The sequence below is a fragment of the Streptomyces sp. NBC_00461 genome, from assembly GCF_036013935.1.
Lineage (GTDB): Bacteria > Actinomycetota > Actinomycetes > Streptomycetales > Streptomycetaceae > Streptomyces.
Window position 1 is genome coordinate 5,862,091 of record NZ_CP107902.1, and the last position, 115,001, is coordinate 5,977,091.

106 protein-coding genes, 4 tRNA genes and 3 pseudogenes (2 of these 113 only partly in view) are annotated in these 115,001 nt (G+C 68.8%); 56 read left to right on the top strand and 57 right to left on the bottom strand.

Features of this window, described 5'->3' with window-relative positions; genetic code table 11:
* On the bottom strand, positions 1–1,032 hold the 5' portion of the coding sequence (gene fahA, locus OG870_RS27535; RefSeq protein ID WP_327691630.1) for a fumarylacetoacetase. Its footprint begins 207 nt before the window's first position; only the first 1,032 of its 1,239 coding nucleotides appear in the window; it begins with the start codon at positions 1,030–1,032; its stop codon lies off the left edge, out of view.
* A 216-nt stretch (positions 1,033–1,248) separates the two neighbouring features.
* Between fahA and OG870_RS27540 the strand changes: the two genes are divergently transcribed.
* The 3 genes from OG870_RS27540 to OG870_RS27550 all read left to right on the top strand — a co-directional run bounded on the left by OG870_RS27540 (position 1,249) and on the right by OG870_RS27550 (position 4,709).
* Positions 1,249–2,496: a carboxylate--amine ligase gene (locus tag OG870_RS27540; protein ID WP_266519507.1), complete on the top strand. Its 1,248-nt coding sequence runs from the start codon at positions 1,249–1,251 to the stop codon at positions 2,494–2,496.
* A 64-nt stretch (positions 2,497–2,560) separates the two neighbouring features.
* Positions 2,561–3,763 carry an NAD(P)-binding domain-containing protein gene (locus tag OG870_RS27545; RefSeq protein WP_266589332.1) on the top strand — a complete coding sequence of 401 codons (1,203 nt, stop codon included), beginning with the start codon at positions 2,561–2,563 and terminating at the stop codon, positions 3,761–3,763.
* A gap of 133 nt (positions 3,764–3,896) precedes the next feature.
* Positions 3,897–4,709 (top strand): HAD family hydrolase, encoded by an 813-nt coding sequence (locus OG870_RS27550; protein ID WP_266519511.1) that lies wholly within the window; start codon positions 3,897–3,899, stop codon positions 4,707–4,709.
* A 6-nt stretch (positions 4,710–4,715) separates the two neighbouring features.
* On the opposite strand, the gene OG870_RS27555 is transcribed toward OG870_RS27550, so the two are convergent.
* Together OG870_RS27555 and OG870_RS27560 are read right to left on the bottom strand one after the other, a co-directional pair.
* Positions 4,716–5,198, bottom strand: a complete 483-nt coding sequence (locus OG870_RS27555) for a transglycosylase SLT domain-containing protein (RefSeq protein WP_266519512.1) — start codon at positions 5,196–5,198, stop codon at positions 4,716–4,718.
* A gap of 572 nt (positions 5,199–5,770) precedes the next feature.
* Positions 5,771–5,970 (bottom strand): annotated as a pseudogene (locus tag OG870_RS27560) (CocE/NonD family hydrolase); the annotation flags it as partial.
* A 433-nt stretch (positions 5,971–6,403) separates the two neighbouring features.
* Between OG870_RS27560 and OG870_RS27565 the strand changes: the two are divergent.
* The 5 genes from OG870_RS27565 (at position 6,404) to OG870_RS27585 (ending at position 12,026) form a co-directional block, all read left to right on the top strand.
* Complete coding sequence (locus tag OG870_RS27565; RefSeq protein ID WP_266519514.1) at positions 6,404–7,414, top strand: polyprenyl synthetase family protein; 1,011 nt, start codon at positions 6,404–6,406, stop codon at positions 7,412–7,414.
* Positions 7,415–7,583: 169 nt separating this feature from the next.
* Positions 7,584–8,597, top strand: coding sequence for a CHRD domain-containing protein (locus OG870_RS27570; RefSeq protein ID WP_266844474.1), 1,014 nt, complete (start codon positions 7,584–7,586; stop codon positions 8,595–8,597).
* A gap of 264 nt (positions 8,598–8,861) precedes the next feature.
* Positions 8,862–10,106, top strand: a complete 1,245-nt coding sequence (locus OG870_RS27575) for a LolA family protein (RefSeq protein WP_266519518.1) — start codon at positions 8,862–8,864, stop codon at positions 10,104–10,106.
* A gap of 83 nt (positions 10,107–10,189) precedes the next feature.
* Complete coding sequence (locus OG870_RS27580; RefSeq protein ID WP_266519520.1) at positions 10,190–11,164, top strand: ABC transporter ATP-binding protein; 975 nt, start codon at positions 10,190–10,192, stop codon at positions 11,162–11,164.
* Complete coding sequence (locus tag OG870_RS27585; protein WP_266589338.1) at positions 11,151–12,026, top strand: ABC transporter permease; 876 nt, start codon at positions 11,151–11,153, stop codon at positions 12,024–12,026. Before OG870_RS27580 ends, OG870_RS27585 begins: the two co-directional genes overlap by 14 nt.
* A gap of 3 nt (positions 12,027–12,029) precedes the next feature.
* Here OG870_RS27585 and OG870_RS27590 read toward each other — a convergent pair whose 3' ends face one another.
* The gene (locus tag OG870_RS27590; RefSeq protein WP_266519524.1) at positions 12,030–12,620 is read right to left on the bottom strand and encodes a flavodoxin family protein; all 591 of its coding nucleotides are present in this window, start codon (positions 12,618–12,620) and stop codon (positions 12,030–12,032) included.
* A 139-nt stretch (positions 12,621–12,759) separates the two neighbouring features.
* Positions 12,760–13,275: a DUF6668 family protein gene (locus tag OG870_RS27595; RefSeq protein WP_266519526.1), complete on the bottom strand. Its 516-nt coding sequence runs from the start codon at positions 13,273–13,275 to the stop codon at positions 12,760–12,762.
* A 256-nt stretch (positions 13,276–13,531) separates the two neighbouring features.
* Between OG870_RS27595 and OG870_RS27600 the strand changes: the two genes are divergently transcribed.
* A complete protein-coding gene (locus OG870_RS27600) occupies positions 13,532–15,043 on the top strand; it encodes a tetratricopeptide repeat protein (protein WP_327691633.1) in 1,512 nt (503 codons plus the stop codon).
* 114 nt (positions 15,044–15,157) lie between these two features.
* Here OG870_RS27600 and OG870_RS27605 read toward each other — a convergent pair whose 3' ends face one another.
* The 4 genes from OG870_RS27605 to OG870_RS27620 all read right to left on the bottom strand — a co-directional run bounded on the left by OG870_RS27605 (position 15,158) and on the right by OG870_RS27620 (position 18,768).
* Positions 15,158–16,114, bottom strand: a complete 957-nt coding sequence (locus OG870_RS27605) for a M28 family metallopeptidase (RefSeq protein ID WP_266519530.1) — start codon at positions 16,112–16,114, stop codon at positions 15,158–15,160.
* A 150-nt stretch (positions 16,115–16,264) separates the two neighbouring features.
* Positions 16,265–16,723 carry a VOC family protein gene (locus OG870_RS27610; RefSeq protein WP_266519532.1) on the bottom strand — a complete coding sequence of 153 codons (459 nt, stop codon included), beginning with the start codon at positions 16,721–16,723 and terminating at the stop codon, positions 16,265–16,267.
* Between the two features lie 119 nt (positions 16,724–16,842).
* On the bottom strand, positions 16,843–17,793 hold the full coding sequence (gene rarD, locus OG870_RS27615; protein WP_266844463.1) for an EamA family transporter RarD: 951 nt from the start codon (positions 17,791–17,793) through the stop codon (positions 16,843–16,845).
* A 120-nt stretch (positions 17,794–17,913) separates the two neighbouring features.
* Entirely contained in the window at positions 17,914–18,768 is an 855-nt protein-coding gene (locus OG870_RS27620) for an SDR family oxidoreductase (protein ID WP_266519536.1), read from the bottom strand.
* 91 nt (positions 18,769–18,859) lie between these two features.
* On the opposite strand from OG870_RS27620, the gene OG870_RS27625 reads away from it, so the two are divergent.
* The 3 genes from OG870_RS27625 (at position 18,860) to OG870_RS27635 (ending at position 20,459) form a co-directional block, all read left to right on the top strand.
* Positions 18,860–19,264, top strand: coding sequence for a winged helix-turn-helix transcriptional regulator (locus OG870_RS27625; RefSeq protein ID WP_266519538.1), 405 nt, complete (start codon positions 18,860–18,862; stop codon positions 19,262–19,264).
* A 279-nt stretch (positions 19,265–19,543) separates the two neighbouring features.
* Positions 19,544–20,107 (top strand): DUF6082 family protein, encoded by a 564-nt coding sequence (locus OG870_RS27630; RefSeq protein ID WP_327691635.1) that lies wholly within the window; start codon positions 19,544–19,546, stop codon positions 20,105–20,107.
* Positions 20,108–20,270: 163 nt separating this feature from the next.
* Positions 20,271–20,459 (top strand): hypothetical protein, encoded by a 189-nt coding sequence (locus tag OG870_RS27635; RefSeq protein WP_266519542.1) that lies wholly within the window; start codon positions 20,271–20,273, stop codon positions 20,457–20,459.
* 117 nt (positions 20,460–20,576) lie between these two features.
* Here OG870_RS27635 and OG870_RS27640 read toward each other — a convergent pair whose 3' ends face one another.
* The 5 genes from OG870_RS27640 to OG870_RS27660 form a co-directional block, all read right to left on the bottom strand.
* Complete coding sequence (locus OG870_RS27640) at positions 20,577–21,656, bottom strand: 2-oxoacid:ferredoxin oxidoreductase subunit beta (RefSeq protein ID WP_266844456.1); 1,080 nt, start codon at positions 21,654–21,656, stop codon at positions 20,577–20,579.
* Complete coding sequence (locus OG870_RS27645; protein ID WP_266519546.1) at positions 21,649–23,577, bottom strand: 2-oxoacid:acceptor oxidoreductase subunit alpha; 1,929 nt, start codon at positions 23,575–23,577, stop codon at positions 21,649–21,651. Before OG870_RS27645 ends, OG870_RS27640 begins: the two co-directional genes overlap by 8 nt.
* Positions 23,578–23,888: 311 nt before the next feature.
* The gene (locus tag OG870_RS27650) at positions 23,889–24,548 is read right to left on the bottom strand and encodes a response regulator transcription factor (RefSeq protein ID WP_323178111.1); all 660 of its coding nucleotides are present in this window, start codon (positions 24,546–24,548) and stop codon (positions 23,889–23,891) included.
* A 334-nt stretch (positions 24,549–24,882) separates the two neighbouring features.
* Entirely contained in the window at positions 24,883–26,280 is a 1,398-nt protein-coding gene (locus tag OG870_RS27655) for a sensor histidine kinase (RefSeq protein WP_266589346.1), read from the bottom strand.
* Between the two features lie 121 nt (positions 26,281–26,401).
* Positions 26,402–27,595 (bottom strand): sensor histidine kinase, encoded by a 1,194-nt coding sequence (locus OG870_RS27660; protein WP_266589348.1) that lies wholly within the window; start codon positions 27,593–27,595, stop codon positions 26,402–26,404.
* A 270-nt stretch (positions 27,596–27,865) separates the two neighbouring features.
* Here OG870_RS27660 and OG870_RS27665 point away from each other — a divergent pair, with 270 nt between their 5' ends.
* The 13 genes from OG870_RS27665 to OG870_RS27725 all read left to right on the top strand — a co-directional run bounded on the left by OG870_RS27665 (position 27,866) and on the right by OG870_RS27725 (position 40,627).
* Positions 27,866–28,258, top strand: a complete 393-nt coding sequence (locus OG870_RS27665) for an NADH-quinone oxidoreductase subunit A (RefSeq protein WP_266519554.1) — start codon at positions 27,866–27,868, stop codon at positions 28,256–28,258.
* On the top strand, positions 28,249–28,899 hold the full coding sequence (locus OG870_RS27670; RefSeq protein ID WP_266519556.1) for an NADH-quinone oxidoreductase subunit B: 651 nt from the start codon (positions 28,249–28,251) through the stop codon (positions 28,897–28,899). The genes OG870_RS27665 and OG870_RS27670 overlap by 10 nt, the downstream gene beginning before the upstream one ends.
* A complete protein-coding gene (locus OG870_RS27675; RefSeq protein WP_266589350.1) occupies positions 28,896–30,620 on the top strand; it encodes an NADH-quinone oxidoreductase subunit C in 1,725 nt (574 codons plus the stop codon). Before OG870_RS27670 ends, OG870_RS27675 begins: the two co-directional genes overlap by 4 nt.
* Positions 30,617–31,585, top strand: coding sequence for a complex I subunit 1/NuoH family protein (locus tag OG870_RS27680; protein ID WP_266519560.1), 969 nt, complete (start codon positions 30,617–30,619; stop codon positions 31,583–31,585). Before OG870_RS27675 ends, OG870_RS27680 begins: the two co-directional genes overlap by 4 nt.
* On the top strand, positions 31,585–32,238 hold the full coding sequence (locus OG870_RS27685) for a NuoI/complex I 23 kDa subunit family protein (RefSeq protein WP_266519562.1): 654 nt from the start codon (positions 31,585–31,587) through the stop codon (positions 32,236–32,238). The genes OG870_RS27680 and OG870_RS27685 overlap by 1 nt, the downstream gene beginning before the upstream one ends.
* Before the next feature lie 65 nt (positions 32,239–32,303).
* Complete coding sequence (locus OG870_RS27690) at positions 32,304–33,011, top strand: NADH-quinone oxidoreductase subunit J family protein (protein WP_266520558.1); 708 nt, start codon at positions 32,304–32,306, stop codon at positions 33,009–33,011.
* Entirely contained in the window at positions 33,011–33,400 is a 390-nt protein-coding gene (gene nuoK, locus OG870_RS27695; RefSeq protein ID WP_266519564.1) for an NADH-quinone oxidoreductase subunit NuoK, read from the top strand. Before OG870_RS27690 ends, nuoK begins: the two co-directional genes overlap by 1 nt.
* Entirely contained in the window at positions 33,397–35,391 is a 1,995-nt protein-coding gene (locus tag OG870_RS27700) for an NADH-quinone oxidoreductase subunit 5 family protein (protein ID WP_266589352.1), read from the top strand. The genes nuoK and OG870_RS27700 overlap by 4 nt, the downstream gene beginning before the upstream one ends.
* Positions 35,392–35,397: 6 nt before the next feature.
* Positions 35,398–36,972 carry an NADH-quinone oxidoreductase subunit M gene (locus tag OG870_RS27705; protein ID WP_266589354.1) on the top strand — a complete coding sequence of 525 codons (1,575 nt, stop codon included), beginning with the start codon at positions 35,398–35,400 and terminating at the stop codon, positions 36,970–36,972.
* Complete coding sequence (locus OG870_RS27710) at positions 36,969–38,492, top strand: NADH-quinone oxidoreductase subunit N (RefSeq protein ID WP_266589356.1); 1,524 nt, start codon at positions 36,969–36,971, stop codon at positions 38,490–38,492. Before OG870_RS27705 ends, OG870_RS27710 begins: the two co-directional genes overlap by 4 nt.
* 193 nt (positions 38,493–38,685) lie before the next feature.
* Positions 38,686–39,549 (top strand): zinc metalloprotease HtpX, encoded by an 864-nt coding sequence (htpX, locus tag OG870_RS27715; RefSeq protein ID WP_266519572.1) that lies wholly within the window; start codon positions 38,686–38,688, stop codon positions 39,547–39,549.
* A complete protein-coding gene (locus OG870_RS27720; RefSeq protein WP_266519573.1) occupies positions 39,546–39,938 on the top strand; it encodes a YccF domain-containing protein in 393 nt (130 codons plus the stop codon). Before htpX ends, OG870_RS27720 begins: the two co-directional genes overlap by 4 nt.
* 122 nt (positions 39,939–40,060) lie before the next feature.
* Positions 40,061–40,627, top strand: coding sequence for an SMI1/KNR4 family protein (locus tag OG870_RS27725; RefSeq protein WP_266589360.1), 567 nt, complete (start codon positions 40,061–40,063; stop codon positions 40,625–40,627).
* 382 nt (positions 40,628–41,009) lie between these two features.
* Here the strand turns inward: OG870_RS27725 and OG870_RS27730 are convergent, their stop codons facing one another.
* Entirely contained in the window at positions 41,010–42,260 is a 1,251-nt protein-coding gene (locus tag OG870_RS27730; RefSeq protein ID WP_266589362.1) for an APC family permease, read from the bottom strand.
* Between the two features lie 154 nt (positions 42,261–42,414).
* Here OG870_RS27730 and OG870_RS27735 point away from each other — a divergent pair, with 154 nt between their 5' ends.
* Entirely contained in the window at positions 42,415–42,681 is a 267-nt protein-coding gene (locus tag OG870_RS27735; RefSeq protein ID WP_266519579.1) for a GlsB/YeaQ/YmgE family stress response membrane protein, read from the top strand.
* A 109-nt stretch (positions 42,682–42,790) separates the two neighbouring features.
* Here the strand turns inward: OG870_RS27735 and OG870_RS27740 are convergent, their stop codons facing one another.
* The gene (locus OG870_RS27740; protein ID WP_266519581.1) at positions 42,791–43,279 is read right to left on the bottom strand and encodes a YajQ family cyclic di-GMP-binding protein; all 489 of its coding nucleotides are present in this window, start codon (positions 43,277–43,279) and stop codon (positions 42,791–42,793) included.
* Positions 43,280–43,503: 224 nt separating this feature from the next.
* Here OG870_RS27740 and OG870_RS27745 point away from each other — a divergent pair.
* A tRNA-Tyr gene (locus tag OG870_RS27745) sits at positions 43,504–43,585 on the top strand.
* 134 nt (positions 43,586–43,719) lie between these two features.
* Here OG870_RS27745 and OG870_RS27750 read toward each other — a convergent pair.
* The 6 genes from OG870_RS27750 to OG870_RS27775 all read right to left on the bottom strand — a co-directional run bounded on the left by OG870_RS27750 (position 43,720) and on the right by OG870_RS27775 (position 48,700).
* Positions 43,720–45,132 carry a tyrosine-type recombinase/integrase gene (locus tag OG870_RS27750; RefSeq protein WP_327691639.1) on the bottom strand — a complete coding sequence of 471 codons (1,413 nt, stop codon included), beginning with the start codon at positions 45,130–45,132 and terminating at the stop codon, positions 43,720–43,722.
* Positions 45,133–45,192: 60 nt separating this feature from the next.
* Positions 45,193–45,381, bottom strand: a complete 189-nt coding sequence (locus OG870_RS27755; protein WP_266844442.1) for a helix-turn-helix transcriptional regulator — start codon at positions 45,379–45,381, stop codon at positions 45,193–45,195.
* A 157-nt stretch (positions 45,382–45,538) separates the two neighbouring features.
* Entirely contained in the window at positions 45,539–46,807 is a 1,269-nt protein-coding gene (locus OG870_RS27760; RefSeq protein WP_327691640.1) for a DUF3631 domain-containing protein, read from the bottom strand.
* On the bottom strand, positions 46,804–46,986 hold the full coding sequence (locus OG870_RS27765; protein WP_327691641.1) for a hypothetical protein: 183 nt from the start codon (positions 46,984–46,986) through the stop codon (positions 46,804–46,806). Before OG870_RS27765 ends, OG870_RS27760 begins: the two co-directional genes overlap by 4 nt.
* 176 nt (positions 46,987–47,162) lie before the next feature.
* Positions 47,163–48,071 carry a bifunctional DNA primase/polymerase gene (locus OG870_RS27770; protein WP_327691642.1) on the bottom strand — a complete coding sequence of 303 codons (909 nt, stop codon included), beginning with the start codon at positions 48,069–48,071 and terminating at the stop codon, positions 47,163–47,165.
* Positions 48,068–48,700, bottom strand: coding sequence for a DNA cytosine methyltransferase (locus OG870_RS27775; RefSeq protein WP_327691643.1), 633 nt, complete (start codon positions 48,698–48,700; stop codon positions 48,068–48,070). The genes OG870_RS27770 and OG870_RS27775 overlap by 4 nt, the downstream gene beginning before the upstream one ends.
* Positions 48,701–48,801: 101 nt before the next feature.
* Here OG870_RS27775 and OG870_RS27780 point away from each other — a divergent pair, with 101 nt between their 5' ends.
* On the top strand, positions 48,802–49,746 hold the full coding sequence (locus OG870_RS27780; protein WP_327691644.1) for an HNH endonuclease: 945 nt from the start codon (positions 48,802–48,804) through the stop codon (positions 49,744–49,746).
* Positions 49,747–50,029: 283 nt separating this feature from the next.
* The gene (locus OG870_RS27785; RefSeq protein ID WP_327691645.1) at positions 50,030–50,341 is read left to right on the top strand and encodes a hypothetical protein; all 312 of its coding nucleotides are present in this window, start codon (positions 50,030–50,032) and stop codon (positions 50,339–50,341) included.
* Positions 50,342–50,456: 115 nt separating this feature from the next.
* Here the strand turns inward: OG870_RS27785 and ssb are convergent, their stop codons facing one another.
* From ssb to OG870_RS27850, 13 genes are all read right to left on the bottom strand, one after another.
* A complete protein-coding gene (gene ssb / locus OG870_RS27790) occupies positions 50,457–50,897 on the bottom strand; it encodes a single-stranded DNA-binding protein (protein WP_327691646.1) in 441 nt (146 codons plus the stop codon).
* 168 nt (positions 50,898–51,065) lie between these two features.
* On the bottom strand, positions 51,066–51,287 hold the full coding sequence (locus tag OG870_RS27795) for a hypothetical protein (RefSeq protein WP_327691647.1): 222 nt from the start codon (positions 51,285–51,287) through the stop codon (positions 51,066–51,068).
* 169 nt (positions 51,288–51,456) lie between these two features.
* Complete coding sequence (locus OG870_RS27800; RefSeq protein WP_327691648.1) at positions 51,457–53,616, bottom strand: hypothetical protein; 2,160 nt, start codon at positions 53,614–53,616, stop codon at positions 51,457–51,459.
* Positions 53,613–54,686 (bottom strand): hypothetical protein, encoded by a 1,074-nt coding sequence (locus OG870_RS27805; protein ID WP_327691649.1) that lies wholly within the window; start codon positions 54,684–54,686, stop codon positions 53,613–53,615. Before OG870_RS27805 ends, OG870_RS27800 begins: the two co-directional genes overlap by 4 nt.
* A 105-nt stretch (positions 54,687–54,791) precedes the next feature.
* Positions 54,792–56,057, bottom strand: coding sequence for a hypothetical protein (locus OG870_RS27810; RefSeq protein WP_327691650.1), 1,266 nt, complete (start codon positions 56,055–56,057; stop codon positions 54,792–54,794).
* A gap of 6 nt (positions 56,058–56,063) precedes the next feature.
* Positions 56,064–56,339, bottom strand: coding sequence for a hypothetical protein (locus OG870_RS27815; protein ID WP_327691651.1), 276 nt, complete (start codon positions 56,337–56,339; stop codon positions 56,064–56,066).
* Positions 56,340–56,342: 3 nt separating this feature from the next.
* The gene (locus OG870_RS27820; protein ID WP_327691652.1) at positions 56,343–57,305 is read right to left on the bottom strand and encodes a C40 family peptidase; all 963 of its coding nucleotides are present in this window, start codon (positions 57,303–57,305) and stop codon (positions 56,343–56,345) included.
* A 221-nt stretch (positions 57,306–57,526) separates the two neighbouring features.
* Positions 57,527–59,203: an FtsK/SpoIIIE domain-containing protein gene (locus OG870_RS27825; RefSeq protein WP_327691653.1), complete on the bottom strand. Its 1,677-nt coding sequence runs from the start codon at positions 59,201–59,203 to the stop codon at positions 57,527–57,529.
* Between the two features lie 235 nt (positions 59,204–59,438).
* On the bottom strand, positions 59,439–60,443 hold the full coding sequence (locus tag OG870_RS27830) for a hypothetical protein (protein WP_327691654.1): 1,005 nt from the start codon (positions 60,441–60,443) through the stop codon (positions 59,439–59,441).
* Positions 60,444–60,447: 4 nt separating this feature from the next.
* Entirely contained in the window at positions 60,448–60,831 is a 384-nt protein-coding gene (locus tag OG870_RS27835; protein WP_327691655.1) for an RRQRL motif-containing zinc-binding protein, read from the bottom strand.
* Positions 60,831–61,160 carry a hypothetical protein gene (locus tag OG870_RS27840; RefSeq protein ID WP_327691656.1) on the bottom strand — a complete coding sequence of 110 codons (330 nt, stop codon included), beginning with the start codon at positions 61,158–61,160 and terminating at the stop codon, positions 60,831–60,833. Before OG870_RS27840 ends, OG870_RS27835 begins: the two co-directional genes overlap by 1 nt.
* Positions 61,157–61,603, bottom strand: coding sequence for a Pycsar system effector family protein (locus tag OG870_RS27845; protein ID WP_327691657.1), 447 nt, complete (start codon positions 61,601–61,603; stop codon positions 61,157–61,159). The genes OG870_RS27840 and OG870_RS27845 overlap by 4 nt, the downstream gene beginning before the upstream one ends.
* Positions 61,600–61,893, bottom strand: coding sequence for a hypothetical protein (locus OG870_RS27850; RefSeq protein WP_327691658.1), 294 nt, complete (start codon positions 61,891–61,893; stop codon positions 61,600–61,602). Before OG870_RS27850 ends, OG870_RS27845 begins: the two co-directional genes overlap by 4 nt.
* A gap of 871 nt (positions 61,894–62,764) precedes the next feature.
* On the opposite strand from OG870_RS27850, the gene OG870_RS27855 reads away from it, so the two are divergent.
* Together OG870_RS27855 and OG870_RS27860 are read left to right on the top strand one after the other, a co-directional pair.
* Positions 62,765–63,523 (top strand): helix-turn-helix domain-containing protein, encoded by a 759-nt coding sequence (locus OG870_RS27855; RefSeq protein ID WP_327691659.1) that lies wholly within the window; start codon positions 62,765–62,767, stop codon positions 63,521–63,523.
* 2 nt (positions 63,524–63,525) lie between these two features.
* Positions 63,526–63,999 (top strand): NUDIX domain-containing protein, encoded by a 474-nt coding sequence (locus tag OG870_RS27860; RefSeq protein WP_327691660.1) that lies wholly within the window; start codon positions 63,526–63,528, stop codon positions 63,997–63,999.
* Here OG870_RS27860 and OG870_RS27865 read toward each other — a convergent pair.
* From OG870_RS27865 to OG870_RS27880, 4 genes are all read right to left on the bottom strand, one after another.
* The gene (locus OG870_RS27865) at positions 63,987–64,553 is read right to left on the bottom strand and encodes an HD domain-containing protein (protein WP_327691661.1); all 567 of its coding nucleotides are present in this window, start codon (positions 64,551–64,553) and stop codon (positions 63,987–63,989) included. The genes OG870_RS27860 and OG870_RS27865 overlap by 13 nt on opposite strands.
* A gap of 1 nt (position 64,554) precedes the next feature.
* A complete protein-coding gene (locus OG870_RS27870; RefSeq protein ID WP_327691662.1) occupies positions 64,555–65,016 on the bottom strand; it encodes a GntR family transcriptional regulator in 462 nt (153 codons plus the stop codon).
* A gap of 1,112 nt (positions 65,017–66,128) precedes the next feature.
* Positions 66,129–66,404, bottom strand: a complete 276-nt coding sequence (locus OG870_RS27875) for a hypothetical protein (RefSeq protein ID WP_327691663.1) — start codon at positions 66,402–66,404, stop codon at positions 66,129–66,131.
* Positions 66,391–66,777, bottom strand: coding sequence for a hypothetical protein (locus tag OG870_RS27880; protein WP_327691664.1), 387 nt, complete (start codon positions 66,775–66,777; stop codon positions 66,391–66,393). The genes OG870_RS27875 and OG870_RS27880 overlap by 14 nt, the downstream gene beginning before the upstream one ends.
* A 50-nt stretch (positions 66,778–66,827) precedes the next feature.
* On the opposite strand from OG870_RS27880, the gene OG870_RS27885 reads away from it, so the two are divergent.
* Positions 66,828–67,166, top strand: coding sequence for a DUF6233 domain-containing protein (locus tag OG870_RS27885; protein ID WP_327691665.1), 339 nt, complete (start codon positions 66,828–66,830; stop codon positions 67,164–67,166).
* On the opposite strand, the gene ku is transcribed toward OG870_RS27885, so the two are convergent.
* Positions 67,163–68,077: a non-homologous end joining protein Ku gene (gene ku / locus OG870_RS27890; RefSeq protein WP_327691666.1), complete on the bottom strand. Its 915-nt coding sequence runs from the start codon at positions 68,075–68,077 to the stop codon at positions 67,163–67,165. The genes OG870_RS27885 and ku overlap by 4 nt on opposite strands.
* 1,030 nt (positions 68,078–69,107) lie before the next feature.
* Between ku and OG870_RS27895 the strand changes: the two genes are divergently transcribed.
* Positions 69,108–69,740: a hypothetical protein gene (locus OG870_RS27895; RefSeq protein WP_327691667.1), complete on the top strand. Its 633-nt coding sequence runs from the start codon at positions 69,108–69,110 to the stop codon at positions 69,738–69,740.
* Positions 69,741–69,746: 6 nt separating this feature from the next.
* On the opposite strand, the gene OG870_RS27900 is transcribed toward OG870_RS27895, so the two are convergent.
* Positions 69,747–70,292 carry a hypothetical protein gene (locus OG870_RS27900; protein WP_327691668.1) on the bottom strand — a complete coding sequence of 182 codons (546 nt, stop codon included), beginning with the start codon at positions 70,290–70,292 and terminating at the stop codon, positions 69,747–69,749.
* Positions 70,293–70,995: 703 nt separating this feature from the next.
* Here OG870_RS27900 and OG870_RS27905 point away from each other — a divergent pair.
* Entirely contained in the window at positions 70,996–71,301 is a 306-nt protein-coding gene (locus OG870_RS27905; RefSeq protein ID WP_327691669.1) for a hypothetical protein, read from the top strand.
* A 32-nt stretch (positions 71,302–71,333) separates the two neighbouring features.
* Here the strand turns inward: OG870_RS27905 and OG870_RS27910 are convergent.
* From OG870_RS27910 to OG870_RS27930, 5 genes and pseudogenes are all read right to left on the bottom strand, one after another.
* A pseudogene (locus OG870_RS27910) lies at positions 71,334–71,592 on the bottom strand (transposase); the annotation flags it as partial.
* A gap of 476 nt (positions 71,593–72,068) precedes the next feature.
* On the bottom strand, positions 72,069–73,745 hold the full coding sequence (locus OG870_RS27915) for an HNH endonuclease signature motif containing protein (protein WP_327691670.1): 1,677 nt from the start codon (positions 73,743–73,745) through the stop codon (positions 72,069–72,071).
* 829 nt (positions 73,746–74,574) lie between these two features.
* Complete coding sequence (locus OG870_RS27920) at positions 74,575–77,970, bottom strand: NACHT domain-containing protein (protein WP_327691671.1); 3,396 nt, start codon at positions 77,968–77,970, stop codon at positions 74,575–74,577.
* Between the two features lie 62 nt (positions 77,971–78,032).
* Entirely contained in the window at positions 78,033–78,380 is a 348-nt protein-coding gene (locus tag OG870_RS27925; protein WP_327691672.1) for a trypco2 family protein, read from the bottom strand.
* A 569-nt stretch (positions 78,381–78,949) separates the two neighbouring features.
* Entirely contained in the window at positions 78,950–81,469 is a 2,520-nt protein-coding gene (locus OG870_RS27930; RefSeq protein WP_266844376.1) for an MFS transporter, read from the bottom strand.
* Positions 81,470–81,649: 180 nt separating this feature from the next.
* Between OG870_RS27930 and OG870_RS27935 the strand changes: the two are divergent.
* Both OG870_RS27935 and OG870_RS27940 read left to right on the top strand, forming a co-directional pair.
* Positions 81,650–82,121 (top strand): annotated as a pseudogene (locus OG870_RS27935) (NUDIX domain-containing protein).
* A 210-nt stretch (positions 82,122–82,331) separates the two neighbouring features.
* Complete coding sequence (locus OG870_RS27940) at positions 82,332–82,544, top strand: hypothetical protein (RefSeq protein WP_266589366.1); 213 nt, start codon at positions 82,332–82,334, stop codon at positions 82,542–82,544.
* A 69-nt stretch (positions 82,545–82,613) separates the two neighbouring features.
* Here OG870_RS27940 and OG870_RS27945 read toward each other — a convergent pair whose 3' ends face one another.
* The 3 genes from OG870_RS27945 to OG870_RS27955 all read right to left on the bottom strand — a co-directional run bounded on the left by OG870_RS27945 (position 82,614) and on the right by OG870_RS27955 (position 85,397).
* Complete coding sequence (locus OG870_RS27945) at positions 82,614–83,006, bottom strand: nuclear transport factor 2 family protein (protein WP_266589368.1); 393 nt, start codon at positions 83,004–83,006, stop codon at positions 82,614–82,616.
* Positions 83,007–83,008: 2 nt separating this feature from the next.
* Entirely contained in the window at positions 83,009–83,665 is a 657-nt protein-coding gene (locus OG870_RS27950) for an NAD(P)H-binding protein (protein WP_266519592.1), read from the bottom strand.
* 541 nt (positions 83,666–84,206) lie between these two features.
* Positions 84,207–85,397: an amidohydrolase family protein gene (locus tag OG870_RS27955; RefSeq protein ID WP_266520561.1), complete on the bottom strand. Its 1,191-nt coding sequence runs from the start codon at positions 85,395–85,397 to the stop codon at positions 84,207–84,209.
* Positions 85,398–85,892: 495 nt separating this feature from the next.
* Between OG870_RS27955 and OG870_RS27960 the strand changes: the two genes are divergently transcribed.
* The 8 genes from OG870_RS27960 (at position 85,893) to OG870_RS27995 (ending at position 91,003) form a co-directional block, all read left to right on the top strand.
* Positions 85,893–85,965 (top strand) — tRNA-Thr (locus tag OG870_RS27960).
* Between the two features lie 46 nt (positions 85,966–86,011).
* Positions 86,012–86,084 (top strand) — tRNA-Met (locus OG870_RS27965).
* Positions 86,085–86,173: 89 nt separating this feature from the next.
* Positions 86,174–86,338 carry a 50S ribosomal protein L33 gene (rpmG, locus tag OG870_RS27970; protein ID WP_003948671.1) on the top strand — a complete coding sequence of 55 codons (165 nt, stop codon included), beginning with the start codon at positions 86,174–86,176 and terminating at the stop codon, positions 86,336–86,338.
* Between the two features lie 227 nt (positions 86,339–86,565).
* Positions 86,566–87,018, top strand: a complete 453-nt coding sequence (locus OG870_RS27975; RefSeq protein ID WP_266844373.1) for a MaoC family dehydratase N-terminal domain-containing protein — start codon at positions 86,566–86,568, stop codon at positions 87,016–87,018.
* 7 nt (positions 87,019–87,025) lie between these two features.
* Complete coding sequence (locus OG870_RS27980; RefSeq protein ID WP_266519598.1) at positions 87,026–87,454, top strand: MaoC family dehydratase; 429 nt, start codon at positions 87,026–87,028, stop codon at positions 87,452–87,454.
* Between the two features lie 174 nt (positions 87,455–87,628).
* Complete coding sequence (locus tag OG870_RS27985) at positions 87,629–88,198, top strand: TetR/AcrR family transcriptional regulator (protein ID WP_266844371.1); 570 nt, start codon at positions 87,629–87,631, stop codon at positions 88,196–88,198.
* Between the two features lie 112 nt (positions 88,199–88,310).
* Positions 88,311–89,753, top strand: coding sequence for a DHA2 family efflux MFS transporter permease subunit (locus OG870_RS27990; RefSeq protein WP_266519602.1), 1,443 nt, complete (start codon positions 88,311–88,313; stop codon positions 89,751–89,753).
* A 170-nt stretch (positions 89,754–89,923) separates the two neighbouring features.
* The gene (locus OG870_RS27995; RefSeq protein ID WP_266844368.1) at positions 89,924–91,003 is read left to right on the top strand and encodes a UDP-N-acetylmuramate dehydrogenase; all 1,080 of its coding nucleotides are present in this window, start codon (positions 89,924–89,926) and stop codon (positions 91,001–91,003) included.
* A gap of 63 nt (positions 91,004–91,066) precedes the next feature.
* On the opposite strand, the gene OG870_RS28000 is transcribed toward OG870_RS27995, so the two are convergent.
* On the bottom strand, positions 91,067–91,699 hold the full coding sequence (locus OG870_RS28000) for an NAD(P)-dependent oxidoreductase (RefSeq protein WP_266589374.1): 633 nt from the start codon (positions 91,697–91,699) through the stop codon (positions 91,067–91,069).
* Positions 91,700–91,803: 104 nt separating this feature from the next.
* Between OG870_RS28000 and OG870_RS28005 the strand changes: the two genes are divergently transcribed.
* Positions 91,804–92,400, top strand: coding sequence for a TetR/AcrR family transcriptional regulator (locus OG870_RS28005; protein WP_266519608.1), 597 nt, complete (start codon positions 91,804–91,806; stop codon positions 92,398–92,400).
* A gap of 1 nt (position 92,401) precedes the next feature.
* Here the strand turns inward: OG870_RS28005 and OG870_RS28010 are convergent, their stop codons facing one another.
* Together OG870_RS28010 and OG870_RS28015 are read right to left on the bottom strand one after the other, a co-directional pair.
* The gene (locus tag OG870_RS28010) at positions 92,402–93,430 is read right to left on the bottom strand and encodes an adenosine deaminase (protein ID WP_266519610.1); all 1,029 of its coding nucleotides are present in this window, start codon (positions 93,428–93,430) and stop codon (positions 92,402–92,404) included.
* A gap of 116 nt (positions 93,431–93,546) precedes the next feature.
* A complete protein-coding gene (locus tag OG870_RS28015) occupies positions 93,547–94,773 on the bottom strand; it encodes a pyridoxal phosphate-dependent aminotransferase (RefSeq protein ID WP_266519612.1) in 1,227 nt (408 codons plus the stop codon).
* A gap of 282 nt (positions 94,774–95,055) precedes the next feature.
* Between OG870_RS28015 and OG870_RS28020 the strand changes: the two genes are divergently transcribed.
* The 11 genes from OG870_RS28020 to OG870_RS28070 all read left to right on the top strand — a co-directional run bounded on the left by OG870_RS28020 (position 95,056) and on the right by OG870_RS28070 (position 109,201).
* Positions 95,056–95,128 (top strand) — tRNA-Trp (locus OG870_RS28020).
* Positions 95,129–95,236: 108 nt separating this feature from the next.
* Positions 95,237–95,521 (top strand): preprotein translocase subunit SecE, encoded by a 285-nt coding sequence (secE, locus tag OG870_RS28025; RefSeq protein WP_266519614.1) that lies wholly within the window; start codon positions 95,237–95,239, stop codon positions 95,519–95,521.
* A gap of 80 nt (positions 95,522–95,601) precedes the next feature.
* Positions 95,602–96,462, top strand: a complete 861-nt coding sequence (gene nusG, locus OG870_RS28030; protein WP_266519616.1) for a transcription termination/antitermination protein NusG — start codon at positions 95,602–95,604, stop codon at positions 96,460–96,462.
* 169 nt (positions 96,463–96,631) lie between these two features.
* Positions 96,632–97,066, top strand: coding sequence for a 50S ribosomal protein L11 (gene rplK / locus OG870_RS28035; RefSeq protein ID WP_019072313.1), 435 nt, complete (start codon positions 96,632–96,634; stop codon positions 97,064–97,066).
* Between the two features lie 83 nt (positions 97,067–97,149).
* Positions 97,150–97,875 carry a 50S ribosomal protein L1 gene (rplA, locus tag OG870_RS28040; RefSeq protein WP_266519620.1) on the top strand — a complete coding sequence of 242 codons (726 nt, stop codon included), beginning with the start codon at positions 97,150–97,152 and terminating at the stop codon, positions 97,873–97,875.
* 141 nt (positions 97,876–98,016) lie between these two features.
* Positions 98,017–98,925 (top strand): hypothetical protein, encoded by a 909-nt coding sequence (locus tag OG870_RS28045; protein WP_266844361.1) that lies wholly within the window; start codon positions 98,017–98,019, stop codon positions 98,923–98,925.
* 28 nt (positions 98,926–98,953) lie between these two features.
* Positions 98,954–99,781, top strand: coding sequence for an LppX_LprAFG lipoprotein (locus OG870_RS28050; RefSeq protein WP_266589378.1), 828 nt, complete (start codon positions 98,954–98,956; stop codon positions 99,779–99,781).
* A gap of 283 nt (positions 99,782–100,064) precedes the next feature.
* A complete protein-coding gene (gene rplJ / locus OG870_RS28055; protein WP_266519626.1) occupies positions 100,065–100,595 on the top strand; it encodes a 50S ribosomal protein L10 in 531 nt (176 codons plus the stop codon).
* A 123-nt stretch (positions 100,596–100,718) separates the two neighbouring features.
* A complete protein-coding gene (gene rplL / locus OG870_RS28060; protein ID WP_266520563.1) occupies positions 100,719–101,102 on the top strand; it encodes a 50S ribosomal protein L7/L12 in 384 nt (127 codons plus the stop codon).
* Between the two features lie 613 nt (positions 101,103–101,715).
* Positions 101,716–105,201 (top strand): DNA-directed RNA polymerase subunit beta, encoded by a 3,486-nt coding sequence (gene rpoB, locus OG870_RS28065; RefSeq protein ID WP_266519628.1) that lies wholly within the window; start codon positions 101,716–101,718, stop codon positions 105,199–105,201.
* Between the two features lie 100 nt (positions 105,202–105,301).
* Positions 105,302–109,201 carry a DNA-directed RNA polymerase subunit beta' gene (locus OG870_RS28070; protein WP_266519630.1) on the top strand — a complete coding sequence of 1,300 codons (3,900 nt, stop codon included), beginning with the start codon at positions 105,302–105,304 and terminating at the stop codon, positions 109,199–109,201.
* A gap of 85 nt (positions 109,202–109,286) precedes the next feature.
* Here the strand turns inward: OG870_RS28070 and OG870_RS28075 are convergent, their stop codons facing one another.
* The 5 genes in view from OG870_RS28075 to OG870_RS28095 are tightly spaced (at most 45 nt apart) and all read right to left on the bottom strand, a layout consistent with a single transcriptional unit that may run on beyond the window.
* Positions 109,287–110,480, bottom strand: a complete 1,194-nt coding sequence (locus tag OG870_RS28075) for a M48 family metalloprotease (RefSeq protein WP_327691673.1) — start codon at positions 110,478–110,480, stop codon at positions 109,287–109,289.
* A gap of 45 nt (positions 110,481–110,525) precedes the next feature.
* Positions 110,526–111,095, bottom strand: a complete 570-nt coding sequence (locus tag OG870_RS28080; protein ID WP_266589383.1) for a Pycsar system effector family protein — start codon at positions 111,093–111,095, stop codon at positions 110,526–110,528.
* Positions 111,092–112,657 (bottom strand): hypothetical protein, encoded by a 1,566-nt coding sequence (locus OG870_RS28085; protein WP_266844356.1) that lies wholly within the window; start codon positions 112,655–112,657, stop codon positions 111,092–111,094. The genes OG870_RS28080 and OG870_RS28085 overlap by 4 nt, the downstream gene beginning before the upstream one ends.
* A gap of 29 nt (positions 112,658–112,686) precedes the next feature.
* Positions 112,687–114,897, bottom strand: a complete 2,211-nt coding sequence (locus OG870_RS28090) for a hypothetical protein (protein WP_266589387.1) — start codon at positions 114,895–114,897, stop codon at positions 112,687–112,689.
* Positions 114,894–115,001 carry the end of a hypothetical protein gene (locus OG870_RS28095; RefSeq protein ID WP_266519641.1) on the bottom strand. 723 nt of this gene lie beyond the right edge of the window, so the window shows 108 of its 831 coding nt (coding positions 724–831); its start codon lies off the right edge, out of view; it ends in the stop codon at positions 114,894–114,896. The genes OG870_RS28090 and OG870_RS28095 overlap by 4 nt, the downstream gene beginning before the upstream one ends.

A 115,001-nucleotide genomic window follows, 5' to 3' on the forward strand; every position in this document is an offset into this window, starting at 1 on the left:
CGTGCCCGAGCCGTACAGGTCGCCGGTCCGCAGCGAGGCGCCGTTCACCGTCATGTGGGCCAGCTGCTGCGCCGCCGTCCAGTACATGGTGGAGAAGGGCGGCTCGGAGACGACATGGCCGTTGATCGCGACGGAGATCCGCAGGTCGTAGCCGCCGGGCCCGTCACCCGAGGTGCCCGAGCCGTCCGTGTCGTCCAGATAGGGCAGCAGCGCATGCGTCCGCTCCGGCGGTGCCACGCGCGCGTCCTCCAGGGCGTCCAGCGGGGTGATCCACGCGGACACCGACGTGGCGAAGGACTTGCCGAGGAACGGTCCGAGGGGGACGTACTCCCAGGCCTGGATGTCGCGCGCGGACCAGTCGTTGAGCAGGCACAGCCCGAACACGTGCTCCCGGAAGTCGCCGAGCGCCACCGGCGTCCCGTGCTCCGAGGGCGCGCCCACCACGAAGCCGACCTCGGCCTCGATGTCCAGGCGGACGGACGGCCCGAAGACGGGAGCCGCGTCGGCCGGAGCCTTGCGCTGCCCGGACGGCCGTACGACGTCCGTGCCCGAGACCACCACCGTCCCCGAGCGCCCGTGGTAACCGATCGGGAGGTGCTTCCAGTTCGGTGTCAGCGAGTCCGCCGCGTCCGGGCGGAAGATCTGGCCGACGTTTCGCGCATGGTTCTCGGAGGCGTAGAAGTCGACGTAGTCCGCGACCTCGAACGGAAGATGGAGCGTCACCGACGACAGCGGGTGCAGGAAGGATCCGATCGCCCCCTGATGCGCCGGCACCGTGACCCACGCCGTCAGCGCGCGCCGCACGTCCGACCAGGCGGTGCGGCCCGCTGCGAGAAGCGGGTTCAGCGAGGGGCGCGCGAGCAGGGTGGCGTACGGCGAGCTGAGCGCCTGCGCCGCCGCGCCCGCGTCGAGGACCTGGTCACCGAGCCGGACTCCGACGGTCCGCTGCGTCGAACCGGCGGGGGAGAACACGCCGTACGGAAGGTTGTGCGGACCGAAGGGGTCACCTTCGGGTACATCGAAGGGGGGCATGGGGTGCTGCCTCACTCTCGTGTGTTCCTGCTGGTCGTGCCACACGTTACGGCTGAGTTGCCTCTCTTGGGCAGTGTCTAAAGAGTTTGCAATGTCCGAATTGGCCTTGTCGGAGACCCCAATTCCGGCTTAGCGTCCTTTGGGGGACACGGACGGGGTGGGTCCGGTCCGTAGGGGGGACGCGTGGGGGGACCCGTGGCCAGGAGCAGCAGGAGTGTGCCTTTTGAGGCCGACCGTGATGTGCCCGGCCTGATCGTCAAGTTCGGCGACTATCCGCTGCACCACGGCGGCGTCGGCGCGATCCGCAGCCTGGGCCGCCTGGGCGTGCCGATGTATGCAATCACGGAGGACCGCTACACGCCCGCCGCCTCCTCCCGCTATCTCAAGAAGGCCTTCGTCTGGCCGACCACCGGCACCGAGAATCCCGACCACCTGGTGGAAGGCCTGCTGCGCGTCGGCCGCCGCATCGGCCGTCCCACCGTCCTCGTCCCCACGGACGAGGAGGCAGCCGTCCTGATCGCCGAGAACCAGGACGCGCTCAAGAGCTTCTTCCTTTTCCCGCGCGTCGAACCGGCCCTGCCGCGCCGCCTCGCCAGCAAGCAGGGCCTGCACGAACTGTGCGTGGAACACGGCATCCCGAGCCCGACCGCCGCGTTCCCGCAGTCCTACGACGACATCGTGGCCTTCGCCGACAAGGCCCGCTTCCCGATGGTGGCCAAGAACCGCGAGGCGTTCATGCGGCGCAAGCAGCCCGCGGTGAACGGCACGACGAGGATCGCCACCCGAGAGGGCCTGCTCAGCCTCGCCCGGGACTGGGGCGAGCACCCCGGGGTGATCCTCCAGGAGTACCTGCCGCGGGAGGACGCCGAGGACTGGATCGTGCACGCCTACTTCGACCAGGACTCGACCCCGCTCGCCATGTTCACCGGAGTCAAGGTGCGCTCCTGGCCACCGCACGCGGGCATGACGGCGAACGCGTACGTCGTCGACAATCCGGAACTCGCGGACCTCGCCGCGCGTTTCATCAAACAGATCGGCTTCACCGGCATCATCGACCTCGACCTGCGCTTCGACCGGCGCGACGGACTGTACAAACTCCTCGACTTCAACCCGCGCATGGGCGCCCAGTTCCGGCTCTTCGAGAACGAGTCGGGGGTGGACGTCGTCCGCGCCATGCATCTGGATCTGACCGGACGCCCCGTCCCGGAGGGGGAACAGCGGGCCGGCCACCGGTACATCGTGGAGAACATCGACCTGCCCGCCCTGCTCGCCTACCGCCGCAGCGGCTATACGACGCCGCACGCACCGGCGCGCGCGAGCGGGACGGAGCTGGCCTGGCTCGCGGGTGACGACCCGCTGCCTTTCGTCACGATGCTCGCGCGCTTCGTGCGGCCTGGCGCGAAGCACCTGTACCAACTGTGGCGGACCAACCGCCGTGGCAGCAGCACCAGTTCGAGCAGCTAGCAGCAGTACCAGCTGCGAGAGCCGGACACGAAGTGACGAAGTAATTGTCCTGGGGAGGGACTTCGTGATTCAACCGGTTGCAGTCATCGGCGCCGGGCCCTTCGGCCTGTCGACCGCCGCCCATCTGCGAGCGCGTGGCATCCCTGTCCGCGTCTTCGGCGACCCCATGGTCAGCTGGCGCGACCACATGCCCGTCGGAATGCTCCTGAAGTCGACTCCGGCCGCATCCAATTTCGACGCCCCGCAGCAGGGGCACAACCTCGTCGACTACTGCGACGCCGCCGGCATCAAGCGGCTCGTGACGGATGAGGACATCATCCCGGTCGAGACGTTCATCGCCTACGGCGAGTGGTTCCGGCAGAAGCTGGTGCCCGAGCTGGAGCAGGTGCGGGTCGTGTCGGTGGAGCGGAACAAGAGCGGCGGCTTCGAACTGAAGCTGGACTCGGGCGAGTTGTTCACCGCCCGCGCGGTCGTCGTGGCGACCGGCCTGTCCGGCCTGGAGCGCCTGCCGGCCGAGCTCGCCTCGGCCGCGCCGGACGGGCCCACGCCCACGGGCCCGGTCTCCCACAGCTCCCAGCAGCACGACCTCACGCGCTACGCCGGCAAGGACCTGATCGTCGTCGGCGCCGGCCAGTCCGCGCTGGAGACGGCGGCGCTGGCGGCGGAGGCGGGCGCGCAGGTCAGGGTGGTGTCCCGCGGCCGCGGCAGGGTCGCCTTCGGGGCGCCGCCGTGGAAGCAGCCGAAGCTGCGCCCCGAGTCGCCCTTCGGCCGCGCCTGGTCCCTGTGGGCCCTCAGCTACTACCCGCACCCCTACCGCTACCTCCCGGCCGAGGCCCGCCACTATCTGGTGCGCCGCGTCCTCGGCCCGCTCGGCGCCTGGTGGCTTCGCGACCGCTTCGAGGGGAAGGTGCAGGTCAGCGAGGTCGACCGGATCGTGCGCACGGACGCGACCGACGGCGGCCCGACCCTGACGGTCCGTACGCACGCCGGTGGCCTCCAGAAGCTGTCCGCGGACCACGTCATCGCGGCCACCGGATACCGCGTGGACATCGCCGCGATGGACTTCCTCGGCCACGGACTGCGCACACGTCTGGCGGTGAGCCGGGGCGCGCCCAAACTGGGCGCGGGGTACGTCTCCTCGGTCCCGGGCCTGTACTTCACGGGCCTGCCGGCCGCGTCGTCGTACGGCCCCGTGATGCGCTTCGTGTGCGGCACGGAGTTCGCCTCTCCGAGGCTCGCCGCACACTTGGCCGCAGCGCACGGGTAGACGGGCGCCGCGCACGCCACCGGGCGATGAAGGGCCCACAGGACCAGGGGAGTTGACCAAGGAGCGGCGGTGCACATCGCCATCGTCCGGTTCGCGATGAGTCGGTGGGGCGTCTGGTCCGTATTCTCTGATCATGGCCGCACCCACCGCATATGCACTCATCGCCACCGACCTGGACGGCACGCTGCTCCGTGGCGACGACACGCTGTCCGACCGGTCTCTCGCAGCGCTCGCGCGGGTGGCCGGTGCCGGCGCCCGTCACCTCGTCGTGACGGGCCGGCCGGCGCCCAGAGTGCGGCCGCTCCTGGACGCCCTGGGCAGCAGGGGGCTCGCGGTGTGCGGACAGGGCGCGCAGGTGTACGACGCCGGCGCGAACCGTCTGCTGTGGTCCGTCACGCTGGACCGGGAGCTGGCCGAGACCGCCCTCGGCAAGATCGAGGCAGAGGTGGGCCAGGTGTACGCGGCCGTCGACCAGGACGGAGTGGAGGGACTCACGCTCATCGAACCGGGCTATCTGATGCCGCACCCGACCCTGCCGGCCGTGCGGGTCGACCGGCGCGACGACCTGTGGTGCGAGCCCATCAGCAAGGTGCTGCTGCGCCATCCTGACCTGTCCGACGACGAGTTGGCGTCGACGGCGCGCTCGGTGGTCGGTTCGCTGGCCACCGTCACCATGTCCGGACCCGGGACCGTCGAACTCCAGCCATGCGGCATCACCAAGGCGACGGGTCTCGCGCTGGCCGCCGCGCACCTGGGACTCGGACCGGAACAGACGATCGCCTTCGGCGACATGCCCAACGACATCCCGATGTTCGACTGGGCCGCCCACGGCGTCGCCATGGCCAACGCCCATCCCGAACTCAAGGCGGTGGCCGACGAGATCACCACGTCGAACGAGGACGACGGCATCGCCGTCGTCCTCGAAAGACTCTTCCCGAGCGAGTGATACGGCTCAGTACGCGCCGAACACGTTGTCGATCGACCCGTACCGCGCGGCCGCGTACTTGCAGGCGGCGGTGATGTTCGCGACCGGGTCGTAGGGGTCGTACAAGGTGCCGGGCACGTGGTAGGCGAGGAACGTCGGGTCGATGACCTGCAGCAGCCCCTTGGACGGGGTTCCGGCGACCGCGTTCGAGTCCCAGAGGTTGATGGCGGCCGGGTTGCCCGAGGACTCGCGGATGACGTTGCGGTAAATGCCGTCGTACGTCCCGGGGATGCCGTTCTGCGCCATCACCTGCAGGGATGCCCGGATCCAGCCGTCGAGGTTGTCGGCGTAGCCCAGGGACTTGGCGGTGGCCACGGTCGGGGTGGCCGCGGAGGCGCTGGTCGCGCCGATGATCGGGAGGGCGAGAACGGCGGCGCCCGTGCCGATGACGGCGAGCTTGCGGGCGAGGCGGGAGTTCTTGGTGCGGCGGTGCTGAGCGGCAGCAGGCATGGCGGGGTTCCTCTCCGGCGCCTACGAGGTGAGCTGTCGGGTTCGGGCGGGAGCTGCCCGGCCGCGCCGCCCTGCGGCGTCGCGACTTCACCCCTAGCCGGTCCGGGACGGTGCCCGGTCCGGCGGCTTACCTGGTTCCCCCGCTCCTGCCGTGCGAGTGAGTTCGTCGATGGGTCGTGTCCAGGCGGCGGCAGGATTCGGCGTTCCGCCCGACAGGCCGGGAACGTATGCGAGAGCACATGTCCGGAACAAGTGCCGAATTCAGAGATCACGCCTATTGACCTTGGTCTGAGGCATATGGGTCGCTTGATCCTTTGCGGTTGCCAACCCTCAACTTGCGTACGGGCGCAGCGAAATCGACAGAAGTCGGACGGCCGTCGACCTGCGCGACGGCGTGACCCAACTCACTGGCTCCCGTAACAGTGGCAAATCGGGCAATGGGCCCAACTCGTAGTCAATCAACTGTCCGTGGGGTTCGCTTCCCCCAGCTTCGATGGAAGATTACGTCTCCATCTTCGGCGTACACCACCCCATTAGGGGTGAAAGGGACTCCCTGGCGCAGGTGGTCCACCGGGGATCCGGGGGCGGCGGACGAGCGTGGCGGCCGCCCGTGCGTGCATGTCCACCGCGAGGGCGGAACCTCCCCTGTGGTGCGCGTCGTTGTCATGGCAGTCGTCCGTCGAGCACACCGTGACGACCGCTTGAGCGGCTCGGGCGGGCGGGTCGCGATCTGGAGGGAGTGGAAGCCGCCCCAGGAGATGCCGACGTGCCCACTCCCATGGAGTAGTCGCCGCACGGCGGGAAAGGGTGAGCGCAGACCCCCCGGTCGGCCGAAGGGGGCGTGGTCGCCGTCAGGGGGACTGCCCGCTGCCGGATGCGGCGCCTGTCTCCGTCCGGGGCGCAGACTGCTGCCTGCCTCGGAGCGGGCGGAGGCGCCGACAGGCAAGGCGACGGGTAGGGCGACGGGTGGGGCGACAGGTAGGGCGACAGGTAGGGCGACAGGCAAGGTGATGGGGAAGTCGATAGATATCCGCTCATATCAGGTGATCAAAAACATACCGGTCGTGATCCGATACCGCCCGTGGTGGACGGGTGGGTGGCATCGGTGATCGAAAGGTGACCGGATACGCTGACTTGAGTGATGTCAGCGACCTATCGACAAACCGTGTAACCGCCAGCAGACACCAGCAGACAGGAGACCCCTCGTGACCGTCGTCGGGCCGTTCGGGCTGAGCGTGCGGGACCAGGCTCTGGAAGCCGATGTCCAGGCCGGATTGGCGGCCGTCGAGGAAGGTTTGCTCGAAGCCACCAAGAGTGAGGTGCCCTTCATCACGGAGGCCGCCCAGCACCTGGTGCGGGCGGGTGGAAAGCGCTTCCGCCCGCTGCTCGTGATGCTCGCCGCCCAGTTCGGTGATCCGTACGCCCCCGGGATCGTGCCGTCGGCCGTGGTGGTGGAGCTGACCCATCTGGCGACGCTGTACCACGACGACGTGATGGACGAGGCCGCGGTGCGGCGCGGTGTGGACAGCGCCAACACCCGCTGGGGCAACTCGGTCGCGGTCCTCACCGGCGATTTCCTGTTCGCGCGCGCCTCGCACATCCTGGCCGACCTCGGTCCCGAGGCGGTCCGGGTCCAGGCGGAGGCGTTCGAGCGGTTGGTCACCGGGCAGATCCTGGAGACGGCGGGGCCGCAGGACGGGCGGGACCCGGTCGATCACTACCTGGACGTGCTGGGGGGCAAGACGGGCTCGCTGGTGGCCGTGTCGTGCCGCTTCGGCGCAATGATGTCGGGCGCCGACGAGACGGTCGTGGACGTGCTGACGCAGTACGGGGAGCGGCTCGGCGTGGCCTTCCAGCTGGCGGACGACGTGCTGGACATCGCCTCGGACTCGCGCGAGTCCGGAAAGACGCCGGGCACCGATCTGCGCGAGGGGATCCCCACGATGCCGGTGCTGCGGCTGCGGGAGCGGGCGGCGCGGCTGGGGCTGGCCGAGGACATCGCCCTGTGCGAGCTGCTGGACTCCGACCTCGGCGACGACGCCCGGCTCGCGGAGGCGCTCACGGCGCTTCGCGCGCACCCCGCGCTGGAGCAGGCGCGCCGGGACACCGTGCGCTACGCCGAGGAGGCGCGGGCGGCGCTGGCTCCGCTGCCGGAGTGCGGCGCGAGGCTCGCGCTGATGGAAATGTGCGACGCCGTGGTGCACCGGGCCGGCTGAACTCCCCACCGGCCCGCGTCTGAACGCGCCACTGACCTGCGCCTACGGCGATGTGACGCCCATCACATGCCTGGACTGAGTCCAAACTGAGATCGCTTCCGTAGTCATACGCAGAAGGTCGACGCAGGGGGTGTCGGCCGGTCTACGGGGAGAAAACAGCATCATGGGCATGAACACGACGTTCCCGAAGCGCCGTAAGAGCCTGATCGTCACCGCTGTCGCGGTGGCTGCCGCCGGCGGTGTGGCCGCCGCGGTGATTCCCGCCTTCGCAGCCGGAGGCACCCGCGCCGACCACGCGGACCACTCCGGCGGCATGGGCGGCCAGAGCATGGTGACCCAGAGCGGGACCGTGTCCGGCGGCACCGGGGGGACCCTCCTCGCCGCCAGTCTGCGGGGAGCCGACGAGGTTCCCGTCGCGGGCGGTCCGGCCGTCGGCGACAAGGACGGTGCCGCGGTGGAGTTCATCAAGGTGAAGGGCGACAAGGTGTCCGTGGCCGTGACCTGGCGCGGAACCGGCAAGCCGACCATGCTCCACATCCACCAGGGCGCCAAGGGGACCAACGGTGGCGTCAAGGTCGACTTCACCGACCTGCTGAAGAAGAGCAAGCGGCACAGCGTCACCGGCACCGTCAAGGTCGAGGACCACGACCTGCTCGCCGCTCTCACGTCCGATCCCGGTTCCTTCTACGCCAACCTGCACACCGCCGAGTTCCCCGGCGGAGCCGTCCGAGGCCAGCTCCACAAGGTCACGGTCGCCGCCTTCGACTTCCGCCACGCCCTGGACAACTTCCAGGCGTCGGTCGTCAAGGGCAAGCAGATCTACGAGTGCAAGCCGGCCGACGGCGGCGGCTACGCCTTCGCCCAGCGGGACGTCAACGCCCTGCTCGGCGGCGGCATCCGGCACACGTTCGTCAAGCCCAACTCCGGTACGCCGCAGTGGGTCGCGCCGGACGGCAGCGCGGTGACCGGGGCCCTGCTGTCCAAGACGCCGAACGGGGACGGCAACATCCCCGAGCTCGACCTCAAGGCCACCCGGTCCGGCAAGCACCACGGCCTGCTCGCGGACACCGCCGAGATCCTGCGGCTCAACACCCTCGGCGGAATCGCCCCGTCCGGCTCCTGCTCACCGGGCGCGATCGTCGGCGTCCCCTACCAGGCGGACTACGTGTTCCTGCAGAGCTGATCGAGTAGTTGACACAACCTCACCAGGGCGGCGCCTTCCCTCGTGACCCCTACGGGTCGGGGGAGGCGCAGCCCTCTCGTGTCATACCCCAGGAGTACGCGGAGTTGCCTCCGGGGTCTGACGCTTCTTCCTGGCCGATTTGGTGAGATGGAAACCACGGAAAACACCACTCCTCACCGATTCGGGTGAGAATGGCGGCTCGGGGTGGACAACAAGAGCACGAGAGTTGGACAAGCCGCCGCCGACGACGGAGGTAGTGCACACATGGCACCGTACGAATCCGACGACAGTACGACCGCCGGGGAGGCCGACGACCTGCGCGCGGGCCGACGCAAGGCCGCGCGGTACGTGGTCCCGGTCGCGGTGGTGGGGGTGGCGGCGGCGACCATCGGCCTCGTCCCGGCCCTCGCCAACTCCGGCGACCCCGACCTGCCGAAGATCAGCGCACAGCAACTCATCGACAAGATCGCCAAGTCGGACGTGCAGCAGATGTCCGGCACGGTGAAGATCAGCACGGACCTGGGACTGCCGAACCTCGGTGGTCTCGAAAACAGCCTGGCGTCCGGCGCCGCGGGGTCGGGTGACGGCTCGTCCGCCGACCCGTCCTCCAAGCTCACGGAGCTCGCCACCGGTACCCACACCCTGCGTGTCGCGGCCGACGGCCCGGACCGCCAGAAGGTGTCGCTGCTGGAGCACGCGGCGGAGTACAGCCTCATCCACAACGGCAAGGACGTCTGGGGCTACGACAGCCAGTCGAACGAGGTCTACCACGCGACCTCTCCCGACAGCGCGGGCGCGAAGCAGAAGGAAGACGTCCCCGCCACGCCCAAGGACCTCACCGAGGAAGCCCTGAAGTCGGTCGACGACACCACGTCGGTGACCGTCGAGGGGACCGCCCAGGTCGCGGGCCGTGACGCGTACCGGCTGGTCGTCAAGCCGAAGCAGTCCGGTTCGACGGTCGGTCAGATCACCGTGGCCGTGGACTCGAAGACCGGGCTCCCGCTGAAGTTCACGCTGACCCCGTCGAGCGGTGGCGCCGCGGTCATCGACGCCGGCTTCACCCAGGTCAGCTTCGCCAGGCCGAGTGCCTCGACCTTCGACTTCACCGTGCCCAAGGGCGCGAAGGTCACCGAGGACAACCAGGCCGAGCACCGGAGCAAGGCCGAGCACGGAAGCCGGACCGAGCACGGGAGCAAGGGCAGCGACAAGGCTCCGAAGCCGGACGAGGGCCTCGCCAAGGGTCTCGACGGACTGAACGTCATCGGCAAGGGCTGGAACTCCATCGCCACCTTCGACACCGGCGGCCAGGGCATGCCCTCCGGCTCCGAGGCCGGCGGCGGAGCCGTCGGCGGCTTCCTGGACTCGCTCGGCGACAAGGTCTCCGGCAAGTTCGGCTCGGGCACGGTCTTCAAGACCCGCCTGATCAACGCCCTGATGACCGACGACGGCAAGGTCTACGTCGGCGCGGTGAACAAGGACGCGCTGGTGAAGGCGGCGAACGCGGGCTAGCCGGGAACCTTGCGCGGCGGCCACTCGTACTCACTGTGTGTAACCGCCGCACGAGGTCGTACGAGCACGAATCGAGGGAGCCGATGGACGAGCCGTCCGCCGCGGAGCCGGAACAGAGCGAGCCGGGTGACAGCGTCATCGCCACCCGGGCGCTCACCAAGCGCTACCGAGGCGGACAGCTCGCCGTCGACGGCCTGGACCTGACCGTCCCGGCGGGCAGCGTCTTCGGCTTCCTCGGTCCGAATGGCTCGGGCAAGACCACCACCATCCGCATGCTGATGGGCCTCATCGAGCCCACCTCGGGCACGGCGCGTGTGCTCGGCCGGCCCATGCCACGGGCCTCGCGCGCCGTGCTCCCGCACGTCGGCGCCCTCATCGAGGGACCCGCCCTGTACGGCTTCCTCTCCGGACGCGACAACCTCCTTCGCTACGACGCCGCCGACCCGACCGCCGATCCGCGCACCCGGCGCATCCGCGTCACGGCGGCGCTGGAGCGGGTGGGCCTGACGGCTGCGGCCGGCAAGAAGGCGAAGGCGTACTCGCTGGGCATGAAACAGCGGCTCGGCCTCGCGGCCGCGCTGCTGCAGCCACGCAAACTGCTCGTGCTCGACGAGCCGACCAACGGGCTCGACCCGCAGGGAATGCGCGAAATCCGTTCCCTGGTCAGGGAGTTGGCCTCCGACGGCACGACCGTCTTCCTCTCCTCCCACCTTCTCGACGAGATCGAGCAGGTCTGCACCCATGCCGCGGTGATGGCGCAGGGGCGCCTGATCACCCAGGGCGCCGTGGCCGACCTGGCGGCGGGGGCGCGCGGCCGGCTGGTCGTCACCACCCCCGACACGGTGGACGCGGCCCGCGTCCTGAAGGAGCAGGGCGCCGCCGATGTCGTCAACGCCGAGGACCGGGTGACCGCCGAGCCCCCGGACGGCGACCTCGCCGAGGTGAACGCCGCGCTGGTGACTGCCGGTGTCCGCGTTCGCGGCTTCGGTGTGGAGCGTGCCTCCCTGGAGGACGCGTTCGTGGCACTGACGGGGGAGGGCTTCGATGTCGCAGGCTGAGGCGATCCGCGCTCCACGGCTGCTGTGGACCTTCGGGCTCCTGCGCAGCGAACTGCTCACCACGTTCCGGCGCTGGCGCACGCTCGCGCTGCTGGCCGTGCTGGCGGCCGTACCGATCCTGGTCGGGATCGCCGTCAAGATCGAGACGAGCGACGGTTCGTCCGCGGGCGGGGGCCGGGGTGGCGGCGGAGGCCCCGCGTTCATCTCGCAGATCACCAACAACGGCCTGTTCCTGGTCTTCACCGCGCTGGCCGCGACGCTCCCGTTCTTCCTGCCGATGGCGATCGGGGTCATCGCGGGCGACGCGATCGCCGGCGAGTCGAACTCGGGCACCCTGCGTTATCTCCTGGTCGCCCCCGCCGGCCGCACCCGTCTACTGCTCACCAAGTACGCGACGGTGATGACGTTCTGCCTGGTCGCCACCCTCGTGGTCGCGGGGTCGGCGCTGACGGTCGGAGCCGTTCTCTTCCCGCTCGGCGACCTGACGACCATCTCCGGCACACAGATCAGCTTCGGCGAGGGCCTGGCCAGAGCCCTGCTGATCGCCCTGATCGTCGCCGTGTCCCTCATCGGCGTCGCGGCACTCGGCCTGTTCGTCTCGACGCTGACCGGCAGCGGCATCGCGGCGATGGCGACCACCGTCGGACTGCTGATCACCGTCCAGATCCTCGACCAGATACCCCAACTCCACGCGATACAGCCGTACTTCTTCTCCCACTACTGGCTGTCCTTCGCCGACCTCATGCGCGAGCCGATCTACTGGGACGACCTGGTGAAGAACCTCGAACTGCAGGCTCTGTACGCGGCGGTGTTCGGCTCGGCGGCCTGGGCGCGGTTCACGACGAAGGACATCACGGCATAGGGCTCAGCCGACTTGGTGCGGGAAGCGGGCGAGCGGCGCCTCCTGGGTGAAGAAGGTCTTGGCGCGGGCCAGTGCGTCGGTGTCGTTCAGTACGTCACCGCGCCCGCTGCCGTTGCCGAGGAGCACCCCTCCGAAGCGCATCCCCAGATAGGCGGCCGAATGGTTGAGCGCGCCGACCAGCGGTTCGGCGACCGTCGGCTCGTGGTCCGCGAGCGCGGTGACCCCCCAGAGCGTGCGGCCGGCCATGGTCGTCTTGAAGTCGATGCCGGGGGTGCGCAGCCAGCCCGACCAGTAGTCGAGGTAGCGCTTGGTGAGGCTGGAGAGCGAGTACCAGTACAGCGGCGAGGCGATCACGACGTCGGTGGCCGCCAGCGTGGCGTCGAGCAGCAGCGCCGGGGCGGTTCCGGTGGGCGGGTGCACATGGTCGCTGTCGCGTCGCAGGTCCAGGAAGTCGGGCAGTGGCTGCTCGGCAAGGCTGATCCACTGCTGCTCGACATCCCGCGGCAGCTGCTCGGCGGCCCGGCGGGCGAGCAGTTCGGTGTTGCCGTCGGTGCGGCTGCTGCCCAGGACGAACAGGAAGCGGCGGTGGGTCATGAGGTCCCCCAGATGATCGGCGTGATCGACGTGATCGGTGTGATGAGCACGATGGGCTCAGAGCAATTACAGATACCTGCATTATATGCGTACGCATCTATATGTCCAGGAGGGTGCCGGCGCACCAGCTCCCGACCGGCTACCTGTGCCGCGTGGTCGCCCCGGTGAGGCGGGCCAGCGCCGCCGTCTCGCGCGGCGGTGTCCCGTTCAGGTCGCCGAGACGCCAGTCGGACACCCAGGGCACGCGGTACACGTCGATGTGCGACTCGATCAGCCGGACCTGCTTCTCGAGGGGCCGAGGCAGCCGCCCCGGCGCGTCCGCGACGAGAACGACGGCGTCGAGGTCGAGCCCGGGCGGAGCCTCCCCGAGCCGGAAGACCTCCAGGGCGCGCAGGACGGCCGCCAGTCCGGAGGCGTGCGTGCGGGCGACGAGCAGGACGGACCGGGCGGCGTCGGGGCCGGGCCAGTCACGGCCGCAGTCGTGGCCGCCGTAGACGGCGGTGAGCGTGGAGACGCCGGCGCCGCCGTGTGTGCCGACCCAGGAGTAGCGCCGGGCGGTCGCGGCGGAATGGGCGGGCTCGCTGTGTCCCGGCTCCGGTACGGTGACCGGACCGCGGATCCATATCTCCGGTCCCTGCTGCACGTCCGTGCGCATGCCCGCTCTCCTTCCTCGCCATGCCCACCGATCCTCATGGCCCGGATTCGGTCACGCGACGGGGAGCGATCTCCTGGGACGAGTCTGTGACGCCACGGTGACGTGAGAACCGGGAGCGACCGGAGAGACTACTCAACAGTACGTGCAAGGCCGGAGCTTGACGCCGGGGGAGCGGAAACCCGACGGCGGGAGGGAGCACCATGGAATCCGGACGCGCTGTCCGCCGACTCCCCGACGCATCCGAGTGAGGGAACCGATGTCTCGACTCAGCCGCGAGAAGAAGCGGGATCAGAACCGCGCCGTGGGCTCGGCGGCCCTCGTGACGGCACCGATCGACGTCCGCGTCCCCGCGGCTGGCGTGGTCGGCGCGTGGGTCGGCGGTGTGCCGGTCGCCGCGGCCGCCGGCGAGGAGATCCAGCAGGCCGTCCTGAACCACCTCCAGCGCGTGGCTCTCGCCACGGGCAACCCCGTCCACGCCACGGTCCACGACGAGCGGATCGGTTACGTCGTACACCTTCGGGTGGACACGGACGGGGCCAGCAGTTTCGCGGGGGAACCCGTAGGGATGACTGCTCCTGCGGGAGAGTCGCGGGACGCGGCGAAGGGCCTGCCGGCCCTGCCTCCTGTGCCGTCCCCGCCACCAGCACCGTCCCCTCCCCGGTCACTGCCGCCGTCTCCGCCGCCGGCGCCGGCCCTGCCGCCCGCGCTGTCGGTGCCGGCCCCGTCGCCCGCCGTGCCGGAGGCGCCCCTCGCCGAGCCGGTGGCTTCGTCCACCGAGCCGTCGGAGGCCCCCGCTGCCGCGGAACCGGGGCAGCCCGAGGAGCCGCCCCGGCGTGACAAGCCGACGCATGTCCTCCGGGCGACGCAGGAACCCGTGCGGGAGACCGCCCCGACCTTCCCGCTGCGGGCGGTCTCGGAGCCGCTGCCGTTGGGTGAGAACGTGCCGACGTTCCCCCTGAGGGCCGTCCCGGAGCCGTCGGACGGCACGGCGGGAGGGGCGGCGCAGACGTTCGCGCTGCGCGCTCTGCCGGAGCCGCCCGAGGACAGGGCTCCCGGCACGGTCGCGGCGCCGATGGGCGAGTTCGGCCCGCCCCCGCCGATGGACATGGTGCCGCAGCGTGGCCTCGAACCCGAGGACGCACCCGCACCCCGCCGGGAACCCCCACGCGACCGCTCGGCCGGTTCTCTCCTCGTCGTCCCCTCGGACCCGGCCCTCGACCCCGACCCCAAGCCCACCCCGGCCCGCGGCTTCGACGCCGTGGCCGAGGCGGTCCTCGGCGACGAACCGCCGACCACGCCCGACTTCCTCGCGGAGCCGATGGCGCAGATCAACGAGGCCGTGAAGGCGGGACGGATAGAGACGGCGGCGGGACTGGCCGAGAGCGCGGTCGGGGAGGCGTCGGCGGCGCTCGGACCGGAGCACACCGAGGTGCTGCGGCTACGTGAACTCACGGCGTACATCGCCTACTTGGCGGGTGACCCGATCCGTTCCTTCCGGCTCTCGCTCGACCTCGCCCGGATCCGCCGTGGCAGCCGGGACACGGAGGCGGCCTACGGCAACATCCAGAGCGCGGCCTCCGCCTGGCGTGCCGTGCGCGATCCGCAGCAGGGCCTGGACCTCGGCCGCGATCTGATCGGCCTGTGGACCGAGCTCACGGCCGAGGACGGCCCGGCCGCCGACGACATCGAGCAGCTGGAGTCGGCCCGCGCCCGCATGGGCCGGCTCACGGAACGCGCCCGCAAGTCGGCCCAGCCGCCGATGGGTTGACCGTACGCCCAATGGGTTGAGCAGACGCTCGGTCGGCTGACCGGACGCCCGGTGAGCCGACCGGGCGACCGATGGATCGACGTGCGCCCGATGCGCTGAACGGCTGCTCGGACGCTAGGAAGACAGCTCCCACAGGGCGTGCGCGATGGCGTCGCTGTTGTGGTCCAGCGCGGTGCTGTCGATGTTGGACGCGGTGTCGCAGGACGCGTGGTAGCAGCGGTCGAAGGCCCGCCCCGACGTGCCGCCCCACTTGGCCGCCTGGGCCGCCGTCTTGACGTAGTCGGCGCCGCTGAACAGCCCACCCACCGCAACGCCCGCGTCCTTGAACGGCGCGTGGTCGGAGCGGCCGTCGCCCTCGGTCTCGGGCTCGGTGGCGATGCCGAGGCCGGTGAAGTAGTCCTTGAACGTCTTCTCGATGGCCGGGTCGTCGTCGTAGACGAAGTAGCCGGGGTTGGGCGAGCCGATCATGTCGAAGTTCAGATAGTCGCTGATCTTCGAACGGTTCGCGGTGGAGAGGCTGTTGACGTAGTAGCGGGAGCCGACCATGCCCAGCTCCTCCGCGCCCCACCAGGCGAACCGCAGGTGCTTGGCGGGCTTGTAGCCGGCCCGCGACACGGCGAGCGCGGTCTCCAGGATGCCGGCCGAGCCGGAGCCGTTGTCGTTGATGCCGGGCCCGGCGGTGACGCTGTCCAGATGGGACCCGGCCATGACGACCTGGTCGGTGTCGCCGCCCGGCCAGTCGGCGATCAGGTTGTAACCGGTACGGCCCGAGGACGTGAACTGCTGGACGGTGGTGGTGAATCCGGCCGCGTCCAGTTTGGCCTTCACATAGTCGAGCGAGGCCTTGTAGCCGGCCCGGCCGTGCGCGCGGTTGCCGCCGTTGGCGGTGGCGATGGACTGGAGTTGGTCGAGGTGGGCCTTGACGTTGGCCACGGAGATGTCGGGCGCGGCGGTGGCCGCCGGTGCGGGTGCCGCAGCGGGCGCCGCGCCGGCTATGGATCCACCGGTCAGGAGCATGACAGCCGAAACGGTGACGGCCGCCGTCGCGCGCCCGGAAACGGAGAGCTTCATGTGGGGGGCTCCGAAGTCCTTTGATTGAACAGGGTCCCCGGATGGTGAAGCTTTGACCAACTATGAGTCAAGAGCGTTATCAGGACAGGGGGTTCGCATAACGGAGCATCCGACGGTGCGGCCGCCTTGTCGGGCACGCCCTGCGCTCACCTACTGGACGCAGAACTCGTTCCCTTCCGGATCCGCCATCACCACCCACTCCCCGCCCGCCTCCTTGACCCGGCGCACCACACTCGCCCCGAGCCCCTCCAGCCGTTCGACCTCCCCGTCCCGGCGTCCCTCGCCGGGATGCAGATCGAGGTGGAGCCGGTTCTTCACGGTCTTCGCCTCCGGCACCCGTTGGAACAGCAGCCGCCGCCCGAGACCGGTTCCGCTGTCCTGGTCGTACGGGTCGTCCGGATGCCGTACGGCGATCAGGTCCCGGAAGGCCGGGCGGCCGTGGAAGTCGAGGGTGGCCGCGGCGGGCAGGGCACCGAGCTTCAGCAGCCGCTCGATCAGCGCGCTGTTGTCCTCGACCTCGTACCGGAGCGCGGCGCTCCAGAACTCGGCCTGCGCATGCGGATCGGCGGAGTCGATGACGAGCTTCCAGTGCACGGGAGTCTGTGTCATGGACCACTTATAACCGGCGGGCACCATTTTTCAGCGCCACCCGCATCAGTCAGCCCGTCCGGCGTTCGAGGACGCGGTCGTTCAGGCCGAAGCGCCTGTCCCGAAGAGGGCGGCCCCCGTCAGGCATCCACCGCAGCCGCAGCCGCCGTGTCCACCCGCTCCGTCCTGACCTCGGCCCGCACCCTCCGCGCAGCGCGCCACGCGTCCCACGTCAGGAGGCACAGCGCCACCCACACCAGCGCGAACCCGGCCCACCGCTCCACCGGCATCGCCTCATGGAAGTACAGAATCCCGAGCACGAACTGGAACACCGGCGCCAGATACTGCAGCAACCCCAGCGTCGACAACGGCACCCGGATCGCCGCCGCCCCGAAGCAGACCAGCGGCAACGCGGTCACCACCCCGGTCGCGGCGAGCAGTGCCCCGTGCCCCACCCCGCCGGTCGTGAAGGTCGACTCACCCCGCGAGGCCAGCCACAGCAGGTAGCCGACCGCGGGCAGGAACTGGATCGCGGTCTCCGCGGCCAGCGACTCGATCCCGCCGAGACCGACCTTCTTCTTCACCAGCCCGTACGTGGCGAACGAGAAGGCGAGCGTGAGCGAGATCCACGGCGGCTGCCCGTATCCCACCGCGAGCACGACCACCGCGGCGAACCCGGTTCCGACCGCCACCCACTGCACGGGCCGCAGCCGTTCCTTCAGGAGCAGCACGCCCATCGCGATGGTGACCAGCGGATTGATGAAGTACCCGAGTGAGGCCTCGACCACGTGTCCGCTGTTGACGGACCAGATGTACACGCCCCAGTTGACGGTGATGACCGCCGCGGCGACCGCGACGAGCCCCAGCCTGCGCGGCTGCCGAAGCAACTCGCCGGCCCAGGCCCAACGCCGTGTCACCACGAGTGCGACGCCCACGAAGACGAGGGACCAGGCCATCCGGTGGGCGAGGATCTCGATCGCTCCGGCGGGCTTCAGCAGCGGCCAGAAGAGGGGTACGAGGCCCCACATCCCGTATGCCGCGAAGCCGTTCAGCAGCCCTATGTGCCGCTCGCCCCTCGCCTTCCCGGTCACGGGGTCCTCCTCGCCTCGTCGCGCATGCGTGCCAGGCAGAAGGTAACGCCGAGCGCCCCCGCCTGTCATGCCCGTATCGCCATACGGTCATGACAGGCGGCGGTGTGCCCGGAGGGAGCGTCAGCCCTTGACCGCCACCGCGATCGCGTCGGCGAGCGGCGTGGTCGGACGGCCGGCCAGCCGGGACAGGTCGCCGGAGGAGACGACCAGCTCGCCCTTCTCGATGGAGGCGTCCACGCCCGCGAGGATCGCGGCGAGCGGACCGGGCAGCCCGACACCGGCCAGGATCCCGGTGAAGGCCTCGACGGAGACGGGGCTGTACGCGATCTCCTTGCCGGTCTGCCTGCTGAGCTCGGCCGCGTACTCGGAGAAGCTCCACGCCTCGTCGCCGCCCAGCTCGTACGTCTTGTTCTCGTGCCCCTCGCCGGTCAGAACGGCGACGGCGGCGGCCGCGTAGTCGGCGCGCGAGGCGGAGGAGACCCGGCCCTCGCCGGCCGCCTGGACGACGGCGCCGTGCTCGAGCGCGGGGGCCAGGTTCTCGGTGTAGTTCTCGTGGTACCAGCCGTTGCGCAGCAGCGCGTAGGGCACGCCGGAGGCGAGGAGGACCTCCTCGGTGGCGCGGTGGTCGTCGGCGAGCGCGGCGGTCAGGGTGCCGGGGGCGCTGGTGTAGGCGAGCAGGGCGACACCGGCGGCCTTCGCGGCCTCGATGACCACCGTGTGCTGGCCGACGCGGCCCTTGTCGAACTCGTTGCCGGAGATGAGCAGCACCTTGTCGCCGGCCGAGAAGAGGCTGCCGAAGGTCTCGGGGGTGTTGTAGTCGGCGACCGCGATCTTCACGCCGCGCGAGGCGAAGCCGGCGGCCTTCGCCTCGTCGCGTACGACGGCGGTGATCTGGTCGGCCGGAACCTTCTCCAGCAGCTGCTCAACGACGTGGCGGCCGAGGTGTCCGGTGGCGCCGGTGACGACGATGCTCATGATTGATGACTCCTTGTGGGGTGCGTATGACACTTACCTTAGGATGTGCGCTAACTCTTCGAAAGTACCCACTTTGAAGTAAGGTACTGGCATGACAGTAAGTACCGTGGGCGGCGGGACCGCAGGTGGCGCGAAGTACGACACCGGCGAGGCGATGTGCCCCCATCGCCTCGTCCTGGAGCACCTCACCAGCCGCTGGGGCGTGCTGGTCCTGATCGAACTCCTCGACCGCCCCTACCGCTTCAGCGAACTGCGCCGGGCCATCGGCCGGGTCAGCGAGAAGATGCTCACGCAGACCCTGCAGACCCTGGAGCGCGACGGTCTGGTGCACCGCGACGCCAAGCCGGTGATCCCTCCGAGGGTCGACTACTCCCTCACCGACCTGGGCCGGGAGGCGGCGCAGCAGGTGCGGGCCCTGGCGACATGGACCGAGCGGCGGATGGGGGAGGTGCAGAAGGCACGCGAGGTGTACGACGCCGCGAAAGGGCGGGGCTGAGCAGCGTCGACGCCCTCCAGTGGCAGCATCGGCATCCGCCGGTGGCCGGCATCGACGCCCTCCGGCGAAGGAGTGGCGCAGGCGCTCGCAGGGCACATACAAGACAGGGCGTCGGTTGACATGAGCGGTTCGTCCACCCATGCGCCCCCTCTCCGCCTCCCGCGCCGTCTTGATCCGCCCGGCATCCTGGGGGCGGGCGCTGTGCCCAACCGCGCGCTGGTCCTCGTGCCGCCCACGAGGTCATCGACCGGTGCGCGGACGCCTATTCGGGGGTTCGCATTGGCCACACAGAATCCGGACGCGCGAAGGATCGGTTCTGCAGGACGGCCCCGGGCCGGTCGGACCCGCGTCCCCTTTCCCCGTCAGGCCTGGCGGCGCCGCCAGGAGGAACTGGCCCTGGACCTCCTCGGCGAACTCACCCGGCTCACCGACGAGATCCGACATGCCAACCTGATCCAGTTGCACCGGATCACCGCCGCGCAGGTCGATCACGCCATGGCGGATCCCGCGCTGGCGTCGGCCATGAGCACGCTGGACAGCGTGTCGCACGGCAAGCGACGGCAGGTGTTGTTCGCCAACCGTGAATACGGCGCGATCGTCCTCGGCCATCGCATCGGTGCCTACGACTGGGACGAACTGATCGGCCACCTGCGGATCCTCGCCCGGAACGAGGTGTTCAAGGAGTACTGGGAGGCGACGGTCGAGCACCGTCGGAGTGTTCCGCACCAGAGCCTTGAGGCGAGGGTGGGCCGGGCGGTCGACGTGATCATGGAGGAGCTCGGGGAGGGCCCGGAAGAGTGGTGGGTCGTGGGGCCGAGGCCGGATACCGACCCGTCCGGGTGACCGTACGAACCTGGCAGTGTTTGAGGTAGCGTCTTTTCGTTTGGGGCTGAGGGGCCCAGAGTTGGGGCCTGGTAAGGAAGAGGTCACCTCAGTGCCAAGCAATGAGTTCCGGTCCGTCCACATCACTCGCCGCCTCGGGGACACGCCCCGTCAGCGCGGATCCATGACGGGCGAGTCGTGCCCGGATCTCTTCGAGTTGAGTGACGGTGCCTTCGCGGTGATCGGAACCGACCGGACCGAAGAACTGGACGCACTGCTTCCGGCGGATGCCGCTCGCGCCGACTACGAGCGCATCGTCGTCATCACCCGCGACACCCTCCTCCGAGCCAAGAGAGACATTCCCGACGCGTGAGACGGAAGGGCCCGGATGCGCCGTATGCATCCGGGCCCTTTCCGTGTCGGGTCTCCGCGCAGGGTCCCGTGTCAGGTTTCCGTGCGGGATGCCTCGTCAGGGCCCCGTGTCAGGCCGTCAGCCGACGACCGTCCAGGCGTCCCCGCCCGTCAGCAGCGCCGCCAGGTCGCCCTTGCCGTTCTGCTCGATCGCGGTGTCGAGCTGGTCGGCCATCTGCGTGTCGTAGACCGGCCGGTCCACCGACCGGAGCACACCGATCGGGGTGTGGTGCAGGGTGTCCGGGTCGGCCAGCCGGGACAGCGCGAAGGCCGTGGTCGGCGACGGGGAGTGGGCGTCGTGGACCACAATCCGGGACTCGTTGTCCGCGGTCACGTCGACCACCTTCAGGTCACCGGTCACCGCGTCCCGTACGACACCTCGCGAACCGTCCGCCCCGAAGCGGATTGGCTTCCCGTGCTCCAGCCGGATCACCGCCTCCTCGGCCTGCTGCTTGTCCTTGAGGGCGTCGAACGCGCCGTCGTTGAAGATGTTGCAGTTCTGGTAGATCTCGATCAGCGCGGTGCCGGTGTGGGCGGCCGCCTCCCGCAGGACCGACGTGAGGTGCTTGCGGTCCGAGTCGATCGTCCGGGCCACGAAGGACGCCTCCGCGCCGAGGGCCAGGGACACCGGGTTGAAGGGCGCGTCCAGTGAGCCCATCGGCGTCGACTTGGTGATCTTGCCGACTTCCGAGGTGGGGGAGTACTGGCCCTTGGTGAGGCCGTAGATCCGGTTGTTGAACAGCAGGATCTTGAGGTTGACGTTGCGGCGCAGGGCGTGGATGAGGTGGTTGCCACCGATGGACAGCGCGTCGCCGTCACCGGTGACCACCCAGACGCTCAGGTCCCGCCGGCTGGCGGCGAGTCCGGTGGCGATGGCGGGGGCCCGTCCGTGGATGGAGTGCATGCCGTACGTGTTCATGTAGTACGGGAAGCGGGACGAGCAGCCGATGCCGGAGACGAAGACGATGTTCTCCTTGGCGAGTCCCAGCTCCGGCATGAAGCCCTGGACGGCCGCCAGGATCGCGTAGTCACCGCAGCCGGGGCACCAGCGCACTTCCTGATCGGACTTGAAGTCCTTCATGGACTGGCGGGCCTCGGCCTTGGGGACGAGCGAGAGCGCCTCGATCGTGCCCGTGCCTTCCGTGGACGTCTCAGCCATCGATGGCCTCCTTGAGAGCCGTGGCGAGCTGCTCAGCCTTGAACGGCATGCCGTTCACCTGGTTGTACGAGTGGGCGTCCACCAGGTACTTCGCCCGGATCAGCGTGGCGAGCTGACCGAGGTTCATCTCGGGGATCACCACCTTGTCGTAACGCTTCAACACCGTGCCGAGATTCCTCGGGAACGGGTTGAGGTGACGCAGATGGGCCTGCGCGATGGACTCACCGGCCGCGCGCAGCCGCCGTACCGCCGCCGTGATCGGTCCGTACGTCGAACCCCAGCCGAGCACCAGGGTGCTCGCCTCGTGCGGGTCGTCGACCTCCAGATCCGGTACGTCGATACCGTCGATCTTGGCCTGCCGGATGCGGACCATGAAGTCGTGGTTGGCGGGGGCGTACGAGATGTTGCCGGTGCCGTCTTCCTTCTCGATGCCCCCGATGCGGTGCTCCAGGCCGGGCGTGCCGGGGACGGCCCAGGGGCGGGCGAGTGTCTGCGGGTCACGCTTGTACGGCCAGAAGACCTCGGTGCCGTCGTCCAGGGTGTGGTTCGGTCCCTGCGCGAACTGCACGGTCAGGTCCGGGAGTTCGTCGAGTTCAGGGATGCGCCAGGGCTCGGAGCCGTTGGCCAGGTAGCCGTCGGAGAGCAGCATCACCGGGGTGCGGTACGTCAGCGCGATCCGCGCCGCCTCCACGGCCGCCTCGAAGCAGTCGGCCGGCGTCCTGGGCGCGATCACCGGGACGGGCGCCTCGCCGTTGCGGCCGAACATGGCCTGCAGCAGGTCCGCCTGCTCGGTCTTGGTGGGCAGGCCGGTGGACGGGCCGCCGCGCTGGATGTCGATGACGAGGAGCGGCAGCTCCAGGGAGACGGCGAGCCCGATGGTCTCGCTCTTGAGCGCCACCCCCGGGCCGGAGGTCGTCGTCACCCCGAGCGAGCCGCCGAAGGCCGCACCCAGCGCCGCGCCGATGCCGGCGATCTCGTCCTCGGCCTGGAAGGTCCGTACGCCGAAGTTCTTGTGCTTCGACAGCTCGTGCAGGATGTCCGAGGCCGGGGTGATCGGGTACGAGCCCAGGAACAACGGCAGGTCCGCCTGGCGAGACGCGGCGATCAGCCCGTAGGACAACGCGAGGTTCCCGGAGATGTTGCGGTAGGTCCCCGGCGGGAAGGCGGTGGCGGCCGGTGCGACCTCGTAGGAGACCGCGAAGTCCTCGGTCGTCTCGCCGAAGTTCCAGCCGGCCCGGAAGGCGGCGAGGTTCGCCTCGGCGATCTCGGGCTTCTTCGCGAACTTGGCCCGCAGGAACCTCTCGGTCCCCTCGGTGGGCCGGTGGTACATCCACGACAGCAGCCCCAGCGCGAACATGTTCTTGCTGCGCTCGGCCTCCTTGCGGCTGAGGTCGAACTCCTTGAGCGCCTCGACCGTGAGGGTCGTCAGCGGCACCGGATGCAGGCTGTAGCCGTCGAGCGAGCCGTCATCCAGGGGGGAGGCGGCGTATCCGACCTTCTGCATCGCCCGTTTGGTGAACTCGTCCGTGTTGACGATGATCTCCGCGCCGCGCGGCACATCGGCGAGGTTCGCCTTCAGGGCGGCGGGGTTCATGGCGACCAGCACGTTCGGCGCGTCGCCCGGGGTGAGGATGTCGTGGTCGGCGAAGTGCAGCTGGAAGGACGAGACGCCCGGCAGGGTTCCGGCAGGCGCCCGGATCTCGGCCGGGAAGTTGGGAAGGGTGGAGAGATCATTGCCGAAGGACGCGGTCTCGGAGGTGAAGCGGTCGCCGGTGAGCTGCATACCGTCACCGGAGTCTCCCGCGAACCGGATGATCACCCGGTCCAGCCTTCGTACGTCCTTTGTTCCGCCCGGCCCCCGCTGCTCTCCGACGACGGTTCCGTCTGCCTGCTCCGCTGTCCTGCTGACCTGGCTGGTCACTGAACTGGACCTCCCTCGAGGCGGCTGTCTGGGACCGGCCCTCCCGCAGGCCCTCCCAGGATCAACCCTACGTCGGTTAGGGTCGCCTTCCTGTGGCCATTCGCATCATGGACACAGTTTTGAGACGATGTGACGCCCTGACTTGTCATGATTTCTCGCCCCCCGGCGCTTCCCTTGAAGACGCTCCCCGTAATTCTTCGGTTCTAGGGCTGGACGGACGCTGGATTGACGGCTGAATGGGCTGCTGCTGACGCGCTGACGGGCGGCTGATGACTCGTTGACCAGGCTGCTATTGACTCAGTGTCAGCCCGTCACGAGTTCAGATAGGTGAGGACTGCAAGAACACGCCGGTGATCCCCGTCACTCTGGGACAGCCCGAGCTTCAGGAAGATGTTGCTGACGTGCTTCTCGACGGCACCGTCGCTGACCACGAGCTGTCGCGCGATGGCCGAATTGGTCCGCCCCTCCGCCATGAGCCCCAGCACCTCCCGCTCCCGGGGTGTCAGCCCGGCCAGCACGTCCTGCTTACGGCTGCGCCCGAGCAGCTGCGCGACCACCTCGGGGTCCAGCGCCGTACCCCCCTGGGCCACCCGCACCACCGCGTCCACGAACTCGCGCACCTCGGCGACCCGGTCCTTGAGCAGGTAGCCGACGCCATGACTCGAACCGGCCAGCAGTTCGGTGGCGTAGCGCTCCTCCACGTACTGCGACAGCACGAGCACGCCGAGCCCCGGATGTGCCTTGCGCAGCTGCACCGCGGCCCGCACCCCTTCGTCGGTGTGCGTCGGCGGCATCCGCACGTCGGCGACCACCACGTCGGGCAGCTCGCCCTGCGCGTCCAGCTCGGTGATGGTCTTGATCAACGCTTCCCCGTCGCCGACCCCGGCGACCACGTCGTGCCCTCGGTCGGTCAACAGCCGGGTCAGTCCCTCCCTGAGCAGTACTGAATCCTCGGCGATGACCACGCGCACCCTGTCCTCCACGATCTCCGGCCCCCCAGCCCGACTTCAACTGCCGGTAGTCCAGCATTCCAGCATTCGGACCGGGTCGCCCCTGACCAACAGGAATCAACGCGAATACGTGCACTGCGCGGCGGGTTCCCGCCCCTCGGAGCCTCTCGGGTCACGGGTTGCTCATACGGGGTGACGGATTGTTGATCTTTGGGTGGATGGGTGGATGGGTGGGGAGTGGGTGGGTGGGGAGGCGAGGGCGTTCAGGCGGAACCGCCAGAGGGCGCCGGGCGCTCTCTGGCGGGGGTGCAAGCGGCGTGCAAGCGGCGTGTGAGCGGCGTGCAAGCGGCCGTGGTCAGCCCAACGCCCGCTCGCCACGCCAGGGCAACTCCGCGGTGACCCGGGTGGGACCGCCCACCGGTGAGTCGACCACCAGGATCCCGTCCACCGCGTCCAACCGCTCCGTGAGCCCCCCGAGCCCGGACCCGCCGGTGACGTCCGCGCCGCCCACGCCGTTGTCCACGACCTGCACCATCAGCCGGTTCTCCACCCGCCACACATCCACCGCCGCCCACGTGGCCCGCGCGTGCTTGCTGATGTTCTGCAGCAGCTCGGAGACGGTGAAGTAGGCGATGCCCTCGATGGCCGGCGCCGGCCGCTCGGCCAGATCCACCTCCACCTGCACCGGCACGGTGCACCGCGAGGCAACGGCCGACAGCGCCGCGTCCAGGCCCCGGTCCGTCAGCACCGCCGGATGGATTCCGCGAGCAAGATCCCGCAGCTCCTGCAAGGCCGTCTTCACCTCGCCGTGCGCCTCGTCGACCATCCGCGCGGCCGCCGCCGGATCCTCTGTGAGCTTCTCCTTCGCCAGCCCCAGATCCATGGCCAACGCCACCAGACGGGCCTGTGCCCCGTCGTGCAGATCCCGCTCGATCCGCCGCAGGTCCGCAGCCGCCGTGTCCACCACGACCCCCCGGTCCGACTCCAGCTCCACCACCCGCGTCGCCAGCCGCGACGGCCCGAGCAGCCCGTGCACCATCAGCCGGTCCACCATCGTCAGCGCTCGTACGATCCACGGCGTGGCCAGCGTGAACAGCAGCCCCACCAGCGCGGTGACGGTGATCTCGAAGGGGTTGTCCAGGTAGATGCTGTGGCTGCCGTCGCCGTACAGCTGAAGCCCGCCCTGGCCGCCGTACATCGGGAAGAGCCAGAACCACAGCGGATACGTGAGCAGCGCCCACCCGTACGCCCAGAAGTTCACGGCGACCACGAACGAGAACACCGACCAGGGGAACTGCAGCAGCGCGTACAGCAACGTCCGCCACGACGTGCCGCTCTTCAGCACCGCCCCCATCCAGGCCATCACGCCGGGCTTCTTCATCCGCAGCGGCTCGGGGTCGGCGACGTCGAGGCCCAGCAGCCCGCGCGCCCGCGCCCGCTCCATCGCCCCGAAGCCCCGGCAGCCCGCCAGCCCGGCCGCCAGCACCGGAATGCCGAGGAACGTCACCAGCAGACCCGCCCCGAGCGACAGCATCGTGACGGCGTACGTGAACATCAGGACGCCGATCGGCAGGCCCAGCAGCACATATCCGAACTCGCGCCAGCTGCGCCCCTCGAAGGGTGCCCGCAGCCCGACGGGCAGCCGGCGCCGCCGGTCTCCGAGCCCGAACCCGTCGCCGAACCCGTCGTCGTAACCGTGCCCGTCGTCGTAACCGTGCCCGTGCCCGTAGCCCTGTCCGTACTCCGTGGCCATCGGCGTCGTCCGTTTCTACTCGTCCTTCCAGCCGTGCGGCTGACCTGTCGTACCTCCACACTCCTCCGCCGCAGGTCCGCGAACCATGGAGTCCGTCGGCGTCTTGGAAGGGGGGTTTTCCCTACCCCTCGCCCGGGGCACGGTCGCGCCACGGCAGTTCCGCGGTCACGACGGTCGGGCCGCCCTGCGGCGAGTCGATGACGAACAGCCCGTCGACGGCGTCCAGCCGGTCGGCGAGCCCCTTCATCCCGCTGCCGCCGTCGAGGCGCGCGCCGCCGCGGCCGTCGTCCTCCACCTGGATGAGCAGGCGGTCCGACGACCGCCACACCTCGACGGACGCGGTCTTCGCCGCACTGTGTTTGCTGACGTTCTGCAGCAGCTCGGAGACGGTGAAGTAGGCGATGCCCTCGATGGCGGCCGCGGGCCGTGCGGCGAGGTCGACCGTCACCTTCACGGGGACGGTGCAGCGCGAGGCGACCGCGGACAGCGCGGCGTCGAGACCCCGGTCGGTGAGTACGGCGGGATGGATGCCGCGTGCCAGATCCCGCAGCTCCTGCAGCGCGAGTTTCACCTCGCCGTGCGCCTCCGCGACCATCTCCGCCGCCGTGTCGGGGTCCTCCAGGAGCTTCTCCTTGGCCAGGCCGAGCCCCATCGCGAGATTGACCAGGCGGGCCTGCGCCCCGTCGTGCAGGTCGCGCTCGATGCGACGCAGGTCGGCGTTGGCCGTGTCGACCACGACCCCGCGGTCCGACTCCAGCTCCGCGATGCGCCGCTCCAGCTCGTCGGAGGGCGACAGCAGGCCGCGCACCATCGCCCGGTCGGCGTTGGTCAGCCCCCGCGCGATGAACGGCAGTACCGGCCACAGCACGAACAGCGAGGTCAGCGTGATGGCGAAGGTGAGGATGCCCCAGGGCAGCCGGATGAAGTCGTACAGCACCGTGCGCCAGCCCACCGGGTCCTTCACCCTCATCCACAGCCACGGCAGGAAACCGGTGCCGCGTCCGGGCAGCGGGCTCGGCTCGTCCACCCGCACCCCGAGCAGCTTCCTGGCCCGCGCCCGCTCCATCCGGCCCAGCAGCCGCGCACCGGCCAGCCCGGCCGCCAGCAACGGGAACCCGATCACCGTCACGGTCAGCCAGAACCCCGTGAACAGCACCGTGACGACGTAGATGAACCCCAGCAGCGCCACCGGAAGATTTGCCAGGAGATGCGCGATCTCCTTCCAGGTGTGCCGGTCGTAGGCGAAACGGACGGGCGGCAGACGGTCGCCGTCACTTTCCGGGGCCCGCATCGGGCGCGAGAGTCGTTCGGTCATATGGGCCAGCGTGCCGCGCGCCGGGCGTCAGCGCCATGAGGTCGACCGCCGCCGTCCCCTGGGGAAAACCCCACCCCGGCATCTCAAGGTGATCTCAAGGCGTGACGGGCTGCTTACCGTCTCTTTATCAGGGCCTAGACTCCCGTGCGTACAGATCGTCGAACAGCAGCGTTCATCAGGGCCGCAGGTCACCGGGGCGGATGGCGACCCGCGGCAGACGGCCCACGGTGATGCCGCAGGGTCGCAGAGTCAGGGAGCGAGGGTACGGACGTGCGGGAACCGACCGTTGTCGCGGCGGACTACTTCCAGTCGTACTCCGTCGTCGGACTGCTCGCCGTCGTCGGCGTGCTCTTCGTCGCCGTCGCCTTCGGGGCCGGCCGCCTGCTGCGGCCCGTGGTCCCCACCCCGGAGAAGCTCCTGACCTACGAGTGCGGAGTCGACCCCGTCGGCGAGGGCTGGGCCCACACCCAGGTCCGCTACTACGTCTACGCGTTCCTGTACGTCGTCTTCGCCGTCGACTCGATCTTCCTGTTCCCCTGGGCCACGGTCTTCGCCGCCCCCGGCTACGGCGCGACGACCCTCGTCGAGATGTTCATCTTCCTGGGCTTCCTGGCCGTGGGCCTGCTCTACGCATACAAGAAGGGCGTTCTGGCATGGATGTGACGACGCCAGAAACCAACGGGCAGCCGACCGCGCCGGGTGTGCCGGGCGAGCCGAGTGGGCCGGTTCTGCTGCCGGAGCCCAAGCGCCTCGGCGCCCTCGCCCGCCTCGCCCCCGAGCCGATGAAGGTGGTCCTGAACTGGGGCCGCCGGTATTCGCTGTGGGTCTTCAACTTCGGCCTCGCCTGCTGCGCGATCGAGTTCATCGCCGCGTCGATGGCCCGCCACGACTTCATCCGCCTCGGCGTCATTCCCTTCGCACCCGGGCCGCGACAGGCCGACCTGATGGTCGTCTCCGGCACGGTGACGGACAAGATGGCGCCGGCGGTGAAGCGCCTGTACGAGCAGATGCCGGAACCGAAGTACGTCATCTCCTTCGGCGCGTGCAGCAACTGCGGAGGCCCCTACTGGGACTCCTACTCCGTCACCAAGGGCGTCGACCAGATCATCCCGGTCGACGTCTACGTCCCCGGCTGCCCGCCGCGCCCCGAGGCCCTGCTCCAGGGGATCCTGAAGCTCCAGGAGAAGATCGCGCGGGAGTCGCTGAGCGAGCGGTACGGCACCTCCCGCCCTTCGGCCGCGGCTCTGCAGACCGGCCTGGTGAAGCCGCCGGCCGCCGAGTCCTCGGGGCGGGAGGACCGATGAGCACGGTCGGCTGGCTCCCCGCCCCCGTCGACGAGTTGTTCGGTACGGAGGCCACCGCCGAGGAGGCGTACGAGGTCCTCACGGTCGACGTCCCGCCGGCCACCTGGCTTGCCGCGCTGGAGGTGGCGCGCGACCGGTTGTCCTGCACGTACTTCGACTGGCTGAGCGCGGTGGACGAACCGGGCACGGGGTTCCGCGTCGCGGCCCACGTGGTGTCCCTGTCTCCCGTACGCCGCCTGCTGCTGCGCACGACGGTCCCGCACGAGGCGCCGTCGCTGGCCTCCGCCGTCGGCGTCTACGCGGGCGCGGCCTGGCACGAACGCGAGACCCACGAAATGTTCGGCGTCGTCTTCGAGGGCCACCCCGCCCTGGACCACCTCCTCCTCCCAGAGACCTTCGAAGGCCACCCCCTCCGCAAGGACTTCGTCCTGGCCGCCCGCGTGGCCAAGGCCTGGCCCGGCGCCAAGGAACCGGGCGAGTCCGAGCACGGCGGCCCCAAGCGCCGCCAGATGCTTCCCCCAGGCGTCCCTGACCCGAACGAATGGGGTCCCCTGAAGGGCCAGCTCCCCCCGGCCCCGACCCGCCCCACCAGGGCCGCGGGCCGACCAACAGCCGACCGCCCCACCCGCACACCGGCCGACCGCCCGCCCCGCCGCACCCGCACAACCGCAGAGGGCTCGGCCAGCCAGACGGCCGGTTCCGGCAGCCAGATGGCGGGTTCCGGTTCCGGTTCCGGTTCGGACGATGCCGGGGCCGGGGCCGGGGCCGGGAGTGGGCGTTCGGTGGGGGAGGGGTCGGCGAGTCAGGCGGTGACGCCAGGATCTGCTGATGCTCCGAGTAGGCCGCGGCGTACGCGTTCGGCTGCGGAGGGTTCGGTGAGTCAGGCGGAGGGCGCGACGAGTCAGGGGGAGGGCGCGTCCGGTCGGGCGGCGACTTCGGGGACCGGCGATGCTTCGGGGTCCGGCGATGCTGAGGCTCGGCCGCGGCGTGCCCGTTCGGCCACGGGAGGATCGGCGAGTCAGGCGGCGTCGACTCCGGCTGGGGGAGCCCCGGCTGCCCCGTCCGCATCGGATGGCCAGCCCTCTGCGGCAGAGGCACCGGCCGACCGGCAACCGGGGGCAGCCGGTGCGGGTACGGGTGCCCGTGCGACCTCGCCGCGACGCGCGCGCAGCGCGAGCGAAGGCTCGGCCTCGCAGACCGCACCCCCCTCCCCGACAAAGGGCGCGACAACCCCACCCGCTCACACCCCCCGCAGTTCTGACGCCCCGTGGCATCACGCCCGCCCGGCCTTCGACGAGCAGGAGCCGGGGCAGGAACAGGAGCCCGTGCAGGAGCAGGAGCTGCAGGCGCAGGTGCCGCAGCCGGGGCCGGAGCCGGAGCCAAGCCCTGGTACGAAGTCCGGCTCGGAGTCTGAGGCGGGCCCTGAGCCTGAGGCGGGCGTGGAGGCAGAGCAGGAACAGGAGCAGGCGCCGCAGCCGGACCCGGAGCCAGAGGCGAGCCAGGAGACGGAGCCTGTCGCGGAACCGGCGGGCGAAGCCGAGCCCACCCCGAAACCCCCTGCTGGTGCCAGGGCCGCCGATCGCGGTTCGGATGCGGCCGAAGGAAAATCCGACCCCTCTGAACCCATCTCAGAGCCGTCCGCCTCCGAGGAGACCCCCGCCGAGCAGGAGGCCGAATCCCCGGTCGCGAACCCCGAAGACCCCGCAGGAGGCCCGCAGTGACCGACGCTCTGGACGTCGTCCTGCGACTCCTGATCGTGTTCGTCGTCTTCCTCACCTTCCCTCTGATCGTCGGTCAGACCGAACACAAGGTCATGGCTCACATGCAGGGCCGCCTCGGCCCGATGTACGCCGGCGGCTTCCACGGCTGGGCCCAACTCGTAGCCGACGGCGTGAAGTTCGCGCAGAAGGAAGACATCGTCCCGGCGGGCGCGGACCGGCGCGTCTTCCAACTCGCCCCTGCCGTGGCCCTCCTGCCGTACCTCCTGGTCCTTCTGGCCATTCCCATCGGCCCGGGCGAGGGCGCGGTCGGCCAGGTCCTCGACGCGGGCATCTTCTTCGTGCTCGCGGTGATGGGGGTGGGGGTCCTCGGCTCGCTCATGGCCGGTTGGGCCTCCGCCAACAAGTTCTCCCTACTCGGTGGTCTCCGTACCGCCGCCCAGCTCCTCGCCTACGAACTCCCGATGCTCCTCGCCGCCGCCTCCGTCGCGATGGCGGCCGGCACGGTCTCCCTCCCCGGCATCCTGGACGCCTTCCACTGGTGGTGGCTGCCCTGGCAGATCGTCGGCGCGATCGTCTTCTTCGTCGCCGGCCTCGCCGAACTCCAGCGCCCGCCCTTCGACATGCCGGTCGCCGACTCGGAGATCATCTTCGGTGCGTACACCGAGTACACGGGCCTGCGCTTCGCTTTGTTCCTCCTCGCCGAATACGCCGGAATCATCGTCCTGTGCGGGCTGACCACCGTCCTCTTCCTGGGCGGCTGGCACGGCCCCTGGGGCGCCGACGGCCTCGGCTGGGTCTGGACCCTGCTGAAGACGGCCGTCCTCGCCTTCCTCGTGATCTGGCTCCGCGTCACCTATCCCCGCCTGCGCGAGGACCAGCTGCAGAAACTCTCGTGGACCCTCCTCGTCCCCCTCTCCCTCGCTCAGATCGCCCTCACCGGCATCGTCAAGGTGGTGATCTCCTGATGGCTGAGCCGCTGCCGTCCACCCGGTCCCGCATCCCCGGCTCCGGCCTGGCCAAGGGCCTGGCCGTCACCCTTCGCACGATGACGCGGAAGACGGTCACCGAGCAGTACCCGGACGTCCAGCCCGACCTGCCGCCCCGCACCCGGGGCGTCATCGGACTGTTCGAGGAGAACTGCACGGTCTGCATGCTGTGTGCCCGTGAGTGCCCGGACTGGTGCATCTACATCGACTCCCACAAGGAGACGGTCCCGGCGGCGACCCCCGGCGGCCGTGAACGCAGCCGCAACGTCCTCGACCGCTTCGCCATCGACTTCTCCCTGTGCATGTACTGCGGTATCTGCATCGAGGTCTGTCCTTTCGACGCCCTGTTCTGGTCCCCGGAGTTCGAGTACGCCGAGACCGACATCCACGAACTCACCCACGAGCGCGACAAGCTCCGCGAGTGGATGTGGACGGTCCCGGCTCCGCCCGCCCTCGACCCTGGCGCGGAGGAGCCGAAGGAGATCGCCGCCGCCCGCAAGACCGCTGAGAAGCTGGCGGCCGCGTCAGCCGCGTCGGCCGAGCCCGTCGAGCCGTCGCCCGAGCGGAACCAGCCGAACCAGCCGACCGAGCCACCGGCCGGTCCGACCGAACCCGAGGGAGGCGCGTCGTGACCCTCACCGCAGTCGCTGAGACGGCGGCGCACGCCATGGCCGCCCCCGCCACGGCCGCCAATGCGATGGCCGCCCACGCCACGGCCGCTCACGCGACGGCAGCCCACGCCACCGCGACCACGGCCGCCGCGGGCACCCACGGCTTCCTCTCACCGACCGGTGTCGAGGTTGCCTTCCTCCTCGTCGGCCTGGCCACCTTCGGCGCCGCCCTCGTCACCGTCACCACGCGGCAACTGGTGCACGCCGCACTGTGGCTGGTCGTCACGCTCGGCGGCCTCGCCGTCGAATACCTCCTGCTCACCGCCGAGTTCATCGCCTGGGTGCAGGTCCTCATCTACGTGGGTTCCGTCGTCGTCCTCCTTCTGTTCGGTCTGATGCTCACCAAGGCCCCCATCGGCCGCTCTCCGGACGCCGACTCCGGCAACCGCTGGGCCGCCCTCACCGTGGCCGTCGCCGCGGCTGCCGCCCTGGTCTGGGTCGTCATCGACGCCTTCCGCGCAACCTGGATCGACCTGGACGGCCCGGCCGCCGGCTCCACCGCCGTCACCGGAGCGAGCCTCTTCCAGAACTGGGTCCTTCCCTTCGAGGCCCTCTCCGTCCTCCTCCTCGCCGCCCTGGTCGGCGCGATCGTCCTGTCCCGCAAGGCGACGGCGGAGATGAGCTCTCCCCCTGTGAACTCCCGAGCCGCGACCGGCAGTTCCCCTTCCGTCCCGGATTCCCGGATTCACCCGGTCGAGGGACAGGACCCGGCCGAGCAGGAAGGCGCCCGCTGATGCACCTCGCCTATCCCGCCGTACTCTCCTCCCTTCTCTTCTGCACCGGCCTGTACGGCGTCCTCGCTCGCCGCAACGCGATCCTGGTCCTGATGTCCGTCGAGCTGATGCTCAACGCCGTCAACCTCAACCTCGTCGCCTTCGACGTCTGGCTCAGCAAGGCCGCCCAGGACACACTCCACTCCGGCCAGGCCCTGACCCTGTTCACCATCGCCATCGCCGCCGCCGAGATCGGTATCGGCCTCGCGATCGTCCTCTCCGTCTACCGCAACCGCGGCACCTCGGACATCGACAAGCTCCGCGACAGCGCCGAGGGCCACGAGAGCGACGGCCCCGACGGTGACGCCCTGCCGACGGATCAGACCGGGAAGGCTGAGGCCACCGCGTGACCACGACCACCCTCGCCGTCCTCGTCCCCCTTCTGCCGTTCCTGGGCGCCGCGGCCGGCCTGCTCCTGGGCCGCACGGCCCCCGGGTTCGTCCGCCCGCTCGCCGTCCTGCCGCCCCTCGCCTCCCTCGTGCTGGCCGCGCTCGTCGCCGTGCGCCAGGGCGGCGAACAGGCGATCGACGCCGCCACGGAACTCACGCCCACCGGTTCGGTCCCGGTCGAACTCGCCCTGCACATCGACGGCTTCGCCGCCCTCGTCGCCGTGCTGGTCGCCCTGGTCGCCTCCTGCGTGCAGATCTACTCGACGGGCTACCTGCGCGACGACCCGCGCTACCCCTCGTATGCCGCCCTCGTCTCCCTCTTCACCTCCGCGATGCTGCTCGTCGTCTACTCCGGCGACCTGATCGTGCTGCTGGTCGGCTGGGAGATCATGGGCATCTGCTCGTACTTCCTGGTCGGGCACTACTGGGAGACCCCGGAGGCCCGCGCCGCCTCCATCAAGGCCTTCCTGGTGACCAAGCTCGGCGACGTCCCCTTCCTCATCGGCCTGTTCGCGCTCGCCACCGATGCCGGCTCCTTCCGCATCACGAAGGTCCTCGGCACGGTCGCGAGCGGCGGACTCGACCATCCGACACTGATCGCGCTGCTGCTCCTGGCCGGCGTGGCAGGCAAATCGGCCCAGTTCCCGCTGCACACCTGGCTCCCCGACGCGATGGCGGGCCCGACACCCGTCTCCGCGCTGATCCACGCCGCGACGATGGTCGCCGCCGGTGTCTACTTCATCGCCCGTCTCCTTCCGGTCTTCGAGGCTTCCTCGGCCGCGATGATCGTCCTCGCCGTCATGGCAGCCGTCACGATGGTCGGCTCGGGTCTCGCCGCGCTCGCCCAGGACGACATCAAGCGCGTCCTGGCCTACTCGACGATCGGCCAGCTCGGCTACATGACCGGCGCCCTCGCGGTCGGTGACCGCGGTGCCGCCGTCTTCCACCTCCTTACGCACGGCGCCTTCAAGGCGCTGCTGTTCCTCGCGGCCGGCGTGATCATCCACGCAGTGGGCACCAACTCGCTCGCCGCCATGTCCCGGATGCGGGGCCTGCGCGACCGTGTCCCCGACGCCTACTGGACGATGACCGTGGCGCTCCTCTCCCTCGCCGCGATCCCGCCCTTCAGCGGCTTCTTCTCCAAGGAGTCCGTCCTCGGCGCGGCCGAGCACGTCGCCACCGGCCACACCGAGCACGCCCCGGCCGCAGCAGGCTGGATCGCCCTCGTCGCCGGCCTCGTCACGGCGGCGCTCACCGCCGCGTACGCCACACGCCTTTGGCTGCTGACGTTCCAGGGCCGGGGAACCGAGGCCCCCGACCACGGCCGCCAGCCGCTCACCATGACCGTGGTGCTGTGGGTGCTCGCCGTCCCGTCCCTCGCGCTCGGCGGGCTCGCCTACCGCTCGCTGCCCGACTGGTTCGGCGGCCGCGACCTCACCCCGACCCTCACCACCTCCGTACTGGGCACGGGTGTGGCGCTGGTGGGCGGCATCGTCACCTACGGGGCCTGGCGCCACACCACCGCCCTCGCGGCTCGCGTCCCGCTGGGTGCGGTCGCGGCCCACCCCGAGGGCGACGCCGGACTGGTTGAGGCCGAGGCGATCGCCAGCCACGCACCCGCGTACGGCGACGTCGCCTCGGCGCCCGACCCGTCGGACCCCGGGCGGCTGCTGCTCGGCCCGTTGCACCGGCACGCGGCCGTCGGCTTCCACCTCGACGCCGTCTACGCGGCCCTCTTCGTCCGCCCGGTCCTGGCCGGAGCAAGTCTCGTCCGGTTCCTGGACCGCGAGGTCGTCGAGACCTACGTACGCGGTGCGGGCGCCCTACCCAGGCTGCTCGGGGCCGCCGTACGGCGCGCCCAGACCGGCAATGTGCAGACCTATGTGAGCGCGCTGCTCGCCGGCACCGTCGTCCTGGCGGTCGCCGCCCTCCTCGTCGCCACGGGAGCGTGAGCAGGCGTGATCGATATCAACGAGTCCGTGATGCAGTTTCTTCTGGCATTCGTCGTCGTCGGCCCGCTCCTCGGCGCCGCGGCGGCTCTGCTGCCCGCCCCGCCCGGGCTGAAGGGGAAGTCGCCCGAGCAGGCCGTGCTGCGGCACGGTGTCGCCGTGACCGGTGCGGTGCTCATCGCCGCGATCGTCCTCGCGCTCGGCTTCGACCACGACCATCCGTCGAAGATGCAGGCCACGACCGACATCAGCTGGATCCCCGCACTCGACGTGCGCATCCACCTCGGCATCGACGGCATTTCCCTCCCCCTTCTGGTCCTGACCGCGCTGCTGACCTTCCTCTGCGCGCTCTACTCGTACTTCAATATGCCCTCGGGCCCGACCCCGAAGGCCTTCGTCGCACTTGTGCTGGTCCTCGAGTCCGGCACCCTCGCGAGCTTCTCCGTTCTCGATCTGCTGCTGTTCTTCCTCGCGTTCGAGATGGTGCTCATCCCGATGTACTTCCTCATCGCCCGCTGGGGTGGCGAGGGCCGGACCCAGGCCGCCTGGCGGTTCATCCTCTACACACTGCTCGGTTCGGTCGTCATGCTGCTCGGCCTGCTCCTGATCGGGATCAAGGCCGGCACTTTCGACATGGTGGCACTCGCCACTGACAACGGCCGGTCGCTGACCCCATCCGTGCAGGTCATCGCGGTTTTGGCGATCGGCGTCGGGCTTGCGGTCAAGACGCCGATGTGGCCGTTGCACAGCTGGCTGCCCGACGCGCACACCGCCGCGCCGACCGTCGGCTCGGTCCTGCTGGCAGGCGTTCTGCTCAAGATGGGTACGTATGGGTTCGTCCGGATCCTCCTTCCGATCGCGCCGGACGGCTTCCGCACCTTCGCGCCCTACCTCGCCGCCTTCGCCGTCGTCGGGATCATCTACGGATCCCTGGCCTGCCTGGCTCTGGCCAAGCGGGGCGCGAAGGGCGACCTCAAGCGCCTCATCGCCTACTCCTCCGTCGGCCACATGGGCTTCGTCCTGCTCGGCATCGCGACCATGACCCCGACCGGCGTGAACGGCGCCCTGTTCGCCAACATCGCCCACGGCCTCATCACCGGCCTCCTCTTCTTCCTGGTCGGCGCTCTGAAGGACCGGGCGGGCACCACCGACCTCGACGACCTCGCCGACAAGACGGGAGCCGCGCTCTACGGCAAGGCGCCGCGCCTGGGCGGGCTGCTCGCCTTCGGCGCCGTCGCCTCGCTCGGGCTGCCAGGCCTGGCCGGGTTCTGGGGCGAGATGCTGGCCCTGTTCGGCGCGTTCAAACCGGCCGTCGGCCTCAGCCGCCCGGCGTTCCTCACCTTCATGGCGATCGCCGCCTTCGGCACCCTCCTCACGGCCGCGTACATGCTCGTCGTCGTCCGCCGGGTCTGCATGGGCGTCGTACCGCAGGAAGCGCCGCAGTTCGCCGACGTCCAGACGTACGAGTTCGCGGCCTGGACCCCGCTCGTCGCCCTCACCGTCTTCGCCGGGCTGTGGCCCAAGGCCCTCCTCGGCCTGACCGACCCGGCCGTGCAGCAGCTCCTCGCAGGAGGCACCCGATGAGCAGCCTGGCCCAGCCGCTGGCCGCGAATCTCGTCCAGTCCGTGGACTGGCTCGCCATCGCGCCGCCCACCCTGACCGCGATCGTCGGACTCGTCGTCCTGGTCGCCGACCTGTTCGTCGGCGACACCAGGAAGGCACTTCTCGGCTGGGTGTCGGTCGCCGGCCTCGCCGCCTCCGCGCTCCTGCTGCTGCCCCTCGTGGACGGCGACCGCTCCACGTTCTGCCTGACCGGCAACGCCCACGTCTGCAGCTACACGGCGGACCGCTTCACCCTGGTCATCCAGTTCCTGGTCCTCGGAGGCGCGCTCCTCGCCGCGCTCCTGTCGGTGACAGCTCTCAAGGACGCGGACAAACAACTCCCCGAAGGGGAGTATTGGTTCCTGCTGCTGTCCTCCGCCGCCGGCGCCGCCCTCCTGCCCGCCTCCCGCGACCTCGCGACCCTGATCGTCGCCCTGGAGGTCGCCTCCCTGCCGGCCTTCGCCCTCGTCGGCATCCGGCAGGGCGACAAGAAGTCCTCCGAAGCGGCCCTGAAGTTCTTCCTGTCGTCGGTCACCGCGACCGCCGTCAGCCTCATGGGCATCAGCTTCGTGTACGCCTCCGCCGGCACCCTCTACCTCACCCAGGTCGCCGACCGGATCCAGCACGTCGACGGACAGCTCCACACCCTCGCCCAGACCGGCGTCGTCCTCACTCTCGTCGGATTCGCCTTCAAGACGGCGGCCGTGCCCTTCCACTTCTGGGTCCCGGACACCTACGTAGGGGCGCCGCTGCCGATCGCCGCCTACCTCTCGGTCGTCGGCAAGGCCGTCGGCTTCTCCGGCCTGATCCTCGTCACGGTGGTCGCGTTCCCGTCGTACGCCGACGTCTGGGGTCCCGCACTCGCGGGCCTGGCCGCCCTGACCATGACCGTCGGCAACGTCGGCGCCCTGCGTCAGCAGGCCACGCGCGCGTACAGCGCCGTACGACTTCTCGCCTGGTCGTCGGTCGGTCAGGCCGGCTACCTCCTCGTACCGATCGCCGCGGCCGCCTACTCCGACGACGCCGAGCACTCCATCGGCTCCACGGTCGCCTACGCCCTCATGTACGCGGCCATGAACCTCGGGGCCTTCGCGGTGGCCGCACTGGTCGGACGGACCAGGTCCGCGAACCGCATCACGGACTACCGCGGCCTCTACGCGACGAATCCGCTCGCCGCTCTCCTGCTGGCCTTCTTCCTGCTCTGCCTGGCCGGACTGCCCCCGGGCATCATCGGCCTCTTCGCCAAGGTCACCGTGTTCTCGGCAGCGGTCGACGCGGGGCTCGGCTGGCTGGCCGTGGTCATGGCCGCCAACGTCGTCATCGCCCTGTTCTACTACCTCCAATGGACGGCCCTGCTGTTCCGCGCCCCCGAGGGTGAGCCCGTCAAGCACCGTCTTCCGGCGCCCCTCACCGTGGCGATCACCCTCACCGGCGCCCTCGGAATCGTCCTCTCCGGGGCACCTCAGCTGGTCCTGCGCTTCGCGGACACCGCCCTCTTCTGAGCGGGCATCGGCCGCTCGGGCCCGAAGTCACCCGGACGGCCCACGAACGCCGCCGTACGCACAAGGGAACTAGTGCCCCCCGCCTGGCGTTGACCAGTACGGGAGGGTCCACTGGACGTGACATCACGGCACCAGTGACATCGGAAATCAGCAAGCAAAGGGTTCCCCTGCTGCACGACTTGGAGGGCGTACCGTGCACCGCCGGCACAACGGGCTAAGGACCGCAGTACTCCTCGGAGGACTGTCCGCCCTCATCATCGTCATCGGCAGTTTCTTCGGCCGTATGGGGCTCGTCGTCGCGGTTGTGATCGCACTGGGCACGAACGCGTACGCGTACTGGAACAGCGACAAGCTGGCGCTACGCGCGATGCGCGCCCGCCCGGTCAGCGAGTTCGAGGCCCCCGTTCTCTACCGCATGGTCCGCGACCTCTCCACCCAGGCCCGCCAGCCCATGCCACGCCTGTACATCTCACCGACGGTAGCGCCGAACGCCTTCGCGACGGGCCGCAATCCGCGCAACGCCGCGGTGTGCTGCACGGAAGGCATCCTGCGCATCCTGGACGAGCACGAACTGCGCGGCGTCATCGGCCACGAGCTCAGTCACGTCTACAACCGCGACATCCTCATCTCGTCGGTCGCCGGAGCCCTCGCCTCCGTGATCATGTTCCTGGTCAACTTCGCCTGGCTGATCCCGATCGGCCGTTCCAATGACGATGACGGCCCGGGCATCCTCGGCATGCTGATGATCATGATCCTGGGTCCGCTCGCGGCCAGCCTCATCCAGCTGGCCATCAGCCGCTCCAGGGAATACGAGGCTGACGCGTCCGGCGCCCAGCTGACCGGTGACCCCCTCGCACTGGCCAGCGCGCTGCGCAAGCTCGAAGCGGGCACCAAGCAGCTGCCGTTGCCTCCCGAGCCGCGCATCGAGACCGCCAGCCATATGATGATCGCGAACCCGTTCCGCCCGGGTCAGGGACTCTCCAAGATGTTCTCGACACACCCGCCGATGGCGGAGCGCATCGCCCGGCTCGAGAAGATGGCAGGTCGTCCCCAATGAAAACCATTCTGAACGTCATTTGGCTCGTCCTGAGCGGCTTCTGGCTGTTCCTCGGGTACCTGGCAGCAGGCGTCCTGCTCTGCATCACGATCATCGGTATCCCGTTCGGCATCGCGGCGTTCCGCATCGGCGTCTACGCCCTGTGGCCCTTCGGGTACACGACGGTCGAGCGCCGCGATGCCGGTGCGCCTTCCTGCATCGGCAACGTTCTGTGGCTGGTGCTCGCGGGCTGGTGGCTGGCGATCGCGCACATCGTCACGGGCTTCGCCCTGTGCCTCACGATCATCGGTATCCCGTTCGGTATCGCCAACTTCAAGCTGATCCCGGTCTCGCTGCTGCCCCTCGGCCGCGAAATCGTGCGGACGGACCAGCCGTTCGCAACTCGCTGACCGGGCAGGACGAAGGTGGGGGGCGGCTTGCCCGCCCCCCATCCGACCCACCTGGTTTTCCACAACCCGGTGGTTGTCCACAGGCCGGCCCGATTGTCAGTGGCGCCTTGCATCATGAACCCATGACCGAGAACGAGCAGTTGCTGGCACGGGTGGCAGCCAAGGCACGCAACACCCGCCCATGGGGCTGGCCTTCACTCCCGGAGCCCGCGGACGCGGCCACGACGGCCCGCGCCGAGGCCGCCCTGGGCTTCGCCCTGCCTCCACTGCTCGCCGACCTCTACCTGCGCATAGGAGACGGCGGATTCGGCCCGGAATACGGCCTGTTGCCTCTCCTCGACAGCCCGCCCGCAGGAGAACCCGCCGCCGTCGTGCAGTACCTCGCCAACCGCGAGTGCGCCCGCAAGGACCCCGACTGGCCCTGGCCCGAAGGCGTCCTGCCGATATCCCACTGGGGCTGCGCGATATACGCGTGCGTGGACTGCCGCACCCCGGAGGCCACCGTCCTCCTCTTCGAACCGAACACCGACGAGGCCGACCACGCCTGGTACGTCGACGCCCCCAGCCTCACGGTCTGGCTGACCTCCTGGCTCGACGGCACGGGCTGGTACGAGGAGACGAACGAGGAGCTGGAGATGACCCCGTGGGCAGACTTCCGCATACGCACGACGACGGCGCGAGCGTCCTAGCCGCCACGACACCATCGGCGCGGCCGACCCGACGCCACAACCGACCATGACGCCACAACCGACCATCTCGTACGGCGGCTGCGGGGATCCCGCGGCCTAGCAGCCGGAAGACCGGGCCCTGTCGGACTGATAGCCCGCCGACCCTGACCGGGGGCCTATCACCGGTGGCCCCCGCCCTGACCGGTGGCCCCCACCCCCGTCGGCCCTCACTGCGCACGGCCCGGCGCCCCCATTCCACACGGCTCAACCCCACTCCGCACGGTCCGGCAGGCACCACCCCCAGCTCAGCCGACACCACCCCGGCCCACCGGCCTGGACCACATGCCCGCAGGCGGCCGCTACTGCCGTTCCGCCCGCTCCCACCGCTGCCCCGCCCAGCCTGCTACCGCGCGGCCACCCACCGACGTACGCCGTACGCGACCACACCCACCACCAACACACCCGCGCCCACGAGCACCGAGATCCCCGGCAGAGAGAAGGCCAGCACCACGCATCCGACGAGGCCCAGCATGGGCAGCACTCGGGCGGTGGGAGCCGAACTGAGCGTCCAGGCCGAGGCATTGGCGACGGCGTAGTACGCCAGCACACCGAAGGAGGAGAACCCGATCGCGCCCCGTACGTCCACCGTGGCGGCCAGGAGGGCGACCACCGCGCCCACGGCCAGTTCGGCCCGGTGCGGCACTTGGAAACGCGGATGCACGGCCGACAACGCCCCGGGCAGATGCCGGTCGCGGGCCATGGCCAGAGTCGTCCGTGAGACCCCCAGGATCAGGGCGAGCAGCGACCCCAGCGCAGCCACGGCCGCCCCCACCCGCACCACCGGCACCAGCCCCGGCACCCCGGCCACCCGCACCGCGTCGGCCAGCGGAGCACCCGCGTGCCCGAGACCTTCCGCCCCCAGCACGGAAAGGACAGCCACCGCCACACACACGTACACCGCCAGCGCGATGCTCAGAGCCACCGGGATCGCGCGAGGGATGGTGCGCGCCGGCTCCCGTACCTCCTCACCGAGGGTCGCGATACGCGCATACCCGGCGAACGCGAAGAACAGCAGCCCGGCCGCTTGCAACACGCCGCCCACACCACCCGAGGTCCCGACGCCCAGGCGCCCGGCGTCAAAGGCCCCGGACCCCAGGCACACGACCACGACGGAAGCGAGGACAGCCAGCACCACCGCCACGATCACCCGCGTCACCCAGGCGGACTTCTGGACACCGCCGTAGTTCACCGCCGTCAACGCCACCACGGCCGCGACCGCCACAGCGTGCGCCTGCCCCGGCCAGACGTACGCCCCCACCGTGAGCGCCATCGCCGCACAGGAGGCGGTCTTCCCGACCACGAACGACCAGCCCGCGAGATAACCCCAGAACGGGCCGAGCCGCTCGCGCCCGTACACATAGGTGCCGCCCGAGGCCGGATACAGAGCGGCCAGGCGCGCCGACGCCGTGGCGTTGCAGTAGGCGACGACGGCGGCGACGGCGAGGCCCAGCAGCAGCCCGGACCCGGCCGCACGCGCCGCGGGCCCCAGAGCGGCGAAGATCCCCGCCCCGACCATCGAGCCGAGTCCGATGACCACGGCGTCACCGACGCCCAGCGTGCGCCGTAGTTCCGATGCAGAACCGGTCGATGCCATGGCGCGCAGCCTACTGATCACTGCAACCGATGGAGCCGGCGCGGCGTCCTGCTCAACGACGGAGCAGGAGCAAGCCCGTGACGCACAACGGATCTTGACCGAAATCACACTGTCCTGAAAGTGCAAGCGCAATGCGGAAGGGCAGGTTCACGGCATGACCATCATCAGCTGGATCATCCTGGGGCTGTTGGCCGGAGCCATCGCCAAGTTCCTGCTGCCGGGCCGGGACCCGGGCGGCTTCATCGGAACGACTCTCATCGGCATCGCGGGCGCGTTCATCGGCGGCTGGATATCCGCCCGCTGGATGGACCACCCGATCACCAAGAACTTCTACGACGGTGGCACGTGGGCCGCGGCGATCGGAGGATCGCTCGTCCTCCTGGTCGCCTACCGCGTCCTGTTCGGCAACTCGCGCAACTGAGCACGACCGAGCACGCTCCCGGACCGCAGCCAGCAGGCGCGAAGGGTGGGCACCCGCCAGGTGCCCACCCTTCTCGTGCGCGGTCAGTCGGTGATGGCGAGCCGGTGGCTCACCGGTAGTTCACGAACTGCAGCGCGAAGTCGAAGTCCTTGCCCTTCAGAAGGGCGATCACACCCTGCAGGTCGTCACGGCTCTTCGAGCTGACGCGCAGCTCATCGCCCTGCACCTGCGCCTTGATGCCCTTCGGGCCCTCGTCGCGGATGATCTTCGCCACCTTCTTCGCGTTGTCCTGGGAGATGCCCTCCTCGATCGTGGCGAAGATCTTGTACTCCTTGCCGGACAGCTGGGGCTCACCGGCGTCCAGCGCCTTCAGCGAGATACCGCGCTTGATCAGCTTGGACTGGAAGACGTCGAGGACGGCGTTGACCCTGTCCTCGGAGTTCGCCTCCATGAGGATCTTGTCACCGGACCACGAGATCGAGGCACCCACGCCCTTGAAGTCGTAGCGCTGAGAGATCTCCTTGGCGGCCTGGTTGAGGGCGTTGTCGACCTCCTGCCGCTCGACCTTCGAGACGATGTCGAAACTGGAGTCGGCCATGTCCTGTGGCTCCTTGTATCGGGGTGCGTGTGGGGTGCGTATCGGCGGGCGTGGGGGTGGCCGCCACCCCGGCGTGGTGCCAGGGCCGCATTCGGACAAGCCTAGCCACCCGTTGTCCTCCAGGCGCAGATCAATCGGGTGGCGAAGCACCCCTCCACATCGGGTATTGTTTATGTCGTTGCCAAGGAGCACCGCCGAAAAGCAGTGCGAAGGGCAGCAACCCCGGCGGTGTGCCCGAGCGGCCAAAGGGAGCAGACTGTAAATCTGCCGGCTCAGCCTACCCAGGTTCGAACCCTGGCGCCGCCACGCTGAGAGAGACCCCCTCCGAACTGCGGAAACGCAGAGTGGAGGGGGTCTTTGCGTATTCGAACAGTGTCATTCGAACGATGGTCGAAATGCGCAGCTTGTCTCACCTGGTCTCGGGTGAGTCCCAGCCCTGATCAGCGCGTGTCCCCCAGGCGTCCCCCGGGGGAGAGGCCAGTCCCGTCCCATTCCCGCAGGCCAGCCTCAATCTGAAGGTTCGCCCGTTCCTGGGCTTGCGCCAGAACCTTCGCGTAGACACGCAGCAGCACAGCGACGGAGTGTCCGGCCCGACGCGCCACTTCCATCGGATCGACTCCGCTGTAGAGCCAGAACGAGACCCCGGCGCACCGGAGGTCGTAGGGTCGCCGGGCGAGCGGCGATGCCTCCTGCTCCGGCGTCAGTGCGTCGCCTCGGGCGCTTGCCCACACCTCGCCGTATCCCGTGTCCTGAATCACGCCGCCACGGTTCGTGCGGAAGAGGCGGCCGTCCGGAGCCGTGCCGTAGCGCTCGATATGCCACCGGAGCATCGCGACGAAGTGGGGAGGGATGGGCACCACGCGCGAGTCTCGCTGTGCTCGTGCCTTGAGGTGACGGTCTTGGTGGGCCCGACCATCGTCCGTCCAGTCGCGGCCGGCGTGGACGATCCCACCGCGAAGGGTGAGCTTGCCCCACCCGCTCTTTGGCAAGTGGCACTGGGACGCGTTCAGTCCAACCGCTTCGGCGGGGCGCATGGCGGCGTAGTACAGGCACCCGAAGAACGCCTCAAGGTGTGCACCCCGTTCGCCCTGCCCCCGTACGCCCTCAAGCAGAGCCCGCACCTGGCGAGGGTTGGCGACGCTCGCCGGGTCAACCTCTTCGGTCGACTTCGGAGCCGACCACTTCACGGTGGACAGTGGATTGACCGGAACGCTGAAGTAGCGCCGTTCGACCGCGAGCCCCAAGACGTCGCTGAGGCATGCCCTCTTGCGCCGCGCCGTGCGCGCGCCGGCGGAGGAGCCGTTGAGCAGCGTCGACAGGGCGTCCAGAGCCAGACGGAGCGTGGCGGGGTCTTCGAGAGCGGCCACGGGGAGGGAGTTCTTCTCCAGCCAGCGGAGCGCGTCCGTGACGTCGCTGGGGTGCTCTTGCGACCAGCGGCTCTTGTTGTACGCCCAGCCGTACAAGGCGGTGCGGAGTACGCGGGGCGAGGGCTGCCCGACGGTTGTCTTCACGAGTGCGGGGGTGATGGTGGCCAGGGCGTCGGCATCGTTGCGGCGCGACTTGGCAGGAAGCTTCTCCCACCTGCGGTCGATGTAGGCGCGTGTGTGCTCGTACCAGGTCACGGAGCCGTTCAGCGCGCGGAGTTCGGAGGCGGGGAGGCCCGTCTCCACGTCGAACTGTTCGCCCTTGCGTAGCGCGGTCATCAGCTCCGAGCGACGACCGTCAGCCTGGGCTTTGACGGTGTAGCTCTTGGAATGCTTCTGAGGGCCTACAAGCCACCGGACGCGGTAAGGCTTCGGGCGGTCACGGCGGGTTTCGATGCTGTAGATCCGGACGTCGTAGGTGAGGGGCATGGCTCTCCGAGCAGTGAAAGAGCCCGCCCCAAGTGGGGCGGGCTCGATGGGGCGGGGGCGTCAGGCGGCCGTGTCTTCGATGGACGACCACCAAGCGTCGAGGTCGGCGCGGCGGCAGCGAATCTGACCGTTGGGGAGCTTGATGAGCTTCGGGGCCTTACCCCGGGCGCGCATGCGGTAGAAGGCGGCGCGGCTCATGTCGATCTCTTCTAGGACTTCGGGGAGCTTGAGCATCTTCGGGCGAGCCATCGTTGCGACTCCTCGTCTCGGGCCTTCTGGGGAATCCGCAACATCCGCCACGCCGCAACATTGCTGGTCAGCGACTTGCATTTGTGGCGGATGCCGGTTGCGTTGCGGATAGGTGCCGCCACGCGGATGCGCGGCGGCACCTATCGGGTGCGGCTGGTCAGCCGGCGATGCGGAGCTGGCGTGTGTCGGTTTCCGCGAGCACGTGGCGGCTCTCGGAAGGGTCTTCCGCCACAGATTCACCCTCGTTGACCTGCGGTGTTGCGGACGTTGCGGATGTTGCGGACTTCTCGGGGGGAGGGGGGCAGTAGCGGTTCCAGGCGTCGCTGAGGTCTTCCGCGTAGTAGCCCTTCGGGGTGCCGCTCCCCACCCGGATGCCGCGGGGCTTGATGGGGCTGTTGTCGGGACGCACGTACTGGCTCAGGAACTTGGACAGGGCCCGCGCGGTGAGCGGCTTGGTGCTTTGTCCGTCCTCGCTCAGATCGGCCCACGGCGCGTCATCGAGCCCGAGTAGGACTTCGAGGATGGCGGCGGTGGGCATGCGGTCCGCGCCGCAGAACGCGCGGTCACGCAGGTCCGTCAGCAGCCGCACCCCGAGCGATGCCTCATCGCCCTGCGAGGCTGCCTTGATGAGCGAGACACAGGCGATCCGGGCCCGCTCGGGCCATTGCCCACCGGCCGCGTCGGCGACGGCGAGAAGCGGTTCCCACACGTCCGCAGGGCGGTCGGAGACTCCCTCGGGCATCTCCGGCCAGGCCGCGGCGACGTCGTCCCTGATGGTGATGGCCCAGTCGGCGAGCCGATCCCGCAACGCGTGCCCCTGCTTCTCATGGACGCGCCGACGGTAGGGCTCGGCCTTCTCGTTGGGGGCCTTCTTGCGCATCCGGATGATGACCGAGCGGGTCAGGATTGTGTCCGGCAGCGAGCCGAGCCCGGCCATGGCGACGGCGCAGAACGAGGAGAACCACTCGGTGCTCTGGTTGGAGCCGTCCCCGACGCAGCGCAGCGACTTGGCACCCCGCCGGTAGCCGGAGTTCAGAAACCCGCGCACCTCTTCGTTACCGCCGGCCTTGGGCCCGAACACGGTGTCGATCTCGTCGAAGAGGAGCGTCGGCGTGCCTCCCTCAGCCTCCACCAGCCGGAACAAGGCGTTGGCGGAGGCATTGACCGTGGTGGCCGCACGCGGGGTGAGGGTTTCCACGATCTCTAGCGCGCGGGACTTGCCTGATCCTGGTTCGGGGGAGAGGAACGCGAGACGGGCGGTGCCGTCGAACGCGTCGATCAGGTGGGCGTGGGCGTCCCACAGGGTGACGGCGACGTACGCGGCTTCGGTCGGAAAGATGTTGAAGCGGCGGTGGAACGCTTCGACCTCGTCGAGCAGAGCCGCGCCATCGATGGACGAATCGGGGGTGTTGGTGCTGGTGGTCATGCGGCGTTCCTCCTTTCCTGGGTGGTGCGGAGCGGGCATGCGTCGCGGTGGGCTTCGTGGTCGGCGATCAGGGCGTGCACCTTGGGGTGGCCCACGGCGCTGCGGTCCCGGCCGCACAGGCACTTCGAGGTGGCGGTGGGGGTGGTGCCACGAGGCGCCCGGATGCAGAGCCAGGCCACGGGGAAGCGCCCGTCACCCCGCGGCGGGGCGCTGTGGTCCTGCCCCGGGGGAAGGACTGAAAGGACGGCCTGACGGCCGTCGCCCGTGGTGCCACGGCCGCCGTCCGGGGCGGCCGGAAACAGGCGCGGACAGCCCGGTGTGGGTGGGTGAGGCTTTTCAGGGCCACGGCGGGGGCTCATGCGGCCTCCCGCGGGCGGCAGGTGCGAATCGACCAGTCCAGGGCGCTGCGGATGGTGGTCCGGCACTCGGTCGCGGACAGGCCGGCCGCCTCGCCGGCCGCCTGAAAAGCCTCCTCCACCACGTCCCGGGTGATCTCGCCCCAGGCGACGAACCGCCCCAGGGCGCGGGCGCCCGCCAACAGTCGGTTGTTCCGGCCTCCTTCCGAGGTGCCGCGGACGGCGGCCGCCTCGCGCTCCAGTGCTGCCGTGGCGCGGCGGGTGGCCTGGCCCGGGATCAGGAGCGGAGCGGGCGCCGCGACGGGTGAGGACGGGGTCTGGAGCTGGAACAGAAGCCAGGAAGGCAGTCCCGCCACGGGGGCGCCGTTGATGACCTCGTAGTCGCCCTGCGGCGTGGTGCTGCCCGCGGCGACGATGTTGCCTCCCCATGCGCGGGTGTCGACGTTGGGCGCCACAGTCCGCGCGGTGTTGAACAGCCGGACCTCCGGCGCAACCGCGTAGTACAGGTGCAGTCCGCCGCTCGGTGTCCGCACCGTGTGGGTGAGGGGGATTGGCTGCCCGGCGCGCTCGCAGAGCGCCGCAAAGGACGTTGCGCCGTCAGGCGCGTCCGAACTGTCCTTCCCCTTCTGGTCCTTGGGGACGTCCAAGTCGACGACGACCAGGCCGGAGGGACCGGTGGCGATGCCGACGTTGAATGCGCCCGCAGACCACGCCCGGCGGATGCGGGCGGGGTTGGTGGTGGAGCGCTGCTCCCACTTCATGTGGCCGTCGGCGCACTCGCCCGCGCGGGGGCAGGCGCGTTCGCCGTGCAGCGCGGAGCCCTTGGCACCGGGGCGGAGCGGGTGGACGTACCAGCCGCGCGCGGCGGCCGTCAGAGCAGCATTCAGCAGCTGCGAGGGTGTCGTCATGCGGCGGTCCTCCCTTCGAGGGAGAGGAACTGGGCAGCGATCCAGCGGGAGTAGGCGGGCGGCACTGCCTTGCGGGCCTCGACGTTGGTCATCCAGGTGCAGCCCATGGCGTCCGCGTAGGCCCGTTCACCCTTGTGCGCGAACGCCAGCAGGCCCTTGTGGTGCCAGCAGGGCGGCACCAGGTCCCCGCCCCCGCCCCGCGACGTCTCGAACGCGCGGTGACGGCGGACCCTGAGCCCGAACTGGGTACCGCACAGCAGGTAGTCCGCCCTCAGAGGTGCTTCGGGGACGTTCTCGATGACCCACGGAATCCCGGACGCCTGAAGCCGTGCGCGTTCAGGGGTGAGCAGATCGGGGTGGTTGTCGCGGCTGCCGCGCCAGGCCGTCACCCTGGCGAAGTGCTCACACGGCCACGAGGCGTGGAGCAGGTCGAAACCACCCAGCGGGAAGGTGAGGGCGTCGGCCTGGTGGAAGGGGAAGGGGTAGTTGGGCTGCGGGCGGATGTCGACGCCCACGACGTCGAAGCCGGCCAGGTGATAGCCCATGCCGGCGCCGCCCTGGCAGCAGAAGGCGTCTAGCAGACGCGGGCGTTGGTCGACCCGGTGCCGGATGTCAGTGGGTTGGGTCATGCTTGACCTCTCCAGTTCTGTGGTTGAGCTGGGATGAGGGGCAGCCGCGGTCTTTGGCGAGAGAGCGGCTGCCCCGGCCTGTGGGATGAAAAGGGGGCGCAATGACGACTGCGTGGCTGCTGCTGGCCGTGGGGGATGCCCGCCAGCACGGCGGGAACGACGGCTACGACGACAACCCGCGTGAGCACTACCGGTGGGACAGCACCGTTCCAAACCACGCCCGTCTGGCGGTGGGGGACGTCGTCGCGCTGTGGGACAAGAAGGAGCTCATCGGTGTCTCGGCCATCGACAGCATCGAGACCGGCACCGAGGACAAGACCCTCTACTTCTGTCCGCAGTGCCAGAAGGCCGACTTCAAGCGGCGCTCACGGATGACGCCGGCCTGCCGCTGCAACCAGTGCGGCGCCACCTTCGACACGCCAGGGCAGAAGGTGAAGCCGGTCACCACCTACCTGTCGAGGCACGGCCGACGCTGGATGGACGGCCGCGGCCTGCTGACCGGGGCGCAGCTGCGGGCCCTGTGTGACTCGCCGAACTCACAGCTGAGCATGCGCCCGGCCCAGTGGGAGAAACTGCGCGATGCCCTGCTTGCAACTGGGCGGGCCAGCACCGAGGCCGTCTCCGGCCTGACCGGCCAGCAGCACCGGCGGGTGCCCATCGCCGGCGGGCACCGGTTCGCGAAGGTCCGCACCCGGGTGGGGCAGGCGGCGTTCCGGGCCGCGCTGCTGCGCGAGCAGGGCCAGCAGTGCGCCATCAGCGGACCGGCCCCCGCCGAAGTACTGGAGGCGGCACACCTGTACAGCTACGCCGCAACCGGCGAGCATCACGACTTCGGCGGCCTGCTGCTGCGCCGGGACCTGCACACGCTGTTCGACAAGGGCCGCATCGCGGTCGACCCGGAAACGGGCCTGCTGGACGCTGACCCCGAGCTGGACGCCTATCCCGTCTATGCCGAACTTCACGGCAAACCGCTCGTCTTCGACCTACATGCCGAGCATCGGGTGTGGCTCGCGGCGCACTGGAATGCGCACCGGGCCGGTTCGTAGCCGTCACGAAGTTGGGGGGATGCTGTGGGAAGTACTGCCATCGCGCTGGTGGCCGCGGCCGTGGGTGTCACCGGGACCCTGCTCGCCCCGGTCTTCGCGCAGAGATCCGGGGCGAAGGCGCAGGAGGCGGAGTTCGGACGGCAGCAGCAGGCCGTCCAGGCGCAGTGGGACCGCGAACAGCAGCATGCGGAACTCGGGGTGCGCCGTACCTGTTACATCGAGACGAACGCGGCCTACCGCCGTTACCGCACGGAGCAGATGAACTATTTGTGGCACGTGCACCGTGGCGAGGTCGGTCAGGGAGTCCCTGGAAGCGGCCCGTCATGCCCATCACGCCGCGTTCGCCGAAGCGCAGATGGTGGCCTCCCCTGCCGTGCTCGCGCAGCTTGATGCGGTGGCCAAAGCGCTGGCTGAGGGATACCGCCGGACCAAGTGCCTGGAAGAGGGCATTCCCGATGAGGGCGACACCTTCGAAGTCATCGAGGCGTACCTTCAGTGGATCTGGGAGCGCTGGGAAGAGATGAGGGCCGTCATGCGGGCAGACCTGGGACAGGCCAACTCCCCGGCACCCCCGTCAGGTGACGGCGCTCTGTAGCTGCTGGGCTACCGGTCTGAGAGGCACTATGGATACCGGCGGCCCCGTATGAGGGTGCTGGCTGGCAAGGGCGGCCCCGGAGTCTTTGGCGAGATGAGGGCCGCCCTTGGCGCAGCTAGAACGGGGGCTTGGGGCTGTTGCCGTCGGTCGTCCACGGGGCATCTGCTGGGGTACCGCCGTTGTCGCCCGTGGTCTTGCCGTTGATGCTCACGGTGGTGAAGCGCAGGGACGCGCCGATCTCGTCGACCTCGACGGCGAGCATGGAGCGGTTGTCGCCCTCCGGGGTCTTCCAGTCGTGCTGCCGGATGCGACCGGACAGCACCACCCGCGAGCCCTTGCCGAGGGACTCGGCGACGTGTTCGGCCAGGGCGCGCCAGGCGGCGCAGCGGAAGAACGTGGACGTGCCGTCCTTCCACTGGTTCGCCTCGCGGTCGAAGGTGCGCGGTGTGGACGCGACGGTGAACTTCGCGAGCGCCTGGCCGGAGTCGGTGAACTTCAACTCGGGGTCGGTGGTCAGGTTGCCGATGATGGTGATCGGGGTCTCTCCGAAGGACATGGTCACTCGCTTTCGGGTGTGGTGGGCTGGTGGTCGGCGGTGACGTAGAGGCGGGTGCGCTTGCCGTCGCTGGTGGGGTACTGGCGTGCCGGGCCGGTGTCGAACGCGGTCGGCGTCGTCCGGCTCGCAGATGACGCGGATCTCGAACATGGCGCTCCTTTTCGCAGGTCAGCGCTCAGAGCGGAAGAGTTTGAGGGTGATGCCGCCGACGCCTATGGGTCCGGCGGCATGTGCGATGACGGTCGCGGTATGGGCGGCGATGCCGAGCAGCCAGGCCAGGGCAGTAACCAGTCCCCAGACGCCGACCACGAACGCGCCGGCTATGGCGAACGGGTACAGGAAGCGCCGCCACGGGAAGTCGGTGCCGCTGGTGCCGTTGATGTTCGCCATAACGGGATCTCCTTGTCTCTCGGGGCGGTGCGGGGTGGCCGGGCGGCCTGTTCAGTCCTGGCTCGCCGCGCGCGGGCGGGTGGGCGAGGACTGGACGGAGCGTCCGGAGGTGAGCACGCGTGAGGGCCCGCACCCTCGGGGGGCGCGGGCCGTCAGTGGCAGGTGTGCGTCAGAGGTCGGACGGGAGCTTGTCTCCGCTCTGTGCGTCGTAGGCGATCCCGGTCGGGGACAGCCGGACGGTCAGGGAGACGGCTCGGGAGCCTTCCTTCCAGGTGCGACCGCCGACCGCGACGTGAACCGTCACGTCCGCGAGGGGATCCGTCACCGGCAACTTGATCTCAGGGTCCTTGGGGAACCATCCGTTTTCCCGGACGCTGCTGGCGGTCTTGCCGGCCCCGTCGATCCGCAGGTACCTGGCGTTCTTATCGAAGTACGAGCGCAGTTCGATGATCACAATGTCCCTGTCCGTGGTCCACTGCGCCACGACGTCGGCCTTGACGCCGTCGAGAGTGAGCGCCGCGCCCGACCGGCCCTTGTAGGCGGCGGCTTTCTGCTGGCGCTCGTGGGTGTGGTGTTCGTTCTGGGCATTGGTCCACACGCAGGCAGCCGCGATGGAGAGGGTGGCGATCGCGGCGACGTAGGGCCAGGTGCGCCGGCGTGCCCGTGCGGGTTGTTCGTCGGCCAGTGCTGGTGCGGGGGCGGGCGGTTGGGGAACGCTGTGCCAGGCCGGGGATGTGCTGTTGCCGTTCTTCTCGAACCATTCGCCGTCGTCGTTGCCCATGCGGGCGACGGTAGCGCGCAGTTGCATCGCCTGTCCGAGCTCCCCACGCAGATCCGCCACCTGCGCTCGGGTCTCCAACCAGGCAAGCGCCTGGGGGGAGTTGAGCCCGTGAGCGGCGATGTCCTCGCGCTCGTAAAGGGCGGCCAGCTGGGCGGCCTCGTCGAACCGGCCTTCCATCGCGGCCTGGAGGACGCTCTCGTGCCGGGCAAGGTCGAAGTGCTCCGGTCCGATGACGTTCGGCGGCAGCGTCTCCCAGTCCCAGGTGTCGTCGGCCGTCGTGAACGGCGCGTACAAATCCTCGCTCGGGTCGGCGTCGGTGTCCTCGCTCGGCGCCGTGACCGGGTCGGCCGGGGTGGTGATGTCCTGTTCGACGGCCAGGTTCTGCTGTGCCATGCGGCGCCGTGCCGAGGTGTCGGTTAGCGCGGCCTCCTCGTTACTGAGGACGGTCTGGACGATGTCGACGTAGTCGGGGCCGACCTTCCACACGGCCTGTCCCGGATCGAGCGTGGGGATCCTTTCGACTGCCCAGGCGGGCAGGCCGAGCAGGGTGCCGACGATGGCGGCTTCCTCGGGGTTGAGGCGGCCGACGTGGGCGATCTCGCACAGCCGGGCCAGGTCCCGCGCCTTGCCCTCACCCAGGTCGGACAGTGTGTGCATCAGCACGTCCAGCGACAGCCCCGCCTTCCGGCTGTTCTTCAGCAGCCGCTGGATCAGCTCGGAGGTGGCCGGGGACAGCAGGATCTGCCACGCCTCCTCCAGCACCAGGTGCTTGTGCACGGCGGTCGACTGACGCAGCCACACGTGCTCTGCCCAGCAGCTGACTGCGGCCATCAGCGAGGGAATCGCCGGCGAATTGCGGTCCAGGTGGGAGAAGTCGAAGGAGATGATCGGCAGGTCCGTCTCCGGCAGGCTCGCGCCCTGGCCGTCGAACAGGCCGCGAAGTGAGCCTTCGGTGTAGCGGGACAGGCCGATCGCGGCGCCCTCGCCCCACTCGGTCAGCTTGGCGGCCGGCCAGCGGCCGTCTTCTGGGCTGACCAGGGCATCCACCAGGCCGTTGAGTGAGGTCGCCTTCGGGTGGTTCAAGGCGTGCTGTAGCGCGTGGGTGGCCTGGTGGGTGAGCGCTCCGGGCTCGACCGCCAGAATCAGCGACCGGACCAGCTGTTCGCGCACTTCGGGCGGGAACAGGGTGCTGACCGGGTTGAGGGTGAAGGTGCCGGCTTCGATGACCCGGCCGTTCAGGGAGCGCACCAGCGCCGCCCACTCGCCGCTGTTGTCCTCGCCGAAGGAGTCGATGATGACGGCCTGGTGGCCGTTGTCGAGGATCTCGCGGCGGATCCGCGTCTTTGCCGTCGTGCTCTTGCCGGAGCCGAGACCGCCCAGGGCAAGCGAGTTGGTCGACGGCAGCAGCGCGGCCGATGTCTGGACGGGGGAGAGGTGGAAGGGCCGTCCATCCAGCAGAGAGCGACCGATCGCGATGCCGGGGAAGGCTGTGTTGGAGGCGACCAGCGGCGCGGTGATCGCGGCGTGGGTGGTGGGCAGGCGGATCACAGGATGGCCCCTTTCCTGGTGGAGGCTCCGTGCGGGGTGGTCATCACGTGCGCGCGGTGCTGCTGGCCGGCGAGCCAGTCGAGCCGGATGCGGTGCCGGTCGGCCGCAAGGCAGGCCTGCCAGCGGGCCTCGGTGACGCTCTCGGGGCTGTCACCCCACACGGTGAGGTAGGCGTCCAGGTCCACGAGGGTGGCGCCTTGGACGAGCGCGCCGTGTGTCGTCCCGCTGGCGATGTCGTGCGCATCCTGCTTCACCTTGTCGGCGGTGAAGGCCTCGGAGGCGGCGCGCTGCCACTTGGCGGACCGGCGGGACAGGCCCACCGGCAGCGGCCGGTACAGGACGGAAAGGGACCGGTCCGTGCCCGGACCGAGCAGCAGGTTCGGCATGAGGTCGCCGTCCGTCTCCTCCGGCCAGGCCGTGATCCGGGCGGTCGCCGCGTAACGGCCGTCGTCCAGAGCGGCCCAGCCGGGGCCGGGTTCGGTCACGGCGGGCAGCCGCTCGGGGGTGACGGGGTTCAGCACCCCGAGGTTGGCGAACTCGCCATGCAGGCTGTCGAGGACCCTGGTGGGGTGGGCGATCAGTCCCTTGGGGAGGTGGACGGTGATGGTCTGGGTGTGGTCGGTGTAGTCGCGGGCGGTGGTGTGGTGGGTGACGTGGACCTGGATGCCCGCGGTGCGGGCCTGCCCGCTGGCGAAGACCAGGGCGCGGGCAAACGCGTCATGGAAGCCTGCCCGGCGCTGGGGGTCCTGCATAGTGCCGTGGTCCGGGTAGAGCGCCCACGTCGTGGTCGTGCCCGGGTGGGCGGCGATCGTGTCCGGGGCACCGCGTTCGCGCAGGTGCCGGTAGCCGACTGCCGCCCAGCGGGCGAGCGAGCGCGGCCCCGGCGCGAGGTTCAGCACGGCGGCCGTGGCGCCCACGGCGCCGAACGTCCACACCGGCGGCGGGGTGAGCATCGCCGACATCAGCGCGGCACTCCCGAGCCCGGCGTTCACCTTGGTCAGCAGGGTTTCGGTGCGGCTGAGTCCGCGCTGCAGGGCGGGGATGCGGTAGCCGGGGGTCAGGGAGTACACGGGAGCAACCTCCTGAAGTCTGTGGGTGAGCGGGCCTGGCCCCGGCGCGCTCCCCTGCCGCCGGGCGGCGGAGAGCGGTGAGCGCGCCGGGGCCAGGAACCGGCTCTACGGGGTGGGCGGCTGGCCCGGGGTCGGACGTGGATTCGCCGCCGGGCCTTGGGGGCGCGGTGGCGGGGTGGGGGGATTGGCCGGCTGGCCTGCGGGGGTCGCGGCCTGCGGCCGGGTGGTGCGGTACTGCTGCCTCACGTCCCGCAGCTGCTGGCGACGGGTGGCGCTTTCGCTCGCGTCCCGCCGCTCCTTCGCGACCGCTGACGTGGTGGTCAGCCGACCGGCCCGCTCGGGCTTGTTGATGCCGTAGGCGGCGAACAGGACACCGCGGTCCTGGGAGGCTGCGCGGCCCGGGGTGTTCACCGTGCGGGGACCGCGCGGGGCGTTCTCTTTCTCGTAGAAGTCCGGGGCACCTGCCCGCACCACGGCATGGGCCAACGGGCTGGGGGTCCGGCGCTCCACCCAGGCCCGTGCGCCGCGGGCCACCTTGGGGCCGAAGTACGGCACACCGTGGAAGATCATCCGCAGCATCAGGGCATCCGCGGCGACCAGCAGAACGGAGTCCACAACGAGCGAACCCTTCGTGATCTCCACGAACGGCGAGATGAGTAGCAGCGCGAACGGGGCCAACATCAGCCCCAACAGCCGCTGAGCCCAGGTCTTGACCGCGGTCATGTCGCCCCCGCGGGCCAGCGATGCCAGCACCAGCGGAGCCATGCACACGAACGCCAGGATGCCGAGCTGGCGAGTCATGAAGACCAGCGCGGCAAACGCGAGGGCGACAGCCAGGGCACTGAAGATGACCAGGATGGCAAGCGGGTTACCCGAGTCCGCTCCGTGCTGCATGTCGTCGCTGATCGCGCCGAACAGCGTGGACTCGTTGCTACTGAACGCGGCCGTGAACGCGCCGCTCACGGCCTTGTTCAACAGCATGACGGCCCCGGGGACCGAAGCCATGCCGGCGACGGCCACCAGGGTCCATCCGGTCGATGCGCCCATCTGCCGAAGTCGGGGTGCGCCCTGCCAGGCGGTCAGGGCGCACACGACGACGACACAGACGAAGATGGCGACCGCGAGGTGCTGACCGAGCCACAGGAACGGCTCGTACAGCCCGCTGTCCGACTTCGCCGGCGCCCACGAATGTTCCGGCGCAATAAGCCCCTTGATCTTCGCAATGAGGCTGTCGGCAAGGGCGCGAACGTGGTCGGAGGCGCCACCGGTGGCACTGCCGGTGCCGGGGGGACTGTTCGAGTCCGGGCCCCTTGTGCAGTAGTCGTAGCCCGGAGTGCCCTTCAGTGCGTCACACGGGTCCTTGTCTGCCATGCGGCATCAGCCCTTGGCCTGGGTGACGGTGGAGAACAGGGTGTCCCCGTACAGGGCGAGCACGACGGCGACGAACAGCGTGCCGATCGCCGTGCTGCCCTTGCGCAGGGCGCCCTTGGGGTCACCGGACAGTTGCAGCAACATACGCAGGGCGATGACCGCGATGACGGCGGCGATGCCTTTGGTGACCAGGCCGCCGCCGGTCAGGCCGATGGTGTCGAAGAAGTCCTTGAACCCAACGGACATGTCGGTCGGCTTGGCGAGCACGGTGAACTTGGACATGGATCAGATCTCCTTGTTGCCGTGGGAGGTGGGACGGGCGACAGCGATCAGGTCAGTCATGACGTCCATGGGGTCGTAGCGGACCTGGGTGCCGGGGCGGGGGGCGTCGAGAATCCAGCCGCCGCCGATGTAGAGGCCGACGTGGTGAATGCTCGTGAGGCTGGAGCCGTAGAAGACGAGATCCCCGGGGCGCACGTCCCCGGGCTTGACCGGCTCCGAGGCCGCGTACTGCTCGGCAGCCGTGCGGGGCAGGGAAATACCCGCCTTCGCGTAGGCGTAGAGCGTGAGCCCGGAGCAGTCGAACCCGGAAATGTCTGTTCCGGAACGACCCTTGGGTGAGCAGCAGGTTCCCGTGCTGGGCCCGCTGGCGCTTCCGCCGCCCCACGAATACGGCTGGCCGATCATTGCTTTTGCCGCGCTGATCGCGGCTTCGGCCTGCGTGGTGGTGGCGGGTTTCCCGCCGGACGGCTGGTCGGCGAGCGCTTGGATGGATTTGACGTAGTTCTGTGTCTCCTTGTACGGGGGAACGCCCCCGTATTTGCGGACGGCGCCGCTTCCGGCGTTGTAGGCGGCCAGCATGTTGCCCTGCGCGTTGCCGGGAACGTCCTTGACGTCCTTGGCTATGCCGCACAGGTATGCGGCTGCCGAGGGAATCGCGTCTGCCGGATCCCACACATCGCGCTTTCCGTCGCCGTTGCCGTCGATTCCATGGGTCTCCCAGGTCGACGGCATGAACTGTGCGATGCCTTCCGCGCCGACCTGGGACTGTGCTTTCGGATTGAAGCCGGATTCCTGCGTCAAAAGCGCGGCGAGCAGGTTCGGGGTGACGGTCGAGCAGCTGTTTCCCGCGTTCTCGATCAGGGATTTGTACTGGCGGGGGACGGTCAGACTGAGCGCCGTGGACACGGGGTCGTCGCCGGCGCCCTGCACGAGCGCGGACACCAGGACTGCCGCGGTCGCTCCCACACCGACTGTGACGGCTGTAGAGGCTCGCAACGGGCCTCCTCCCTCCTCTCAGGGGCAATCGATCATTTCTGCTTGTCAGGACCGCCACCCGGGTCCGCCAGGAGTCCGCCAGTAGTCCGCCGTACACCCGCCGTGAGGGCGGACGCACGGCGGGCAAGCAGCCCGCCACGGCGGTGCCGTGGCGGGTGCCTGGCGGATGGTCCGGCGGGCCCGGATGACGGTCAGGTACCGGACATAGCGGCTGCCGTGAGATCGGTCAGCCAGTAGCCGCGCGCGCCCTTGTCGTCCTTGCCCGGCGCGACTCCGAGCAGCTTCGACAACTGCTTTCCGCGCTCACCAGGGCGGGTGTCAGTGATGCCGAGCGCGGGTGCCAGATCGGAGGTGAGCATGAACTCGGCATCGTTCTTCCTCAGCAGGTCGATGGCCTGCTTCAGCGGAGAATCCGGGATCGCCGCTTCACGCCGGGCATGAACTTCGTCGACCACACCCCAGATGAACTCATCCGAGAAATTGAAGCCCCGGAGCAGCGTTGACGAGCCGTTCGCGAACAGCACGCCCTGCCCCTTGACGTCCGGGTCAAGGAGCGCCGGGTGAATCGGGGCGACCGTATCGAAGTACGAGTCCCCGAGGGCGACTTTCGCACTGCCCTCCGACGCCACGTACAGGCACATCCGGTACAGGAACTGATCCCGCACCTTCACCGGAATCGCATCCCTGGCTGGACGCTGCGTCAGCATCACCGTGGAAATCCCCGATTCCAGGGATTTCGCAACCAGGGAGCGAGACTTGTCCTCTACCCGGCGAACCTGTTCCTTCGATTCTTTCGTGCCGTTGTCGGTGTAGAAGTCGGCAGCTTCGTCGATGATGAAGAACACCGGCTTGAACACCGGGGCGCGCTGCCGGTTGCGGATGGCCTCCTGCAACTGCGTGTACCGGTCGTCCACACGAACGAGCAGCTCATTGAGCATGCTCTCCAGAACGGCCGGGTCGTCCGACGCTTCGTAGCGCACCGCGAGCTTCTCGAACCTGGTCAGCCCGCACAGCTTGCCGTCGAGCAGGTACAGGTCGAAGTCGCCGTACGCGATCAGCAGGCACGTGATGAGCCCGTTGACCAGCGTCGTCTTGCCCATCTGGGTCATGCCACCGACCAACAAGGAGGCCTTGTCGAAGGTGGGCACCCCGGCGAGCCGGCCGGTCACCTCGTGTCCGAGGGGAACCCCCGCGAACGTCTGGATCTCCTGCCGGGTCGGCGCCGGGAACGGTCGACTGAACGGCGGCTCGTTGAGCACCAGAAGACGAACACGGCGCTCGGTCTTCCGGCTCGTCTCCAGCTTCAGGTGCAGGCGCGTGACGCCGAACATCGACGCGATCGGACCGAGCCGCTTCGCGACATCGTCGTGGGTACGGCCCTCCGGCACCAGGAAGTCGTAGACGGTGCCGATACCGGGCAGCGTCTCGATCACGACGTCACCGGCACGAACGTGCTCACCCCTGCCGATGGCCCCAACCCGGCTGAGCACCATGGTCAGTTGCGAGTGACTCTCATCCCCACTCGGAGAAGCCACGGCAGGCGCTTGCGCCTGGTCCACGGGCTCACCCGGCGCCTGCGCCTGGACGGCCTCGACAGGGGATTCCTGTTGCAGGGCCGTCTGTTGGACCGCAGGGGAGGTTTCCGGTTGGCATGCCCACAGACGCGGGACGCCCCAACGGATCCTCCATGCCAGGTAACCGATGGCCACCAGCCCTCCGGCGGTAAGTAGCACCGTGGCCGGCCAGGACAAGCTCAACTTGTCCTTGATGGTGGCGAGGAAGCCGAAAGCGATGGCGAGGCCGCCGATGGCGCCTGCCATCTGCCCGTAGGTGTCCTCGCCCGGACCTTGCTGTTTCTTCCTGCCCACACCCTCTCCGTTCTGTGTGATCACGGGCACGCGGGCATGGCTCGCGCGCCGCTTGGGATGCGCGGGATTGGCTTTCTGTGATGCTCGCTAGGTCTGCGCGCCGGGTCTGCGAAGGTGCCGCTCGCCGGGGCTCACCGGGTCTGCTTCACTTGGGTTCGACTGCTTCCGGCAGTCGCAACGACGGCCAGCCCACTAGTCCTGGGCTGGCCGTCATTGGTGTGTGCCGGATGGCGGCTTACGGCTGTGCGTCCTCCGCGTCGATCAGCGCGGCGTAGGCCTTACGCACCCGCTCTTCCTTCGCGGAGAAGCCCGCCGCGCGGTACGCGGCCAGGGCCTTGCGGTAGGACAGCGGGGGGTTCTCCGAGTGGCGCAGCCACCGCAGCACGACCATGAGCTGTTCCTCGGTCAGCGGCTCGCCCGGCCGGGGCGTCTCGACGCCGACCACGGCCGCCACGTGGGCGAGCCCCGGCCAGTCGAGCGGGGTGTGTCCCTCGCCCTTGGCGGCGGCGATTTCCCCGATCGGGGACACGGGGCTGACCTGCGGGGACACAGGGGACACGCCCTCCTGTGTCCACTGCCCCAAGACCTGGGCCAGGTCCTCATCCGAGAACAGTGCCGGAACCCCCTCGGGGAGGTCCGCGGCCGGGTGCTCGGAGGCGAGCTCCGCCAGCTTCTCGGCTGCCGCGTGGCGCACCTTGTGCGCCCTGCCGCGGGCAGCGTGTTCCTCGCGCTCCAGGTGGGCGGCCGTCTTGTGCCGGTCGGCTTTGGCCCGGGTGACCGCGCGGCCGATCGCGACCTGATCCCTTGTCGCGCTGCGCACGGCGTCGATCTGCTGCTGTGCTGAGGGGGAGATGCGGGTGGTGTCCCGCTCCACGGCCATGATGAGCGTGGCCTTGGCGGCGGCCGGAACCACCGCACCGATCACGGCGACGATCGCCGTGGCGTAGAGCAGGCCGTGGGTGACCAGTACGCCGACCGAGGTGACCAGGAACAGCCAGCCGAGAGAGGCAGGCAGTTTGCCGGACGATCCCTGCCGACGGTGCGCGGTCTCCATGGCCAGCGCGTACAGCCACACCGCGTCGTAGATCCCGGCCACCGTGTAGGCGAGCGGTGCCGGGGCCTGGTGGGCGAGGATCTCCCCCACCGCGTACACGGTCCAGCCCAGCGACAGGCCGGTCAGACCGACCGGCAGACTCCAGTGCACCGCCCTGCGGGCGGCTTCCTTCCACTCCATGTCCATGTGATCACTTCCATTCGTGTTCCTGGTCGTCGGGGTAGGCGCAGGGGACGCACACCCCGAGCGAGGTGGGGATGACGTAACCGGCATCCCGGCGGCACTGCGGGCAGGTCCGGCGGGCGCGCATCGCGCACTCCAGCGCCCGCCGCTTGGCCGGCGTCATCGGCCGTACCGGCTTGGCCTTGTCGAGCCGGTAGAGGTAGGCGACCAGCGGCCCGCGCCGAAAGCGCGGCCGGAGCACCTGCGCCGCGACCGGCTGTCCGCCGGGACGCAGGCCACGGGCCCGCAACTGCCGCCTGGTGGCCAACCCGTCGGGTGCGTAGCGCCACGGGTAGGTGGGGATGCCGTGCCGGGCGCCGGTCGGGTCGAAGCACTTGGCTAACGCGGCCATCAGGCCACTACCCCGACCGGTGCCGGGGCGGCGACGTCGCCGTAGCCGACCAACTCCAGCTCGGCACCCGCGTACGCGACGGTCGTGCGCAAGACGCGCGTTTGGCCGTCGCTCTGCAAGCGGTAGGTCACCTCCTCGGGAGCGACACCCAATGCCTCGCGCCAGGCCTCGAACCCGGGCAGCCCGGAGTGGAGCGCCAGCTCTAACCGGTCCGGGTAGATAGGTGAGATGCTCACGGTCGGTGCCGGCAGGTGCCCGAAGTCCACAGTCAGCAGGCGCAGCGCCCGCAGCGGCACGGAGAGGTCGTCCAGCGCCAGGCCGTCGCTCATGCCGCGCCCCCCAGCGCGATCAGGGCAGACAGGATGAGCAGCGCGCCACCCGCAAAGGTCAGGTCGATTGCCCGGCGCAGGCAGGTGAACTTGGCCACCGCCAGCCGGGACAGGCCCGCGACGTCGGCGGCGAGATCACCGGAGACCGCGGCGGGAATCTCCTCCGGCGCCAGCGTGGCCCACAGTGGGAAGCCGTGCCGCCCCCGCAGGTTCGGCCGTACTGACCGCAGCAGCAGGCCGGCCGCCGTAACCAGCAGTGCCAGACCGAGCCCGCCCGCGCCGTACGCGGCCACGCTCAGGGGCAGGTCACGCGCTACCGTCCAGGCGCCGGCGAGCACCGCGCCGACAAACGCCAGCAGCAGGGCGGTTTTGGTATCGGTCCGCGCAATCTCCGCCTTCACTTCGGCGTGGGCGGCCGTCACGCCCTGTCCGGCGGCGCTCATGCGGCAACCCCTCGACCTGTCGCACGGCGGCGGATCGGGCGGACCATCGGGATCACGTTGAACAGGTCCGGGTGCTCCTCGACGACCCGAGCGGCCAGGCGGATCAGGTCGTCGGGCAGCGTGCGGAACTCGGGGTCGGCGAGGATGTCACGGGCCGCGTCCAGCCGTGCCGCGCACTCCTCGTCGCTCTCGCCGTCGACCCCGAGCCAGAGTTCGGCGGGGGTGCCGAGGGCGAGTTCGGCGAAGTCCTGCGGGGTGTCGGCCCGGTGTCCACAGACGTAATTGAGCATGGGAGCTCCCATGTCGAAGGGATAGGAGAAGTGCGCGGCACCACGGGTCGAACCCGGGGGACCGCTTAGGGCCGGACTGTCCGGCTCCCCCCGCCCCGCCCGTACGGCCGGCGCACCCAGGTGCGGGCCGGACGGGCGAGGAGAGGGAACCGGCCGCAGCGCAGGCCGCTGCGAAGCCAGGAAGAGGCGGACCGGGAAGTTGTTCAGGCGCTGCAAGTCGGTCCATACGGCAGCGCCCGGCCATGTCGTCGGCCCACGCCGACCTCCCGCAGGTAGCAGGGACACGGCTTCACCGGCGCTCCGTTGCCACGGATCGCCGGTCCCGAGCCGGGGAGTCGGGTGCGTCATCGTCGCTGCTCTGACGCCAGCAGGCGGCTTGCACGAATCGGTGCAGGGTGGCGTGCCGCCGACGACATCACCCGGTCGTCGCGGGGGCGGTCTCACTCTTGCCGCCACATGCGTTGGGGCCCGCTGTACTTCCCCACACCCGGAACCGGGTGGCGCCTGCCAGGCGCGTAGGGGGAGAGCCACGTTCATCACGGCGGTTTGCCCCCGGACCCTCGCCCTAGGCACCTGCCGTGACCGCCGCTCTCGCGTCAGCCCCGCACGATCACTGTTCAGTTTTCAAGGACGTGCGACATGAGCCGCTTCCGGCGAGTTGTCGCGTCCAGCAGGTGCAGTACCTGTTTTACAGGTACTGCATGGGGGTCCGTCAAGTACAGCGACGGAACCTCTTGGTTTTGCGCCGGGACTTTTTGGCGCACAATCAGAATCGCCCCAGGTCAGGGGAGTTCGTTACCCCCTACGTGGACAGCTCCCGATCAGCCAACTACCGTCAAGAGCTCCCTAGATGTCCCTCGAAGGGGTGCAGATGTCCAACGAGCGGTTGCGGTCGGCCCTGTTAGCCCGTGGCATGACCGTTCAGAGCCTCGCGGACGAGATCCAGGTCAACGCAAAGACCGTGGAGCGCTGGATCACGCAGAGCAAGGTGCCGTACCGGCGTCACCAGTACGCAACGGCAGCGGCGCTCAAGGTGGACGTGACGACGCTGTGGGAGGACTCCCGGACTCAGGACTCTGTAACTGACCTGAGCAAGGCCGAGATCATGGCCGCCTACCCTCATCGGCACGTCGTGCCGTCAGATCTCTGGCGTGAGATGTGCGAGCGCGCTACGGAGTGCATCGACATCCTCGTGTATGCCGGCATCTACCTGGCGGAAGACCCTCTCTTCTTCTCGACATTGAAGGCGAAAGCCGAGAGCGGTGTCCGCATCCGAGTCCTCATGGGCGATCCACAGTGCGAAGCCGTCACCCGGCGCGGCATCGACGAAGGGCATCGCATCATGGGTGGCAAGATCCGCAACGCGCTCATCAACTACCGCCCGCTGTTCACCAGCCACCCTGAGATTGCCTTCCGCTTGCACGACACGGTGCTCTACAACTCGATCTACCGCGCCGATGACGAGATGTTGGCGAACACGCACGTGTACGGCATCGGCGCCTACATGGCGCCCGTGTTCCACCTGCGGCAGCTCCCCGGGGGCGGTCTGTTCGACACCTTTGCCAATAGCGTTGAGCAGACCTGGAAAGGTGCCAGGCCAGTAACCGAACACGACATCACGGGAGCTTGAGCATGGGACGCATCGACTACTTGCACGATCCGGATGCCCCGCCGGCCAACTCGGTTGTTCCCTCGGTCGTGGCGTTCGTCCAGGACGATGTGGGACAGGTGCTCATGATCCAGCGATCCGACAACGGACGTTGGGCACTGCCCGGCGGTGGCCACGACGTGGGCGAGTGCATCAGTGACACGGTCGTCCGTGAGGTCTGGGAAGAGACGGGCATCAAGGCCGAAGTCGTCGACATGTCCGGGATCTACACAGACCCTGGGCACGTCATGCAATACGACGACGGCGAAGTCCGGCAGCAGTTCAGCATCTGCTTCCGCGCAAGGCCCGTCGGCGGCGAGCTGCGTACGAGCAATGAGACGACGCAGGTCCGTTGGGTTGACCCAACGGACCTGCGAGAGCTTGACGTCCACCCCACGATGCGGCTCCGTATCGAGCACGCCATGGACCGAACGCGGCCCGTTCCCTACATCGGCTGACGCTTGGCGGTGGCGACACGTTCGAGGACCCGGGACGTGCACCCGTGGATCTCGGGCTCCGCGCGGCGGATGAACTTTCCGATCAGACTGTCGGGCCCGTAGCGTCCAGCGATCTCGTTGATCCGGTCGATTGGGTTCGTGGATGTGCCGTCCGGCGTGGTGTTCATGTCGCAGTAGCAGAGCGCGTCATTCAGGTGTGCGCTCTCGCGAGGGAACTCGCCCTCCAGTTCCTCACGCAAGCCGCGCGCTTCCGCCTCCAGCCAGGCACAGGAGTGATGGGCGACCAGGTTGACGACACGTTCGTCGGCGTTGGCCACGTCCCGGAGGTAGCGGGCGCCGTCCAGCGGGTGAAACCCCGTCTTGGCCAGGTCCGGCGCATAGCCGATGTCGTGCAGTACCGCCGCGGCCTCCAACAGATCCGCGTCCTGGCCAAGGACGAGAGCGATCGTACGTGCCCTCTCAGCGACCCCCAGGCAGTGCTTCCACCGCCGCGGCAGCGGCTCGGCGAGCAGTGACTCAGCCAGGGGATAGGCCCACTCCGTCAACGTCGGCAAGCTACGAACGCTCCTCTCGCGTCGGCACGGCACGGACTGTCCGCACCCTGCCCTGTCCTCCCCCCGCCAGCACGCCGGCGGCCTCCAACTTCTCCAGAGCCTTGGTCACCGTGGGACGGGAGACCCCGAACCGCTCGGCGAGCGCGGAAGTACTCGGGAACGCTTCCCCTACCGCGAGTCCGTCAGCCGTGATGATGTCTGCGATCCGCTGATCGAGCGGACGCCGGTCGACTCGATCACCCGGGCGCACGACGCGCCAACGCTCGCCTGGCGCAGGTTCTGCCAAGCCTTCCTGCCGCAGTACCCCATACGCGCGGATAGCAACGCCGCGTGAGACGCCGTGTTCGCGCATGACCTCAGTCAGGGACGGCAGCTCTGTCATCTCCGGGTCGCCCTCGATCAGTACCTTCACTGAGTCGGCAATCTTCAGGAAGGTTCCCCGAGGGCTGGCCTGCTGCGACACTCGCTCTCCCCACTGCTCGCTCATTGACGGCCTCAAGCGTCGCACCTTCCTGGTCCCCTCCACAGAGGGGTACCTAGCTCGACAGCTGCCACTTTCGTTCAGCTGCCCAAGCGAAGCCCAAGGGAGTGATCTGCATCACAACGCTACGCTTGCCTCGGTCCGGGAAGGTCCTAAAGCAGATGCAATGCAACTAGCTGTGATGCGCTGTACGGAATCTCTTCGGCTGGCGCGCCCCTACCTCGGATCCGTCACGGCGGCGGACCGTCCTTCGCGGCGTGCGACCTCGGCGAACGCGGCGTGACGTCTTCCTGATTACGCCTTTGCAGCGCTAATGGCTTGCGGAAAGTTAGCCCTAGTTAGCCTCAATCAACCCCACCCTAATGCACCTATAGGTGCATTCTAGCAATTCCGTATCGCAAACGATGTCTGATGATTAGAGCGCTGAGCCAGCAGGAGAATTGTGGTTGTTCGGGTCTCTGCTCGGTCTGAGCCGCATATGCTTAGGCCCGGTTCCTCCCCTAGAGGTCTCACCGAGTCGTTCGCCTCGGTGAGAGGCGAACCCCTGAGTTGTACTCAGGGTCACTTCTGGGACTGAAGGGAGAGGTGCCAGGTGGCCGAGGAGAAATCCCTCGACGGTCGCTGCACTCGGTGTGAACGCCGTCTGTCGTCCAGGCAGGCGGTAGCGGATTGGGTGCCGGTGATCGTCGCGGTCATCAAGGAAGTGGTGCGGTACTTCTCGTCTTGATGAGAGCGCATGAACCCGCCGGTGGGCTCAGCAAACGAGCCCGACCGAATAGAGGCCGGCCGGGCTCGTGATCTGCACCCCTATGGGGCCTGACGCTGATGGTGCAGCGTTAGGCCCTTCCTTGTCTCTTAAGACTTTCGGGGGTCCACAGCATGGTACGGGATAAGCATGGCTGTGCAATGCGTATCGCGGTACGGTGGCCGCCACCTGCACCCCAGCAGCGAAAGCGCAAAACGACTTGCGGTCTAGGCCCTGCCCGTTCAGGCATCCGTCCCCGCAGGATCCGTAAAACGACTCACGGACGTCTCGCGCGGCCGCGTGGCGCCGGCGCCAGCGTCACACGCAGCGGTCTCAAGCGTGGTCTCGGTCAGCGCTGCTTCCGGTGACGTTCGCTGAGGCGGTGAAGGGGTCGTGCGGCACTCGGAGTCGGAGGGCTGGCGGGCTGCGCCTGGTCCGGCCAGACGGCCAGAGTGAGAGCTTCGATCTCGTCGACCAGCGTGAACTGCGCGCTGGGGATGGCGCCGTACTTGCCCACCCACGATAGGAACTTGCCTCGCGCGATCGTCTCGTCCGGCCACCATCCGTGCGCCACGGGGCGGCCGGCGGCGGTCAGGGTGAGGTGGTAGCGCTCAGGATCGTCCACGGCGTTCACTCGCGCGGCGGCCTTTCTCTTCGAACTCCTCCGGACTGACCAGCCGCAGCGTGAGCCCCAGCTTGGCGGCCACCTCCCGCAGGTCCGCGAAGATGGCCTCGACCGTGGACGGCCCGTGCCAGGGCGGCATCGTGGCGATGCCGTGATCCCGGCACAGGTCCACCCAGCGTGGCCCGTGCTCGGGGCTGTCGTACACGCGAACCGTGGGGCTCATCTCGCCGCACACAGAACACGGCCAGGGCGGCATGCGCTGAATGCGGTCGATCTTCTCGCTGCCGGTCGGTTTCGCCGGCGCCGGTTCCAGCGCGGCGGGGTCGACATGCTGCTGTCGCAGCAGCTCGCCCAGGTCTATCCGGTCTCGCACGGCGCCTCCCTCGATGTGCAGGCGGGAGCCTACTGTCTAGAATCGAACATGTGAACGATCCAGCCGTGTCGAGACTCGCGCTGCTCCGTTTCCTGGAGCGCGTGCAGGAGCGGGACCTTGCCCGCACCCGCCGGTGGATCGACGACGAGGAGCGGCGGGAAGCCGAGCGGCAGCGCGGCGTCCAAGCGCGTCCGCCGGCGCCGGAGTGGCTGCTCGAAGTGGGGCTCAACGGGCACGCCCCGCCCGTGTTCGTGCACGCGGGGGACTGCTGGATGGCGGGCAAGCGCAGCCGGGCCATCAGCCGGGACCAGGCCCGCAGGGCGCTCGCCGACGGCGTCAAGGCCTGCGGGCAGTGCCAGCCCGACACGGCCCTAGGGATGTTGGACTAGGCACTGCGCGGGCGCCGGGCCGTCTTCTTCGCGGCAGCCTTCTTCGTGGATTTCGCCGCTGCCTTCTTCGCCGGCTGCTTCTTGGCAGCGGTCTTCTTCTTCGGCAGCTCGTGCACGTCGGCGTCCTCGCCGCGGGAAGCCCTGGCCTGCTGGACGGACTCGTTGAGGGCCGCCATGAGGTCGAGCACTCTGCCCGTCCCCTGAGGCTCCGGGGCATCCGGTAGCTCGCGGTGTTCCCGCTTCGCTTCAATGATCTTTGCCATGGCGTCGGTGTAGGCGTCCTCGAACTCCGGCCCCGTCAGATCGTCGCGGGTCATCGACTCCATCAGTGCAAGCGCGCCCTCGATCTCCCCGTCCGACACCTCAGTTGGCGGCGGCAGCAACTCGGCAGGGTCGCGGACCTCGTCCGGCCACCGCATCGCATGCAGCACGATCACGTCACCCTTCACCCGCAGCAGACCCAGCCGCTCCCGCCCCGACCACGCATACTTCGCCACGGCTACCTTCGACGACCGTCCCAACGCCTGCACCAGCAGCTTGTACGGCTTCGCCGCGACCTGCCCGTCCGGCGCCAGGTAATAGCCCTCACCGATCCGGATCGGGTCAATGCTGTCCAGCGGCACGAACGCTTCGATCTCGATGGCCTTCGCCGTCGGCAGCGGGAGCTCCCGCAGATCGGCGTCGCTGATGGCGACGACCTGATCCTTGGCGTACTCGTAGCCCTTGCCGATCTCCGACTGAGTGACCTCACGGTCCTCCAGCTCGCACACCTTCTTCACCCGCACCCGGCCCATGTCCTCCAGGTGGTACTGGTGGAAGCGAATCGAATGATCCTCGGTGGCACTCTGGACGTTGATCGGCACGGTTACGAGACCGAAGCTGATCGCACCACTCCAGATCGTTCGGGGCATAGCAGACCTCCACAAGAACCCCGAGCAACATCAGCCTACGAGCGGCATGGGCGCCCCGCATGCGGACTCGCGCCCCTCCGTTCTGACGTAGTAGGGAGCGGCGCCGGCTCACCAACGCCGCCCCGCACAACCATGTGGTTCACAACGGGCGAGGCAAAGCCGAGGCAAGCGGTGTCAAGCATCAAGTGAGGCCACTGCCTCAAGCATCAACCGAGACTCGACACGCCCCAATAGACCGGCTGAGTCACAACCTTCTCTACAGATTCAAGGCTCGCTGCGCTCGCTCGACCGGCGGCCGACGGCGCTTGTCGATCTTCGGGCCCGCATCCTCCGCCCAAGCGCATCAACGGCCGCTCCGGCCCGCACACCACCGCCACCACGATCCGGCCAGGGATGGAAAAATCAACAGCAGCTAGACCCCAACGCCCCTCTTCCGGGGACACCACGCACCCCTTTCCACCCGGTTGCCTACACAAGTAGGTCGGATCAAACCGAGGGCCGCGCCAAGCGCGGCGGCGCCGGTCGGTCGCCGCCGCGCCGCCTCCATGTCTCCGCCACCGGCGCACGTCGCCGCCCGCCCGTCGCCGCACGCAGCGGCCAAATACAACACGGGCACGGGGACGAACGATGATCCCCAACGGTGCAGGTCAAAGACACTTTGTGTTACCGAAAGAGGCCGGATCGTGGCGGCGGCGGCATACGGTCCGACGCTGCCAGACACGCGGACGTTCGAACGGCCCGCCGATCCTGCACCAGGCCACCGGCCGGACGGCGGACGCGGCCACGAGGCGAGGGGGAAACCCGCTGTGGCTGGGGCGGTCGGCTCCGCGACTTTAGCCAGCCACTTTGGCGCGAGCCTCGAAGATCATGGCCCCAACGTCGTGCTTTAACGGGCAGGTCCACAGACTGCCCGACGCGCCGGAAGCTTACGGCGCCATGATCACTCGCGCCAAAGCAGCTCCCGGCCAAAGTCGCTACGCCGACCTCGTGACGTCGTCCGCTACTCCGATTCATGGTCGATACTGTTGCGATGGACTCTGGAATCGCCGCAATCATTGGCGCCGCCATTGGCGCAGTCGGCTCTGCTATCACTTCGGGAGTGTCTGGGTTCTGGGCTCGAAGCCAGATGAAACTGCAATTGGCGACGCAAGAAAGACAAGCGGAGCGACAGGCAAGAGCGGCTCGCTTCGATCAAATCAGGGAACCACGCAAGCAGGTCTATTCAGAGTTCGCGAAGCAGGCCGACGCCCTAGTGGACCAACTAGGGATTGCAGTGCAAGCGCTGCAATCGGAAGATTTCGACTGGGAAGCCGTCGCTCCGCACCTGCGCAACGACGAGGCGGTTGACCGGCTGATTGATTCCTTTCACGCCGTTTCTCTCGAAGGTCCAGAGGACATTAACTACCTTTCGGTAGCGGTCGTGCAACACGTCCAAGGGGTTCGCATGCACGCCACAGCTTGGGTCCTCAAGAGAAACGGCACGCCACTCGAAGAGGAGCCGCAACCTGAAGTTGATACGGTCAATGATCTCGAAGGGGCGCGTTCAAAGCTCACCGAATTCCGGCATGCAGCAATGCTGGTCTTGAGAGCTGAAGGGCACAAATCTGAGGTCGAGCACATGAGGCAACGAGCTCGCCACCTGCTATCTGAGAGTGAGGAATGATACTTTTCAAAGCGTCTCTGACTTCCGATTGTCTTCCTCAAGCTTCTGCTGAATTTGCTCCTTCAAGATATCTAGCGCAGACTTTTCCCCTTCCTTGCCAGCGGTGGGCCCACTCGTGAACGTTAGAGTGGGATGCGCAACCAAAAGAATCATGAATAGAGCAATGTCAACAACGCACCACCACGCCAACCAATCGTTAGCTCCATGGTGCCCACCAAGCCACCCAAAGGAACCGATCTCGGCTACCACCGCCCCCAGGGCCGTAAAGAACCAGATATTAAGCGAAGTTTTACTGGAATCAAGCCCCTTATTGAGAGCCTCAAGCTCTTGACGCTCCAGATCCCGCATGACGATCTGCTCGTCGATAGGACCACCCGCAGGCGGCTCAATGACCTCGCGCGCCCTCCTCATCCCAGCGTCCAGTTCCTTGCGATGTCTTCCAATCTCCACGATGCTGGCAAGCGCAAGCACGGGAATGGTGACAACCGCTGCAGTCGCGAACTCTTTTGACATTTCCATTGCCCACTCCAGCGATGAGGGTACTCCCAGCATCTCTCACCTGCCCCCAGCTCGCATCCGGACGGTCCTATGCAATAAGGGGTTGACTCGGCAACAAAAGCCGTGATGAGCGACCGGGGGGCCCTGAACGGGTTGTGCGCCACAACCCCCGCGGAGCATTTAAAGTCACCTCAGTACAGCACTGAAGTACCGCAACCACCGTGATCGTTGGCGGCCCTTCAGAGCCATCACACCCTCCACGAATTGGCTGCGAGACGTCAGCGACCGCCACGCCCGTAGTTCGCATCGAGCGCGCCGGCGCAGCCCAGGCTCGTGCCATTCTCGTGCCAGAACGGGCGGGGACTCACGGGGAACTGGGGTGCTCAGCGGGCGCTACGGCCGCACTGCGCCAAGCCTGGAAAGTCGCAGCTCGGGCGCGTAATCGCCCAACCTCGCTCCTAAAGCGGTGGTTGGCGGCAGCAAGCGTCGGCACGCCGTGCCCATGCTTGCCGGAGATGACTACTTGATCCGCTGGACAGCGCGCGAGGTCTTGGCCCGGCCGAGTCCCGTACCGGCAACAGCAGGGCTCTACGGGTGGCTGTTCTTTACCGCACGTATGGATGCGCTGGACTCGCCTCGACCGTTCGTTAGGTGCAGCATGATCGCAACGCGCCACCGGGCCCGAATCGGGCGAAACCGTGGTCGCCAAATGCGATACACGCCAAGGACCTGATCCGCGCACACAAGGGAGAGTCAAGTGTCATTGCCAGTGGGCAGCCGTTGGACCATCAAACGAAGCTCCGTAGGGACCGAGACCATCGAGATCATCGGTAGTCAAGGCGAGACGTTCACTGCGAAATATGTCAGCACCACAGACCCGAGCAAGTTCTCGGGTGAAGTAAGCAGTCGGCAACATGAGGTCATCACCCTCAAGCAGCACAACGTGGGGCCCAAGTATGTCGCTTTCCACAGCGGACTGCGAGAGGCGTCGAATGGTACCTACACGGGAAGTTGGTACGACGTAGCGGGCAACAAGGGAGACTTCAGCCTGGTCAAGCAGTAGGCCTGCTGCCACCCCAGCTCTTACCGCATCCCGTCATCGAGAACGACACGGTGGAGCCGGGCCCAGACCCGCTCTCGGCTCCACTGGGCGAAACGCCGATAGACCGTCTGCCAGTGCGGACCGAACACGGGAGGCAGCTGCCTCCAGGTGCAGCTCGACGCGGCGACGAACACGATCGCCGCTAAAGCCTCCCGGTCACCTGCCCGACGCCCGACCTGCGCCCTGCGGACGCTTCACTATCTGGCCTGGCCGTCGCACCCGTCGAGGGCAACAGCCGGAGCGGGCTCGGATCGATCGAACTGTAAAGCGGTGCTCAGCAGCCGTGGACTATCCGTTGACTCGCCCCGCCTAATCTGCCATGCGCAGGGCCGCCACCTGCTGCTTCAACCAGTCCGTAAGCGGCCTCCGGAGCCGCGTGCACCAGAGGCCTGCTGATGAACTGTGCGCCAGCAACCGCGCAACCACGGGCAACAGCGGGGACTGGGGACTGGGACGGCCAGGGTTCCAAAACCACTGGGCCGCGAGTCAGGGCAGCAACTGCAGCCCGAGGCGCAAGCTTCGATAGCGCAAGCTCAGCTGAACACGGATCGAAGGGTGGCTCCTGCGGGCTCATGGGCCATGTGTGGGCCGGAAGCGTCGTAGGGCGTTCGTCAGGGGCCTGCTCTGCAGGTCAGAGGGCATGGACCTCGCAATCGCCCATCGGTCTTGAAAGCCGTTCCTGTGACGTGCCGGCGCCTACTCCACGAGTAGACGCCGGCACGCGTAAGTCAATCGAGCATCGCCTCATGGAGGCGTCGTGCTGTAGCAGTGAGCAGGCGCCGGAGCTTCTCCTTGTTTTCCCCGTGGGTCTTGAGGGCGTGGCAGTTGGGACACAAGGCGATCATGTTCGAAGGGACATCGGGCCCTTCCTTGGCGAGGTCTTTGACGTGGTCGACCTGCAAGATTGGCAGGCCGGCTGTGGTCAGCTCGGTGGGGTGGCCTGCGCATTGAGGGCTTTCGCACCTGCCGCGGCAGCGCTTGATGACGGCAGCTCGCGCGCTGGGGTCGCGGACGTACTTGTCGGCCAGTGTCGGCTTCTTCATCTGGCCGCGCCGCTCGGCGTTCGCCTCAGCCTTCTGCGCCAGACGCCGATACGCATCCTCGTCGCTCTCCTCGTCGCCGGGGGCTTCAAGGGCGAGGTCGCTGGGACGGTAGTCGCCAGTGTCGTCGTGGAGCTCCCCTGTATCGGCGTCCAGCGCTTCGAGTACTTCGGCGGGCCAGGTCTCCCGCTCTGGGGAGGGGACAGGCGCCAGCACCCAAAGGAACTCGCGGCGGGGTAGCTTGTCCTCTCCAACCCCCCAACGCAGTCGGCGTTGCACGATCACGGCCCAGGTTTCGAAGCTGAACTGTCCCTGGAACGGCTTGTGCCAGTAGCGCAGCGGGCGACCAGCCGTCTGATGTTCGGCCATGAGTTCGTTGCCGTCAGTGAGCTTCTGGTCGCCGGACAGACCGTCGCCCACGTAGGCGATCCAGTTGGTGTCCGGGATGCGCCCATCGGCGTAAGGCCCCTTGTCGTCCGAGAAGGCGCTCAGGATGCCGTCGGCGAGGCAGCCGATCCCTGCCATCTTCTGGCCGCCATAGGCCCGCCAAATGGCGTCCCGATCCTTGAAGGTTTCCCCAAGCAGAGGACGCAGGGCATCCGGCCACCTACCGGCGAGCAACTCGTGGAGGCCGAAGTCTTCGAGCAAGTCGGCCGGAAGGGGATGGAAGTAGCGCAGGATCAGTCCGGCAGCCGCGGATGCCACGGCATCCGGGTGCGAGCGGAGCAGGTTGTAGTCATCCTTGCGCAGACCACCAAGGGGATTGACCTCGTTCAGAGACTCCAGGGTTGGGCGCCGCCCACGGCTGGTCAGGTTGAGTTCCTGCCCCTGCTCGATGGTCCACAGCTCATCGCGAATGAGTGCCCAGAACGGGTAACGGGCTCCGTCCACACCGTCTTCCACTTGGCCGTACTTCACCAGCAGAGGTGCGACAGCATCACGTGTGGCTGTCCATGGCTGCATGCGGGGTGCTCCGGCCAGAGCCTGGCCGATGGCCCAGAGCAGAAGCACGGGACGGTGCAGAGCGGGCCCCGTCGCACGTCGAGCCGGCCGGACGTCTCCCACGCGCCTGTGAAAGGTCTTGGGGGGCTCCACCACGGTGAAGCCCTCCCTCCGGAGCCACGCCACTGCATGCTTGAGGCCCCCGCTGAGCCCCGGGGAGGAGGGCTTGAGGGCTACGCCGAAGTCGTATTTGTGGGCAACGCCAGCTATCGCCTTCGAGTCGTACAGGTTCCCCTCGTACTCCAGGAGATAGGTAGCCGCGGCGCGGTAGCCGTAGGTGTCCCGGAACGCCTCCGGGCCGAGCCGGTCGTGCTCCGCAATCGCCTGCAGGATGCCTGCACGAGTGATCTCCGAAGGTGCCATGGGCGACACCGTAGAGCAGGGCACTGACAGCGGAGATGGCACTGCCGTGCGCTGTGGTCAGTTGGTGTGCGGGAGTTCGCCAGCATTCGCCACCCTTGAACCGGCACTTGCGCCACTGGCGCGCCAGTTAACTTCTTGTGGGTTCGATGCCTGTCTCCTCGATCGCCCGCCTGAACCAGGCGGGCCCCAACTCTGTTGGGATCACTGAGAGATGGGAGATCGAATCAGATGGAGCGATCGACACGGCGAGCACGGTGCCGCAGGCGCAGTCAGTTACCGGACTGGGTCCAGCTGGTGGCCTTGTTTCTGACCGCGGTCACTGCCATCGCGGGGTGCATCGAGCACTTTGTGTGATGCATCAGAGGCGTTCCGGACGGTTGGTTGGGCGGCAGGCGAGCCCGACCGGTGCGTAGTCGGCCGGACTCGCCCCTAACCCGCATGTGAGCCTGGCTCCGGGGAGCTGCCCGGAGCCAGGCATCCATGCGTTGTGGGTGCCTTTCGGCTCCATGACGAGGAAACCCCAAGTCACCAATACCTTCAAGCGTCGGAACCAGCTTCATGATCCAAAACTGTGGCGAAAACCCATGGTGAAGGCGTGGCGCGAGGGGTGGCGGTTGCCTTCGCCAAAGAAGATCGTTTAGAAGTGCCTGGTCAGAGCCCCGCGGGGGGTGGCGAAAGCTGGCGAATCGCGTCGGCCGACAGAACGTTGGAGGGACGCGTGGTGCGTGGTCCCCCGGGTGTCCCCTCAGGGACGCGCCGTTGCTCTTCTTGCCAGGTCAGGCAGGCTGGGAGCGGCCCTCAGTAAGTCTGCCGGCTCCGCCTCCCCAGGTTAGAAACCTGGCGCCGCCACACCGCCGAACGATTCGGAAACGGCGACGGCAGATGAACTACCGTGGTGAGCGATAGTCGTGGGGCTGATCGCCCTATAGTCGAGGGTCTCGTCTCGCGGTCTGCTAAGGCGCCCTCTATGCGCCAATCTCCCTATGTCCAGTTGCAGGCGGTCTCCGAAAAGGTTGGCACCGATGATCGGAACCTCTATCGGCGTCCTGACTTGCATTCTGAGGTCCGTCATGTCGGCCAGTGGCGTTAGGTCGAGTGGTTCGCCAACGGTGCGGTTCGTGCGCAGGGTGAGCCGCAGATTTTGGAGGGCGGGAAATGTTTCTACGATCTGCCCAAGGTCGGATGGATCCTCCACTCTGAGCAGGGACAGCGTGGAGACGCGGGGGAGGGGTGATACGAGTACGAGATCCGGAATCCGCCGCAGTTCGACTTGCAACTCCGTGAGTTCCGGCGGCTCGCCTACGAGATGCAACGCGGTGAAGATGTTCACGGGCCCGCTGAGGCGCAAACTCTGCAGCCCGTGCCACTCGGGCAGGGAGTCGAGTAGCACGGGATGCGTAACCAATAGTGCGAGGTGCTTGATACCGGGATGCGCGCGGGGCAAAGCATCACGGTACGCAAAGGGGAGTGGCTCCAGGTCGAGCCGCTCTAAAGTCTCAATGCTGCTGATGGCATCCAGCGCAGTCGGGGGGAGATGCTCAACACCGAGCTTAAGGGAGCGCAACGGCAGAGCAGCAAGTGCCGACAGGTCCGTGACGCGGATACAATCCGTGACCTGGAGTTCACAGAGGTCCTGCTGTCCGGCTAGGAACGCGAAATTCTCAACTGACGGATTGTGTATCAGGGACAACCCGCGCACTTTCCCCTCAGGCAAGTCCCTGGCGATCGCTGCGGGGGGTAAGAGGCCACGCAGTACCACTGATCCGAGTGGGCCGAGCTCGCGGAGCTGCGCCAGCTTTTCGAGGCTGTCGATCCTCAACGGCACACCCTTGAGCGAGACCTGAGACAGTACCTCTTGGGCGTATTCCCGAATGGGGAACTGCTCCCAGCTCAGGGCCAGGCGGTGCCGTACGAGGGGTTCCCTGCGCGTCGCGAAGCATCGCAAGATCTCCATAGCTTCACGGCCCGCCACACTTGCCGCGGTTCGCACCACCCAGGCGGCCTCAGTCGGCTTGAGACCGTCCGGCCTCGGCAGTAGTGGCAGTACGTCCGGTCCCAGCGACGCGAGCCGGTTGGCGTCTTCAGGACCCCTAGGCGGCATGATTCGCCCCAGGCGCTCCTCGACCTCGTCCATGTCCTCGAAGTAGGCAGATTCGAAGGCACAGTGCGCCGCCAGCACGTACAGATCGGCCCGGTTCTCGTGGTGATCCGCCGTGTCGCCTTGGTCGATCAGGTTCTTCACGATCTTTTGTGAGTGCCCACGGTCGCAGTGCCCGGCCACGAGCCGGATCACGTCCTGCCACTCTTCCTCGACCGCATGGCGCAGCATTTCGTTCAGGGAGCCACTCTCAAGGAACTCCTTGGCGGCCAGATAGTCCTGGAACGTGCGGTGGATGAACTGGATCGCATCCCGGCTGCGTTCTTGGAGTAGACCGCTGCGATTAAGGAGGTGGATCAGCAGTTGCTCCGGCGTGGTGCTCTTGCGGACCCGGGCCATGCCCTTAAGGGCGAGGGTGATCTGTTCGATCGCGTCCTCGTGTGACAACTGGGTTTGACCGCCGCGCACTAGCCAGACCGCGATGCGCTGGAGCAACTGCTGTTGCTTCTCGACGCCGAGCGTGATGCCCTCCGCGGCACCTATCTGCCGCTGCTTGTCTCGGCTACCCAAAAGCATGGCCAGCGCGGAACGGTACAGAGCCCAACGGCTGTCCGGCAGCAGGCCCCGATTGCGGTGGTGCAGGGCACAGATCACGGCGCAGAGCAGTGGCGTCCGAGCGAGGTCTCGCAGCGCGGGATTCCTGGTGAGCTGCTGGTTCAGGTCCCGCTCCAGCCCGGCCAGTTCGTCACGAGGGCCCACGGCGGCGCGGTGCCACGCTGCCACGAACTTCCGGATGTCGGGGTCACGCATCGGCAGCAACCGCAGCTCGTCAAAGCCTTCTTCGGTGAGCCAGCTTTCCTCGACGGCCAGGGGGCGAACCGTCACCATGCACCGCGTCTGCGGAAACCGGTGGAGAAACTCGGAGAGCCAACTGGCCGCGGCCGTGCGGTCCTCACGCGGTACTTCGTCCAACCCATCGATCAGCAGCAACCCTCGGCCGGATTCCAGAACCCGACGGGCCCAGCCCTCCGGCGGGTTGTCGACCTGGAGTTCGGCGGCGAGCGGAAGTTCGGCCGGCTTGGGGAAGGGGCGGCCCTGGGCGCGGATGCTACGCAGCGGAACGACGAACGGCACCAGGTGATTGAGGTCGGCGAGTTCGGGGCCCAACGTGCCCGCGCTCGAGTGCGCCGCCAGCCACCAGACCAGAGTGGTCTTGCCCGCGCCGGCTTCGCCGCGCAGCAGGATGCGGGGGCGGTCGGCGAGCAGGTCGTTGACGCGTTGAGGGCCAGGCCCTGGGTGGCGCGATTTCGCCCGGACGGAGGTTTCGGCCTCCAGCGTCAGATATGCGGTCTCCAGGTCCCAGGTGGACTCGTTGCGCCCGAGTTCCTCCAGGCCGAAGATCTCCGTCTTCCGGTAGCGGGCGCTCACAGCGTTCGCGTAGTCCGGCTCGTAGCGCAGGTCCTGGCGGTGGAAATCAGTGACGCGTTCGCAGCGAAAGGAGGCACGCAGACGGCGGAGCTGGTCGGAGAACCGCTGGTCCGCCATCAGGTGTGCCATGGCGACCGCCGTGACGCGCTGGTGGTTGCGTTCTTTCGGTATCTCTGTGACCAGGCCCAGTAGTACGGGTCCGGCGAAAAGCGGGGACCCAGACAGGCCAGCCAGTGGTGAGGTGCCGTCACCGCGCTCGGTGGCGGGAGGCAGGTCCAGCGAGCAGGTCAGATCACCACGGAGGCGTCCTGCCACCGGGAGCACGGTTCCGGTGTACTGGTCCAGGTCGAGCCGACCCTCGGCACCGTATCGCTGTACGCCCGGAAAGCCGACGATCTCACAGTGAGGCAGAGGTGACTCGGTGGCTAGCTCACCGAGCCGGATGCTGCCGAGCACCGCGATCTGGTCGGCGTTCAGGACGTACTGCTCAGCGAGCAGGAGGGCCGCGTCGAGCTCGGTGTTGTACCAGACCACCTCGCAGGGAACGAGGTCGGAGCTGCGCGGGTGGGCCACAGACAGGGATTGGCCCTGGGCCTGCCCCGAGAGCAGTTGACCGCTGCTCAATAGGTGTGCGCTGGTCAGGACCAGGTCCGGGGCGAGCAGTACGCCGGTACCCTGGCTGTGGCCGAGCACGGCCACCACACGCTCGGCGGGGTGGGCGGCCGTGGCTGCGTGGGCCCCACCTCTGAGGGCGGCTGCCGTCACCGAGACCCGAACCCGGCGACGCTGCCCTGGTTCTCGTTGCCCACCTTCCAGCGATCACCTGTGCGGTTGTCCTTGGGCTTGAGCGTGAACGCCACCCTGTGGGTTCTGGCTGAGGTCCGCGTCGCGTCGGCTCCGGCCTCCAGGACCCAAGCCTTTACCTTGCCGCCGCCCTTGAGCTCCTTGCGCAGCTCAACGGTGAACTCCATCTGAATGTCGCCCAGTTCGAAGGTCAGGTCCTGCCCCTCAGCCTGTTCGGCCGCGGCGATCAACCCGTTCCGTATAGCCTGCACGGCTTTGTCCAGTTCAATGGCATGTTCCGCGCCCTCATGACCTTCGTCGTTCACGTAGTCCCCCGTTGCTTATCGCCCCTGTTGCCTGATGTGGAATCAGCAGAGTAGCGGCGTGGAGCCAGCTCTGCCGAGGCTTCGCTCCCTCTCTCCACCACCATCGACACCCGCGCTTTCGGTACCTACCGCATCAACGAGCGTCCTGATTGTCTGAACTAGTGAGACGAGGCTTTCCGCTTCAAGGATGACGTAGGTGCAAGGCGTCGCCGTGGACTGGCGGACTCGGACTGCCGAAGGCGGTACGTATGGCTGCATCGAGTTCGACGTGGAGGGGCGCGATGGTCTCTGATTCCCCCAGATGTCCCCCGAAGGGTTTCCGACTGGCCGTATTGCCAGGTCAGGTGGCAAAGGATCGTCCCGCTGTAAATCTGCCGGCTCAGCCTACCCAGGTTCGAACCCTGGCGCCGCCACGCTGAGTGAAAAGACCCTCTCTGATCTGCGGAAACGTAGAGCGGAGGGGGTCTTTTCGTATGTTCCCTTCACCATCGGGCCGTCCTGGAGAACGGCCCGCACGAACCCCCTGCACAAGGGGTCCATGCGGGCCGCGCGCCAGAACCAGGTGCGAACTACTCCCCGGTGTGTGCAAGTTCGATGTCGTGGTCGTCCAGGCCGCCGCCCGTCACCGACACCGTGGCCGCTTGCGGCGGATAGCCCGTCGCGATGACCGTGTAAGCGCCGCTGTCCAGGTCGGAGAAGGCGTATGTGCCGTCGTGCCCGGTCCTCGCCGTGGCGACCACGTTGCCCGCGGCGTCCACCAGGGTGACCTGGGCGTCGCTCAGCGGGGCGTCCCCTCCGCGCACCGTGCCCCGCACATGGGCGCCGGGCCTGAGCTCGACCTCGATGCGTGTGGTGCCGGCGCCGCCGATCTCGACGGGCAGGGCCAGCGGACGGTGCTGGGGGGAGTTCACGGCGAGCGTCACCGTCCCCGGCACCAGGTCGGTGACCGTGAACTCGCCCAGTACGTCGGTCCGTCCGGTGGCCAGGGCCTCCCCGCGCACGTCGGTCACGATCACCACGGCATCGGCGACCGGTGTCCCGCTCTCGGCGGACCGCACCAGCCCGGCGAGGGCGCTCGTGCCGCCCAGCAGAACGTCGTATCGGACCGGCCCGTCGGCGACCACGAGTGTCGAGGCCTGTGGCTGGCAGCCCGCGGCGGAGGCGATCAGGACGTACGAACCGGCGGCGGGCGCATCGACGCCGTACGAACCGTCGCTCCGCGAGACCGACCGGCTCAGCTGCTTCCCGCCGAGTGAGATGAGCGTGACCGCGGCTCCGGCCACGGGGACGTGCTCCGCCCCCAGGACATGACCGTTCACCCGGATTCCGCCGTCGGCAGGGCCACTCGCTCTGTCCTGCTCGGCGGCGGTCACGACGGAGGCAGGCGAGGGTGTATGCCCTGTGGGTCCCGTAAGCCCCGGCTCGGCTCCGTTGGGACGCTCGGCCGCGCCGGACAGTCCGGACGGCCCGGGCAGCCCAGCCGCGCCCTCCTCGATCGCGGCCGAGGCGGACAGGGTCGAGGCACCCGTATCGACCGCGGCCGCCCCTGACGGAGTCGGGGCGGCGGCGGACGGAGTCGGGGCCGAGGCAGACGGGGTCGGGACCGAGGTGGACTGCGCCCCGGCCACAGCGCACTCGCCCGCGGAGCCCCCGGCCGCCGCTGCCGCCCGATGCCGCGGGATGAACGACGCGACCGCGAACGCGAGCAGTGCCGCGCTGCCGCCGATGGCCAGGACGGTCTTGAAGCCGTTCTCGGAGGGGAGGGGCACCCCGCCGAGGTTCGTGGTCATCTGCGACAGGATGACGCCCGCCACGGCGCTGGCCGTCGACGTACCGATGGACCGCATCAGGGTGTTGAGGCTGTTGGCGGCGCCGGACTGCGACGGCGGCACGGCGCCCATGATGAGCGCGGGCATCGCACCGTACGTGAAGCCGATACCGGAACCGATGACGCAGGACACCAGGACGAACTGCCAGACCTCGGCCATCAGCAGGATGTTCAGGCCGTAGCCGGCGGCCACGATCAGGGCGCCGAGCATCAGGCTGGCCTTCGGGCCCCTGGCCTTGGAGAGGGCCGCGGAGACCGGGGCGACCGCCATCATCACCAGGCCGGACGGGGCCATGACCAGGCCGGCGGTGAGCAGAGACTTACCGAGACCGTAGCCGGTCGCCTCAGGCAACTGCAGGAGCTGCGGAAGCACCAGGGACATCGCGAACATGCCGAAGCCGAGCGCGATCGAGGCGAGGTTGGTGACCAGGACCTGGCGGCGGGCGGTGGTGCGCAGGTCGACCAGCGGCTGCTCGGCACGCAGCTCGTACCAGCCCCACAGCAGCAGGATCACGACGGCCGCGGCGAAGAGGCCGAGCGTGGTGCCGCTGCCCCAACCCCAGTCGCCACCCTTGGAGATGGGCAGCAGCAGACAGATCAGACCGGCCGCCATGCCGATACCGCCGAGGACATCGAACCGGCCACCCGTGCGCACCTTCGACTCGGGCACCACGAGCAGGACCAGAAGGAGGGCTACGGCGCCCATCGCGGCCGAGCTCCAGAACAGTACGTGCCAGTCGAAGTTGTCGGCGATCACGGCGGCCGCCGGCAGGCCGAGAGCGCCGCCGACACCGAGAGAGGCGCTCATGAGCGCGGTGGCGGAACCGAGCCGTTCGGCGGGCAGTTCGTCCCGCATGATGCTGATACCGAGCGGGATCACGCCGCTTGCCGTGCCCTGCAGCGCCCGGCCGACGATCATCGGGGCCAGTGAGTCGCTGAAGGCGGCGGTGACCGAACCGGCGATGAGCAGGACCAGGCTCGCCAGGAGTATGCGTCGCTTGCCGTACATGTCTCCGAGCCGCCCCATCATCGGGACGGCCACGGCCGCGGCGAGCAGCGTGGCGGTGACGGCCCAGGCAGCGTCGGACGCCGGGGCGTTCAGGAGTTTCGGCAGCTCCGGGACGATCGGAATCACCAGGGTCTGCATCAGCGAGACCACGATCCCGCCGAAGGCCAGGACCGCTACGACGGCATTGGCCCGCGGCGCTGCGGACACCACCCCGTCGTCGTCGGCGGCGGGGTGGGGAAGTGCGTGGGACATGTGCCGGGCCTCCGTAGACATGGGGCATGTGCTGCATACGAATCCCCATACGCAGACGCATGGGGTGTGTCCTTCATCCTCAAGCTAAGTCAGTTGATTGACTTAAGCAAGTGGCGCTTGCCGGGCATGCAGGGGTTCCGGCGCGGGTCTGTCCCGGCGCGAAGGGGTACGTACGCCGGCATGGGACGGATCGACTACCTGCACGACCCTGCCGCCCCGCGGGCCAACTCGGTAGTGCCCTCCGTGGTGGCGTTCGTGCAGAACGACGCGGGACAGGTACTCATGGTCCAGCGCTCCGACAACGGCCGCTGGGCACTGCCCGGCGGCGGCCACGAGGTGGGGGAGTCCATCAGGGACACCGTGGTGCGCGAGGTCTGGGAGGAGACCGGGATCAAGGTCGACGTCGACGATCTCTCCGGGATCTACACGGATCCGGGCCATGTGATGTCCTACGACGACGGCGAGATCCGCCAGCAGTTCGGCATCTGCTTCCGCGCGCCCCACCGGCGGCGAACTCCGCACGAGCAGTGAGGCCACCGCCGTGCGCTGGGTCGACCCGGCCGACCTTCCCGACCTGGACGTCCATCCGACGATGCGCCTGCGCATCGACCACGCGATGGACCGGACACGCACGTCTCCCCACATCGGTTGACCTCGGTGGACGCCGGCCACGTGGACTGACGGTCCGATCTCGACCAAGCAGCCTGGACGCCCCAGACACGACGGCACCTACGCCTAGGCGGCGGGCGGCGGGCGGCAGGCGGCACGCAGCACGCACAGCGCCGCCCGCCCGCGCCGCAGCCACCACTCCCAGGCGGGTGCCCCACGCACAACACGCCTCCGCTCAGGGCACACTGACCCCATGTCCACTCGCCGCAGGCGCTGCCCCGAATGCCGTCGAGAGATCGCCGTCGTCGCCGGACGCTTCGCACGGCATGACCCGCCCGGCGCACGCCGGAACGGCGCACTCGTCTCCTGCCCCGGCTCCCGCCGACAGGCTCAACTAGACGCGGCTCAACCGTCGTTGGACGCCTTCGTCATCCCCGAGATTGCGGGCCAACTGCACCTGTTCTAGAAGGCCACTTTCTGGACGACAGCCTTCTGGACGACCGCCTTCGGGATGACCGCCACGGACGGCCGCTTGCTAGGGCTCCTGCGCCCCCGCCCGTACGTCCATCCGCGTCACCAGCCCGTCCCCGCCGAACCGGTACACGTGCTCGACCGTCCCCTCCGCCCACCGGTCACCCGACGCGTCCTCCCACATCCCCGTCCGTACGGTCGCCACCACCCCCACGCCATCCCCGTCGAGCCGCACCCCCTCCAGGCGTACGAGGGGATGCCCGGCCGCGAACTGCCGCGTCCAGTAGGCGCGTACCTCCTCGCGGCCGTGCAGACGGACGCCGTCGAGGACGTTCGGCCAGTCCACGTCCGGCGCCAGACACCGGAGTACGAAGGTGTCGCGCTCGTCTGTCGAGAAGACCTCGTACATACGCCGCAGCAGGGCCTCCTGTGCGGCCGGCGCCCCCTCGCCCGCCACGCTCAGTTCCCGGCGATGGACTTCACGGCCACCGACACCGGAGTCGACCCACTGACCAGTTCCAGAATCAGGCCGGCCGTCGCCGGGGTGTCCACCAACTCCGCGAGTACGGCGGACACGTCGTCACGGGGGATCGCACCGCGGCCCGTGTGCGCCTCCAGCCGGACCAGGCCGGTACCGGCGTCGTTCGTCAGCGACCCGGGGCGCAGGATCGTCGCGTCGAGGGCGTCCAGCCGCAGTACGTGGGCGTCGGCCTCGCCCTTCGCGCGCAGGTACACGTCGAAGATGTCGTCCCCCTGGTGTGCGGGATCGGCGCCCATCGACGAGACGACCACGTGTCGTCGTACGCCGACCCGAACCGCCGCGTCCGCAAACAGGATCGCCGCCCCTTTGTCCACTGATTCCTTGCGGGCCGCCCCGCTGCCCGGACCGGCGCCCGCCGCGAAGACCGCTGCGTCGGCGCCCTGCAGACACGCCGCGACCTCCTCGACCGAGGCCGCCTCCAGATCCATCAGAACCGGTTCGGCACCGGCCTCCCGCAGGTCGTCGCCCTGCTCGGCGTGACGGATGATCCCCGCAACCTCGTCTCCGCGCGCGGCGAGCAACCGCTCCAGCCGCAGCGCGATCTGACCATGACCACCAGCGATGACAATGCGCATGTTTCCGACCGTACGCCCGGACGGCCGCATCCGCCGCACGACTTGAGCCACGTCCCAGAGTGCGCACGCGAAGCTGCGTGCGGAGCCGCATGCGGAGCGTGCACGAAGAGCTCATGCGCTGGGCGCACGACCTCCGTTTGCGCGCTCCCCGGTGCGCCTCGATGACCCCTTGTCCTGGCGCCCGCCCCGCATGAGCTGAGGGCTCGGGCTCTTCGAACTCCTCGGACGCTTGGGTGGCGGCGCATGAGCCGAAAACGGTCACGCTCAGTGCGCGGCGGTGATGCGGGGCAGGCCGGTGATGCGGGGCAGGACTCCCCGTACGTTCACGCCGATGTGCCCACGGCGTACACGTAGAGAGGGCCACCCGGCGCACGTGCCAGCTTTGCGCGCCCCGCGCACGCTGGGCGTACCGGGCGTCCCAACGCCCCAACACGCCTCAGTCCCCGCCCGCTGGGACCGCTTGTCCGGGGCCATCGCCCTCGAACCGTCCTAGCCCCTCGAGCCGAGCCTCTGCCCATCCCTCGCCTACTCGGTCCCACCCTCACGACAACGCTCCCCGCCCCTGCCGAGGCAGCCCCAGTTCCACCGCCGCAGCCGAGTTGCAGTACTCCCGTACAGCGCTCGTTCTCGCCACCACCCGCCCCCGATGCACCACGATCCGGCTGTACGCCAGAGACAGCGCGCCCGCCAGCCGGTCGCCGCGCAGGGCCAGCAACTCGGCCGGGAAACCCGCCTCCACGCGCACCTCGGGCAGCCCCATCACGGCCCGTGCCGACGAGCTGACCGCGTCGTACGAGTCCTCGGGCCGCAACCCGTACCGGGAGGCCAGCAGGTAGGCCGCCTCCAAGGGGTCACCGCGCCCCACCGGGTTGGACATGTCGCGCAGGGCGCCGCTGCCCGCGGCGACGCGCACGCCGGCCGCCCGCAGCAGCCGTACGGGAGCCGTGCCCCGCTGGTCGGTGCCGCCGCAGCTGCCCTGGGGCAGGCACACCACCGTCACCCCGGCCGCCGCGAGCTGGTCCGCGGTGCGTCGGACGGTCTCGTCAGGCAGCCGCGAGAGGCCGCCGCACGGGCCGATCGTCACCCCGGGGCGCAGCCCGCCGGCCATCGCCACGAGCCGCGCGAGGCGGGCCGGGTCAGCGGCGTCGGTGTGCAGGTCGACCGGGCAACCGTGCTCGGCGGCGACCTCGAGGACCGCCTCCACATACCCGGTCGGATCCGGGTCCAGATCCGGACAGCCGCCCACCACGGAGGCGCCCATCTTCAACGCGTCCCGCAGCATCGAGAGCCCGTCCGCCCCCGCCACGCCGGTCAGCACCCTCGGCATCGCCACCGTCGTCAGTTCCGTCAGCCCGCGCAGCGAACGCCTCGCCTGCAGTACGGCGGCCAGCGCGCCCAACCCCTGAACATCGCCCACGCGCACGTGTGCCCGCAACGCGGTCGCCCCGTGCCCCAGTTGCAACAGCGCCGCCTCGGTGGCCCGACGCTGGACCTCCTGGGCCTCGTACGACGCCGGGCCGTCGCCTTCTGCCGACAGCGCGGTGTCCAGGTGGGCGTGTGGTTCGGCCGGCGCCGGCAGGAGCAGATAGCCGGTGAGATCCACGCGCGTGCCGCAGCCCCGCACTCCGCCCGCAGCCAGGCTGCCGGCCGTGCCGACCGCCTCGATGCGCCCGCCGCCCAGCCGTACGTCCACGGTCCGGCCGTCCGTCAGCCGCGCCCCGCACAGCAGCAGGGCGGCCGGGTCACCCGCCTGTCCCGAGGCGCCCGGGAAACCCGAAGAAGGCGACCCCGAAGAAGAAGGCGACCCCGAAGAACCCGAAGAGCCTGAAGAACCCGCAGAACCCGCAGAACCCGCAGAACCAGAAGAGCCTGAAGAACCCGAAGCACCGGAGGCACTGGAGGAGGACGAGCCCGATGAGGACGACGACGAGTGGGGCGGCTGCGGCTGGCTGTCGGGCATCGCGCTCCAGGGGATCGGGGACTGTGCAGCAGGACGCAAGATCACGCAGAGTGAGTCGAGCCTAGGGTGGCGATCCGCTCGCGTCGGGGAGGAGCGCAATAGTCGTACCGGTGTGGTCCGTCGTGCCGGAGAGGCCTCAGTGACTGGTGGGAGAGCCGTGAGACGGGCCGCGGCAGGGGTCCGGACAGCGGGTGGAACAAGGCCGGACGGGGGCCCCGAAACGGATTTGGGCGAACGGCAGGCGAGCGTGTAATGTCTTCATCGCTCGCCCCAATAGCTCAGTCGGTAGAGCGTCTCCATGGTAAGGAGAAGGTCTACGGTTCGATTCCGTATTGGGGCTCTGGTGTGAGAGGTCCCCGCCGCAAGGCGGGGCCCGATCGCATCACAGCGGTGTAGCTCAGTCGGTAGAGCAAGCGGCTCATAATCGCTGTGTCACCGGTTCAAGTCCGGTCACCGCTACTGACAGTAGCCGATTGCGGGGTCGGTCCTTCGATCGGCTACTCTTTTATGCGTTCAACCGTCCTATCCGTTCGTCAAGGAGCACTCACGTGGCTGCCACCGACGTCCGCCCGAAGATCACGCTGGCCTGCGTGGAGTGCAAGGAGCGGAACTACATCACCAAGAAGAACCGGCGTAACAACCCGGACCGACTGGAGATGAAGAAGCACTGCCCGCGTTGCAACGCGCACACCGCGCACCGCGAAACGCGATAAATCAGGCTCGTACGCGAGGCCGCCCCCACTAGTCGGGGGCGGCCTCGCGTCGTTTCGATGCCGGTTACCGACCGGTTCCAGTCGACTACAGGGCGCCCAGAGCAGACATCAGGCCGCGTCAGGCGTCAGGCCGCGCCAGGCAGGCATGTGGCAGGCGTCTGGTTGACGTCGGCGCACAGGCAGCAGACATCAGCGCATCAGCAGGCAGACATCGGGAGGTGCGGGCCATGGCGCTCGACCAGTCCTTCGTGGGGCGGAGTTATCCGCCGACCGAGCCCTATGAGGTGGGCCGGGAGAAGATCCGTGAGTTCGCGGAGGCGGTGGGGGACCTCAACCCGGCGTACACGGACCCGGAGGCCGCCAAGGCGCTGGGGCATCCGGATGTGATCGCTCCGCCGACGTTCGTCTTCGCGATCACCTTCAAGGCCGCGGGTCAGGTCGTCGAGGATCCCCAGCTCGGCCTGGATTACAGCCGTGTGGTGCACGGTGACCAGAAGTTCGCCTATGTGCGTCCGGTGCGTGCCGGTGACCGGCTGTCGGTCACCTCGTCCATCGAGGCGATCAGGTCCATGGCGGGCAACGACATCCTGGACATCCGGGGCGAGGTCCGTGACGAGGCGGGCGAGCATGTGGTGACCGCCTGGACGAAGCTGGTGGCCCGCGCGGCCGAGGAGGCGTGAGGAACCGATGACGGCGAAGATCGCTTACGACGGGGTCGAGGTCGGGACCGAACTGCCCGGCCAGGCGTTCCCGGTGACGCGGGCCACGCTCGTGCAGTACGCGGGTGCGTCGGGGGATTTCAACCCGATCCACTGGAACGAGAGGTTCGCCAGGGAGGTCGGGCTGCCGGACGTGATCGCGCACGGCATGTTCACGATGGCCGAGGCGATCCGGGTGGTCACCGACTGGACCGGCGATCCGGGCGCGGTCGTCGAGTACGGCGTCCGTTTCACCCGGCCGGTGGTCGTCGCGGACGACGACCAGGGTGCCGTCATCGAGGTCAGCGGCAAGGTGGCCGCCAAGCTCGACGACCACACGGTCCGCGTGGACCTCACGGCGACCAGCGCCGGGCAGAAGGTGCTCGGGATGTCACGAGCGGTCGTACGACTGGCTTGAGGGGGCACCGCGTCCCAGTTGATGCCTTGATGCGTTGATGCCTTGGTTCCTTGATGCGGCGATGCGGCGATGCGGCGATGTAAGGGGCGTTCTCCGTGCGAGGCGCCCCTTACGCATATGCCCCCCTCCTCCACCCTCTTGACGTAGTTAGTGATTGAGCACTAACTTACTTGCATGGTCAGGATGAGCGCAGAGGAGAGGCGCGAGAGCGTCATCCGTGCGGCGACCGCAGAGTTCGCCCGCGGTGGTTACTACGGCACGTCGACCGAGGCGATCGCCAAGAGGGTCGGCGTCTCGCAGCCCTATCTCTTCCGGCTCTTCCCGGGCAAGAAGGCGATGTTCCTCGCGGTGGCGCAGCGCTGTGTGGAGGACACGATCCGCACGTTCGAGGACGCCGCCAAGGGGCTGGAGGGCGAAGAAGCCCGGACTGCCATGGCGAACGCGTACACGCAGGTGATCGCGGAGCAGCCCGAGCGGCTGCTGATGCAGATGCAGATGTACGTCACCGTGGCCGCCGCCGAGCAGGCCGGCGACCACGAACTCGGCGAGGAGGTGCGGGCGGGCTGGATGCGACTGTGGGACACGGTTCATCTGCCGCTCGGCGCTGATATCGACGAGACGACGAGGTTCATGGCGTGCGGGATGCTCATCAATTGCCTGGTGGCCATGGGATTCCCTCCCGGACATCGAGTCTGGGAAGGGGTCTATCCGGAGGCGCGACTCAAGGGCCGTCTGGAGAAGTAGCGGGGTTCGCAACTGCTCATCGCCACTGCCTTTTCATGTCCGCATAAGTTAGTGATCAATAACTAAATCTACGTCCATCGATATGTGCGACCGACCACCCGCTGGGGGAGCGATGTCACAGCAGACCGCACGTCGCGGGGGAACCGTCTGGGCCCTCGTCATCACCAGCGTCGCCGGATTCATGGCGGCCCTGGACAACCTCGTCGTCACCACCGCCCTGCCCTCCATCCGCAAGGACCTCGGCGGGGCGCTGGGTGATCTGGAATGGACGGTGAGTGCATACACACTCACCTTCGCAGTCCTCCTGATGTTCGGTGCGGCGCTCGGCGACCGGTTCGGCCGCCGCCGGCTCTTCCTCGTCGGCCTCACCGTCTTCACCGGTGCCTCCGCCGCCGCGGCCATGGCGACCGGCATCAACTCCCTGATCGCCGCCCGCGCGGTCCAGGGCGTCGGCGCGGCGATCATGATGCCGCTGACACTCACCCTGCTGACCGCGGCCGTGCCCGCCGCCAAGCGCGGCATGGCGTACGGCATCTGGGGCGCCGTCAACGGGCTCGCCGTGGCCTCCGGACCGCTCATCGGCGGCAGCCTCACCGAGCACGTCTCCTGGCACTGGATCTTCTGGCTGAACGTCCCGCTGGGCATCGCCCTGCTGCCGCTCGCCCGTCTGCGCCTGGCCGAGTCGTACGGCACCGGCGCCCCGCTGGACGTGCCCGGCACCCTGCTCGCCAGCGGCGGCCTGTTCGGGATCGTCTACGGCCTGGTCCGCGGGCCGGCCGACGGCTGGACCAGCTCCCTGGTGCTCACCGGCCTGTTCGTCGGCGCCGCGCTCCTCGTGGGCTTCGTCGGCTATAGCGTCCGCGCCAAGAACCCCATGCTCCCGATGCGGCTGTTCCGCTCCCGCGCCTTCGCCGGGATCAACGCGGCCAGCCTGCTGATGTTCCTCGGCATGTTCGGTTCGATCTTCCTGCTCAGCCAGTTCATGCAGGGTGTCCTCGGCTACTCGCCCACCGAGGCGGGCCTCAGGATGCTGCCCTGGACCGGTATGCCGATGCTGGTCGCCCCGATCGCCGGCATCCTGTCCGACCGCATCGGCGGCCGGCCCGTCGTCGCCACCGGCCTCTTCCTGCAGGCCGCCGGCCTCGGCTGGATGGCCGCCGTGGTGGCACCCGGCGTCTCCTACGCCGCCCAGCTGCCCGCCCTGATCATCAGCGGCATCGGCATGGCCCTCTACTTCGCCCCCGCCGCCAACCTGGTCATGTCCAGCGTTCTGCCCAAGGAACAGGGCATCGCCTCCGGCGCCAACAACGCACTGCGCGAGGTCGGCGGCGCACTCGGTATCGCGATCATGGCGTCGATCTTTTCGGCACAGGGTGGCTACGAGTCCGCGCAGGCCTTCGTCGACGGCCTGCAGCCCGCGCTGGTGACGGGCTCCGCGGTCGTGGCGGTCGCCGCGGTGGCCGCCCTGCTGATTCCCACCCGGCGGCGCGCGGCCGAGGCCGTGAAGGCGGCCGAAGAGGCACCGGCACCCGCGCTGGAGACGGCGTCCCACTGACCCCTTGATCCGGTGTCCCACCGACACCGAGATCCGGCGCCCCACTGACCTCTCGATCTGGAGGGGCAGCCCACTCCGACCTGAGCACGCGCGCGTACGGCCCCGTCCACCCAGGCGGGGCCGTACGCGCGCGTGGCCGGGCTGTCGGTCGATGGCTGCCGGGGCTGTCAGTGGCGTCTCGTAGTCTTGAGCGCGTGCAGGAACTCCACGACGCTCCCCTCGCCCCGCTGACCACGTTCCGGCTGGGCGGTCCCGCGACCCGGCTGCTCACCGCGACCACCGACGCCGAGGTGATCGCCGCCGTCCGCGAGGCCGACGACACCGGGACGCCGCTGCTGCTGATCGGCGGCGGTTCGAACCTGGTCATCGGCGACAAGGGCTTCGCGGGCACCGCGCTGGTCATCGCGACCAAGGGCTTCGACCTCACCGGCACCCGCCTGGAGCTGGCCGCCGGAGAGGTGTGGACCGACGCCGTCGCCCACACCGTGGAGGCCGGTCTGGCCGGCATCGAATGCCTGGCCGGCATCCCGGGCTCGGCCGGCGCCACCCCCATCCAGAACGTGGGGGCGTATGGCCAGGAGGTCTCCTCCACCATCACAGAAGTGATCGCCTACGACCGGCACACGCGCGAGACGGTCACCGTCCCGAGCGCCGACTGCGCGTTCTCGTACCGGCACAGCCGCTTCAAGGCCGACCCCGAGCGGTACGTCGTCCTGCGCGTCCGCTTCGAGCTGGAGGACGCCGACGGACTCTCGGCGCCCGTCAAGTACGCCGAGACCGCCCGCGCCCTCGGCGTCGAGCCCGGGGACCGCGTCCCGCTGGCCGCCGCCCGCGAGACCGTCATCGAGCTGCGCTCCGGCAAGGGCATGGTCCTGGACCCCGAGGACCACGACACCTGGTCGGCCGGCTCCTTCTTCACCAACCCGATCCTCACCGACGCCCAGTTCGCCGCGTTCCACGCGCGCGTGCGGGAGCGGCTCGGCGACGGCGTGGAGCCGCCCGCGTACCCGGCGGGGGAGGGGCACACCAAGACCTCCGCCGCCTGGCTGATCGACAAGGCCGGCTTCACCAAGGGCTACGGCACGGGGCCCGCCCGCATCTCCACCAAGCACACCCTCGCCCTGACCAACCGGGGCGAGGCCACCACCGAGGACCTGCTCGCACTCGCCCGCGAGATCGTCGCAGGCGTCCGCGAGGCCTTCGGCATCACACTCGTCAACGAGCCGGTGACAGTCGGCGTCAGCCTGTAGAGGGCGGCTTGCGGGGACCGGCAGGGGGCCGGCACGGCGGGCGCAGGAACGCCTCGGCACGCCTCAGTACGCCACACCCACCCCCTGCTTCACCGTCCCCGGATCGCCCGCCAACGCCAGCATCGCGTGCGCCACATCCGCGCGCCCGATGAAGCGGCCCCTGGCCGGAAAGCCGCCGACCACCGTCCGGTAGGCGCCCGTCACCGGCTTGTCCTGCAGCCGCGGCGGCCGTACGACCGTCCAGTCCGACGCGCTGCCGGCCAGCTCGGCCTCCATGGCGCCCAGGTCGGCGTAGACGTCCTTGAGCAGCGCGGAGATGACGGCGCGCGCCGTGCGGTCGAGCGGACCGTCCCCCTCGGGCGGCGGGCCGACCGGGCCCGCGCTCACCACGAGCAGCCGCCGCACCCCCTCCGCCTCCATGGCGCCCAGCACCGTGCGCGTCAGCCGGGTCGCCACCCCCGCATCCTTGCGGCTGCGCGCGCCGAGCCCCGACAGCACGACGTCCCGGCCGGCCACCGCGGGCCGGACCTTCTCCGGATCGGCGAGGTCGTCCCGGAACACCTCCAGCCGATCGCCCGTCACGGACAGCCGTGCTGGGTCCCGCACGACCGCCGTCACCTCGTGGCCCGCGCCCAGGGCCTGGCGGACGATCTCCCGGCCAATGCCGCCGGTGGCGCCGAAAACGGTGAGTTTCATGGCTACTCCCGTGCCTCTAGACAGTGGGTGAGTATTCACTCACCACCTCTTCCCACTAGAGTGAGTGGGCACTCACCCACCCGTCAAGCCTGATTGGACGATCCATGGAAACGAAGCCGGCCCGGGTCCGCATCCTCGATGCCGCTCACGAGCTGATGCTCACCGTCGGGCTGGCCCGCACCACCACAAAGGAGATCGCCAGGGCGGCCGACTGCTCCGAGGCCGCGCTCTACAAGTACTTCGCGAGCAAGGAGGAGCTGTTCATCCGGGTTCTCTCGGAGCGGCTGTCCCAGTTGACGCCGCTGCTGAGCAGGCTGGCCGCCGAGCCCGGACAGGGCACGCTGGAGGAGAACCTGACCGAGATCGCCCGCCACGCCGCCCTCTTCTACGAGGAGAGCTTCCCGATCGCCGCGTCCCTGTACGCCGAGACCCAGCTCAAGCGGCGCCACGACGACGCGATGCGGCAGATGGGAACGGGCCCGCACAAGCCGATCCAGGGCCTGGACACCTACCTGCGGGCCGAGCAGGAACTCGGCCGGGTCAGCCACGACGCGGACACCTTCGCGGCCGCGTCACTGCTACTGGGCGCCTGCGCGCAGCGGGCGTTCGCTTACGACGCGACGAGGGAGGCCGTACGACCGCCGGTGGACGATTTCGCCGCGCGCCTGACACGGACCCTGCTGATCGGCATCGCCGACTGACCTAGGCCAGCCAGTCGTCCACCCCCGCCAGCAGCTTCGCCCGAACGTCCTCCGGTGCCGCCGAAGCACGCACCGACTGGCGGGCCAGCTCCGCCAACTCCTCGTCCGTGAAGGCGTGATGGCGGCGGGCGATGTCGTACTGGGCGGCCAGCCGCGAGCCGAACAGCAGCGGGTCGTCGGCGCCGAGCGCCATCGGGACCCCCGCCTCGAACAGCGTGCGCAGCGGGACGTCCTCGGGCTTCTCGTAGACCCCCAGGGCCACGTTCGAGGCGGGACACACCTCGCAGGTCACACCCCGGTCCGCCAGGCGCTTCAGCAGGCGAGGGTCCTCCGCCGCCCGCACGCCGTGCCCGATCCGGTTCGCGTCCAGGTCGTCGAGGCAGTCCCGCACCGACGCCGGGCCGGTCAGCTCGCCGCCGTGCGGGGCGGACAGCAGACCGCCCTCGCGCGCGATGTTGAACGCCCGGTCGAAGTCCCTCGCCATGCCCCGGCGTTCGTCGTTGGAGAGCCCGAAGCCGACCACACCCCGGTCCGCGTACCGCACCGCCAGCCGGGCCAGCGTGCGCGCGTCCAGCGGGTGCTTCATCCGGTTCGCGGCGACCAGGACCCGCATCCCGAGCCCCGTCTCGCGCGACGTGGTCTCCACCGCGTCCAGGATGATCTCCAGCGCCGGGATCAGCCCACCCAGCCGGGGCGCGTACGACGTCGGGTCCACCTGGATCTCCAGCCACCCCGAACCGTCCTTCACATCCTCCTCCGCGGCCTCCCGCACCAGCCGCCGGATGTCCTCGGGCTCTCTGAGGCACGAGCGCGCGGCGTCGTACAGCCGCTGGAAGCGGAACCAGCCCCGCTCGTCCGTCGCCCGCAACTTCGGCGGCTCCCCGCTGGTCAGCGCCTCGGTCAGCGCATCGGGCAGTCGCACCCCGTACTTGTCGGCCAGCTCCAGCACGGTCGTGGGCCGCATCGACCCGGTGAAGTGCAGGTGCAGATGGGCCTTCGGCAGCTCAGAGACATCACGTACACGCTCCATTCCAGGATCCTGCCGTACGCCCCGGCCGTCCCGGTAGCGGATTCCCCGTACGTGGTCTTGCTCGCACAAAAAAACGGGCCCCCTCACCCGAGGGGGCCCGTCCGACTGCGGCGAGGTCAGTCCTGCGCCTCCGCGAGCAGCTTCTGGATCCGGCTGACGCCCTCGACGAGATCCTCGTCACCCAGGGCGTACGACAGCCGCAGATAGCCGGGCGTGCCGAAGGCCTCGCCCGGGACGACCGCGACCTCGGCCTCCTCCAGGATCAGCGCGGCCAGCTCGACCGTGTCCTGCGGACGCTTGCCGCGGATCTCCTTGCCGAGCAGGCCCTTCGCCGACGGGTACGCGTAGAAGGCGCCCTCGGGCTCGGGGCAGACGATGCCGTCGATCTCGTTGAGCATCCGCACGATGGTCTTGCGGCGGCGGTCGAAGGCCTCGCGCATCGTGGCGACGGCGTCCAGGTCGCCGGAGACGGCGGCCAGGGCGGCCACCTGGGCGACGTTCGACACGTTCGACGTGGCGTGCGACTGCAGGTTCGTCGCGGCCTTGATCACGTCCTTCGGGCCGATGACCCAGCCCACACGCCAGCCCGTCATCGCGTACGTCTTCGCCACACCGTTGACCACGATGCACCGGTCGCGCAGCTCGGGCAGCAGCGCCGGAAGGGATACGGAGACCGCGTCGCCGTAGACCAGGTGCTCGTAGATCTCGTCGGTCATCACCCACAGGCCGTGCTCGACGGCCCAGCGGCCGATGGCCTCGGTCTCGGCCTCGGAGTACACCGCGCCGGTCGGGTTGGACGGTGAGACGAAGAGGACGACCTTCGTCTTCTCCGTGCGCGCGGCCTCCAACTGCTCCACGCTCACGCGGTAGCCGGTCGTCTCGTCCGCTACGACCTCGACCGGGACACCGTCGGCCAGACGGATCGACTCCGGGTACGTCGTCCAGTAGGGCGCCGGGACGATGACCTCGTCGCCCGGGTCGAGGATCGCGGCGAAGGCCTCGTAGATGGCCTGCTTGCCGCCGTTGGTGACCAGGATCTGCGAGACGTCCGGCTCGTAGCCCGAATCGCGCAGCGTCTTCGCGGCGATCGCGGCCTTCAGTTCGGGCAGACCGCCGGCCGGCGTGTAGCGGTGGTACTTCGGGTTCCTGCAGGCCTCGACCGCGGCCTCGACGATGTAGTCCGGAGTCGGGAAGTCCGGTTCACCGGCGCCGAAGCCGATCACCGGCCGCCCAGCGGCCTTGAGGGCCTTGGCCTTGGCGTCCACGGCGAGAGTGGCGGACTCGGAGATCGCGCCGACTCGGGCGGAGACCCGGCGCTCGGTGGGAGGGGTTGCAGCGCTCATGCCCCCATCGTTTCAGACCGGAAACGTCCGCGGCACACGGGTTTCACGGACTGAACATCCTGGGGCCGGCCACTGAACACCTATCCGGATTCACCCCACGGCCTGGGTGATCTTCCGTCGGTTTTCCGGCGATCTTCCTTCCCCAATGCCCTTACGGGCGCTTTCTGTTCGACGGGGCGCTTCGGACCACGTACACTCTCACCTCGTTGGCCATCAGCAGCCGCGCCGCAGACGGTGCACACCGAGCACTCGGTCGGATGCGGTACGTTGGTGGACACACAAAGGGTCGTAGCTCAATTGGTAGAGCACCGGTCTCCAAAACCGGCGGTTGGGGGTTCAAGTCCCTCCGGCCCTGCTACACACACCTTCGCCAGGATGTGTGCGCATGTACGTACTGCATTGCAACGCCGTGCGGCTCAGACCGGGCGCGGCACGGCCACGACCCGGGAACAGGTGAGGACGAATGGCGGACGCCGTGGGCTCCATCGACACGCCTGATGCCCAGGACGAGGCGCGGGAGACCAAGAAGTCCCGCAAGGGCGGCAAGCGGGCCAAGAAGGGCCCGTTCAAGAGGCTTGCCCTCTTCTATCGTCAGGTCATCGCCGAACTCCGCAAGGTCGTCTGGCCTACGCGGAATCAGCTGTCGACGTACACCACCGTGGTGATTGTCTTCGTCGTCATCATGATCGGCCTGGTGACCGTGATTGACTATGGGCTCAGTCACGCGGCCAAGTACGTCTTCGGCTGAGCAGAGAGCGAAGGGCGCCGAGGTACCCGGCGCCCCTTTCGCATGTTCCACCCCCATGTATCCAGGAAGAAGCAGCCACCGTGTCTGACACGAACCTGAACGACGACGCCATCGAGCCGGACGAGTCCGTGGACGACGAACTCGACATCGTCGAGGGCGCGGACGAGCAGGACGAGTTCGAGGCTGCCGAGGCCGAGGCGGGGGAGCCGGCCGAGGAGGCCGCCCTGCAGGTCGTGGACGAGGACGAGACCGCCGAGGACGAGACCGCCGAAGAGGCCGTCGTGGACGAGGCCGTCGAGGAGGAGCCCGAGCCGGCCGAGCCCGTCGACCCGGTCCAGGCGCTCCGCGAGGAGCTTCGCTCCCTCCCCGGCGAGTGGTACGTCATCCACACGTACGCCGGTTACGAGAACCGCGTGAAGACCAACCTTGAGCAGCGCGCCGTCTCGCTGAACGTCGAGGACTACATCTTCCAGGCCGAGGTGCCGCAGGAAGAGGTCGTCCAGATCAAGAACGGCGACCGCAAGACCATCAAGCAGAACAAGCTCCCGGGCTACGTCCTCGTCCGCATGGACCTGACGAACGAGTCCTGGGGTGTGGTCCGCAACACCCCCGGCGTCACCGGCTTCGTGGGCAACGCCTACGACCCCTACCCGCTGACCCTGGACGAGATCGTCAAGATGCTCGCCCCGGAGGCCGAGGAGAAGGCAGCCCGTGAGGCCGCCGAGGCCGAGGGCAAGCCCGTCCCGCAGCGCAAGGTCGAGGTCCAGGTGCTGGACTTCGAGGTCGGCGACTCGGTCACGGTCACGGACGGCCCGTTCGCCACGCTCCAGGCGACCATCAACGAGATCAACCCCGACTCGAAGAAGGTCAAGGGTCTGGTGGAGATCTTCGGTCGGGAGACCCCGGTCGAGCTGTCGTTCGACCAGATCCAGAAGAACTAGTTCTTCCTGGAACACGCGCCTCCGACCAGGTCAGACAGGCTCTCGACAGCCGGTCTGACCTGCTCGGTTTTTGGCCGCACACCTATACCCGTTATCGTTGTGCGGTATGCCTTCATCCGGGACGCGACCCGGGCGCAGGCACGCCTCAATCGAAAGGACCCGGAGAGTAATGCCTCCCAAGAAGAAGAAGGTCACGGGGCTCATCAAGCTCCAGATCAACGCCGGTGCGGCGAACCCGGCTCCGCCGGTCGGCCCCGCGCTGGGTCAGCACGGCGTCAACATCATGGAGTTCTGCAAGGCGTACAACGCCGCGACCGAGTCGCAGCGTGGCTGGGTGATCCCGGTGGAGATCACGGTCTACGAGGACCGTTCCTTCACCTTCGTCACCAAGACGCCGCCGGCCGCGAAGATGATCCTCAAGGCCGCGGGTGTGGAGAAGGGCTCCGGCGAGCCGCACAAGACCAAGGTCGCCAAGATCACCCAGGCGCAGGTCCGCGAGATCGCCACGACCAAGCTCCCCGACCTCAACGCCAACGACCTGGACGCCGCGTCGAAGATCATCGCCGGCACCGCCCGTTCCATGGGCATCACGGTCGAGGGCTGAGCCCCAACCTCCCCGCACGTCAGCAGAAGTGGCAGGGCCTGCTCGGCCCGGACCACGACTCCTAAGAATCCACAGGAGCAGTAGTGAGCAAGCGCAGCAAGTCTCTCCGCGCTGCGGACGCCAAGATCGACCGGGACAAGCTCTACGCCCCGCTCGAGGCCGTCCGTCTCGCCAAGGAGACCTCCACGACCAAGTTCGACGGCACCGTCGAGGTCGCCTTCCGTCTGGGTGTCGACCCGCGCAAGGCCGACCAGATGGTCCGTGGCACCGTGAACCTGCCGCACGGCACCGGTAAGACCGCCCGGGTCCTGGTCTTCGCGACCGGTGACCGTGCAGCGGCCGCAGAGGCCGCGGGCGCCGACATCGTCGGCTCCGACGAACTGATCGACGAGGTGGCGAAGGGCCGTCTGGACTTCGACGCCGTCGTCGCCACCCCGGACCTCATGGGCAAGGTCGGCCGCCTCGGCCGCGTACTCGGTCCCCGTGGTCTGATGCCGAACCCCAAGACCGGCACCGTGACCCCGGACGTCGCCAAGGCTGTCAACGACATCAAGGGCGGCAAGATCGAGTTCCGCGTCGACAAGCACTCGAACCTGCACTTCATCATCGGCAAGGTGTCGTTCGACGACACCAAGCTGGTGGAGAACTACGGCGCCGCGCTGGACGAGATCCTCCGTCTGAAGCCGTCCGCCGCCAAGGGTCGCTACATCAAGAAGGCCGCGATCAGCACCACGATCGGCCCCGGCATTCCGGTCGACTCCAACCGCACCCGCAACCTCCTCGTCGAGGAGGACCCGGCCGCCGTCTGATCCCGACGGCAGTCGCGCGTACGCGTTCTTGCACGCGAGCCCCGCAACCTTTCGAGGTGCGGGGCTCGTCCCTTTCCCCGGACGTATGTCAGTGCCCTGCGTTAGCGTGCGGGCACAGCAATCGCATAGGGGTGGGGACCAATGAAGAGCACGACCGTGCGCCGCGTGAGCCTGTCGATCGCGGTACTGACCGTGCTGTCGGCCGTGGCCGCCTGCAGCTCCTCGGACTCGGGCAAGGACGGCAAGGACGACAAGACAGCCGGGAAGGCCGTGACGCACCTCAGCCCCATAGCGGCTCTGCGCACCGCCGAGAAGTCCACCGACAGCGCAGACTCCGCCAGGGTCGAGTCCACGACCACCATGGGCTCCCTGATGTCCATGACGGCCGACGGCGCCCTCGGCTGGGCCGACGGCCTCACCGGCAACCTCACCATCACCTACACCGGCGGCACCATGGCCGACACCATGCGCGGCCTCGGCACCACGTCGATGGAGGCCCGCTACCTGCCCGACGCGTACTACGCGAAGATGGGCGAGAAGTTCGCCGAGCAGGCGGGCGGCAAACACTGGATCCGGTACGGCTACGCCGACCTGGCCGCACTCGGCGGCAGCTCCGGCGCCTACCTCAAGGACCAGATGCAGAACACGACGCCCAACCAGTCTGTGAAGCTCCTGCTGGCCTCCGGGGACGTCAAGAAGGCCGGCACCGAGAAGGTGCGCGGCGTGAACACCACGCACTACTCGGGCACGGTGGACGTGGCCGACCTCGCCGGCAAGAACTCCAACCTCACCGCGAGCCAACTCGCCGGCCTGAAGAAGCAGCTCACCCAGGCCGGCGTCACCACGGAGACCGTCGACATCTGGGTCGACGGCCAGGACCTCCTGGTCAAGAAGACGGAGAAGGGCCGGATGACGGCCGGCGAGTACACCCAGACCGCGTACTACAGCGACTACGGCGTGAAGGTCTCCGCCACCGAGCCCGCGGCGAGCGACACCGAGGACTTCAAGGCTCTGCTGAAGAAGCAGGGCGGGACCGGAACGACGTCCTGACACCATGAGATCTCTTGTACGTGCACACATGCCGCGCCGTGCGGCGGGAGCGGCGGGCGCTGCCCTGCTCCTCGCCGCCGGAGCGGTCGGCTGCGGGAGCGGCGTGGGCGGTTCGGCGGGGGCCTCGGCCTCGTCGGCGGCCCAGGCCGTCGCACGGGCCGCGAAGAAAACAGAGGGCGTCACGTCCCTGCACTACCGGCTCAGCGGCCGGATACCGGAGCAGGGGCGGGTCGAGGCCGAGGCATCGGTCGGCACCAGGCCGGCGGTGGCGCGTCTGACGATGTCCACCCTGGGCGGCGATGACCCAACCGTCGCCGAACTGCGGCTGGTCGACGGGGTGTTGTACCAGAGTCAGACCGAGAACGGCGTGGCCCAGCAGGTACACGGCAGACACTGGGCCGGCTTCGGCCGCTCCGCCGAGTTCACCGCGGCCGGCGGTCTGCGGATGGACGTGGGCGGCCTACGCGAACAGGTCGGACGCAACCCGGCCCGGGACGCCGCCCTCCTGGCCGCCTCCGACGACGTGCGGCGGGCAGGCACGGAGACCGTCGACGGCGTCACCACCACGCACTACACGGGGACGGCCGGCCTGGACGACCTCCGCGCCTCCCTGAAGGGCGAGGAGAAGAGGGGCCTCGACCAGTACGACAGGATGGGCGTCGACGAGCTCACCCTGGACGTGTGGATCGACGGTCACGACCGCGTCAGGCGACTCCGCACCCAGGGCTTCGGCACCCACGGTGAGCTCGATCTCACCGTCACCTTCCTCGACTTCGGCAAGTCGGTGACGGTCCGGGCACCTGCCCGCGACGACACCGTGGACCTGAGCAAGCCGCGGAAGGAGACCCGCGGCTGAGCCCCGTACGGGCGGATTTGCTTGACGGCGATCCGTTCGCGTACTCTCCTTGAGAAGCCAAAGACCGCTGGTCGTTGCCGTGCGCTCCTGGAGGGTGCGGTGGCCGAAGGATCCGCTGAACCGCGGACGACCCGCGCAGGTGATCGTGGAATCGCTCCCGACAGTTCGCTGCTCACGCCGCGCACAATCGGTTGAGCTACGCCCCGAGCGCTTGCGCCGGGGCGTTTCGTTTTCCCCAGCCCCTTCCGAGCGGTCGTCATCACCCGGAAGGAGGCCGACGCTCATGGCAAGGCCCGACAAGGCTGCCGCGGTGGCCGAGCTCGCGGAGCAGTTCCGCAGCTCGAACGCCGCCGTGCTGACCGAGTACCGGGGTCTCACCGTGGCGCAGCTCAAGACGCTGCGCCGTTCGCTCGGTGAGAACGCCCAGTACGCCGTGGTGAAGAACACGCTGACCAAGATTGCGGCCAACGAGGCCGGGATCTCGACGCTCGACGACCTGTTCAACGGTCCGACGGCGGTCGCCTTCGTCACCGGTGACCCGGTGGAGTCGGCGAAGGGTCTTCGTGACTTTGCCAAGGACAACCCGAACCTCGTCATCAAGGGCGGTGTCCTTGACGGCAAGGCGCTGTCCGCCGACGAGATCAAGAAGCTTGCGGACCTTGAGTCCCGCGAGGTTCTGCTCGCCAAGCTGGCGGGCGCCTTCAAGGGCAAGCAGACCCAGGCTGCTCAGGTCTTCCAGGCGCTCCCGTCGAAGTTCGTCCGCACCGCGGAGGCGCTTCGTGCCAAGCAGGCCGAGCAGGGCGGTGCCGAGTAATTCGGCTCGCGAAATGACCGCCGCCTGAGGCTCTCCGCCTGAGGCAGAGGTCGTAGCGGGCCGAACGTACGCCCGCCATACATGTACATCCCGGCACCAGCCGAAATTAGTGGAAGGAAAGCCATCGTGGCTCTCACCCAGGACGAACTGCTCGCCGAGTTCGAGGGCATGACCCTCATCCAGCTCTCCGAGTTCGTGAAGGCGTTCGAGGAGAAGTTCGACGTCACCGCCGCCGCCGCGGTTGCCGTCGCCGGTCCGGCCGGTCCGGCCGCCCCCGCCGAGGCCGCTGAGGAGCAGGACGAGTTCGACGTCATCCTCACGGGTGCCGGCGAGAAGAAGATCCAGGTCATCAAGGTCGTGCGTGAGCTGACCTCCCTGGGTCTCAAGGAGGCCAAGGACCTCGTGGACGGCGCCCCCAAGCCCGTTCTCGAGAAGGTCGCCAAGGACGCCGCCGAGAAGGCCGCCGAGTCCCTCAAGGGCGCCGGCGCCTCCGTCGAGGTCAAGTGACCCCACGGAGTCCCGTAGGGGCTCCCTTGCCGGCTGACACAGCTCCTCGCAGAGGGCTGTAACGCTGACGCACTGAAGAGCGATCATCCATCCGGGTGGTCGCTCTTCGGCGTTCCGGGAGACCGTGTGGCGGCTGCCTTGCACCGGGTCCGCGGAGAGTATGGTGATCTTCGTTGTGCCTCCGAGAGGCCCCGGTGCAGGCTGCAAGTGACGATGGCAGCACCCGGTTTGGGCAAGAGGGGCCTTGACGAACCGCACGCAGCGCGCAATTCTCAGGACGCGTCGTCACAAGGATCCGAATCCGAGGCATGGATCGACGACGAAGAGGGCAGTATCAACGTGCATTGAGGGCGTGGGCTTGCAGCAGGTGTGGAGACAACGACGGTCTCAAAAAATCGGGGCTGGACATCAGTGTGCCGAGTGGCTACACTGACCCTTTGCGCTGCCTGTTAGCTGTCCCCTGCCCGTCACCAGGGGCATGCCCTCGCTTGAGCACCGACGATCAGAACGTCCCCGACCTGGCCTTTCGGCCAAATCGGGGAGTGCTGTCTCTGTGTGCAGGAGAGGGACCGGTACGCGCGTAGTGAGTCCGAGCCCTCGGAAGGACCCCCTCTTGGCCGCCTCGCGCACTGCCTCGACCGCGAATACGAACAACGGCGCCAGCACCGCCCCGCTGCGCATCTCCTTTGCAAAGATCAAGGAGCCCCTCGAGGTTCCCAACCTGCTCGCGCTGCAGACCGAAAGCTTTGACTGGCTGCTCGGGAACACCGCCTGGCAGAGTCGGGTCGAGGCGGCTATCGAGTCCGGTCAGGATGTCCCCACCAAGTCCGGTCTGGAGGAGATCTTCGAGGAGATCTCTCCGATCGAGGACTTTTCCGGGTCGATGTCGCTGACGTTCCGCGACCACCGTTTCGAGCCGCCGAAGAACAGCATCGACGAGTGCAAGGAGCGCGACTTCACGTACGCCGCTCCGCTCTTCGTGACGGCTGAGTTCACCAACAACGAGACCGGCGAGATCAAGTCCCAGACGGTCTTCATGGGCGACTTCCCGCTCATGACCCACAAGGGCACCTTCGTCATCAATGGCACCGAGCGTGTCGTCGTGTCGCAGCTGGTCCGCTCGCCGGGCGTCTACTTCGACTCCTCGATCGACAAGACGTCCGACAAGGACATCTTCTCGGCCAAGATCATCCCGTCCCGGGGTGCCTGGCTGGAGATGGAGATCGACAAGCGCGACATGGTCGGTGTCCGCATCGACCGCAAGCGCAAGCAGTCCGTGACCGTTCTGCTCAAGGCTCTCGGTTGGACGACCGAGCAGATCCTGGAGGAGTTCGGCGAGTACGAGTCCATGCGCGCCACCCTGGAGAAGGACCACACCCAGGGCCAGGACGACGCACTGCTCGACATCTACCGCAAGCTGCGTCCGGGCGAGCCGCCCACGCGTGAGGCCGCGCAGACGCTTCTGGAGAACCTGTACTTCAACCCGAAGCGCTACGACCTCGCCAAGGTAGGCCGCTACAAGGTCAACAAGAAGCTGGGTGCGGAGGCTCCGCTCGACGCGGGCATCCTGACCGTCGAGGACGTCATCTCGACGATCAAGTACCTGGTGAAGCTGCACGCCGGCGAGACCGAGACGGCGGCGGACAACGGTCAGACGATCGTTGTCGAGACCGACGACATCGACCACTTCGGCAACCGTCGTCTGCGCAGCGTCGGCGAGCTCATCCAGAACCAGGTCCGTACGGGTCTGGCTCGTATGGAGCGCGTCGTCCGTGAGCGCATGACGACCCAGGACGTCGAGGCGATCACGCCGCAGACCCTGATCAACATCCGGCCGGTCGTCGCCTCCATCAAGGAGTTCTTCGGCACCAGCCAGCTGTCGCAGTTCATGGACCAGAACAACCCGCTGTCGGGTCTCACCCACAAGCGTCGTCTGTCGGCGCTCGGCCCGGGTGGTCTCTCCCGTGAGCGGGCCGGCTTCGAGGTCCGTGACGTGCACCCGTCCCACTACGGCCGCATGTGTCCGATCGAGACCCCCGAAGGCCCGAACATCGGTCTGATCGGCTCGCTCGCCTCCTACGGCCGCGTCAACGCGTTCGGTTTCGTGGAGACGCCGTACCGCCGGGTCACCGACGGTGTCGTCACCGACGAGGTCGACTACCTGACGGCCGACGAAGAGGACCGGTTCGTCATCGCGCAGGCCAACGCCACGCTCGACGACGACCTGCGTTTCACCGAGAACCGCGTCCTGGTCCGCCGTCGTGGCGGCGAGGTCGACTACGTCGCCGGTGACGACGTGGACTACATGGACGTCTCGCCGCGCCAGATGGTGTCGGTCGCGACCGCCATGATCCCGTTCCTCGAGCACGACGACGCCAACCGTGCCCTCATGGGCGCGAACATGATGCGTCAGGCCGTGCCGCTCATCAAGTCCGAGGCCCCGCTCGTCGGTACCGGCATGGAGTACCGCTCCGCCGTCGACGCCGGTGACGTGGTCAAGGCCGAGAAGGACGGTGTGGTCCAGGAGGTCTCCGCGGACTACATCACCACGGCCAACGACGACGGCACGTACATCACGTACCGCCTGGCCAAGTTCTCCCGGTCCAACCAGGGCACCTCGGTCAACCAGAAGGTCATCGTCAACGAGGGCGACCGGATCATCACGGGCCAGGTGCTCGCCGACGGTCCGGCCACCGAGAACGGCGAGATGGCTCTCGGTAAGAACCTGCTCGTGGCGTTCATGCCGTGGGAGGGTCACAACTACGAGGACGCGATCATCCTGTCGCAGCGCCTCGTGCAGGACGACGTCCTCTCCTCGATCCACATCGAGGAGCATGAGGTCGACGCCCGTGACACCAAGCTCGGCCCGGAGGAGATCACCCGGGACATCCCGAACGTCTCCGAGGAGGTCCTCGCCGACCTCGACGAGCGCGGCATCATCCGTATCGGTGCCGAGGTCGTCGCCGGTGACATCCTCGTCGGCAAGGTCACGCCCAAGGGTGAGACCGAGCTGACCCCGGAGGAGCGCCTGCTGCGCGCGATCTTCGGTGAGAAGGCCCGTGAGGTCCGTGACACCTCGCTGAAGGTGCCGCACGGCGAGATCGGCAAGGTCATCGGCGTCCGCGTCTTCGACCGTGAAGAGGGCGACGAGCTGCCGCCGGGCGTGAACCAGCTGGTTCGTGTCTACGTGGCGCAGAAGCGCAAGATCACGGACGGTGACAAGCTCGCCGGCCGACACGGCAACAAGGGTGTCATCTCGAAGATCCTGCCGATCGAGGACATGCCGTTCCTGGAGGACGGCACCCCGGTCGACATCATCCTCAACCCGCTCGGTGTGCCGTCCCGAATGAACCCGGGACAGGTCCTGGAGATCCACCTCGGCTGGCTCGCCAGCCGCGGCTGGGACGTCTCCGGCCTCGCGGACGACTGGGCGCAGCGCCTCCAGGCCATCGCGGCCGACAAGGTCGAGCCCGGCACGAACGTCGCCACCCCCGTCTTCGACGGTGCGCGTGAGGACGAGCTGGCCGGTCTGCTGAACCACACGATCCCGAACCGCGACGGAGAGCGCATGGTGCTCCCGACCGGTAAGGCGCCGCTGTTCGACGGCCGCTCGGGTGAGCCGTTCCCGGAGCCGATCTCGGTCGGCTACATGTACATCCTGAAGCTCCACCACCTGGTCGACGACAAGCTGCACGCCCGCTCGACCGGTCCGTACTCGATGATCACCCAGCAGCCGCTGGGTGGTAAGGCCCAGTTCGGTGGCCAGCGGTTCGGCGAGATGGAGGTGTGGGCGCTGGAGGCATACGGCGCCGCGTACGCCCTCCAGGAGCTGCTGACCATCAAGTCCGACGACGTCACCGGCCGCGTGAAGGTCTACGAGGCCATCGTCAAGGGCGAGAACATCCCCGAGCCCGGCATCCCCGAGTCCTTCAAGGTGCTCATCAAGGAGATGCAGTCGCTCTGCCTGAACGTGGAGGTGCTGTCCAGCGACGGTATGTCCATCGAAATGCGTGACACCGACGAGGATGTCTTCCGCGCTGCGGAGGAGCTCGGCATCGACCTGTCCCGGCGCGAGCCGAGCAGCGTCGAAGAGGTCTGACGGGAGTCCGGCCGGAGGACCTGGTGAGGAACTCCGGCCGGCCCCTGGACCCCCGTATCAGACCCCACAGACTTACAACCCTGAGAGGGATTGACGCATAGTGCTCGACGTCAACTTCTTCGACGAGCTCCGGATCGGTCTGGCCACCGCTGACGACATCCGTCAGTGGAGCCACGGCGAGGTCAAGAAGCCCGAGACGATCAACTACCGCACGCTCAAGCCCGAAAAGGACGGACTCTTCTGCGAGAAGATCTTCGGTCCGACCCGGGACTGGGAGTGCTACTGCGGCAAGTACAAGCGTGTCCGGTTCAAGGGCATCATCTGTGAGCGCTGCGGCGTCGAGGTCACTCGCGCCAAGGTGCGTCGTGAGCGGATGGGCCACATCGAGCTGGCCGCTCCCGTCACGCACATCTGGTACTTCAAGGGTGTTCCTTCGCGCCTCGGCTACCTGCTGGACCTGGCGCCCAAGGACCTCGAGAAGGTCATCTACTTCGCGGCGTACATGATCACGTACGTCGACGACGAGCGTCGTACCCGCGACCTGCCCTCCCTGGAGGCGCACGTCTCCGTGGAGCGCCAGCAGGTCGAGAACCGCCGGGACGCCGACCTGGAGACCCGCGCCAAGAAGCTCGAGTCCGACCTGGCCGAGCTCGAGGCCGAGGGTGCCAAGGCCGACGTGCGCCGCAAGGTGCGCGAAGGTGCCGAGCGTGAGATGAAGCAGCTGCGCGACCGTGCGCAGCGCGAGATCGACCGTCTCGACGAGGTGTGGACCCGGTTCAAGAACCTCAAGGTCCAGGACCTCGAAGGTGACGAGCTGCTGTACCGCGAGCTGCGTGACCGCTTCGGCACGTACTTCGACGGTTCGATGGGTGCCGCGGCGCTGCAGAAGCGCCTGGAGTCCTTCGACCTCGATGAAGAGGCCGAGCGGCTTCGCGAGATCATCCGTACCGGCAAGGGCCAGAAGAAGACCCGTGCGCTGAAGCGGCTGAAGGTCGTGTCTGCCTTCCTGCAGACCTCCAACAGCCCCAAGGGCATGGTCCTCGACTGCGTCCCGGTCATCCCGCCGGACCTTCGCCCGATGGTGCAGCTGGACGGTGGCCGCTTCGCGACCTCCGACCTGAACGACCTGTACCGCCGTGTGATCAACCGCAACAACCGACTGAAGCGCCTTCTCGACCTCGGTGCGCCCGAGATCATCGTGAACAACGAGAAGCGCATGCTCCAGGAGGCCGTCGACGCGCTGTTCGACAACGGTCGTCGTGGTCGCCCGGTCACCGGTCCCGGTAACCGCCCGCTGAAGTCCCTCAGCGACATGCTGAAGGGCAAGCAGGGTCGATTCCGTCAGAACCTGCTCGGCAAGCGTGTGGACTACTCCGCGCGTTCCGTGATCGTCGTCGGTCCGCAGCTGAAGCTGCACCAGTGCGGTCTGCCGAAGGCGATGGCGCTGGAGCTCTTCAAGCCGTTCGTGATGAAGCGCCTGGTCGACCTGAACCACGCGCAGAACATCAAGAGCGCCAAGCGCATGGTGGAGCGCGGCCGCACGGTCGTGTACGACGTCCTCGAAGAGGTCATCGCCGAGCACCCGGTTCTGCTGAACCGTGCTCCCACCCTGCACCGCCTCGGCATCCAGGCCTTCGAGCCGCAGCTGGTCGAGGGCAAGGCCATCCAGATCCACCCGCTCGTCTGCACCGCGTTCAACGCGGACTTCGACGGTGACCAGATGGCCGTCCACCTGCCGCTCTCCGCGGAGGCGCAGGCCGAGGCCCGCATCCTGATGCTGTCCTCGAACAACATCCTCAAGCCCGCCGACGGTCGTCCGGTGACGATGCCGACCCAGGACATGGTCCTCGGTCTGTTCTTCCTCACCACCGACGGTGAGCTGCGCGACACCAAGGGCGAGGGCCGCGCGTTCGGCTCCACGGCCGAGGCGACGATGGCGTTCGACGCCGGCGAGCTCGCGCTGCAGTCGGCCGTGGACATCCGCTTCCCGGTGGGCACCTTCCCGCCGCGCGGCTGGATGCCCCCGGCGCAGGAGGAGGGCGAGCCGGAGTGGCAGCAGGGGGACACGTTCCGCCTGCGCACCACCCTGGGCCGCGCGCTCTTCAACGAACTGCTGCCCGAGGACTACCCGTTCGTCGACTACTCGGTGGGCAAGAAGCAGCTCGGCGAGATCGTCAACGACCTGGCGGAGCGCTACCCCAAGGTCATCGTGGCGGCGACGCTCGACAACCTGAAGGCGGCCGGCTTCTACTGGGGCACCCGCTCCGGTGTCACCGTGGCCATCTCCGACGTCGTCGTCCCCGAGGCCAAGAAGGCCATCGTCGCGGGCTACGAGGCGCAGGACGAGAAGGTCCAGAAGCAGTACGAGCGCGGTCTGATCACCAAGGAAGAGCGCACTCAGGAGCTCATCGCGATCTGGACCAAGGCGACCAACGAGGTCGCCGAGGCGATGAACGAGAACTTCCCCAAGACGAACCCCATCTTCATGATGGTTGACTCGGGTGCCCGAGGAAACATGATGCAGATGCGGCAGATCGCCGGTATGCGTGGTCTGGTGTCGAACGCGAAGAACGAGACCATCCCGCGTCCGATCAAGGCGTCCTTCCGTGAGGGCCTGTCCGTGCTGGAGTACTTCATCTCCACGCACGGTGCCCGTAAGGGTCTGGCGGACACCGCCCTGCGTACCGCCGACTCGGGTTACCTGACCCGTCGTCTGGTGGACGTCTCGCAGGACGTCATCATCCGCGAGGAGGACTGCGGCACCGAGCGCGGTCTGAAGCTGCGGATCGCCTCGAAGAACGCCGCGGGTGTCCTGGTCAAGGCGGAGGACGTCGAGACCAGCGTCTACGCCCGCATGCTCGCCGAGGACGTCGTCATCGACGGCAAGGTGATCGCGCCGGCCAACGTGGACCTCGGCGACGTGCTCATCGACCAGCTGGTGCACCACGGTGTCGAGGAGGTCAAGACCCGTTCGATCCTGACCTGCGAGTCCCAGGTCGGCACCTGCGCCATGTGCTACGGCCGCTCGCTGGCCACCGGCAAGCTGGTCGACATCGGTGAGGCGGTCGGCATCATCGCCGCCCAGTCCATCGGTGAGCCCGGTACCCAGCTGACGATGCGTACCTTCCACACCGGTGGTGTGGCCGGTGACGACATCACCCAGGGTCTGCCCCGTGTCGTCGAGCTCTTCGAGGCTCGTACGCCGAAGGGTGTCGCCCCGATCTCCGAGGCCTCCGGCCGCGTGCGGATCGAGGAGACCGAGAAGACCAAGAAGCTCGTCGTCACCCCGGACGACGGCAGCGACGAGACGGCGTTCCCGATCTCGAAGCGTGCCCGTCTCCTGGTCAGCGAGGGCGAGCACGTCGAGGTGGGCCAGAAGCTCACCGTGGGTGCCACCAACCCGCACGACGTGCTGCGCATCCTGGGTCAGCGTGCCGTCCAGGTCCACCTGGTCGGCGAGGTCCAGAAGGTCTACAACTCGCAGGGTGTGTCGATCCACGACAAGCACATCGAGATCATCATCCGGCAGATGCTGCGCCGTGTGACGATCATCGAGTCGGGCGACGCCGAGCTGCTGCCCGGCGAGCTGGTCGAGCGCTCGAAGTTCGAGGTCGAGAACCGTCGTGTGGTCCAGGAAGGTGGCCACCCGGCCTCCGGCCGTCCGCAGCTGATGGGTATCACCAAGGCCTCGCTGGCGACGGAGTCCTGGCTGTCGGCCGCCTCCTTCCAGGAGACGACCCGAGTTCTGACGGACGCGGCGATCAACGCCAAGTCCGACAGCCTCATCGGCCTCAAGGAGAACGTCATCATCGGTAAGCTCATCCCGGCCGGTACGGGCCTGTCCCGCTACCGCAACATCCGGGTCGAGCCGACCGAGGAGGCCAAGGCCGCGATGTACTCGGCCGTCGGCTACGACGACATCGACTACTCGCCGTTCGGCACTGGCTCCGGCCAGGCCGTGCCGCTGGAGGACTACGACTACGGTCCGTACAACCAGTAAGGCGTTGGTCTGAAGCGCTGAAACGCTGAAGCACTGAAGGGCGGTCACCTCACGGGGTGGCCGCCCTTCGGCGTGTGCGGGGGCGTCAGCGCGGCGGTTGCAGATACGGCTGCAGGTGGTGCAGGCGCGTGTGGTAGTCCGGGTGCGAGGAGAGCAGTTTGCTGAGCGCGCCCTCCTCGAGCCGCACACCGCCGTTCGCCGCGGTGAGCGCGGCCTGGGCGTGCTGCTCCTGCCGGTGCAGTTTGTCGAGTACGGCGGCCAGCATCGGGGCGAAGCCCAGCGCGGCCGCGTGTTGGTCCGCCCGCAGCTCGGAACGTCGGCCGACTGCGGCGAGGGCGTACGGCACGGCCAGGACGAGCAGGGGGAGTCCGTACAGTGTGCTGATCGTCGCCAGAGCGATGCTTCCGATGACCAGTGCCACCACGGCGGTACCGATGCAGCCGAACGCGCTCGACACCTTGAACACGAAGCCCGAGAACGCCTTCAGGACGCGCCACGCGATCCGGCCGGGCAGCGCGTACCAGTAGCCGAGAAGCCCGGACCAGGCGTGGCCGCCGACGTGGTGGCCCAGCTCGTGCGCCATGACGGCGGCGAGTTCGCCGTTGGGCAGCTCGTTCATGGCGAAGCGGGTGACGCCGACGATGTGGCCCGCCGCGGCGACCGCGTTCAGGCCGTCGCTGTCCTCAACCCACAGCTCGTAGTTGCGGCCCTCCACGCCGGCGCGGGCCGTGACCTCGCGCCAGACCGGTTCGAGTTTGGCCCGTTCTTGCGGAGTGGGGTGGCGCAAACGGAGCAGACGGCGCGCGATGGCGCTTTCGGTGGGGCGGTGGAACACGAGGGCGCCGCTGGCGAGCCAGGCCAGCACCACGACGATGCCGAAGCCGCCGAAGAAGAGCGAGACGAGGCCGACGACGAACAGGCTGCACAGGAAGTTCGGCAGGTGGAGCAGCAGGCTGCCGACGGTGGTGGCGTCGGTGCGGCGCTGATCGCGGCGGATGTGGACGCGGCCGTGGTCGGTGCTGATGTGGTGCGCGTGGGTGGAGGGAGCAGGAGGTGTGGGCGGTATGGATGGTGTGAGCGGTGGAGTGGGTGCGGCAGGGGGTGTCTGCGGATACTGCGGGGGCAGGGTGGCCTGCGGGTACGGTGGCGGCGTCTGAGCGGTGGGGTACTGCGGTGCCTGCGGGTACTGAGGAGGCTCGGCCGGCGGGTACTGCGGCGGTGACGACGACTGGGACGGATGCGTCGGGTACTGGGGATACTCCGGAGGTTGCTGGGTCACGGCGGTTCCTAGTGGTTGCTTCAGTTGGGGACGCTGTGCGGCGGCTCAGCCGATGAGCAGGGACGCGGGCAGCAGGACCGTGCCGAGGCAGAAGGCGATCAGGCCGGCCCGGATGCACTGGTGCTTGCGGGCGGCGAGGCGGCTGGACTCGGTGAGGGCCACGGTCAGACCGGCGACGGGATTCTGTTCCGTGTCGGCGAGAGCGGACTCCAAGTGGCCGTGCCGGACCGCCTGTTGGATGTCGCCGAAGTACGTCAGCGGCTGCCCCGGCCGCCACGATCCGGAGCGGTAACGCGGGAGTACGGCCAGCAGCATGGCGAAGAGGGAGACGGCGAGGGACAGCGTCCCGGACCACCACAGTGCCGTGCCCGCGCCGGACAGCGTTGCCGGGGTCCAGCTCCGTCCGGCGAGCAGTCCGCTGAACACGCCGGCCGTCAGGCCGAGTGCGGCCACCAGCACGGAGGCCTTGCTGTCGGCGCGCGCGATCTCGATGCGCAGGTCGGTGAGGAGTCGCTCGCAGAGCCGTATGCGCTCCGCGGAGCCGACGGGCTGGGGGGTGCCGACGGCGGGTGCGGGTGCGGGTGCCGGTGCGGGCGCCGGGTCGGTGGTCGTCATGTGTCGCTTGCCTCTTGGGAGTTGTTCGAGTCGTCCGAGTCGGACTGAGGACGCTGGTCGGACGGATGGCCGGGCTCGGGCGGTGGCGCCTGCGCGGGCAGGGTCGGGGTGCTGCCGTAGCCGGGCGGCGGCTGCCAGGCCGGAGTCTGCTCAGGAGCCGGCGGCGGGGCGGGAGCGCCGGGGTGGGAGCCGGGGAGCGTGAGCGGAGGGGCGTACGGCGTGGGCGGGGGAGCGTAGGGCGTGGACGGTTGCCAGGCGGGCCGGCCGGGCAGAGGGGGGCCGGGGGCGGCAGCGGCGGGATGCTGAGCGGGGGGTGCCGGGGGTGCCGGGGGGCCCGGAGGCGCTGGTGGCTGAGCGGGCACCTGCGCCGAGGCCCGCGGAAGAGGCGCCTGGCCGCCCGGAGCCTGGCTGCCCGGGCCCTGGTGGTCCGGCGTGTCGGGGTACCCCGGTCCGTCGCCCTGCGGCGCGATCAGCGGCGGTGTCTGGGGGACCCCGGGAAGGCGCTGGTTCAGGATGTCGCTGACCGTGCGCAGGGCGAGTTGCTTCGGGCCCTCCAGTTCGTAGCTCTCGGCCGTGTCGCCGCTGAGGAGTTGGCCCACCAGGTCCATCTGGGCCTGGATCATGCGGAGTTGGTCCTCGCGCATGCTGGTCATCACCAGCCGGGAGTCCTCGGGGTGCTGGGCGAGATGCATGGCCCAGGCCTGGACGCCGCCCTGCGACAGATGCCACTGGAAGAACTCGATCTTCTTCGCCTCGATGCGCTGCAGCTCCAGCATCTGCTCCCCCTGCTGCAGAGCCAGTTCGTGCTGCCATCGCTGCTGCTGGAGGATCAGCTCCTGCTGCTGGCGGCCGTAGTCCGTGGCCCGTCCGATCTGCAGGTGGTCCTGCTGCCGGTTGCGGCGGTCCACCTCGACGTCGATCTCCATGCCCCGCTCGGCCGCACGGATCTGCTCGGCGGCGGAGTGGTCGATGGCCTGGAGCCGCCGCTGGTGGTCGATGTTCTCCTGGTCGCGCCGCAGCCGCAGGGTCCACGTCACCTGCAGCCCCGCCGGCGCCCCGAGCGGCCCCAGCACCGTGACCGCCTGCAGCAGTTCGCGCTCGGCGTCCGCGCTGTCGGCGATGGCGAAGCGCCGGGTGACCGGCCGGGCCGCCCGCTGCAGCTCGCCCAGCACCAGACCCGGCACGTCCCGGTGACCACTGGCCACGAACCGGGCGGGGTCCAGGACCTGCCAGGACAGTTCGACCGCGGCCGTGAACTCGAACGCGTCGTTGTCGCTGGGCAGGGCGAGCTCGGCGGAGAACGGGTGCACGCCCATGTCCACCTCGTACACGGCCGTGTACCGATTCGCCGCTATCTCGCTGCGCGTGGGGCGGCGGGGCGGCAGATACGGGTCGTAGCCACCCTTCGGGGTGGAGAAGACCAGGGCGTGGTCGATGCGGATCAGCGACTTGAGGTTGAGGTCGAAGCGGCCCAACTGGCGCACGGTGAGCACGGGATCGACCAGTTCGGTGTGCCGGTCCGCCTGCTGCTGCCACTCGGGCGGGCGGTGGAAAGAGGGCATGGTGCGTTTCTCCTCGGTGACGTGACTGGTCAGCGGTTCGGCAGGACGGCCAGCAGGCGGGCGGTCACCTTGGGCGCGGCACTGCCGTCCTCGCCGGGCATGGTCCGCAGGAGATGGCTCAGCCGGTCGTGCTCGGCAGGCGTGGTGACGAGCCGGGGCAGCAGGGCTGCCAGCGCCCACTCGGTGGCCGTGGAGCGGTCGGCGATCAGCACCCAGTCGCTCAGGACCTTGAGCGCCTCCTGGGTGGTCCGCGGCTCGGCGAGCGCCGCCCCCCACAGGGTGGGGATGCCGTGGGCGGGCTCTCCGCCCTCGTGGGCGGTTCGGGCGTACCAGTCCAGGACCAGCGGGGTGCCGTACCGCTCGCCGTCCTGGGTGCGGCGGCAGGCGCCCACGAAGCCGCCGAGCGTCAGGTCGTGCACGGCACGGTCGTCGTCGAGGTGCTCGCGCAGCCCGGCCAGGACCCGGTCACCGGCGGGGGAGAGCAGCAACAGCTCGACGGCTTCGGCGAGTTCGCGTGCCATCTCGCCGTCCACGTCGTCGGGATTGTCCTCGTGGAACCTGCGTACGGCCTTGCGCAGCGCGGCGAGGGCCTGGTCAGGCCGTTCCGGGCCGATCAGCCCGTACGCCCTTACGGCCACCCAGCGCAGCCGTGCGTCCTCGCCCTCGCACCAATCGTCGAGGATGCGCGGGATATAGGGCGTGCCGATGAGGTGGGCGAGCGTGAGCGCGTTGACGGCGACCAGCCGCTGCCGGTACCGCTTCGAGATGCACCAGGGCTCGATGACCAGCGCCATCGCCGAGGGCAGGTCGGTGCGGGCGAGGACCGCGACGGTGGACGCGGCGCGGGTGCGGACCAGGGGACGGCCGTCGTCGGCGAGCCGGCGCAGCCAGCCGATCAGCGCGGGGCGGGCGGAGGGGTGGCCGAGCCACACCTCGCGCAGCAGCACGAGGGAGACCCGCTCGTCGAGGAACCTGGCCTTCTGCTGGGGGACCGGTCCCCACTCGGTGTGCTCGTCCTCCTCGAACCTCTCCGCACGGGCCAGTTGGAGGCGCTTGCCGATGTGCGTGCCGAAGACGGGGACCTCCGGGACCTGGGACCGGTTCCAGGTCTCCTGGAGCAAGCGGTAGAGCAGGTCGCTGACCTCGGCTGTGAGGGCGTACGGGCCACCGTCGAAGGCGGCGAGGGCCACCAGGAACGCCTTGTCCCGCAGGTGGATCGAGGCCTCGTCCTCCTCGAACCACTCCTGGACCTGGTTCTCCAGCGAGACGAGCGAGAACTGCGCGACCGCGTCCGCGCCGACCTCGCCGGCCGCGTGCCGGGCGAGCAACTGGGCGAAGGCGGCGACCTCGCGCAACTGGTGACGGCGGTCCAGGAACCCGGTGACGTCCGGGAGTTGGAGCAGCTTGGCGGCGGTCTCGGCATCGGAGCGGGTGCGCAGATGGGCGGCCAGGACGTCGGAAGGGGCGGGCGGGCTCCAGGCCGCGGTGAACGCCACGTCCTCCAGTACGGCGGTGTCGTCGACGGTGACGATCAGGTACCCGTGCTCGCCGAGCCGGTCGCGGGCCGCCAGCAGGTGTGGCTCGCGCAGCGGGCGGTCGCGGCGGGTGGCCAGGTCGCACAGGACGTATCCGCGCGACGGATCCTCGTCGGGTTGTGCGGCGGCGACCTGGTCGGCGAGGGCGCTCGGGCCCGTGTCGCGGTCCAGGGTGCGCACCGAGGAGACGCCGAGGCGGTGCAGGAGCATCAGCGCGGCCGTGCGGCGGCCGGTGAAGCGGGCACCGGAGAGGATGAGGACGTGGTCGTGGCGCAGCCGGTCGAGCAGGCTCGCCACGATTTCCTCGTCGGCGGTGAAGTGCTCGTCCAGGTGGTCCAGGGTCGTCCGGGGGACCTCGCCGGACGCGGACGCCGACGATCCGAACCCGGGTATGGAGAAGTGGTAGACCTCTGTCTTGGTGCCCATGATCACGTCGCCGCTGACCTGGTTGCCGGTGACGTTGTTCTGGTCGCCGCTCACCGTGCCGCCGCCGAAGCGCGCCCGGGCGCCGATGCTCATGCTCCGCGGGCTGTGGTCGACCAGGTCCCGCCGGGCCGACCAGGCCTTCTGCGGCTGGTCGTGCTCCGCGGACTCCTCGTCCGCGCCCTCTCTTCGGGCCTCGTCCTTCGCGTCGGAGTCGGCGGGGCGCTGGTCCGGCGCGGGGTCGGCCGCCCCCGCGCCGGGCTGCTGCTCGGGTGTGCTCACGAGCCCTCCCCGCGCTTGTTGCCGCCCCCGATGGTGAAGTCGCCGCCGATCTGGTTGCCGGTGACGTTGTTCTGGTCGCCGCTCACCGTGCCGCCGCCGATGGT

Coding starts and splice junctions, on each gene's coding strand:
- OG870_RS27550 (WP_266519511.1), top strand. CDS start 3,897: ATGGCCGCACCCACCGCATATGCACTCATCGCCACCGACCTGGACGGC.
- OG870_RS27555 (WP_266519512.1), bottom strand. CDS start 5,198: ATGCCTGCTGCCGCTCAGCACCGCCGCACCAAGAACTCCCGCCTCGCC.
- OG870_RS27570 (WP_266844474.1), top strand. CDS start 7,584: ATGAACACGACGTTCCCGAAGCGCCGTAAGAGCCTGATCGTCACCGCT.
- OG870_RS27575 (WP_266519518.1), top strand. CDS start 8,862: ATGGCACCGTACGAATCCGACGACAGTACGACCGCCGGGGAGGCCGAC.
- OG870_RS27580 (WP_266519520.1), top strand. CDS start 10,190: ATGGACGAGCCGTCCGCCGCGGAGCCGGAACAGAGCGAGCCGGGTGAC.
- OG870_RS27585 (WP_266589338.1), top strand. CDS start 11,151: ATGTCGCAGGCTGAGGCGATCCGCGCTCCACGGCTGCTGTGGACCTTC.
- OG870_RS27590 (WP_266519524.1), bottom strand. CDS start 12,620: ATGACCCACCGCCGCTTCCTGTTCGTCCTGGGCAGCAGCCGCACCGAC.
- OG870_RS27595 (WP_266519526.1), bottom strand. CDS start 13,275: ATGCGCACGGACGTGCAGCAGGGACCGGAGATATGGATCCGCGGTCCG.
- OG870_RS27600 (WP_327691633.1), top strand. CDS start 13,532: ATGTCTCGACTCAGCCGCGAGAAGAAGCGGGATCAGAACCGCGCCGTG.
- OG870_RS27605 (WP_266519530.1), bottom strand. CDS start 16,114: ATGAAGCTCTCCGTTTCCGGGCGCGCGACGGCGGCCGTCACCGTTTCG.
- OG870_RS27610 (WP_266519532.1), bottom strand. CDS start 16,723: ATGACACAGACTCCCGTGCACTGGAAGCTCGTCATCGACTCCGCCGAT.
- OG870_RS27620 (WP_266519536.1), bottom strand. CDS start 18,768: ATGAGCATCGTCGTCACCGGCGCCACCGGACACCTCGGCCGCCACGTC.
- OG870_RS27625 (WP_266519538.1), top strand. CDS start 18,860: ATGACAGTAAGTACCGTGGGCGGCGGGACCGCAGGTGGCGCGAAGTAC.
- OG870_RS27635 (WP_266519542.1), top strand. CDS start 20,271: ATGACGGGCGAGTCGTGCCCGGATCTCTTCGAGTTGAGTGACGGTGCC.
- OG870_RS27640 (WP_266844456.1), bottom strand. CDS start 21,656: ATGGCTGAGACGTCCACGGAAGGCACGGGCACGATCGAGGCGCTCTCG.
- OG870_RS27655 (WP_266589346.1), bottom strand. CDS start 26,280: ATGGCCACGGAGTACGGACAGGGCTACGGGCACGGGCACGGTTACGAC.
- OG870_RS27660 (WP_266589348.1), bottom strand. CDS start 27,595: ATGACCGAACGACTCTCGCGCCCGATGCGGGCCCCGGAAAGTGACGGC.
- OG870_RS27670 (WP_266519556.1), top strand. CDS start 28,249: ATGGATGTGACGACGCCAGAAACCAACGGGCAGCCGACCGCGCCGGGT.
- OG870_RS27675 (WP_266589350.1), top strand. CDS start 28,896: ATGAGCACGGTCGGCTGGCTCCCCGCCCCCGTCGACGAGTTGTTCGGT.
- OG870_RS27685 (WP_266519562.1), top strand. CDS start 31,585: ATGGCTGAGCCGCTGCCGTCCACCCGGTCCCGCATCCCCGGCTCCGGC.
- OG870_RS27690 (WP_266520558.1), top strand. CDS start 32,304: ATGGCCGCCCACGCCACGGCCGCTCACGCGACGGCAGCCCACGCCACC.
- nuoK (WP_266519564.1), top strand. CDS start 33,011: ATGCACCTCGCCTATCCCGCCGTACTCTCCTCCCTTCTCTTCTGCACC.
- OG870_RS27710 (WP_266589356.1), top strand. CDS start 36,969: ATGAGCAGCCTGGCCCAGCCGCTGGCCGCGAATCTCGTCCAGTCCGTG.
- OG870_RS27720 (WP_266519573.1), top strand. CDS start 39,546: ATGAAAACCATTCTGAACGTCATTTGGCTCGTCCTGAGCGGCTTCTGG.
- OG870_RS27725 (WP_266589360.1), top strand. CDS start 40,061: ATGACCGAGAACGAGCAGTTGCTGGCACGGGTGGCAGCCAAGGCACGC.
- OG870_RS27730 (WP_266589362.1), bottom strand. CDS start 42,260: ATGGCATCGACCGGTTCTGCATCGGAACTACGGCGCACGCTGGGCGTC.
- OG870_RS27735 (WP_266519579.1), top strand. CDS start 42,415: ATGACCATCATCAGCTGGATCATCCTGGGGCTGTTGGCCGGAGCCATC.
- OG870_RS27740 (WP_266519581.1), bottom strand. CDS start 43,279: ATGGCCGACTCCAGTTTCGACATCGTCTCGAAGGTCGAGCGGCAGGAG.
- OG870_RS27750 (WP_327691639.1), bottom strand. CDS start 45,132: ATGCCCCTCACCTACGACGTCCGGATCTACAGCATCGAAACCCGCCGT.
- OG870_RS27755 (WP_266844442.1), bottom strand. CDS start 45,381: ATGGCTCGCCCGAAGATGCTCAAGCTCCCCGAAGTCCTAGAAGAGATC.
- OG870_RS27760 (WP_327691640.1), bottom strand. CDS start 46,807: ATGACCACCAGCACCAACACCCCCGATTCGTCCATCGATGGCGCGGCT.
- OG870_RS27770 (WP_327691642.1), bottom strand. CDS start 48,071: ATGACGACACCCTCGCAGCTGCTGAATGCTGCTCTGACGGCCGCCGCG.
- OG870_RS27775 (WP_327691643.1), bottom strand. CDS start 48,700: ATGACCCAACCCACTGACATCCGGCACCGGGTCGACCAACGCCCGCGT.
- OG870_RS27780 (WP_327691644.1), top strand. CDS start 48,802: ATGACGACTGCGTGGCTGCTGCTGGCCGTGGGGGATGCCCGCCAGCAC.
- ssb (WP_327691646.1), bottom strand. CDS start 50,897: ATGTCCTTCGGAGAGACCCCGATCACCATCATCGGCAACCTGACCACC.
- OG870_RS27795 (WP_327691647.1), bottom strand. CDS start 51,287: ATGGCGAACATCAACGGCACCAGCGGCACCGACTTCCCGTGGCGGCGC.
- OG870_RS27810 (WP_327691650.1), bottom strand. CDS start 56,057: ATGGCAGACAAGGACCCGTGTGACGCACTGAAGGGCACTCCGGGCTAC.
- OG870_RS27815 (WP_327691651.1), bottom strand. CDS start 56,339: ATGTCCAAGTTCACCGTGCTCGCCAAGCCGACCGACATGTCCGTTGGG.
- OG870_RS27830 (WP_327691654.1), bottom strand. CDS start 60,443: ATGGACATGGAGTGGAAGGAAGCCGCCCGCAGGGCGGTGCACTGGAGT.
- OG870_RS27835 (WP_327691655.1), bottom strand. CDS start 60,831: ATGGCCGCGTTAGCCAAGTGCTTCGACCCGACCGGCGCCCGGCACGGC.
- OG870_RS27840 (WP_327691656.1), bottom strand. CDS start 61,160: ATGAGCGACGGCCTGGCGCTGGACGACCTCTCCGTGCCGCTGCGGGCG.
- OG870_RS27845 (WP_327691657.1), bottom strand. CDS start 61,603: ATGAGCGCCGCCGGACAGGGCGTGACGGCCGCCCACGCCGAAGTGAAG.
- OG870_RS27850 (WP_327691658.1), bottom strand. CDS start 61,893: ATGCTCAATTACGTCTGTGGACACCGGGCCGACACCCCGCAGGACTTC.
- OG870_RS27855 (WP_327691659.1), top strand. CDS start 62,765: ATGTCCAACGAGCGGTTGCGGTCGGCCCTGTTAGCCCGTGGCATGACC.
- OG870_RS27860 (WP_327691660.1), top strand. CDS start 63,526: ATGGGACGCATCGACTACTTGCACGATCCGGATGCCCCGCCGGCCAAC.
- ku (WP_327691666.1), bottom strand. CDS start 68,077: ATGCCCCGAACGATCTGGAGTGGTGCGATCAGCTTCGGTCTCGTAACC.
- OG870_RS27895 (WP_327691667.1), top strand. CDS start 69,108: ATGGACTCTGGAATCGCCGCAATCATTGGCGCCGCCATTGGCGCAGTC.
- OG870_RS27900 (WP_327691668.1), bottom strand. CDS start 70,292: ATGCTGGGAGTACCCTCATCGCTGGAGTGGGCAATGGAAATGTCAAAA.
- OG870_RS27915 (WP_327691670.1), bottom strand. CDS start 73,745: ATGGCACCTTCGGAGATCACTCGTGCAGGCATCCTGCAGGCGATTGCG.
- OG870_RS27930 (WP_266844376.1), bottom strand. CDS start 81,469: ATGTCCCACGCACTTCCCCACCCCGCCGCCGACGACGACGGGGTGGTG.
- OG870_RS27940 (WP_266589366.1), top strand. CDS start 82,332: ATGTCCACTCGCCGCAGGCGCTGCCCCGAATGCCGTCGAGAGATCGCC.
- OG870_RS27950 (WP_266519592.1), bottom strand. CDS start 83,665: ATGCGCATTGTCATCGCTGGTGGTCATGGTCAGATCGCGCTGCGGCTG.
- OG870_RS27975 (WP_266844373.1), top strand. CDS start 86,566: ATGGCGCTCGACCAGTCCTTCGTGGGGCGGAGTTATCCGCCGACCGAG.
- OG870_RS27980 (WP_266519598.1), top strand. CDS start 87,026: ATGACGGCGAAGATCGCTTACGACGGGGTCGAGGTCGGGACCGAACTG.
- OG870_RS27985 (WP_266844371.1), top strand. CDS start 87,629: ATGGTCAGGATGAGCGCAGAGGAGAGGCGCGAGAGCGTCATCCGTGCG.
- OG870_RS27990 (WP_266519602.1), top strand. CDS start 88,311: ATGTCACAGCAGACCGCACGTCGCGGGGGAACCGTCTGGGCCCTCGTC.
- OG870_RS28000 (WP_266589374.1), bottom strand. CDS start 91,699: ATGAAACTCACCGTTTTCGGCGCCACCGGCGGCATTGGCCGGGAGATC.
- OG870_RS28005 (WP_266519608.1), top strand. CDS start 91,804: ATGGAAACGAAGCCGGCCCGGGTCCGCATCCTCGATGCCGCTCACGAG.
- OG870_RS28010 (WP_266519610.1), bottom strand. CDS start 93,430: ATGGAGCGTGTACGTGATGTCTCTGAGCTGCCGAAGGCCCATCTGCAC.
- OG870_RS28015 (WP_266519612.1), bottom strand. CDS start 94,773: ATGAGCGCTGCAACCCCTCCCACCGAGCGCCGGGTCTCCGCCCGAGTC.
- secE (WP_266519614.1), top strand. CDS start 95,237: ATGGCGGACGCCGTGGGCTCCATCGACACGCCTGATGCCCAGGACGAG.
- rplK (WP_019072313.1), top strand. CDS start 96,632: ATGCCTCCCAAGAAGAAGAAGGTCACGGGGCTCATCAAGCTCCAGATC.
- OG870_RS28045 (WP_266844361.1), top strand. CDS start 98,017: ATGAAGAGCACGACCGTGCGCCGCGTGAGCCTGTCGATCGCGGTACTG.
- OG870_RS28050 (WP_266589378.1), top strand. CDS start 98,954: ATGCCGCGCCGTGCGGCGGGAGCGGCGGGCGCTGCCCTGCTCCTCGCC.
- rplJ (WP_266519626.1), top strand. CDS start 100,065: ATGGCAAGGCCCGACAAGGCTGCCGCGGTGGCCGAGCTCGCGGAGCAG.
- OG870_RS28080 (WP_266589383.1), bottom strand. CDS start 111,095: ATGACGACCACCGACCCGGCGCCCGCACCGGCACCCGCACCCGCACCC.
- OG870_RS28085 (WP_266844356.1), bottom strand. CDS start 112,657: ATGCCCTCTTTCCACCGCCCGCCCGAGTGGCAGCAGCAGGCGGACCGG.